Annotated in this window: 81 protein-coding genes and 3 pseudogenes (1 of these 84 only partly in view); 40 read left to right on the plus strand and 44 right to left on the minus strand. The window is 40.3% G+C overall.

Going from position 1 to position 95,918, the window contains the following annotated elements; genetic code table 11:
• Positions 1–1,540, minus strand: partial view of an SWIM zinc finger family protein gene (locus RMZ42_RS14810; RefSeq protein WP_322672182.1) — the 5' portion only. It extends 236 nt beyond the left edge of the window; 1,540 of the gene's 1,776 nt are visible here — the first part of the coding sequence; its start codon is at positions 1,538–1,540; the stop codon falls past the left edge of the window.
• A gap of 428 nt (positions 1,541–1,968) precedes the next feature.
• Between RMZ42_RS14810 and lpdA the strand changes: the two genes are divergently transcribed.
• The 4 genes from lpdA (at position 1,969) to RMZ42_RS14830 (ending at position 5,675) form a co-directional block, all read left to right on the plus strand.
• Positions 1,969–3,393: a dihydrolipoyl dehydrogenase gene (lpdA, locus tag RMZ42_RS14815; protein WP_322672106.1), complete on the plus strand. Its 1,425-nt coding sequence runs from the start codon at positions 1,969–1,971 to the stop codon at positions 3,391–3,393.
• A 111-nt stretch (positions 3,394–3,504) separates the two neighbouring features.
• Positions 3,505–4,395 carry an indole-3-glycerol phosphate synthase TrpC gene (trpC, locus tag RMZ42_RS14820; protein ID WP_322672107.1) on the plus strand — a complete coding sequence of 297 codons (891 nt, stop codon included), beginning with the start codon at positions 3,505–3,507 and terminating at the stop codon, positions 4,393–4,395.
• Positions 4,396–4,637: 242 nt separating this feature from the next.
• Entirely contained in the window at positions 4,638–4,889 is a 252-nt protein-coding gene (locus RMZ42_RS14825) for a DUF5340 domain-containing protein (RefSeq protein ID WP_069072137.1), read from the plus strand.
• Between the two features lie 117 nt (positions 4,890–5,006).
• On the plus strand, positions 5,007–5,675 hold the full coding sequence (locus RMZ42_RS14830; protein WP_322672108.1) for a carbonic anhydrase: 669 nt from the start codon (positions 5,007–5,009) through the stop codon (positions 5,673–5,675).
• A 420-nt stretch (positions 5,676–6,095) separates the two neighbouring features.
• Here RMZ42_RS14830 and RMZ42_RS14835 read toward each other — a convergent pair whose 3' ends face one another.
• From RMZ42_RS14835 to RMZ42_RS14865, 7 genes are all read right to left on the minus strand, one after another.
• Entirely contained in the window at positions 6,096–6,254 is a 159-nt protein-coding gene (locus RMZ42_RS14835) for a YqaE/Pmp3 family membrane protein (RefSeq protein WP_322672109.1), read from the minus strand.
• Between the two features lie 141 nt (positions 6,255–6,395).
• The gene (locus RMZ42_RS14840; RefSeq protein WP_322672110.1) at positions 6,396–6,743 is read right to left on the minus strand and encodes a translation initiation factor; all 348 of its coding nucleotides are present in this window, start codon (positions 6,741–6,743) and stop codon (positions 6,396–6,398) included.
• A gap of 216 nt (positions 6,744–6,959) precedes the next feature.
• Entirely contained in the window at positions 6,960–7,454 is a 495-nt protein-coding gene (locus RMZ42_RS14845; RefSeq protein WP_322672111.1) for an ureidoglycolate lyase, read from the minus strand.
• Positions 7,455–7,569: 115 nt separating this feature from the next.
• Positions 7,570–8,589: an RpoD/SigA family RNA polymerase sigma factor gene (locus tag RMZ42_RS14850; protein ID WP_322672112.1), complete on the minus strand. Its 1,020-nt coding sequence runs from the start codon at positions 8,587–8,589 to the stop codon at positions 7,570–7,572.
• An 837-nt stretch (positions 8,590–9,426) separates the two neighbouring features.
• Positions 9,427–9,705, minus strand: a complete 279-nt coding sequence (locus tag RMZ42_RS14855; protein WP_322672113.1) for a hypothetical protein — start codon at positions 9,703–9,705, stop codon at positions 9,427–9,429.
• A gap of 206 nt (positions 9,706–9,911) precedes the next feature.
• On the minus strand, positions 9,912–10,343 hold the full coding sequence (locus tag RMZ42_RS14860; protein WP_322672114.1) for a bifunctional diaminohydroxyphosphoribosylaminopyrimidine deaminase/5-amino-6-(5-phosphoribosylamino)uracil reductase RibD: 432 nt from the start codon (positions 10,341–10,343) through the stop codon (positions 9,912–9,914).
• 72 nt (positions 10,344–10,415) lie between these two features.
• Complete coding sequence (locus RMZ42_RS14865; RefSeq protein WP_322672115.1) at positions 10,416–10,802, minus strand: hypothetical protein; 387 nt, start codon at positions 10,800–10,802, stop codon at positions 10,416–10,418.
• A 1,103-nt stretch (positions 10,803–11,905) separates the two neighbouring features.
• On the opposite strand from RMZ42_RS14865, the gene RMZ42_RS14870 reads away from it, so the two are divergent.
• The 10 genes from RMZ42_RS14870 to RMZ42_RS14915 all read left to right on the plus strand — a co-directional run bounded on the left by RMZ42_RS14870 (position 11,906) and on the right by RMZ42_RS14915 (position 24,387).
• Positions 11,906–14,113, plus strand: a complete 2,208-nt coding sequence (locus RMZ42_RS14870) for a polysaccharide biosynthesis tyrosine autokinase (protein WP_322672116.1) — start codon at positions 11,906–11,908, stop codon at positions 14,111–14,113.
• A 70-nt stretch (positions 14,114–14,183) separates the two neighbouring features.
• Positions 14,184–15,137, plus strand: coding sequence for a glycosyltransferase family 2 protein (locus RMZ42_RS14875; RefSeq protein WP_322672117.1), 954 nt, complete (start codon positions 14,184–14,186; stop codon positions 15,135–15,137).
• 120 nt (positions 15,138–15,257) lie between these two features.
• Positions 15,258–16,580: a flippase gene (locus RMZ42_RS14880; protein ID WP_322672118.1), complete on the plus strand. Its 1,323-nt coding sequence runs from the start codon at positions 15,258–15,260 to the stop codon at positions 16,578–16,580.
• Positions 16,581–16,604: 24 nt separating this feature from the next.
• Positions 16,605–17,552: a glycosyltransferase family 2 protein gene (locus RMZ42_RS14885; protein WP_322672183.1), complete on the plus strand. Its 948-nt coding sequence runs from the start codon at positions 16,605–16,607 to the stop codon at positions 17,550–17,552.
• Positions 17,549–18,778: an O-antigen ligase family protein gene (locus RMZ42_RS14890; protein WP_322672119.1), complete on the plus strand. Its 1,230-nt coding sequence runs from the start codon at positions 17,549–17,551 to the stop codon at positions 18,776–18,778. The genes RMZ42_RS14885 and RMZ42_RS14890 overlap by 4 nt, the downstream gene beginning before the upstream one ends.
• A gap of 48 nt (positions 18,779–18,826) precedes the next feature.
• On the plus strand, positions 18,827–20,098 hold the full coding sequence (locus RMZ42_RS14895; protein WP_322672120.1) for a glycosyltransferase family 4 protein: 1,272 nt from the start codon (positions 18,827–18,829) through the stop codon (positions 20,096–20,098).
• A 24-nt stretch (positions 20,099–20,122) separates the two neighbouring features.
• Positions 20,123–21,139 (plus strand): hypothetical protein, encoded by a 1,017-nt coding sequence (locus tag RMZ42_RS14900; protein WP_322672121.1) that lies wholly within the window; start codon positions 20,123–20,125, stop codon positions 21,137–21,139.
• Between the two features lie 128 nt (positions 21,140–21,267).
• Entirely contained in the window at positions 21,268–22,161 is an 894-nt protein-coding gene (locus RMZ42_RS14905) for a glycosyltransferase family 2 protein (protein ID WP_322672122.1), read from the plus strand.
• Between the two features lie 104 nt (positions 22,162–22,265).
• Entirely contained in the window at positions 22,266–23,417 is a 1,152-nt protein-coding gene (locus RMZ42_RS14910) for a glycosyltransferase family 4 protein (RefSeq protein ID WP_322672123.1), read from the plus strand.
• A 145-nt stretch (positions 23,418–23,562) separates the two neighbouring features.
• The gene (locus RMZ42_RS14915; RefSeq protein WP_322672124.1) at positions 23,563–24,387 is read left to right on the plus strand and encodes a WecB/TagA/CpsF family glycosyltransferase; all 825 of its coding nucleotides are present in this window, start codon (positions 23,563–23,565) and stop codon (positions 24,385–24,387) included.
• A gap of 283 nt (positions 24,388–24,670) precedes the next feature.
• Here the strand turns inward: RMZ42_RS14915 and RMZ42_RS14920 are convergent, their stop codons facing one another.
• On the minus strand, positions 24,671–25,828 hold the full coding sequence (locus tag RMZ42_RS14920) for an endo-1,4-beta-xylanase (RefSeq protein ID WP_322672125.1): 1,158 nt from the start codon (positions 25,826–25,828) through the stop codon (positions 24,671–24,673).
• A gap of 400 nt (positions 25,829–26,228) precedes the next feature.
• On the opposite strand from RMZ42_RS14920, the pseudogene RMZ42_RS14925 reads away from it, so the two are divergent.
• From RMZ42_RS14925 to RMZ42_RS14945, 6 genes and pseudogenes are all read left to right on the plus strand, one after another.
• Positions 26,229–26,712 (plus strand): annotated as a pseudogene (locus RMZ42_RS14925) (hypothetical protein); the annotation flags it as partial.
• 5 nt (positions 26,713–26,717) lie between these two features.
• Positions 26,718–26,841 (plus strand): annotated as a pseudogene (locus RMZ42_RS34710) (ABC transporter ATP-binding protein); the annotation flags it as partial.
• Positions 26,842–27,280: 439 nt separating this feature from the next.
• Positions 27,281–28,684 (plus strand): Rieske 2Fe-2S domain-containing protein, encoded by a 1,404-nt coding sequence (locus tag RMZ42_RS14930; RefSeq protein WP_322672126.1) that lies wholly within the window; start codon positions 27,281–27,283, stop codon positions 28,682–28,684.
• Positions 28,677–29,534 carry a nucleotidyltransferase domain-containing protein gene (locus tag RMZ42_RS14935; protein ID WP_322672127.1) on the plus strand — a complete coding sequence of 286 codons (858 nt, stop codon included), beginning with the start codon at positions 28,677–28,679 and terminating at the stop codon, positions 29,532–29,534. Before RMZ42_RS14930 ends, RMZ42_RS14935 begins: the two co-directional genes overlap by 8 nt.
• A gap of 320 nt (positions 29,535–29,854) precedes the next feature.
• Positions 29,855–33,469, plus strand: a complete 3,615-nt coding sequence (gene nifJ / locus RMZ42_RS14940) for a pyruvate:ferredoxin (flavodoxin) oxidoreductase (RefSeq protein WP_322672128.1) — start codon at positions 29,855–29,857, stop codon at positions 33,467–33,469.
• Between the two features lie 1,132 nt (positions 33,470–34,601).
• Positions 34,602–37,535, plus strand: coding sequence for a hypothetical protein (locus RMZ42_RS14945; protein ID WP_322672129.1), 2,934 nt, complete (start codon positions 34,602–34,604; stop codon positions 37,533–37,535).
• Between the two features lie 287 nt (positions 37,536–37,822).
• Here the strand turns inward: RMZ42_RS14945 and RMZ42_RS14950 are convergent, their stop codons facing one another.
• Together RMZ42_RS14950 and RMZ42_RS14955 are read right to left on the minus strand one after the other, a co-directional pair.
• The gene (locus tag RMZ42_RS14950) at positions 37,823–38,737 is read right to left on the minus strand and encodes a DUF1338 domain-containing protein (RefSeq protein WP_322672130.1); all 915 of its coding nucleotides are present in this window, start codon (positions 38,735–38,737) and stop codon (positions 37,823–37,825) included.
• Between the two features lie 87 nt (positions 38,738–38,824).
• A complete protein-coding gene (locus RMZ42_RS14955) occupies positions 38,825–40,144 on the minus strand; it encodes an acetyl ornithine aminotransferase family protein (RefSeq protein ID WP_322672131.1) in 1,320 nt (439 codons plus the stop codon).
• A 434-nt stretch (positions 40,145–40,578) separates the two neighbouring features.
• Between RMZ42_RS14955 and RMZ42_RS14960 the strand changes: the two genes are divergently transcribed.
• Positions 40,579–41,616: a serine/threonine-protein kinase gene (locus tag RMZ42_RS14960; protein ID WP_322672132.1), complete on the plus strand. Its 1,038-nt coding sequence runs from the start codon at positions 40,579–40,581 to the stop codon at positions 41,614–41,616.
• Positions 41,617–41,626: 10 nt separating this feature from the next.
• Here RMZ42_RS14960 and RMZ42_RS14965 read toward each other — a convergent pair whose 3' ends face one another.
• Entirely contained in the window at positions 41,627–41,821 is a 195-nt protein-coding gene (locus RMZ42_RS14965) for a hypothetical protein (protein WP_322672133.1), read from the minus strand.
• A 166-nt stretch (positions 41,822–41,987) separates the two neighbouring features.
• Here RMZ42_RS14965 and RMZ42_RS14970 point away from each other — a divergent pair, with 166 nt between their 5' ends.
• The 3 genes from RMZ42_RS14970 to RMZ42_RS14980 all read left to right on the plus strand — a co-directional run bounded on the left by RMZ42_RS14970 (position 41,988) and on the right by RMZ42_RS14980 (position 44,073).
• Positions 41,988–43,379: a serine/threonine-protein kinase gene (locus tag RMZ42_RS14970; RefSeq protein ID WP_322672134.1), complete on the plus strand. Its 1,392-nt coding sequence runs from the start codon at positions 41,988–41,990 to the stop codon at positions 43,377–43,379.
• A gap of 209 nt (positions 43,380–43,588) precedes the next feature.
• Positions 43,589–43,855, plus strand: coding sequence for a DUF2281 domain-containing protein (locus tag RMZ42_RS14975; protein WP_322672135.1), 267 nt, complete (start codon positions 43,589–43,591; stop codon positions 43,853–43,855).
• An 8-nt stretch (positions 43,856–43,863) separates the two neighbouring features.
• Positions 43,864–44,073, plus strand: coding sequence for a type II toxin-antitoxin system VapC family toxin (locus RMZ42_RS14980; protein ID WP_322672136.1), 210 nt, complete (start codon positions 43,864–43,866; stop codon positions 44,071–44,073).
• On the opposite strand, the gene RMZ42_RS14985 is transcribed toward RMZ42_RS14980, so the two are convergent.
• A complete protein-coding gene (locus tag RMZ42_RS14985; RefSeq protein WP_322672137.1) occupies positions 44,040–44,606 on the minus strand; it encodes a DUF2808 domain-containing protein in 567 nt (188 codons plus the stop codon). The genes RMZ42_RS14980 and RMZ42_RS14985 overlap by 34 nt on opposite strands.
• Before the next feature lie 29 nt (positions 44,607–44,635).
• Positions 44,636–45,067: a DoxX family protein gene (locus RMZ42_RS14990; protein ID WP_322672138.1), complete on the minus strand. Its 432-nt coding sequence runs from the start codon at positions 45,065–45,067 to the stop codon at positions 44,636–44,638.
• A gap of 694 nt (positions 45,068–45,761) precedes the next feature.
• Here RMZ42_RS14990 and RMZ42_RS14995 point away from each other — a divergent pair.
• The gene (locus RMZ42_RS14995; protein ID WP_322672139.1) at positions 45,762–46,592 is read left to right on the plus strand and encodes a lectin ESA-2; all 831 of its coding nucleotides are present in this window, start codon (positions 45,762–45,764) and stop codon (positions 46,590–46,592) included.
• Positions 46,593–46,725: 133 nt separating this feature from the next.
• On the opposite strand, the gene RMZ42_RS15000 is transcribed toward RMZ42_RS14995, so the two are convergent.
• Positions 46,726–47,106, minus strand: coding sequence for a Spx/MgsR family RNA polymerase-binding regulatory protein (locus tag RMZ42_RS15000; protein ID WP_322672140.1), 381 nt, complete (start codon positions 47,104–47,106; stop codon positions 46,726–46,728).
• Positions 47,107–47,316: 210 nt separating this feature from the next.
• Between RMZ42_RS15000 and RMZ42_RS15005 the strand changes: the two genes are divergently transcribed.
• Complete coding sequence (locus RMZ42_RS15005; protein ID WP_322672141.1) at positions 47,317–49,491, plus strand: DEAD/DEAH box helicase; 2,175 nt, start codon at positions 47,317–47,319, stop codon at positions 49,489–49,491.
• A gap of 97 nt (positions 49,492–49,588) precedes the next feature.
• On the opposite strand, the gene RMZ42_RS15010 is transcribed toward RMZ42_RS15005, so the two are convergent.
• From RMZ42_RS15010 to RMZ42_RS15025, 4 genes are all read right to left on the minus strand, one after another.
• The gene (locus RMZ42_RS15010; protein ID WP_322672142.1) at positions 49,589–52,282 is read right to left on the minus strand and encodes a PAS domain S-box protein; all 2,694 of its coding nucleotides are present in this window, start codon (positions 52,280–52,282) and stop codon (positions 49,589–49,591) included.
• A gap of 485 nt (positions 52,283–52,767) precedes the next feature.
• Positions 52,768–53,946, minus strand: a complete 1,179-nt coding sequence (locus RMZ42_RS15015; RefSeq protein WP_322672143.1) for a DNA double-strand break repair nuclease NurA — start codon at positions 53,944–53,946, stop codon at positions 52,768–52,770.
• 170 nt (positions 53,947–54,116) lie between these two features.
• Entirely contained in the window at positions 54,117–54,902 is a 786-nt protein-coding gene (locus RMZ42_RS15020; protein WP_322672144.1) for an HAD family hydrolase, read from the minus strand.
• 138 nt (positions 54,903–55,040) lie between these two features.
• On the minus strand, positions 55,041–55,289 hold the full coding sequence (locus RMZ42_RS15025) for a Rieske 2Fe-2S domain-containing protein (RefSeq protein WP_322672184.1): 249 nt from the start codon (positions 55,287–55,289) through the stop codon (positions 55,041–55,043).
• A 360-nt stretch (positions 55,290–55,649) separates the two neighbouring features.
• Here RMZ42_RS15025 and RMZ42_RS15030 point away from each other — a divergent pair, with 360 nt between their 5' ends.
• Positions 55,650–55,985 (plus strand): hypothetical protein, encoded by a 336-nt coding sequence (locus tag RMZ42_RS15030; RefSeq protein WP_322672145.1) that lies wholly within the window; start codon positions 55,650–55,652, stop codon positions 55,983–55,985.
• A gap of 110 nt (positions 55,986–56,095) precedes the next feature.
• On the opposite strand, the gene RMZ42_RS15035 is transcribed toward RMZ42_RS15030, so the two are convergent.
• The 5 genes and pseudogenes from RMZ42_RS15035 to RMZ42_RS15055 all read right to left on the minus strand — a co-directional run bounded on the left by RMZ42_RS15035 (position 56,096) and on the right by RMZ42_RS15055 (position 59,509).
• Positions 56,096–56,299, minus strand: a complete 204-nt coding sequence (locus tag RMZ42_RS15035) for a hypothetical protein (RefSeq protein WP_322672146.1) — start codon at positions 56,297–56,299, stop codon at positions 56,096–56,098.
• 17 nt (positions 56,300–56,316) lie between these two features.
• The gene (locus RMZ42_RS15040) at positions 56,317–56,649 is read right to left on the minus strand and encodes a PDDEXK nuclease domain-containing protein (RefSeq protein ID WP_416211815.1); all 333 of its coding nucleotides are present in this window, start codon (positions 56,647–56,649) and stop codon (positions 56,317–56,319) included.
• Positions 56,626–57,040 (minus strand): annotated as a pseudogene (locus RMZ42_RS34715) (DUF1016 N-terminal domain-containing protein); the annotation flags it as partial. The pseudogene RMZ42_RS34715 and the gene RMZ42_RS15040, both read right to left, overlap by 24 nt.
• A 700-nt stretch (positions 57,041–57,740) precedes the next feature.
• Positions 57,741–57,965, minus strand: a complete 225-nt coding sequence (locus RMZ42_RS15050) for a hypothetical protein (RefSeq protein ID WP_322672149.1) — start codon at positions 57,963–57,965, stop codon at positions 57,741–57,743.
• A 104-nt stretch (positions 57,966–58,069) separates the two neighbouring features.
• Entirely contained in the window at positions 58,070–59,509 is a 1,440-nt protein-coding gene (locus RMZ42_RS15055; protein WP_322672150.1) for an RtcB family protein, read from the minus strand.
• Positions 59,510–59,909: 400 nt separating this feature from the next.
• Between RMZ42_RS15055 and RMZ42_RS15060 the strand changes: the two genes are divergently transcribed.
• The 3 genes from RMZ42_RS15060 (at position 59,910) to RMZ42_RS15070 (ending at position 62,870) form a co-directional block, all read left to right on the plus strand.
• On the plus strand, positions 59,910–60,104 hold the full coding sequence (locus tag RMZ42_RS15060) for a heavy-metal-associated domain-containing protein (RefSeq protein WP_322672151.1): 195 nt from the start codon (positions 59,910–59,912) through the stop codon (positions 60,102–60,104).
• A gap of 221 nt (positions 60,105–60,325) precedes the next feature.
• The gene (locus RMZ42_RS15065; RefSeq protein WP_322672152.1) at positions 60,326–62,620 is read left to right on the plus strand and encodes a heavy metal translocating P-type ATPase; all 2,295 of its coding nucleotides are present in this window, start codon (positions 60,326–60,328) and stop codon (positions 62,618–62,620) included.
• 22 nt (positions 62,621–62,642) lie between these two features.
• Entirely contained in the window at positions 62,643–62,870 is a 228-nt protein-coding gene (locus RMZ42_RS15070) for a hypothetical protein (RefSeq protein ID WP_322672153.1), read from the plus strand.
• A 6-nt stretch (positions 62,871–62,876) separates the two neighbouring features.
• On the opposite strand, the gene RMZ42_RS15075 is transcribed toward RMZ42_RS15070, so the two are convergent.
• On the minus strand, positions 62,877–63,302 hold the full coding sequence (locus RMZ42_RS15075; protein ID WP_322672154.1) for a heavy metal-responsive transcriptional regulator: 426 nt from the start codon (positions 63,300–63,302) through the stop codon (positions 62,877–62,879).
• Positions 63,303–63,602: 300 nt separating this feature from the next.
• Between RMZ42_RS15075 and RMZ42_RS15080 the strand changes: the two genes are divergently transcribed.
• Positions 63,603–64,691 carry an aromatic ring-hydroxylating dioxygenase subunit alpha gene (locus tag RMZ42_RS15080; RefSeq protein WP_322672155.1) on the plus strand — a complete coding sequence of 363 codons (1,089 nt, stop codon included), beginning with the start codon at positions 63,603–63,605 and terminating at the stop codon, positions 64,689–64,691.
• 635 nt (positions 64,692–65,326) lie between these two features.
• On the opposite strand, the gene RMZ42_RS15085 is transcribed toward RMZ42_RS15080, so the two are convergent.
• Positions 65,327–65,458 carry a hypothetical protein gene (locus RMZ42_RS15085; protein WP_322672156.1) on the minus strand — a complete coding sequence of 44 codons (132 nt, stop codon included), beginning with the start codon at positions 65,456–65,458 and terminating at the stop codon, positions 65,327–65,329.
• 64 nt (positions 65,459–65,522) lie between these two features.
• Here RMZ42_RS15085 and RMZ42_RS15090 point away from each other — a divergent pair, with 64 nt between their 5' ends.
• Positions 65,523–66,053: a HEAT repeat domain-containing protein gene (locus tag RMZ42_RS15090; protein WP_322672157.1), complete on the plus strand. Its 531-nt coding sequence runs from the start codon at positions 65,523–65,525 to the stop codon at positions 66,051–66,053.
• 31 nt (positions 66,054–66,084) lie between these two features.
• On the opposite strand, the gene RMZ42_RS15095 is transcribed toward RMZ42_RS15090, so the two are convergent.
• The 4 genes from RMZ42_RS15095 to RMZ42_RS15110 form a co-directional block, all read right to left on the minus strand.
• Positions 66,085–66,237 carry a hypothetical protein gene (locus RMZ42_RS15095; protein WP_322672158.1) on the minus strand — a complete coding sequence of 51 codons (153 nt, stop codon included), beginning with the start codon at positions 66,235–66,237 and terminating at the stop codon, positions 66,085–66,087.
• Between the two features lie 117 nt (positions 66,238–66,354).
• Complete coding sequence (locus tag RMZ42_RS15100) at positions 66,355–66,681, minus strand: SMI1/KNR4 family protein (protein WP_322672159.1); 327 nt, start codon at positions 66,679–66,681, stop codon at positions 66,355–66,357.
• 45 nt (positions 66,682–66,726) lie between these two features.
• Entirely contained in the window at positions 66,727–67,404 is a 678-nt protein-coding gene (locus RMZ42_RS15105; protein ID WP_322672160.1) for a hypothetical protein, read from the minus strand.
• A 95-nt stretch (positions 67,405–67,499) separates the two neighbouring features.
• Entirely contained in the window at positions 67,500–69,494 is a 1,995-nt protein-coding gene (locus RMZ42_RS15110) for a heavy metal translocating P-type ATPase (RefSeq protein WP_322672161.1), read from the minus strand.
• Positions 69,495–70,125: 631 nt separating this feature from the next.
• On the opposite strand from RMZ42_RS15110, the gene RMZ42_RS15115 reads away from it, so the two are divergent.
• On the plus strand, positions 70,126–70,506 hold the full coding sequence (locus RMZ42_RS15115) for a hypothetical protein (RefSeq protein ID WP_322672162.1): 381 nt from the start codon (positions 70,126–70,128) through the stop codon (positions 70,504–70,506).
• A 242-nt stretch (positions 70,507–70,748) separates the two neighbouring features.
• Here RMZ42_RS15115 and RMZ42_RS15120 read toward each other — a convergent pair whose 3' ends face one another.
• The 9 genes from RMZ42_RS15120 to psaK all read right to left on the minus strand — a co-directional run bounded on the left by RMZ42_RS15120 (position 70,749) and on the right by psaK (position 81,928).
• Positions 70,749–73,424: an RNA helicase gene (locus RMZ42_RS15120; RefSeq protein WP_322672163.1), complete on the minus strand. Its 2,676-nt coding sequence runs from the start codon at positions 73,422–73,424 to the stop codon at positions 70,749–70,751.
• A 141-nt stretch (positions 73,425–73,565) separates the two neighbouring features.
• Entirely contained in the window at positions 73,566–74,384 is an 819-nt protein-coding gene (gene proC / locus RMZ42_RS15125) for a pyrroline-5-carboxylate reductase (protein ID WP_322672164.1), read from the minus strand.
• Positions 74,385–74,560: 176 nt separating this feature from the next.
• Positions 74,561–75,166 carry a cell division protein SepF gene (locus RMZ42_RS15130; protein WP_322659462.1) on the minus strand — a complete coding sequence of 202 codons (606 nt, stop codon included), beginning with the start codon at positions 75,164–75,166 and terminating at the stop codon, positions 74,561–74,563.
• A gap of 392 nt (positions 75,167–75,558) precedes the next feature.
• On the minus strand, positions 75,559–76,227 hold the full coding sequence (locus tag RMZ42_RS15135) for a YggS family pyridoxal phosphate-dependent enzyme (protein ID WP_322672165.1): 669 nt from the start codon (positions 76,225–76,227) through the stop codon (positions 75,559–75,561).
• Positions 76,224–76,502 (minus strand): transcriptional coactivator PipX, encoded by a 279-nt coding sequence (pipX, locus tag RMZ42_RS15140; RefSeq protein ID WP_069068710.1) that lies wholly within the window; start codon positions 76,500–76,502, stop codon positions 76,224–76,226. The genes RMZ42_RS15135 and pipX overlap by 4 nt, the downstream gene beginning before the upstream one ends.
• Positions 76,503–77,364: 862 nt before the next feature.
• Positions 77,365–78,282 (minus strand): energy-coupling factor transporter transmembrane protein EcfT, encoded by a 918-nt coding sequence (locus RMZ42_RS15145; protein ID WP_322672166.1) that lies wholly within the window; start codon positions 78,280–78,282, stop codon positions 77,365–77,367.
• Between the two features lie 200 nt (positions 78,283–78,482).
• A complete protein-coding gene (gene der / locus RMZ42_RS15150) occupies positions 78,483–79,853 on the minus strand; it encodes a ribosome biogenesis GTPase Der (protein ID WP_322672167.1) in 1,371 nt (456 codons plus the stop codon).
• Positions 79,854–80,136: 283 nt separating this feature from the next.
• Positions 80,137–81,333: a site-2 protease family protein gene (locus RMZ42_RS15155; RefSeq protein ID WP_322672168.1), complete on the minus strand. Its 1,197-nt coding sequence runs from the start codon at positions 81,331–81,333 to the stop codon at positions 80,137–80,139.
• Positions 81,334–81,673: 340 nt separating this feature from the next.
• Positions 81,674–81,928 (minus strand): photosystem I reaction center subunit PsaK, encoded by a 255-nt coding sequence (psaK, locus tag RMZ42_RS15160; RefSeq protein ID WP_322672169.1) that lies wholly within the window; start codon positions 81,926–81,928, stop codon positions 81,674–81,676.
• A 114-nt stretch (positions 81,929–82,042) separates the two neighbouring features.
• On the opposite strand from psaK, the gene RMZ42_RS15165 reads away from it, so the two are divergent.
• Positions 82,043–82,672, plus strand: a complete 630-nt coding sequence (locus RMZ42_RS15165; RefSeq protein ID WP_322672170.1) for a phosphoribosylanthranilate isomerase — start codon at positions 82,043–82,045, stop codon at positions 82,670–82,672.
• A gap of 92 nt (positions 82,673–82,764) precedes the next feature.
• On the opposite strand, the gene folE is transcribed toward RMZ42_RS15165, so the two are convergent.
• The 5 genes from folE to RMZ42_RS15190 form a co-directional block, all read right to left on the minus strand.
• A complete protein-coding gene (gene folE, locus RMZ42_RS15170; protein ID WP_322672171.1) occupies positions 82,765–83,472 on the minus strand; it encodes a GTP cyclohydrolase I FolE in 708 nt (235 codons plus the stop codon).
• 113 nt (positions 83,473–83,585) lie between these two features.
• Entirely contained in the window at positions 83,586–84,311 is a 726-nt protein-coding gene (locus tag RMZ42_RS15175; protein WP_322672172.1) for an SDR family oxidoreductase, read from the minus strand.
• Between the two features lie 362 nt (positions 84,312–84,673).
• The gene (locus RMZ42_RS15180; RefSeq protein WP_094349744.1) at positions 84,674–85,654 is read right to left on the minus strand and encodes an acetyl-CoA carboxylase carboxyltransferase subunit alpha; all 981 of its coding nucleotides are present in this window, start codon (positions 85,652–85,654) and stop codon (positions 84,674–84,676) included.
• A gap of 189 nt (positions 85,655–85,843) precedes the next feature.
• The gene (locus tag RMZ42_RS15185; protein ID WP_322672173.1) at positions 85,844–86,863 is read right to left on the minus strand and encodes a long-chain acyl-[acyl-carrier-protein] reductase; all 1,020 of its coding nucleotides are present in this window, start codon (positions 86,861–86,863) and stop codon (positions 85,844–85,846) included.
• A gap of 130 nt (positions 86,864–86,993) precedes the next feature.
• Complete coding sequence (locus RMZ42_RS15190) at positions 86,994–87,692, minus strand: aldehyde oxygenase (deformylating) (RefSeq protein ID WP_322672174.1); 699 nt, start codon at positions 87,690–87,692, stop codon at positions 86,994–86,996.
• Between the two features lie 181 nt (positions 87,693–87,873).
• On the opposite strand from RMZ42_RS15190, the gene RMZ42_RS15195 reads away from it, so the two are divergent.
• The 6 genes from RMZ42_RS15195 to RMZ42_RS15220 all read left to right on the plus strand — a co-directional run bounded on the left by RMZ42_RS15195 (position 87,874) and on the right by RMZ42_RS15220 (position 95,782).
• Positions 87,874–88,701 carry a carbohydrate ABC transporter permease gene (locus RMZ42_RS15195; protein ID WP_322672175.1) on the plus strand — a complete coding sequence of 276 codons (828 nt, stop codon included), beginning with the start codon at positions 87,874–87,876 and terminating at the stop codon, positions 88,699–88,701.
• Positions 88,702–88,903: 202 nt separating this feature from the next.
• Positions 88,904–89,230, plus strand: a complete 327-nt coding sequence (locus RMZ42_RS15200) for a hypothetical protein (protein ID WP_322672176.1) — start codon at positions 88,904–88,906, stop codon at positions 89,228–89,230.
• A gap of 168 nt (positions 89,231–89,398) precedes the next feature.
• The gene (locus RMZ42_RS15205; protein ID WP_322672177.1) at positions 89,399–91,861 is read left to right on the plus strand and encodes a filamentous hemagglutinin N-terminal domain-containing protein; all 2,463 of its coding nucleotides are present in this window, start codon (positions 89,399–89,401) and stop codon (positions 91,859–91,861) included.
• Positions 91,862–92,378: 517 nt separating this feature from the next.
• The gene (locus RMZ42_RS15210) at positions 92,379–92,717 is read left to right on the plus strand and encodes a hypothetical protein (protein ID WP_322672178.1); all 339 of its coding nucleotides are present in this window, start codon (positions 92,379–92,381) and stop codon (positions 92,715–92,717) included.
• Positions 92,718–93,026: 309 nt separating this feature from the next.
• Positions 93,027–95,504, plus strand: a complete 2,478-nt coding sequence (locus RMZ42_RS15215) for a filamentous hemagglutinin N-terminal domain-containing protein (protein WP_322672179.1) — start codon at positions 93,027–93,029, stop codon at positions 95,502–95,504.
• Positions 95,505–95,548: 44 nt separating this feature from the next.
• Complete coding sequence (locus RMZ42_RS15220) at positions 95,549–95,782, plus strand: hypothetical protein (RefSeq protein WP_322672180.1); 234 nt, start codon at positions 95,549–95,551, stop codon at positions 95,780–95,782.
• The last annotated feature ends 136 nt before the right edge of the window (positions 95,783–95,918 follow it).

Here is a 95,918-nt window from a genome sequence, read left to right on the forward strand (position 1 = left end):
TAGCAGCATCCATGACTCGGTGAATTAACTCTGAACGATCGGAACTTAGTTCGCTAGCGATCGCAATTGCATCATCAATTAGCCCTTCATACAAGAATATATCCACCTTGGCTGATTCTGTTCCCCAACCATTATAAGTACGGACAATTCTCAGCAGGTCTGTTTTGACACTTTCCCAGTTTTCCCCAGCCAATTCTGCCATCTTTTGGTAATCCACAAAGCAGGGCTTCATTTGAAAAGCCGCCTTGATTGCTGATAAAGCAGCTTCACTATTACCTAATTTAATAGCTAAATCACTTGTCCAAATTGCCAATTCATACTGACAATTACCCGGTAAATTTAATCCACTCTCGGCTATATCTAGTGCTTGCTGTAATGCTCCCTGAACGCTGAGTGTTTTGGCTAGGGCAAAGGCTTCTTCCATTGAGTTCATCTGGGTTTGAGCAGCATCAATTGCTTCTTCCACCCTGCCTAAACGCCCCAACATTGTCAGATATTGCTGGGTTTGCCCTTCCGCTTCTGCTAAATACAGGTATTCTTGATAACGTTCTTGACGTTCGAGAATTTTCAGGCGAATTAATGCCAAATCATCAGCATAATCTGGTACGTCTTCTTCCCATGCTCCCCTTTCAGTAATGTTACCTTGGAGAACTTGTACCAGTGGCGGATAATCCCAACCTTGGCGTAAAGCCTCCATAACTAGACCAAAATCAGCATTCCACTCATCTTGCCAAGCTTCCAAATTTATTTGAATATCAACTTTTTCTTCTGGAGTAAGTTCGGCGATTAGAATTGCTTCACACCAAGCATTATTTAATTCGCCGACAACTTCATCATTTTCAGCGCCGTATTCGGCAACATCATCCCAATTTTCCGCACAGGTAGAGGTAATCGCCTCCAAAATAGCGATCGCATTTTCACCTTCTCCCCGTTCGCTAAAATCTACCGCAGTTTGCACTACACTCAGCAAATCTTCGCCAATCGGGTCCTCTTCGTATCCTTCCTCAAAGTAGCGCACGGTATCCTTGAGAATCTGCCGCACTTGCCGCCGAAAGGGAGCCGGATCGAGAGTATTGCGGCGCACGAATTTTATGGTTGTTTGATTGTCAGCAGGATTCGTCATCCAACTTACATGACGGTCAATCGCCTCAATTAGGAGGGGGTATTCCGCTACCAACTCTTGCAGTAGCCTTTGAGTTTCGATATAATTCAGGCGATTTAGTAGTTCTTCCAGGGTGGGGCGCTGCTCAATATTTTCTGAGTTACGCGCACAAACGAGCATCGTGGCTACAATGTGTTTGCACCAACCTTCATAGTTGTAGGCACAGGTGCATTTTACTGAGGTTAACCCACTGCTATCGAAATTCAGGCTGACATGATAAGGTCTAGCTTCAGTGCCTACAACATCTGCCTGAAGCAGATGACCGCGTTGGATAACGGCATTAACAGCACCAGCGTTATAATATGCCTCGCCTCGCTGGAAAGATTTGGCGTTGGCATGACGGCGGATAGTAAATTCACTAATTTGGGGAATAGACATCGAGCGATCGCCTGCGTAAATCTTCTGGATCAATCCTAAATCCAGCTTAGTGTTACGCTAACGCGCTGTAAAGAAAAAGGTGTGGCGATTCTGAATGAGACTGCAATTTCTATTCATTAACTAGCTCAGAACTGGAAATAAGTTTCATTGTCCTGCAAATACTCACTTAATTTATTGTCGCTTTTCTGGGAAAACCAACCCATATAATGAAAATATCCATATTTTCGCCAGAAGTGAGTGAATCATAATTTGAGTTAGCAATACCCAAACCTGAAATCAGTGAACAGTCAACAGTAAACAGTCAGGGTAATGTAAGGTAAGGGATTTAGAGTTCAGCGATAAAACTGATAACTGATAACTGTTAAAAGGGTTGCGCTGATTGTCGGTCAAGTTGAGAATAAATAGGCGAAGCAGACGGGGAAACTAACGTGAGTCAAGGATATGATTACGATTTAGTAATTATCGGCGCTGGTGTAGGCGGACATGGCGCAGCCTTACACGCCGTAAGTTGTGGTTTGAAAACAGCAATTATTGAAGCTGCTGATATGGGAGGAACCTGTATTAATCGGGGCTGTATTCCTTCTAAAGCGCTGCTGGCAGCATCTGGACGTGTGCGGGAGTTACGCAATGCCCACCACCTCAAGTCACTGGGAATTCAAATTGGTAGCGTGGAATTCGATCGCCAAGCGATCGCCAATCATGCTACCAATCTTGTCTCGAAACTTCAAGGCGACTTAACCAACAGTCTCAAGCGTCTAGGGGTCGATATCATCAGAGGTTGGGGAAAAATCGCTGGCGCGCAAAAAATCTCTATTACTGGAGACGGCGGTGAAAAAACCATTACAGCCAAAGACATTATCCTTTCGCCAGGTTCAATTCCTTTTGTGCCTCCAGGGATTGAAGTAGACGGTAAAACTGTCTTTACCAGCGACCAAGGTGTGAAATTGGAATCGCTACCAGAGTGGGTAGCAATTATTGGTAGTGGTTACATCGGCTTAGAATTTTCTGATATTTACTCAGCTTTGGGTTGTGAAATCACTTTGATTGAAGCCCTAGATCAGTTAATGCCAGGATTTGACCGCGATATTGCCAAACTTGCCGAACGGGTGCTAATTACTCCCCGCGATATTGAAACGAAAGTCGGGATATACGCCAAAAAAGTCATTCCCGGTTCACCTGTGGTAATTGAGTTAGCAGATTTCAAAACCAAGGAAGATGTAGATGTCATCGAGGTAGATGCTTGTTTGGTGGCTACGGGACGCATCCCAGCGACCAAAAATCTTGGTTTAGAGTCTGTGGGTGTGGAACTCGATCGGCGGAATTTTATTCCAGTAGACGATCGCATGGCAGTACTATCAGCAGGTGAAGTCGTACCGCATTTGTGGGCAATTGGCGATGCTAATGGGAAGATGATGTTAGCACATGCGGCTTCTGCTCAAGGCATCATCGCCGTAGAAAATATAGTTGGGAGGGAAAGAATAGTAGACTATCGCAGCATCCCCGCAGCAGCGTTTACCCACCCAGAGGTCAGCTATGTAGGCTTAACTGAAACAGCAGCTAAGGAGTTAGGACAAGCTGAAGGGTTTGAAATTGCCACCAGTAGGAGTTACTTCAAAGGAAATTCCAAAGCGTTGGCAGAAAATGAAGCTGACGGTATTGCCAAGGTGATATATCGCAAAGACACCGGAGAAGTCTTGGGCGTCCACATTTTCGGACTGCACGCCTCAGACTTAATTCATGAAGCCTCAGCTGCGATCGCCAACCGTCAATCTGTGCAAAGTCTCGCACATCTAGTTCACGCCCACCCGACACTCTCAGAAGTCCTGGACGAAGCTTATAAACGAGCCATTTAGTCATTTGTCCTCTGTCATTTGTCCTTTGTCAATAAACAAGGACAAATGACCAATGACAAATGACCAATGACTAATGACAAATGACCAATGACTAATGACTAGTGACTAATTATGCAAATCCGTCGCCGTTCACCTAACCCAGCTATTTCCGTGTCCATGTTACGTTATCAGGCTGCCGTACCTGATGCAGCGCCAAACAATATTTTGGAAGAAATTGTCTGGCATAAAGAAGTAGAAGTTGACCAAATGCGTGAAAGGCTGCCTTTACGGGAATTGCAACATCAAGCACTCTCTGCGCCACCAACCCGTGATTTTGTTGCTGCTTTGCGTCAAGGTAAGACAAAGCCAGCATTGATTGCCGAAGTGAAAAAAGCTTCACCTAGTAAAGGCGTTTTACGAGCAGATTTTGACCCAGTAGCGATCGCCCTGTCTTATCAGCAAGGAGGTGCTAGTTGTCTTTCTGTGCTGACAGATGTCAAGTTCTTTCAAGGTAGTTTTGACAATTTAGCCAAAGTCCGGGCTGCCGTAGATTTGCCCCTACTGTGTAAAGAGTTTGTCATCTATCCTTACCAGATGTACTTAGCGCGGGTTCAGGGTGCAGATGCGATTTTGTTGATTGCAGCTATCCTGAGCGATCGAGATTTGCAATACTTCCTCAAAATTGCTAATAACCTGAAAATGGCAGTTTTGATTGAAGTCCATAGTTTGGCAGAACTTGACCGGGTGTTAGCCTTAGATGGAGTCTCCTTAATAGGTATCAATAATCGCAATTTGGAAGATTTCTCTGTCGATCTGCAAACTACTTGCCAACTTTTGGCTGCAAGAGGTAGACAATTGCAAGAGAAAAATATCCTTGTTGTCAGCGAGTCAGGACTACACAACCCAGAAGATTTGAGTTTAGTGCTGACAGCAGGTGCATCTGCTGTACTCATTGGAGAATCTTTGGTAAAACAACCAGATCCCGGCGCTGCGATCGCTCGTATATTACCGAGGAATTTTTAAAATAAACACCCACCTGCCCTAAAAGGCGCAGGGCAACTGCACATAATAGTTAAGCAATTGGGCATACTATGCGTATACACGCAGCACTTTGCTATCAAATATCATCAATATCTTTGCCAAATCTTCATTGCTAATCAAACCAAAGCCATAAGCAACTAGTTATTTATTATGTAACAATTTATTAACAAGAAATAAACTGTAACTCATACAAAATCCCAAATATGAAATCAAAAGTTAACTTCATGGAGCAAATTCCTCTACCTTCGCCTATTCACTACGAACTTATACTTCAACTCTTAGAAAGACAAACTATGTTAGCAGTCAATGATAACCCAGATTTACGGCATCAGGTGAATCAGCTAATTATTACTCTCCGTAAAGCTGCTGTACAGCAAAAGCGACTAGAAGAAATTTGCGAGTTTTCCTCTGTAACTATCGATCACCGTTGGTCAATCAACCATCATAACGATAGCAAAGTTGTTGCCCCCGATTGAAAAAGATTGTCATCTTTATAAGATTTTAGTTCAGAGAAAGTTCATCTTGATTTAGACAAAACTGTAGATCGGTTAAAATAAAAAATTGATGAGATTCTCTCTCGAATTTGACGAAAGATGAAATACAACAGCATTGATGAACTCCTCAGAAATAATCAGGCTTGGGTTGCCGAAAAGCTAGCTCTAGATCCAACTTACTTTCAAGAATTATCTAACGGACAAACACCACCTTTTCTATACATTGGGTGTTCTGATAGTCGTCTGGCATTAACAAAATTTACCCGTACAGAACCAGGAGAGCTATTTGTACATCGTAATATTGCCAATCAAGTTTCTCTAACGGATATAAACTTTTTAGCCGTTTTAGAATACGCAATTTTACACCTAAAAGTGGAACACATTATCGTTTGTGGTCACTACGATTGCGGAGGAATTAAGGCAGCTTTAGAAGGGCGAACGATTGGAATTCTTGATAACTGGGTAAATCCAATTCGGGAACTGTATCTACAGAAACAAGAAGAAATTGATGCTTTGCCAACAAGAGAAGAACGTTTGAATCGCTTGGCAGAAATCAATGTTGTGGCGCAAGTAAAAAATATTTACCAAACTTCCATCATGCGTCAGGTACTCCATGAGCGAAAAGCGCCTATGGTTCATGGCTGGGTACTAGATATACACACTGGGTTAATCAAAGATTTAAACGTTTCAACTGTGCAATGGCAATTGCACATTTGCCCCTTGCTTTTAGAGTTTAGACTCTATGCCATGTTAACACATGAGAGTTAATTCGGTATTTTCAGCCACACCGAAGCCTGCATTATAGAGTTGATAAATCGTGTTTTTACAAATCTTATTTAGATATCGAGTTTTATTGGGCAGTGCTTACGTGTATTTAAAAAATAAAATAGTATTTTTAGAGTTTTTTGTTTATTAAAGTAATGTCAAGATCGGGTGATTACTGATAATAAAATCTAGCAATATAAGTTGGATTAAATGTCAGTGAAACTGAACATAAACAAGCATCAAATATTGACTTTTCTCTTTCAAGAGAACCTACAAACATTATAAGTATTAAGTAAACCTGATATTACGAATGAATATAGAACAGAAAATTTACTAATATTTTTTATAGAGGCAATTCATGAATTGCCTCTATTAGAATTAGTAACACCGATATGGATACGCTTAACCTACTCCGACAAAAAATTATTTCTTCGCAATTATCCACACTGCATGAATAATTCCAGGAATGTAACCAAAAAGCGTCAAAAGTATATTAATCCAAAAGTCTATACCAAAACCTACTTGTAAAAAAACTCCCAAAGGTGGCACGAAAATGGCACACAGAATCCGAACTAAATCCATTTAAACCTCCTGTTTATCTCAGAAAAGACAGCTTGTTGGCAAACTGATTCACCACTGTTCAAGCATATTTGTACATTTCAAAGATAACATTTCCTCTCTTCATCTAGATCGCGGTTTATATACGGTAAACCGCACTCAAGATTAGCCACCGCTAATTTTGACTTTGTAACCTAGCTTGGTCAAAATCTCAAGAATTTTCTGTTTGTGTTCGCCCTGAATTTCAATTTCGTTATCTTTAAGTGTCCCGCCTGTCCCACACTGGGTTTTTAACTGCTTCACCAAATCTGCTAAGGTTTCCGGTTTGGCTTGAAAACCGCTAACGACTGTGACGGTTTTGCCTTTGCGTCCTTTGCGGGAAGCTTGTACTTTCAAGTTTTGTTGTTGTGGGGGTAGTTCTGGAATTGGTCTTTCTGTGGCGGCGGAGTTGTCGTTGCCAAATTCACGGTAGACAAAGCTTTTGTCAGAAGATTGAGAATTGGAAGAAGACATAAATGAATGTTTAAGAAAAATTTCAAAAGCAGTGGAAAGTTCTACGCAACTATTCTACTGGGATACAATTTATAGGCTAACATTACACTTCCATACATCATAACCAAATTGACGTAATACTTGAATTAATCTTTCCTTCAGTAGAAAGTAGATTGAAATGGTTAAACTGATTCCAGAAAATGGCTTGTATATATCTATAATTCAACCTAATTTTACTTAAACCATCTCAAACTCTAATTGATGACTCTTGAGAAAATCATGGGTGAAATGATCCACCATATTTGTATCAGCCAGTTCCAAATTATAAAAATCCACAGCTTCATGGTCAAAATGAGGACCAGCGTGCCAAGTACCCTCATGTAGCTTGATAAAACAATTCCCCGGAATGCGGAAAGCAGCAATTTCTTCTAATGTTGGTTCACTCACATCATTATGAGGAGGACAAACTGCAATTAACCAATCCTTCCCTTCCAAAGAACCCAGACATTGAGTGCATTGCATATGGCGAGTAATTTTGTGGAACTTTCGTCCTATTTTCTCCAACCGCATAAGATAAAATCGTGGAATCCCGTTTTGCAGGTTTAACTGGGCATCTTCCCCATCGTAAGTTTTGCCATCAAGACTTGCAAAAATAACCTGTCCATAACGCCGAAAGTTTTCAGGAGTCACCCATTGCACTTGCAACTGTTGCACTGTCTTTGATGTGCTCATATCAAATCATTAAGAGAGATTATCTAAGTTTATTTTCGGCCATAATGACTGAATTTTACATAGTTATGATGGTGACTTCCTGAGTTTAAATGCCCTAAACTCTGAAAAAATAACCTCAGCTAGCTAGATAACTACGTACTTGTTCTTTTTGGCGCCGGAGGAGACTAAGAGCTTTTTGTTCTATCTGACGCACCCGTTCTCGACTAATACCCATGCGATCGCCAATCTGTGCTAAAGAAAGTTCATACCCATCCGTTAGACCAAAGCGCAGGGTTAATATTTCTCGCTGCTGGGGAGACAGCTTTGCCAATAAGTCTTGTAAGTCTTGGTGGAGAGATTCTTCAACGGCATAATCTTCGGGAGAAGGGCCATCATCCTCCAGTATGTCTTGCAATTCTGTATCTTGTTGTTCGCCAACTCGCGCCTCTAAAGAGAAGGGTTGACGAGCTAAGTACAAACACTCTCGAACTTGGCTAGGTGTCAAAGATAAGGCAGTGGCAATTTCAGCAGTAGTAGGAACGCGACCTAAGTGTTGAGATAATTCTCGCTGTACCCGTTTAATTTTGTTCAGTTTCTCAAAGACGTGGATAGGTAAACGAATTGTACGTCCTTGTTGAGCGATCGCCCGTGTAATTCCTTGACGAATCCACCAGTAAGCGTAGGTAGAAAACTTATAACCAAGGGCGGGATCGAATTTATCTACCCCTCGCTCTAAACCTAAAGTACCTTCTTGAATTAAATCCATAAATTCCAGATTACGGTGCTGGTATTTCTTTGCCACAGCTACCACTAACCGGAGATTAGCCTGAATCATTTTCTGCTTGGCCTGGTGTCCTAAATTTAGCTGTTGCTCTAGCACCTCCACACTTAACTCCACCCGATCTGCCCATTCTTGTAGCGTGGGTTCGTGGTTTAATTTGACAGCCAATTCTTCCTTAGCAGCTAATAAATTCATCATCTGCTGCACTTGTTGGGCAAAAATAACCTCTTGTTCGCGAGTCAACAAATCTACACGCCCGATCTCTTGCAGATAACTACGCACAATATCATCTGTAGATCGAGGCTTTTTATCTGCGGTTAAACTTTTTTTCTTCGTTTTTTGAACTTCGGTATGTGGAGATGTTAAGTTGCTCATGGTTATTTGCTCCTCTGTAACCTCATCAATTTATTGGTATCAAGTCTAGATATTCAGACCCACAGCCATTTCACACTGCTAATCATAGATATCTTGCAAAAGTACTTAACACCCCATCCTTTAATTTCCTTCCCACTTTTGGGGAAGGTAGACAAAGCTACGCTTTGGCGAGGTGGGTTTATTAGTTTGTAATTTATGCAAAAGGTCTAATCAATTTGCAACACTGATGAATTCTGGTCTATGATACATTACAAGTTAATTGTTGGAGATAATAAACCCAAAATCAACCTACCCCTTAATAATAACATCATCACCGATCACAAATCAAATACCTAAAGTATCATTAGCATATCCTTGGAAGTGATTACATTCCTCTATCATTGATTTTTGCATATTTTAAAATACAATTAATAATTAAATTTAGTCTAGTTATCCAATGCGTTTACTGTAAAAGTAAAAAATCCTGAGCCACAATTCTATTTTCTAAGAGATAAATTATTAATACCAATTTTTAAAATATCACAAAAACTTTATTTTTTTAATTTTTCATAGTCTACTTATCAATCAATGTAATCTCATTAAATAAAAATTTATTAAGTATAAAATATCCATTTCTTAACTCGTTTTTTTTGTAATACAATCTAAGCATATCAAGCCAGATATATAGTGGGCGATCGCTAAACATGAAAGAACTTCTCCTGCTTCCCTCTTTAATAACCGCTTTCTTTAAGAATATGGTCAAATACTTTAGTAATCAGGCATCTGGTGAAATTAATTATGCGGTATCCAGAACACTTGCACAGACTAGCACTGCTACATCTGTACATTCATTCTTACTCATATCTCTTTCCTGGGATTTAGGACGATCGAGAAGACGCAGATATCTGTGACAATTGCACTTATGTTATAATTTAACGCAGACATCTCTACTGGATGCGGTATAATCAACTTGATTACTTCTAGAGAAATTTTATGGACTAAAAGTGCTAACGTGGTAACACTAACATCAAGGATGATACTTGGCAAGACAGTAACACCCGCGATCGCCCTAACTAATATCCTCTTGAAGCGAAAAGATTTTTGTGTAAGGGTATCTAGTTGATTGTTATGCAGCATAGCTTAAACAACAACATTCCCACTTTTTGGAGAAGTCGGAAATAGTCTGAAACTCCTAATGAAGGAATATCTCACAGCTTTCTCGCTTACTAGTTTCAACTTTTAGTTGCACAAAAGCACAGTTATGTATTTACATAGATGGTTGGCTGATTGCAAATATTTTTAGGAAAATGGTATGATATTAAAGTTTTAATTTAACTCTTCAACTATGACTTTAGTAGATATTGGCTAAGAAAAGCATTCACCTCATTGGCACATAACCCAACATTAACTATTTTTCCTGCAATTCTGAGAATATCTAATCCTTTACCATTATTGCGGTGGTCTGGATCGAGTATAGATACATATATTTCATGTATCCGACAATCTTTAGCGATCGCTAAAGCACATGCAGGTGTGCGTCCATGAAAAGAACAAGGTTCAAGAGTTACATACATTTTCAACGAGTTGAAAGCTTTGCCTTGAATCTGTTTAAGTGCGTCAGCTTCAGCATGGTGTTTTCCTGGTGCTTGCGTGTATCCTTGAGCTACGATCTCTTGGCCATCTACGATGGCACAGCCTACTGGTGGGTTCGGCAAACATTCCGGCAAAGCTTTTCTACTTTGAGCTAAAGCAGCCAGCATAAATATTTCATCCATATTTGAGCTTAAATTATCTAGATAAATCACATAACCAAGAATTAGCTATTTTTTGTTAAAAAAGTTCCCATATCAAAATTTAGTAACTGTCACACTAATACCAGAATCCAGTTTCGGAACCTTGAGATATTCAATTGGTTCAGTACTTGGAGTCTTGATTGGCTCCTGACATTGCTTAAAAAAAGCGCTTGGGTTATTGATGAACTCAAGCGGGTTAATTTTTTGGCATCCTCGCTCCTGCATTAGCGAAATTGATTCAGCAGTTTGTTTTGAATTATTAGTCTGTCCGAGAAAATTACTCCATGTAGTATTAATCGTAGCTGGTTCTGTCAATAAAACTCCAGCGCGATCGCGATCGCCTATTGTTATGGAAACATTTTCTTGATTAGCATAGGCACTCTTACTGAAAGTGAGTGCGCTAATCACAACGGCTAAGATAATAGAAGAGGATTTCATCATTCAATCTCTCAACATTTAATGTCAGTTTAATAATTACAATTGCCTAGATACAAAAACCAAGAAATAGCAGCCTAGCTTGAGTACCTTAGATTAACACAGGTAATAATAAATATAGGGAAATTTTATTAAAAATATAGTAAAATCTGACGGAAGTTTGCCTACGTTGAACAAGTTGTTTGAGCTATTTGTCTGCTTAATTGAGATAGTAGCTGGATTTTTGCTATTTTGTACTAGTCTGATGTAAACTAATTTTTTGCTCTAACCACGCTGTTATTTGATACTCCTTTGCTAGGCTACGTTAAATCTAAGCTGAAGCCAATTTACTTACTAGCCGTCTATATTTCATGCGTGTTACCATACAGGTACATTTATATTAAAAAATGTAATGTGTTTTTACATAAAGGCAAATTAAACTGATTGCGAACCTTTATAGGTTCAAGGCTCAAATCATGCAATTTTATGATTGCTAGTCCTGTATTATTCCCAAAATTGACTATTATTTAGAGCAAGAATTAATTGTTAATTAAAGTTTTGAACTAGCTTATGTAAAGATTCATCCAGTCTTTATAAGTATGTGTTTTCACTGTCCAAAGTCTATCTCTGAAGTGCTTCCATTGTTTATAGAATGGCACAATTGCTCTATTCCTTACCCTGAAGGAATTAACTCCTCTTGTCTTTTCAAAATCAGCAAACCGAGACTGAATATATTAGTATATTGTATAAATTTTTTGTAAAGATATAAAAATCAATGTTCTTACATAATATGATAGTGATTGTTAGCTTACTAATCAATACTTGTATTAGTAGTAAGACAAAACGAAATTAACCAAAATTAAGCCCTAAAAATGTAAAGTAACTAAATCAAGGATAAAATTGTGATTTATCCTGTTTTTGCTCTCACTATAATATCAATTTAAGTTAAAATTGCGGCTTACAAAAGTATATAGGTTACTTCAGATATTGAAGAAATCAGCAGCAATATATTAACTAAGAATTAACGCAAATATTAATATCGCAAACTAGACTTCATTAGCACTGTAATCAAAATTCTGAGAACAATTTTCTGTAAATAAATAGTCTTTTTATAAAAGTTTAGATATATTATGACGATGGAATCTTTACCCAGTTTTGAAGAAGTAAATATTCAGAAATACTTAGAAGTTATTCGACGGCGTTGGCTACCTCTAGTTGGAATTTTCACTATATCTGTTAGCCTTGGATGCTTGTATGCATTTTCACTAAAACCTTCATACAAGGCAGAAGGAAGTTTGATGATTAAAACAAATCGCTCTTCTTCACTCACAGGCTTACCAGATGACATAGGACGCCTAGAAGCTTTAAATGTGAACGACAATCCCCTGGAAACTCAGGTGAGAGTTATTGGATCGAATCCAGTAATTGAGAAAACGATTAATTCCCTCAATCTTAAAGATAGCCAAGGCAAACTGCTCTCGATTCCCGATTTGGCAAAACAACTAAAAATAGAAGGAATTAAAGGCACTGATGTTGTACAACTTTCTTATAAAGGTGGCGATCCAGAACTAGCTGCCAAAATCGTTAATGAAGTTATTGACAGTTATATCGATCTAAATATCAAGGCTAATCAGAATGAAGCGCGAACAGCCAAACAGGTTCTTGTAACGGAAGTACCTAAAGCTGAGGAAGTTGTCAGAAGAGCCGAATCAAAACTGCGGCTATTTAAAGAAACGAATAAAGTTGTTGTTTTGGAACAAGAAGCAGCCGCAGCAGTCGATACCATTTCTAAGTTAGGAAATCAAATTTCTCAAGCTTTAGCTCAACTAGATGATGTGAAGGGTCGTCTAGAACAGTTAAGCAGTGAAGCTCAGATAGATTCACGGCAAGGTGTAATCGAATCTGAATTGAGTCAAGCACCTGGAGTTCAGAAAGTGCTAGCCCAACTTCAAGAAACAGAAAGCCAACTTGCACTAGAGCGTACCCGTTTTTCACCTGAACACCCTACAATTACTAACTTAGAAGAAAAAGTCTTAGCTCTTAAGAACTTGTTAAAAGAGCGGACAGGACAAGTAGCTGGTGGAGCACAGATAACACAGGGAAGTTTACAGGTTGGACAACTGCGGCAAAGCCTAATTGCAGATATTACTCGTGCTCAGGCAGAACGTGTTGGTCTGGAGAGACAAATTGTCACACTCAAACAACAGCAAAATGCCTATATCAAACGAGCAAATAATTTGCCAAGGCTAGAACAAAGTCAACGAGAGCTAGAACGGAAACTGCAAGCAGCTCAAACGACTTACGAAACACTCTTAAAGAAACGCCAAGAGATTGATATTGCACAGAATCAAAAGATTCCTAATGCTCGTGTTATTTCCTATGCTTTAACCCCTGATAAAGCAGAAGGGCCTCGGAAAATGCTGTTTATTATTGGTGGAGCAGGAGTTGGTTTTTTCTTAGGTATCATTGTCGCCTTTACTTTAGATTTGATAGACCGCTCAGTGAAGACCGTCAAAGAAGCCAAAGAAGTCTTGAGATACAGTGTTTTGGGAGTGATTCCTACACAAGGTAGAAATGGTAAAGATCATTCTTCTATACCAGGACTGGATAGAGCCATTCCCAAAGTTATTGGCAGAGATATTCCTTACTTCCCTGTTGGTAATGCATATCAAATACTACAAGTGAACTTGAAGTTCCTCTGTTCTGATAAACCGCTCAAAAGCATTGTAATTACAAGTTCCGTTGCCAAAGAAGGAAAGTCTGACGTATCTGCAAATTTAGCTGTGACTATGGCTCAGGCGGGGCGTAGGGTGTTATTGGTGGATGCAGATATGCGTCATCCCATACAGCATCATATCTGGGGGCTAACAAATACAATGGGATTAAGTAATGTACTAATTAATCAAGCTTCTTTAGATACAGTTGTTCAGGAAGTCATGCCTAATCTGGAAGTTCTTACTTCTGGAGTTTTGCCTCCCAATCCAGTGGCAATGCTAGATTCTCAACGTATGGCAACATTAATTAGTAACTTTGGGAGAGATTACGATCTTGTAATTTTTGATACTCCTCCATTGTCAGGAATAGCAGATGCTGCTGTTTTAAGCACTTTGACTGACGGTATCTTATTAGTCGTTCGTCCTGGAGTGGTTGACTTGAACAGTGCAAATGCAGCTAAAGAGTTTTTAACTCAGTCAGGTCAGAAGGTATTAGGAATAGTCATCAATGGTGTGAATAATAAAAATGAACCTAATAATTATTTTTATGACACTAAAAAACGACAAATTGAACAAGATTTGGTATTTTCTAGCAGCTTAACTAAATTTCGCCAAGAGCGTTAAGTTTTTTTATAAATTGTGAAAGCTAGCATCACTACAACTATCTCAATCTAATTTTTTGACTATAGTAATAATGGATAAAACTAAAATTAAAACTTCTTGTTTAATTAATAATTACAATTATGCTGAATTTTTATTTGAGGCAATTGATAGCGCTTTAAATCAGACAGTCAAATTTGATGAAATTATTATTGTTGATGATGCATCTACAGATAATTCTGTGGAAATTATCAATAAATTTACTCAAGTAGCTAATGTTAAGGCTATTTTTAAAGAACAAAATCAAGGACAATTATCATCTTTTAATGAAGGTTTTTTAGCTGCTACTGGTGACATTCTATTTTTTTTAGATGCCGATGATATTTATGAACCTCAATATTTAGAAAACGCCCTAAATTTTTACAATAGACGCAGTGAATGTGATTTTGTATTTTGTGCGTATAAAAAATTTGGAGCAGTAGAAGGCATATTTCAAGACGATCTAGTTGATTTAGATTTGGGTTATTCAGTAATTAAAACTTTATATAATGGTGAATGGATTGGTTCTATAACTTCAACATTATCAATACGTAGAGAAATAGTCAGAAAATTTTTACCTATTCCAAATTTAGAAGATTGGCGTGTAAGGGCTGATGACTGTTTGGTATGGGGAGCTTCTTTGGTGGGGGCTAAAAAGTTTTATATGTCTAAACCTTTAGTAAAGTATAGAATACATGATAATAATAAATATCATAATAATACTTTTTTAAAGGTAGACAAAAACTATGAATACAAAAGATTCTGGAAACGTAATTCACTGTTTAATTACATTATGCAAAAAAACAATTTTAGCTCTCCATTATTTTTAGCTTTTACATCTATCAATGAGTTCCAAACAATACCATGCCCAAAATATAAAGATTTTCTTATTTACTTGAAAATAATATTTTTATTTGAGCATAGTTTGTATTGGAAAATCAAAGGCATTGTTTTCTTATTTAGCTATTTCTTTAAAATTTTGATCGATGGTAAATTAAAAACCTTGTAGGTGATAAATAATGTGAGTTTTGGAATAAATAAACTTTATTTTGTATATGAGAATATTATAAATTTACATAAGCGAGATTGATAGGTATAAAAAATATCATATGATTAATTTATAAAAATAATGTTAAGCAAATTAAAAATTAAAAACTTATCGAAATTTAAATCTCGTTCTGGGCTGCGTGCAATTATTGCTAATACAGGTTGGTTATTTGCTGATCGCATTCTACGTATGGGTGCAAGCTTAGTTGTAGGAGTATGGGTAGCACGTTATTTAGGAGTGCAACAGTATGGTCTATTTAACTATGCTTTAGCTTTTGTTGCCTTATTTAGCCCAATTTTTACTCTCGGACTAGACGACGTAGTAGTTCGCCATCTTGTTCGTCAATCATCAAATAAAGAGGAAATTTTAGGAACTACTTTTTGGCTAAAATTTTTGGGTGGAATTGCTTCTGTTTTATTGGCAGTTAGCACGATGTTTTTCTTAGGTGAGCATGAAACACTAAAGATATGGCTAGTGGCAATTTTAGGAATAGCAGGAGTTTTTAGGGCATCTGATACTATTGAACTGTGGTTTCAATCACGGGTACAGTCGAAATACAGTGTAATAGCTAAAAACACAGCATTTCTACTAAATACTGTCATTAAAATTGCACTAATTTTAACAAAAGCACCATTGCTAGCTTTTGCTTTGGTAACATTAGCAGAATTTGCAATGAGTGCAATTGGTTTACTGATTGTTTACCAAGTCAAAGGATCTTCTTTGTGGTTATGGCGTTGGAGCATTGCGGCGGCCAAAACTCTTTTGAAAGAGAGTTTACCTCTAATTTTTTCGGGGTTCGCCATCATGATTTTTATGAGAATAGATCAGGTGATGTTAGGTCAAATGATCGGAGATAGTGAGGTTGGAGTTTATTCTGCTGCTGTGCGTATTTCTGAAATTTGGTATTTTATTCCAGGGGCTATTGTTTCTTCTGTTGCTCCGGCAATTTATGCAGCAAAAGAAAAATCAGAAAGTCTTTACTATCAGCGAATAGGACAATTATTCAGTCTAATGACATGTATATCTTTAGCAATTGCTCTTCCAATGTCTTTTTTATCTGACAAGATAATTATAGTGATGTTTGGAAGTGGATATGCAGATGCAGGAGCAATATTAGCAGTTCATATTTGGACTTCTTTGTTTGTATTTATGGGTCTTGCAACATCACCTTGGTTTATTGCTGAAGGTTTGAACCACGTTTCTTTAGGTAAAACTTTATTTGGAGCAATACTAAACATTATTCTCAATTTATTACTTATTCCTAAATATGCAGGACTTGGAGCTGCGATCGCAACAATAATATCTCAAGCTGCTGCTGCTTTTATATGCAACGCATTTGATTCCAGAACACAAAAACTTTTTAAGATTCAGGTGCGATCGCTTATTCATTTTTACAAATACTGATCGTTATTATTTAACTTTTATATGATGCAAACACCAGTAACTTTTATTATTTTTAAACGCCCCCAAATAACAGAAAAAGTTTTTGAAGCCATTCGCCAAGTAAAACCAACAAAACTTTTTGTAATTGCAGATGGGCCCCGCACTGACCGCGAAGGTGAGGCAGAAAAATGTGAAGCGACTAGGGCAATTATTGAGAGAGTTGATTGGGATTGTGAAGTAATAAAAAATTACTCTGATATTAACTTAGGTTGTGCAAAACGGGTATCAAGTGGTTTAGATTGGGTCTTTAATAATGTTGAAGAAACAATTATTTTAGAAGATGATTGTATCCCTCACCCAACTTTTTTTAGGTTTAGCGAGGAACTGCTGGAAAAATATAGAAATGATACCAGAATCGCCACAATTTCTGCTCAAAATCTTCAACTTGGACAAAAACGTACAAATTATAGTTACTATTTTTCTCGCTACAACCACTGCTGGGGTTGGGCAAGTTGGAGACGTGCTTGGCAACATTATGATTTGACTATCAAACTCTGGAAAGAGGTGCAAGCAGAAAACCTTTTACATGACATTCTTATAGATCAAAAAGCGGTAAATTCTTGGCAACGAATATTTCAATCTGTTTATGACAATCCTACAGGTATAACCTGGGATTACCAATGGACGTTTGCTTGTTGGATGCAGGGAAGCTTAAGTATTATTCCCAATGTCAATTTAATCTCTAACGTTGGTGTTGGTGCAGACGCAACTCATTTCAATTCAAATCAAGAATTTTCTTTTATCAATATGCCCATGCAGGCGATGGAATTTGCCTTAAAGCATCCACCATTTATTGTCAGGAATGTAGAAGCAGATAATTTTATACAAAAAACAGTTTATAAAGCAACTGTATTAGATATTTTTAAAGAAGAAGTAAAGAAAAGATTGAATGATTCAACGATAAAAAATAGAGCAATTAAATTTCAGAAATGAAAATAAAACTAACAGAAAAAATATTAACTATTTGGCTACTACTAATTTCTGTAGGGGCATTAACAATACACCCTGCACAAGAAGTTTCAATGTCTACACTTGGAGGTGATAAGCTAGATACCTTGTTCAATATAGTTTCATATTTAATTCTATTTTATTTCCTAATTTTATACTGGAAAGGTTTTATTTATGTAATTATTAGAAGTCCACTACAGTTTTTATTACTAGCAATAGTTATATTTTCTCTTTTATGGTCAGAAGACCTAAGTTCTAGTCTCACTTATTTAAGAGGTCTAATCCGAATATATTTTCTTGCCATCTATTTAGCAATGCGTTATCCCCTTAAGGAACAAATTAAGCTGATAGCTTGGGCACTTGGGGTAGCTGCATCATTATCTATGCTATTTTCTGCATTCGTACCAGGTTATATTCACGAATCACCTGAGTTACTAGGTATGTGGAGTGGAATTTATGGTCATAAAAATGAATTAGGTTACATGATGGCTTGGAGTGCAGGAGTTTTTTTGCACCTAGCTCTTAGTGGTCATCGATATCGTTGGTTGATGTGGGCATTATGTGGGATATCTATATGTCTAATTATCCTTTCACGTTCAACAACATCTTTAACGATTTTATTGACAATGATATTACTTTTACCTGTCTATAGATCCCTGAAGAAAACTAATTATAAGTTACAAGTTATTACGATCACTTCAACTTTGATGTTGCTGATGATTTCTTCAATATTACTTCTCAATAATGCCGAAACTGTAGTTGGTACTTCTGGTAAAGACCTTACCTTCAATGGACGCTCTGATCTCTGGGAGCTAGTAATTTCTAAGATTTTGGAGAGACCTTGGTTAGGTTATGGATTTTCGGGATTTTGGACTAGTAATGCTGCATCAAAATTAAGAGCTACTTACGATTGGGCAAGTAACGCCCATAATGGTTTTTTAGAATTATTATTAGAATTGGGATTCTTAGGATTTTTGACTTTTGCAGCAGGGTTTGTGCGGTTTTTCGTAATGGCACTGACTCGAATTATTTCTATCGCTAAAAAGCCAGAAGATTATTGGCCAATGCAGATGCTAATTATCATTGTCATAGTGAATTTTTCAGAAGCCAGATTATTAACTCCTAGCTGGAATTGGTTAATGTATATCACCACATCATTATCTTTAACTATTGAATCTCAACGAAATTATAAAAAGATTTTATTCAATTAGTTTTTATGACAATCAGAAATAGTTTTAGTGAATATTAAGTTAATAAAAATGAAAATTTTACATATTAGTACCCATGATATTAGTGGCGGTGCAGCTAGGGCTGCATATCGTTTACACACAGGTTTACAGAATATAGGACTACAGTCACAAATGTTAGTACAGGAAAAATCTAGTAATGATAAAACAATAGTTGCACCTAAAATTAGACTGTTTCAAGGCATCGCTAAGGCAAAGCTGACAGTTGAAAGTTTGCCATTAAAGCTTTATCGTCAAAAGAAAAATACCCCATTTTTTACTCAATGGTTGCCAGATAGAGTTATTCCTAAAGTTGCTCAGATTAATCCAGATATAATCAATCTGCATTGGATTAGCGGAGGTTTTATGCAAATAGAAACCTTTGCTAAACTGAAGCGCCCTTTAGTTTGGACTCTCCATGATATGTGGGGGTTTACTGGAGGATGTCACGTTACTGGAGAATGCGATCGCTACAAAGTATCCTGCGGGGCTTGTCCTCAACTCAACAGTGGTAATGAATGGGATTTATCCCGTTGGGTATGGCAACGCAAAGCAAAAGCTTGGAAAAATTTAAATTTAACCCTGGTTTCACCAAGTTCTTGGCTAGCAGAGTGCGCTTGTTCCAGTTCTTTATTCCAGAATTTGCGAATTGAGGTAATTCCTCACGGATTAGATACTCAAAAATATCGACCGATTAATCAATATTTTGCCCGCGAAGCACTCAATCTACCTCAAAATAAAAAGCTGATACTATTTGGAGCTATAGAAGCGACAAGCGATAACAATAAAGGATTTCATTTGTTGCAACCAGCTTTACAAGAATTGAGTAAATCTGGCTGGAAAGATGACTTGGAAGTTGTGATTTTTGGAGCATCTCAACCCGAAAATCCACCTGATTTAGGCTTCAAAACCCACTATTTGGGACACTTACACGATGCTATATCTTTAGCAACTGTTTACTCAGCTGCTGATGTAATGCTTGTACCATCTCTTCAAGAATCTTTTGGACAGACAGCTTCAGAATCATTCGCTTGTGGTACTCCAGTTGTGGCGTTTAATTCTACTGGCTTAAAAGATATTGTCGATCATCAGCAGAACGGCTATTTGGCTAAACCTTATGAAGTTGAGGATTTTGCCAAAGGAATTACCTGGGTTCTTGAAAATGAACAGAGATTGCAAAAACTTTCATTTTATGCACGTGAGAAAGCCGAGCAAAAATTTACCCTGGAACTTCAAGCACGTCGTTATTCAGCCTTGTTTCAGGAAATATTGATGATAGTAAATAAATCTTCATTGAGTAATTAACTTATTAAATCAATACTTCATACTATGTCAATACCTATAGCTTTTATAATTTGTACAGAACCTGGTCGTTTAGAAGGTCAATCTTTGATGCTTGCAGAAAGTATTCGTAAGTTCTGCGGCGAATTGAAAAATACACCTATATATAGTTTCCATCCTAGAGTAGGTGAACCGATTTTAAAGCAAACCCAACAAGCCTTTGAAGCATTGCAGGTGACTCATCAACAAATCCCGATAAATCGAGAATTCCATGAATATTATTTAGCTAATAAACCCCTAGTTTGTGCCTATGCAGAAGAAAATATCGATGCAGAAATATTGGTTTTTTTAGACAGTGACAAATGCTTTTTTTCTGAACCAAAAGAATTTTTATTGCCCGTAGATTGTAATGTGCGGATGCGTCCTGAGTATGGACAAGGAATTGGTTCTACAGGTTTGCAAGATCCTCAAGAATGGTATTGGCAAAAACTATATGAAGTACTGGGAGTAAAGCGTGAGGTATTTGTTGACACACCCATTGGTAATAAAAGAATCAGAGCCTACTGGAATTCTGGTTTGATTGCTGTAAGAAAAAGTGCGGGTATATTTAGAACTTGGAAAGAGAACTTTGAAAAAGTAATGCGCTTGGATATTACTCCTCCCCAGGGTATTTATTTTGTTGAGCAGTCTGTTTTGTCTGTAACTTTATGTGCCTTGGAAGAAAACGTTGAACATCTTCCTCCTAATTATAGTTATCCATTACCTTTACATAACCGTTTATCAAAAGAATTACAAATTAAACATTGGGATGATATTGTATCCATTCATTATTTCAACTTATTTTTTTATAACGATTGGCATGGACAAATAAAAAATTTGAAAAACTTTAATGTCAATTCAAAGAAATATCAATGGTTATCTGAAGAGGTTGTCAGACTTAATATGCCTCGTGTATCAGTTTGGCATAGATATTTGTTGGGAATCAGAAGAATGGAACAAAAACTAAAAAGCTTTAACTTAGATATTAATTTCAGTGGATGGATAGAAAACAGGGTGAAATTTTAAACTGACCTCACGATATATGAAAGTTAAAATTTTGATAATTGAGATTATGAATAAAATCCATCCAAAACGTATCTAAATTTATTATTTAGATTAACTCTTTTTGTACATATTATTATCAGGAAAATGAGATGAAGAAAGCGAATATAGCTGTAATTATGACATGTTATAACAGACGGAATACAACTCTTGCCTGTCTAAATGCTTTATATCAGCAAAAAAATTGTTGTGATATTTATTTAACTGATGATGGGAGTTCTGATGGGACTACAGAGGCTGTTAAAGCAGAATATCCAGAAGTACAAATTCTTCAAGGTAATGGCAATTTATTTTGGGTGGGAGGAATGCATCTAGCTTTTAGTGAGGCAATCAAATATCAATACGATTATTATCTGTGGTTGAATGATGACACATTTTTGGAAGCCAATGCTGTGAGTAAACTATTACAGGTTCATCAAAATTTGACAGAACTTGGTTATCGAGACTCAATTGTAGTTGGTTCAACTAAAGACTCAATTACAGGAAAAGCAACCTATGGAGGAGCGGTAAAATCTAAAAAGTGGTATTCTAATAAATTTGAATTTTTAGAACCAAGCTCCCTTATCCAACAATGCGATGCTATGTATGGTAACTGCGTGCTAATTCCTAAAAGTGTTGCTGCCAAAGTTGGTAATATTGATACAGCTTTTGTTCATAGTTTAGGAGATTTAGATTATGCTCTGAGAGCGCGTAAATTGGGTTGTAAAATATGGGTAGCTCCTGGGTATATTGGTACTTGCACTAAAAATTCTATCCGCAATAGTTGGGCAGATACCAATTTAAATCTCTTAGAACGCTTGAAAAAAGTACTACAAATCAAAGCTTTTCCATTGAAATCATGGACTATATTTTGTAGCAGACACTCTGGGCCATTCTGGATATTGTACTGGTTCTTACCCTATATTAGAGCAATTATTGGTTACAAAAATTTAGCAACTTCTCCGACATTTTCTGAGGATATTAATCAAAGTAACTCAGAAGCTTAATAATTGCACGATAGTTATTGATGGATGCTATTTAGAGAAATTATAACTATCTTAATCATTTGAGAAATGTAATTTAAAATTATAAAACAATCAACAACAATTTTATGGGTAAACGCTTACTGATTGTTTCAACCCTCGATTCTAGTCAGCCATTTGGTGCATTTACTAGACCTTTTTATCTAGGACAATATCTTACTAAATATTTTGATGTTTTTCAGCTAGGTTTAGATTGTTCATCTGTTAATTATGCACCTTCTTTTTCTACTGGATCGAGAAGCTTGAAGTCATATATTCAATCCATAGAAAAGTGCATCGACGAGTTTTGTCCAGACATTGTGTATGCTCAAGAAACACTACCTGGATTGGCTGCTTTAATTTCACTAAAGCTTAGAAAACACAGTAGCTCCTCTCTTGTCTTAGATTTTCATACATTTTCGCCTTATGAATACTGGATGCGCTTGTTTTCAGTTGCCAATCCTTTCAAAGAGTTTGCACAATGTATTAAGACATATATTGCTCAGGGAATTTTAATATTTTCTGGTAGTCCAATTATTGCAGCAGGTGAATCAATTCCTAAACTAATTTCCCAATGGTATGGAAAAACTCCACAACAAATTTATTCTATCGGGAATGGAGTTACTGAAGACTTACTCAATACTGAAGTTTTTCCAGATAAAGACCCCTATCAGGCATTCAGACCAGCTAAAATAGTCGTTATCATTGCTCCCAAAACATTTCAATTTCCAACTAATGATATGTCTGTATCAATGGCTATTGAGGTTGCTAAATACCTTGAAAATTATCAGGAAAAAGTACATTTTGTTGTCATTGGTAGGGATAGTAGCGATATTTCAGAACCAATACCCTCTAATATTTCTTTTTTAGGCTTTTTACCTAAAAGGGAAGATTTTATCGCCCATTTGAAATATGCAGATATTGCTTTATTGCCATTTTCAAAACAAGCAGTAGCAGGTGGCGCTCGCAATAAAGCACTAGATTATTTCGCTAGTAGAAAATTAGTTGTATCAACGCCAGAAGGTTTGCGAGGTTTAGAAGAATTTCGCCACTTGGAACATCTGTTAGTAACAGGATACTCTAGCGAAGAAGTCGCTAACACAATACTGGATGCTGTTTCAAATATTGATAAATATCAATCACTTGTAGATACAGCATATAGTTTAATTACCGAAAAGTATTCGTGGAATGCAAAAGCACAAAATATTGCAGACATCCTTCTAAGGATAAGTGCTTTTTAGTTATATTCAAAAAATAATTTTTAACTAAAAAACTGAGATATTTCAATATTTAATTATTTTCGTATTGAAATATTGCTGATTGATTTTACAACACTCACTTTGACTTTGAAATAACATCTCATATTTATCAAAAGAAAAATAAGATATGAAAAAGCGATTTTCTTATAAAATTATTGGTACTCAAGTAGATGCACTGTCTATCCTTGACTTAAATTCATTGATTAAAGAATCTATTGATCGGCATGAAAAATGGATTATTGCTAATCACAACTTACATAGTCTTTATCTCTTCCATAACGATCTAAAAATGCAAGCTTTTTATTCCAAGGCAGAATATACCCATATTGATAGTATGCCTTTGGTGTTTATTGGAAAGCTATTGGGTTTTCCAATTAAACGCGAACAAAGAGTAACCTATGCTGACTGGGTATGTCCTCTAATGGCAGAAGCTGCTACTAAAGGCTGGCGTGTATTCTATTTAGGTTCAAAGCCAGGAGTTGCTGAAACAGCAGCAAATATTTTATGCCAGAAATTTCCTGGTTTACAGATTGCTTGCGCTCATGGCTATATTGATATAGATAAAGATAGTCAAGAAAATCTCGCCACTGTAGCTGCAATTAATGCTTACAAACCTCATATATTAATGGTGGGAATGGGTATGCCACGCCAAGAGTATTGGATTTACGAAAATCTTGAACATCTTCATACCAATACTATTTTGACTAGTGGAGCCTGTATGGACTATATAGCAGGAGCAATACCTACTCCTCCTCGCTGGATGGGAAAGGTGGGATTAGAATGGTTGTATCGCTTGTTGTCTGAACCGAAAAGACTTTGGAGACGTTACTTACTAGAGCCTTGGTTTGTTGGCACATTATTTTTACGAGAAATTTGGAGTATCTCAAGTAAACGAAAAAAAAATAACCTCCTGGTATTTATAAGTACGAAATTTCAAAAGTTCGTAGCTTGATCGAGTCTCTTAGACTCTTACCAGTAGGTCGCTCAATTTGTCACGAATTTATGAAATGTTGTACTAAGGTTTAATGATTGATTAGTCAGGAAGCCTTATTCAACTTTCATAATCGTGAATAACTAAAAATATTTGCATTTATTTTGTTTAGAATAATACTTAAAAATCCTATAGCAGTTCCCGGCATAGTGAGGTACATTTTCAAAGCTACTAAGCTTGGTAAACAAGATTTGGGTGTACCTCAGTTGCTGAGGAAATACTATGTTTATGCCTAAGTGGAGTATTAAGTTGATTCCTGAAAAGCCTGGGCTATAGCATCGCGAGCTGGTTTAGATTGCAGGTTCTCATCGAAGGGAAGCGGACGCAGAAATTTCCAGAGACTTGGATTGTTTCTAAAGGTTTTTCTTGGCATCCATTCAGGGTGACGTATCCAGGTATGACGGTCGGTAAGTCCCCATGTAATCACAGTATCGACTTGATTCTCAAAGCACAGGTCAAGATATCGCTTGTAACTATCGGCTACCATTTGGTCTAGGCTTTTGATACTATCGGGTAGCGGGGTATCAATGATAATATCTAATTCTGTAATTATTGGTTTCACTTCAAGATCGTTAAGCCGTTTTAAGACCGAATTAAGTCCTTTCTCGTCAAAAGGATATGCAGTAGAAAACCATAGATGTGATTGGAGACCTGCCCCATCAATTTTTACGCCACTATTCTTCAGATATTCGACCATTTTTAAGAAACGATCTGATTTCCATGTAGCGCCTTCGATGCCGAAATCGTTTAGGTAAAATTTCTTGCTGTTATCAACTGAAGCGGCAATTAAAAATAAGTCTCGAATCAATTCTGGTTTTACCCCTTTACGCAAACCGATTGTTGCATTATCAGTTTCATTTTCACTATCAGCAATAATTTCATTGGCAATATCCCATGACTTTAAAACGGGACTATTGCGATAATGCCCCATGACTCCTTTGACATGGCGTTCGATCATCTTAAGTGTAGGAGGGTATGTTGCCCAGTCTGGTCTTCCCATATGCCAGAAAAGAGTATGCCCGTGCAATTCTATCTTATGTTTTTGGCAGAAATTAGCGATCGCATCTGCTGATTCAAAGGTAAATTGTCCTGGCTGTGGTTCAGTGGCGTCCCATTTTAATTCACCATTCGGTGTCACAATCGAACATTCACGAGCCATGAGGTCCGCGTAATCCTTATCTTTGAGCAAAAATTCACTAGAAATTGCTGCACCATAACGCTTTCCTTTGGCGGCAGCTAATTGCCGAAGGGGAGAATTTAAATTTTTACTTGTATAATCTGCTGCAATAGCATTCGTGTTTTGGTCTTGTTTTTGGTTATCCTTTTGTAAAAACCCCATAGTTAATAAGGCAGAAAGGGTTGTGTATCCTGCTCTCCTTAAAAAATTTCTCCGATAAGTCATAAATTACACTTAATAAAAAATCCATTGATTATTATTTTACCGTATAAAAATATATTGATTCTTATTTGACCATTCTACCTCCAGAATTTACGGAGTTTTTCCAAATCAAATCATAGTTTCATACTTAAGTGGCAAAGATGAAAATTGAGAAATATTACATCTAGGGCAAAACTAGATTAAACTATAACGCATGTTCGATTTAGATCGAAAGTTATGGGGTGATGAAACAATTGATTTTATGGAACAATGTGCGTTATTAGGCAAAATGCTTACGGCATATTTGCCGCAACATAGGGTAATAGTGAAGAGTTAGATTTGATAACTAAATAACAAAATATTTATCTCTAACAATTATTAATTATTTGATATTTATTGATGGCTAATAATTTGTTTATCCGCGATTAACTCAGTAGATAAAAAATTTAGAGAGAGTAAAAAAGATTGTTTAAAAGCTATCAAAAAAGCTTTCAATAAAGGGTTAGTTGCATTAGTAATTGCAGCTACTGCTATTACGGGTGGAATTATTGTTTATGGGATTTCTCAGTTTGGGTTAGTTGGTCAACCTGAGAAATCTCAGCCAGTAGAAACCACGCCCAAAAGTCAAAAAGTGGCTGCGTTAGGACGACTAGAACCGGAGGCTGAGGTAATTAGCTTGTTTGCGCCCTTGGCATTGGATGGCGATCGGGTTAAAGCCGGACAGGTGGTAGCAATTTTAGATGCACGCGAGCGATCGCTTGCAAACTGCTGTACTACAAGCTCAACAACAAGTCAGAGTTGCTCAAGCTAAACTCGCTCAAGTGCAAGCTGGAGCAAAAGCAGGAGAAATTCAGGCCCAACAGGCAAGTGTTGAACGTCTCCAGGCCCAATCCCAAGGAGACAGAATAGCGCGAAGCTAGCTAAAGAACAAGGATGTACGATTTTGCTAGTTACCCACGACAATCGATCCTCGATATTGCCGATCGGATCATTTATATTATATGGAAGATGGTCAACTGAAGACTGGCAGCAAGTAATACCAATTCGTAGTTCGTCAAACTTACTTAAGAATGGCTGTTTAAAAGTCATTTATAAAGTCAAAGTCAAGATAAAATTGAATTTAGTAAGCAAAATACCTAATTGCTTTCTCAAAATACTTAAATGCTTTATCAAAATGCTTAAATGCTTGCTCATTTCAGTAGATTCAGCAAGTAAAAAGGCATATTGCTTTATCAAAATGCTTAAATGCTTTCTCATTTCGGTAGATTCAGCAAGCAAAAAGGCATATTACTTTCTCAAAGTGCTTAAATGCTTTCTCATTTCAGTACATCGCGCATTCATTTTGGCGTATCGTTGAGCCATTAGCTAGCGATGTCTACGACGGGCTACGCCTACACCTTCAATTCATTCAGCAAGAATCCTGCAACGGCTGACTGTACTAATATAGTTGTGTAAATTAGGTTTCTAACTCTTGTGATGTCAACTCAGTTTTCATGGACTAAACAGTGGTATCCTATTATTCCTTTAAGCTACTTAGATAATTTGAATCCCACTCCTATCACTCTTCTGGGGAAAAAATTGGTGATTTGGAGAGACAAAAATCAAAAGTGGATAGTAATGGATGATGTTTGTCCTCATAAGTTGGTGCGACTATCTATGGGAAGCGTCACTGAAGATGGAAACTTAATGTGTAGACATCACGGTTGGTGTTTTGATGGTGAAGGTAAATGCACTAAAATTCCCATGTTGGCTGGTAGCCAAGCAGAAGTAACTGCTTGTGATAGTTTCAGGTCAAGAGTTACAACATATCCTACACAAATTATCCAAGAATTGCTTTGGGTATGGGCAGATGATAGTTCAACAGCCTTTGAGGATTGTAATTCAAAGCAGCCAGCTACCATCCCTGCATCAGAACTAGATATATCTTCCTCCTCCTGGCAGATGACAGAAGTTCCGGTTGGTTACACTGTGTCTGTTGAAAGTACTTTTGATCCTTCTCATGCAGAATTTCTTCATGAAGGAATAGGTCTTTTTTCACCTAAAACAGCTGTGCCTATGGAATATTTTGAATCTGTTGGAGAAATATCTGCTCAAGAAGGTTTTACTCTCAAACATCAAGGCTACAATCTCTTCAACAAAGATATGGAGGCGATACGAAAGTTTACTCCACCCTGTTCTAATACTACTATATATCGTTACCCCAACGGCAAAACTAATATTTTTCAGTTGTATTTTGTTCCTACACAACCAGGTTATTGTAAGTATATTGGCAAGTTGATTTCTGATGGAAGTGCAGTTAAAAGAAATTTTTGGTTTAAGATTCTCCCAAAGGATTTACAAACTGGGTTACAGCACTTATCCACATACAAGCTAAGTGACCAAGATTTATCAGCTATGCATTCGCAGGAAGTGAATCAGTCATCATTAGATAAAAAATGGCAAAAGGCATACTTTATGCCTTCTCCTTCTGACGTAGGTATTATAACTTTCAGAAAATGGCTAGATGAATTTGCTGGAGGTAGTCCTTCATGGCAAGGATGCCAAGAAGGCAGTATTAAACAATTGAATGATGAACAACTATATGACCGATGGCATAGACATACAAAGCATTGCCCAAGTTGTCGTAATTCTGTGGTTTTTCTAGAAAAGGTACAAACCTTTAGTAATATTGGCATTCTGGTATTTGCACTATTAACACTAGTTTTTGTTTCAATAGGTGTGAACGTAAGTCTAGTGATTATATCAGCAATACTTGCATTCTTGAGTTATTTTTTATCAGATAAATCTAACAATATCAAACAACTTTTTTTTAGTAGTATTCCCCAGAGAGGTTTACCTTTGGTTAAACTTTATGGCAGCAATAAGAAAATCTATGAATAAGGAATCGCCTCAGTTCATCAGCCATATTGTTTCAAGTTTACGGTCAATTGAGGGAATTACAGCGATCGCACTGGGTGGTTCGCGGGCACGAGGCAACCATACCCTAAAGTCAGATGTAGATTTGGGGATTTATTACAATCCAGAAAAACCGCCCAATTTAATTGCTCTAAATCGCCTCGCCTGTGAGCTTGATGATAACCATCGCGTAAATTTGATTACTGCGATCGGCGAATGGGGAAAGTGGATTAACGGTGGTGGTTGGCTAAAGGTTCAAGGTGTAGGTGTGGATTTTCTCTATCGCGATTTGGTGAAGGTAAATCGTGTCATTGATGATTGCCATAACGGGCGCATTACTATTGATTATCAACCAGGACACCCTCATGGCTTTGTGTCCTCTATTTATATGGGGGAAATTGCTTTTTGTCAGGCACTTTACGATCCTGATGGTGTTTTAGAAGCTTTGAAGGTAAAAACAAAACCGTATCCAGTTGGGCTGAAACAGGCAACTATTGATACTTTCGCCTGGGAAATAAGTTTCTCGCTGTTGGTCGCAAAAAAGGCAATCGCACGCGATGATGTTGTTTACGCAGCAGGTTGTTGTTTCCGCAGTGTGGCGTGTATGAATCAGGTTTTATTTGCGCTCAATGAAGATTACCTGTTGAATGAAAAAGGGGCAATCGCAGTTGCTAATAAGTTCGCTATTTGCCCGCAGAACTATCAACAACGGGTTGAGCAAGCGTTTGCACTTTTAGCTGCCGATGCAAAATCAATAACTGAGGCGATCGCGATCGTTGAGGCGATTGAGGATGATTTGAGTCAATGGTATGGAAATCGGCGATTAACAATGTAATATTCCCGTCCCTGTACCCCACAAAAAAGAATAAATTATCTAAAAGTCTTTTAAAACAAAGACTTTTGTCATTGAGTACATTATTAATACATATTAATAGATGCAGTATTGCAGATGAGATATTAATAGATGCAGTATTGATTGAAAGTTAATTTAAGAGCCTAAAGGTATCAACAAACTATGCTTTAAACACGGAGTAAATCCTACCGTGAAATTTTTAATGCAAATAATACACTTACTTTCTAGTACTGGCTATTTCTGATTCTTATATTCACGTGTTCTGAATAATGCAGCTTAAAGGCGGGGACAAAAATCATATTATGAACAAAACCTTTGCAACCATCGACGGGAATGAGGCTGTCGCCCGTGTTGCTTACAAATTAAATGAAGTGATTGCCATTTATCCCATCACCCCCTCTTCAGCAATGGGTGAATGGGCAGATGCTTGGTCAGCAGAAGGTCGTCCCAACCTCTGGGGTACTATTCCTAGCGTCGTGCAGATGCAGAGCGAAGGAGGAGCGGCTGGTGCTGTACATGGGGCTTTGCAAACAGGTTCTCTGAGTACTACCTTCACGGCATCTCAGGGATTATTGTTGATGATACCCAACTTCTACAAAATTGCTGGTGAGTTGACTAGCGCCGTGGTTCACGTTGCCGCCCGCTCTTTGGCTACTCATGCTTTATCAATTTTTGGCGACCATAGCGACGTAATGGCAGCTCGTGCGACTGGCTTTGCTCTGCTGTGTTCCGCTTCAGTGCAGGAAAGTCAAGATTTTGCTCTTATTGCTCATGCTGCTACTTTAGAGGCGCGAGTCTCCTTTATGCATTTCTTTGATGGCTTCCGCACATCACATGAAGTGCAGAAAGTCAAACTGTTGTCAGATGATGATTTGCGATCGCTCATCCACGATAACTTAATACTCGCTCACCGCAGCCGCGCCCTCACCCCAGATCGTCCAGTATTGCGCGGGACTGCCCAAAACCCCGATGTCTATTTCCAAGGACGTGAAGGTGCTAACCCTTATTACAACGCCTGTCCAGAAATTGTCCAGCGGATCATGGATGAATTTGGAGAACGCACGGGAAGGCATTATCAAATTTATGAATATTACGGCGCTAAGGATGCCGATCGCGTTATTGTTCTGATGGGTTCAGGTTGTGAAACCGTCCATGAAACAGTAGATTACCTGAACGCCCGTGGTGAAAAACTTGGTGTAGTGAAAGTGCGACTTTACCGCCCCTTTGATGTCCAAAGGTTTGTTGCAGTATTACCAACTAGTGTACAAGCGATCGCAGTTCTCGACCGCACCAAAGAAGCAGGTAGCGCTGGTGAACCTTTGTATTTAGATGTAGTGGCTGCTATTCATGAGGCGTGGGGAGATAAAAGAGCAGGGGGAGCAGGGGAGGCTGGGGGAGAAAATACTTGCTCATCCCCTAAAGTCGTTGGTGGTCGTTACGGTCTTTCTTCTAAGGAATTTACTCCGGCTATGGTGAAGGGCATTTTTGACAATCTTGCTCAAGCTAAACCGAAAAATCACTTTACGATTGGGATTAATGACGACGTTAGTCATACTTCTTTGAGCTTTGACCCTAATTTCTCTACAGAATCGGATAATGTTGTTCGGGCAATGTTCTATGGGTTAGGTGCTGATGGTACAGTTGGCGCTAATAAAAATTCTATTAAGATTATTGGTGAAGAAACTGACAATTACGCCCAAGGCTACTTTGTCTACGATTCCAAGAAATCTGGCTCGATGACTGTCTCTCACCTCCGCTTCGGTAAAGAGCCAATTCGCTCTACCTACTTGATTAACCAAGCTAACTTTATTGGTTGTCATCACTGGGGATTTTTGGAACGCATAGATATTTTGAAGTCTGCTATTCCTGGAGCAACTTTGCTGCTTAACAGTCCTTATGATGCAGATACCGTTTGGGAATATCTGCCGCTAAAGGTGCAGCAGCAAATTATCGATAAGCATTTGAAATTATATGTGATTAATGCTAGCCAAGTTGCCCGTGACAGTGGCATGGGTGGCAGAATTAACACCATTATGCAAGTATGCTTCTTTGCTTTAGCGGGTGTCTTGCCGCAAGAAGAAGCGATCGCTAAAATCAAACAAGCGATTGAGAAGACTTACGGTAAAAAAGGCGCAGAAGTTGTCCGTATGAACTTGCAAGCTGTAGACAACACCTTAGACAACTTGCATAAAGTAGATGTCCCCCAGACAATCCACATTTCTAACTCCTCACTCCTAACTCCTCACTCCTCACTTAACTCCGCTCCCGAATTTGTGCGAGAAGTTCTGGGCAAAATCATGATTTGGGAAGGTGATGACTTACCTGTTAGCAGACTACCATTTGATGGTACTTTTCCTGTAGGTACTGCCAAGTGGGAAAAACGTAACGTTGCCGAAGAGATACCTGTGTGGGAACCGGATGTCTGCGTTCAATGCGGTAAGTGCGTCATGGTTTGTCCCCACAGTGCCATCCGTGCAAAGGCTTATCAAGCGGATGAGTTAATTAATGCACCAGCAACCTTTAAATCAACTGGTGCAAAAGATAAAGACTTTGCCAATCAAAAATTTACCATTCAAGTTGCCCCAGAAGATTGCACGGGATGTACGATTTGTGTAAATATTTGCCCTGCTAAAAATAAATCTGAGCCATCGCTGAAAGCAATTAACATGGCAAAGCAGTTGCCTTTACAAGAGCAAGAGCGGAAGAACTGGGATTTCTTCTTGAGTTTACCTAATCCTGACAGGCGATCGCTAAAATTAAATCAGATTCGCCAACAACAACTGCAAGAACCTTTATTTGAATTCTCTGGTGCTTGTGCAGGTTGTGGTGAAACACCTTATCTAAAATTATTAACACAATTGTTTGGCGATCGCGCCGTCATTGCCAATGCAACAGGTTGTTCTTCAATATATGGTGGGAATCTTCCTACAACTCCTTGGACAACTAACGCCCAAGGACGCGGCCCCGCGTGGTCTAATAACTTATTTGAAGATAACGCCGAATTCGGTTTTGGCTTTCGTCTTTCCCTCGACAAACAAGCTGAGTTTGCGGCACAATTGTTGCAACAACTGGGAAGTGGGGAAATAGTTTCTGAGGATTTAGTTCAATCTATTCTCAAAGCTGAACAAAAATCTGAGGCTGACATTTGGGAACAGCGCGAAAGAATAGAACTGTTGCAGCAGAAGTTAGATGAAATCGTAACTTTCGATCCTAATCTCAAATCTAAAATCCAAAATCTCAAATCCCTTGCAAATTACTTGGTGAGAAAAAGCGTCTGGATTGTTGGTGGTGATGGTTGGGCTTATGATATTGATTTTGGTGGTATCGATCATGTAATTGCTAGTGGTCGAAACGTCAACATTTTGGTGATGGATACAGAAGTGTATTCTAATACAGGCGGTCAGTCTTCCAAAGCCACGCCACGAGCCGCAGTTGCTAAATATGCCGCTAGTGGTAAGCCAGCACCTAAAAAAGACTTAGGGATGATTGCGATGACCTACGGAAATGTCTACGTAGCAAGTGTAGCCCTTGGTGCTAGAGATGAACATACCCTGAAAGCATTTTTGGAAGCAGAAGCTTATGATGGGCCATCACTGATTATTGCTTACAGCCATTGCATAGCCCACGGTATCAACATGACCACAGGGATGAATCATCAGAAAACTTTGGTAGAATCAGGTCGTTGGTTGCTGTATCGGCATAATCCAGAGTTGCTTAACCAGGGTAAAAATCCATTGCAATTGGATATGCGATCGCCTACGCAATCTGTAGAACATTCGATGTATCAAGAAAATCGCTTCAAGATGCTCACCAAGAGTAAACCCGACGTTGCCAAACACTTATTAGAACAAGTCCAAGCTGAAGTAGATACACGTTGGCAAACGTACCAATATCTGGCAAAACGCGATATTCTCTGAATATTAACCCTAATTTTAGTTATAAAAATTGCGACTTAACTAACTCAAGTCGCAATTTTCGTTATAAAAACCCATTTTTTTTGTTACAAACATCAGAATTTTTGTTACAAAAAACCATTTTGGTTACTAAATTTATTATTTTTGTGACAAACATTAGAATTTTCGTTATAAAAAAACCATTTTGGTTACTAAATTCATTATTTTCGTGACAAACATCAGAGTTTTCGTTACAAAAGCACCATTTTAGCTACTCAAATCGTTATTTTCGTTACTAACGCTATGGTTTAAGGTGTGTTGAACCCAAACTTTAGTCAACAAACGCGCAAATGTTGGGTTTCATTCCTCAACACAATCTATAAAAAGACTGCAATGTCTACGATGGACTGTGACGCTCGAATGCAAGAGCCTGTTGCAAACCAGACTCACTAACGCAACTCTTGGAGACGCTGCGTGTAGCTTGTTTCCCCGTAGAGATACGCTATCGGTGACGTAAAAACTTTATATAGCACTTCCTAAAATTCACTATAACTTTATCAAAATCACACCCAGCCTCTTGACAATGCTTAGATATTTATAAGAGTATTTAAGTGATTTAACGGTTATCAAAGTAATTTTTGCTTGCAAAGTCAGATCGGTTAACTAGCTGACACCAAAAGAGCACTATCAATACAATTCGTAATTGTAATCTTGTAATTCGTGATTAAATTTTATAATTACGAATTACAATTACGAATTACAAATTATTCAATTACTGCGATCGGTCAGATGTGGCAGCAGAGAGGCATCAAAGAGAGTAAGCGGGGAAATATTAATAGATAGCTCAATTTTAGAAGAGAGCAGGTGCGATCGCCCAATCTACAACGCAGTAACAAATTGACAATTTAATGGCAGTGCGGTAAAGGCTGGAAGAGCAAATTAGATTAGGATTTTCGTAAAAAATTCTGACCAAGCAGCTTGGTACTCAGCCTCATAGTACAGATTGGTGTAAATGAGCCACCCTTATAAAATGTCTAAAATCCTTATGCAATGGGAATTACGAATTACCCGTTCATGCAGCGTCTTGTAGAGAAGCGGTACAAGTGTCTTTGCTAATGACCAAGGACAAATAACTTATAAAAACTAAACTGGAGACATGATGGCAAATTCAACTTTTAACCTTTTAAATCTCAACGCCACTCAGGGCTTTGCTATTAACGACATCAATAAAGGTGACAGTGCACGAAGTTCTGTCAGCAATGCGGGAGACATAAATGGCGACGGCATCGACGATGTGATTATCGGGGTATTCCTTGCTTCCCCCAACGGCTTATACAGTTCAGGGCAGAGCTACGTGGTGTTTGGCAGCAAAGGCGGTTTTGATGACGAATTCAGCCTTTCCTCCCTCAACGGCACCAATGGCTTTACTATCAACGGCATCAATGAAGGTGACTTATTAGGCTCTGTCAGTAATGCCGGAGACATCAACGGCGACGGCATCGACGATGTGATTATTGGTGCACGCTCTGCTGACCCGAACGGCTCCAATTCAGGGCAGAGCTACGTGGTGTTTGGCAGCAAGTCTGGTTTTGATGCCCAATTCAACCTCTCTACCCTCAACGGAACTAATGGCTTTACTATCAACGGCATCAATGAAGGTGACTTCTCAGGCTGGTCTGTCAGCAGTGCCGGAGACATCAACGATGACGGCATCGACGACCTGATTATCGGGGCAGGCTATGCTGACCCTAACGGCTCTAATTCAGGGCAGAGCTACGTGGTGTTTGGCAGCAAGAACAGTTTTGATGCCCAATTCAACCTCTCAACCCTCAATGGCACTAATGGCTTTGCCATCAACGGCATCGAAGAAAGTGACTTCTCAGGCTGGTCTGTCAGCAGTGCCGGAGATATCAACGGTGACGGCATCGACGACCTGATTATCGGGGCATTCCTTGCTGACCCCAACGGCTTCGGTTCAGGCTTCGGTTCAGGGCAGAGCTACGTGGTGTTTGGCAGCAAGAACGGTTTTGATGCCCAATTTAACCTCTCCACGCTCAACGGCACTAATGGCTTTATTATCAACGGCATCAATCAAGAAGACCGTTTAGGCTCGTCTGTCAGTAGTGCGGGAGATATCAACGGCGACGGCATCGACGACTTGATTATCGGGGCACCAGATGCCAGGCCCAACGGCAATTACTCAGGGCAGAGCTACGTGGTGTTTGGTAGCAAGGGCGGTTTTGATGCTCAATTCAACCTCTCTACCCTCAACGGCATTAATGGCTTTACTATCAACGGCACTAATATAACTTACTACTCAGGCTCGTCTGTCAGCAGCGCGGGAGACATCAACGGCAACGGCATCGACGACCTGATTATCGGGGGAGGATTGGGTTTAGGGGAGAGCTACGTAGTGTTTGGTAGCAAGGACGGTTTTCGTCCCCAACTCGACCTCTCCACCCTCAACGGCACTAATGGCTTTACCATCAAAAGCGCCACAGGTAGCTTATTTAGCTCCGCTGTCAACAGCAGTGCGGGAGATATCAACAGTGACGGCATCGACGACCTGATTGTCAGCACACTATATGGCGACTTCAGCGGACCTTTTTATAACTCATTGCAGAACACCTACGTGGCGTTTGGCAACCGCGCTCCTGTTCTTGACCTCAACGGCAATTCAGAGGGAATTGATTTTAGCACTACCTTTAGCGGTACTCCCGTCTCCATCCTCGATCGCAATTTCACCCTAAGTGACAATAATACCACTACCTTAGCTGGTGTCACCATTACCATTACTAATCTTTTTAATGGCGCAGCCGAAAGTCTTAATGCCACTGCTATTGGTAACATCACTTCTACCTACAACCCCACCACGGGCACTCTCACCTTGAGCGGCACAGATACCATTGCCAATTACCGACAAGTTCTTAACAGCCTTACCTACAATAATACTGCTGCCGCTACTGCTAACACTACAATTGAGTTTGTCGTTAATGACGGGCAAGGTTTTAGTAATACCAGTGCAGTAGCAACTACCACCTTGGGTATTGTCCAGAAATTCATCACGGGAACTAAGAGTGCAGATATCCTCATCGGCACACTCAACAACAATATTATCGATGGAAAAGCTAGTAACGATATCCTCACAGGTAACGGTGGTCAAGATAAATTTATCTTTCTCCCTGGCGATGGTATCGACACCATCACGGACTTTGGCGGCATTGGCAAAGGCACAAATCCTTCATCAGGGGTGATTTCTCAAGTTGACACGCTGAACTTTACAGGATTGGGATTGACTGCTAAAAATCTGCAATTAACTCAAAATGGTAACAATCTAGAAGTCACTTTTGAAGATATCGCCAACACCAAAGTCATCCTGCAAGACTTTCAACTAGAATACTTGGATAATTTACCAGTATTAGGTAGCAGAGCTGCGATCGGCAATATCCTGTTTGATGGACAGACCAGCATCGCTGACAGTTTTGATGTCTTCGATGCCAACTCCACTCAAACTAACTTGTTTAATAAGAACACGGTGACATTCCTCAATGACCTTAACAATAACATCACAGGTTTTGACGATTCCAATGATGTGATTAATGGTCAGGGAGGTGATGATATCATCAACGGCAAGGGTGGCAACGATTTGCTACGAGGCGGCGCTGGTAATGATACCCTCATTGGTAATGATGATACCTTCATTGGTAGTGAAGAATATGATACTCTCGTTGGCGGTGCAGGTGCTGATAGATTTGTGTACAAAAAGGATTTTTCCAAACTTTCTCCTTCTACTTTTGTAGTAAATACCATTAGTGACTTTAATAGTTCTGAAGGTGACAAGATTGTACTGGATATAACTTTCTTTAATGCCATTACCTCTGTTGCGGGAAATGGTTTTAGTAATACCAGTGATTTTCAAGTCACTAATTTAGCAGGCACTAGCACGGCGAAAATTGTCTATGACGCTGTGAGTGGGCAGTTGTTTTACAACCAAAATGGCAGTGCGGCTGGTTTTGGCAGTGGTGGTCTATTTGCAACTCTAACCGGTGCGCCAACTCTCACTGCATCAGATTTTGTCTTGCAAGTGTAGTTTGTCCAAAACACGAAACTACTAGCTCGGAATTTTGAAATTGAATCCTTTACTAATACCAATTCAATTAATGATTGCAACACATTTTTGGGTAAAGACGCGACGCCAGTCGCTACAACGGGGAGCCACTGCGGTCTTCTCCCAAGGGGAGACGCCAAGGGCGATGGGGTTTCCCTAAGTGGAGCAAGTGGCGTGGGAACCCCCGCAACGCGCTGGCTTATGAATCGCGTCTCTACAAATGGTCTATTTGTTGCATTCTTTTTTCCAATTGGTATAACAACTCTCGGCTATTTAGATAGACGAGTCATTTCAAACAATTGTTGGGCATTACTTCCTAGAAAAGCATCGAAAAGTACCTGCTTTCCAGATTCCATTTCTACTAGATAGCGCTGGGCAATTTCATAATAGGCGTAAGTCCAAGGAATCTGAATTTCTGCACCACTGTTATCATCTAATACTGTCACTATTTCGGTGACTGCTTGAGTCGCAGTTTGCCGCAAACCACAAGCAATATTTCCCTCTATCTCTGCTTTCATTGGTACACCCAGGTTAGCTAAAGCACTGGCGGTGGTATCAATATCTGGATATTCTGGAGTATTTTGGCCGTTGACGTAGCCTGTAAAGTGGTTGACAGCATATCCATGCAGCAACACCCAAGCCCCATACTGAGTAACCTGATTCACCTCTTCGACAACAGAACGCTGGGGAGGTAGCCAAGGACGGGTGAAGACTTGTTGGAGTTGTTTGGCGATAATTTCCAAGTCCGCATCTTTTTGTAGAAGAGTAAGGGGTGAGATGAGTTTGTCTGGGATTGAAGATACTGTTTTAGAGATGAGTTGAGCAATATTATTAGGCAATTCTTCGACAATTAACTCGCTGATAAACAGCTTGGGTAAATTAAATTCCTCTTGCTGCGGATGATGATAATGACGGGCGTACAAATGAGTTTGAGCAAAAGTATACTCTCCAGCCGCCACATAACCCAAAGCTTCTGCAAGTTGTGCGAGATAGTCAATTCCTAAGTTAAGTTTACCTTGTGGAGTATCTACTAATAAACGCAATGACCGAAAGGCGATGTGGTCGTTGGCGACAGTCCCACCCGCAGCAGTAATCATTTGCTGGTAGGTACGAGCATGATTTACCCTAGCGCTGTATTCTTGCCAAAGTAATTTCCATAAATTAAGGGCTATTTTATTTGTCATTTGTCATTTGTCACTTGTCATTTGTCATTTGTCATTTGTCATTGGACATTAAGCACTGGTTATTTCTTTTTTGTTCTCCCTCATATTTTAAGAGCTTAAAATCTCGCTGATAATCTGAAGGGCAGTTTGAATTTGGTTGCTGTCGATAACTAAAGGTGGACAAAAACGAATTGCTGCTTTACCGCAACCTAGCAATAATAAACCGCGTAAAAAAGCTTCTTGAATAATGCGATCGCGCAATTTATAATCGAGATTACCCTGTTCATCTAATAAATCTACCGCTACCATCAAACCTTTACCTCGTGGCGATGATACTCTGGGAAATCTTTGATGCAACTCGGTAAGACTAGATTGTAAGAATTCTCCCATCTGGGTAGCGTTGCTCATTAAACCACTTTCCAACAATCGCAGTGTGGCAATACCAGCAGCACAAGCTACGGGATTACCGCCAAATGTAGTAGCGTGAGAACCAGGAGGCCAAGTCATTAACTCTGGTCTGGCAAGTATCGCTCCTAAGGGCATACCACTGGCGATACCTTTAGCAGTAGTAATGATATCAGGCATCACATTCCAATGCTCGATCGCAAATAAGCGACCAGTCCGCCCCATTCCCGCTTGTACTTCATCCACTACCATCAGAATACCGTGGCGATCGCATATCTCCCGAATTCGCTGCAAGAAACCATCTTCGGGTACGATATATCCACCTTCTCCTTGAATCGGTTCGACGACGATCGCCGCTACTTCTTGCGGTGGTAAAATCGTCGTAAATAGCTGTTGTTCCAAGTAATCTAAGCTAGCGTGAGTGCCATAAGCGATATGAGTTACCCCAGGAACTAAAGGCCCAAAGTTAGCTCGCTGCACTGCTTTGGAACCAGTCAGAGACATCGCTCCATAAGTGCGTCCGTGAAATGCACCTAAGAAGGCTACGATTAGCGATCGCTTGGTGTAATATCGGGCTAGTTTGATTGCTCCTTCGTTCGATTCTGCCCCGGAATTGGTAAAAAATATCTTTGCAGGAAATGCAGCATTACCTTGTGGGTGGGGAAAGGGAGCGCGAATTGCTAATTGTTCCGCTAGTTCCACCATCGGCTCATAATAAAAATCCGTCCCTGACATGTGCAGCAGCCGCGCCGACTGTTCTTGAATTGCCTTGACGACTTCCGGGTGAGCGTGTCCGGTGGCGGTGACAGCAATACCTGCGGTCATATCCAGAAATACATTGCCATCCACATCTTCTACCATACAGCCCTGACCGCGAGATACCACTAACGGATAATCGCGGGTGTAAGAAGGAGAAGTTACGGCGCGATCGCGTTGTACAATTGCTTGAGCGCGAGGCCCAGGTAAGGAAGTTACTAAACGGGGTATAGAAGGTAAATTTAGGTTAATAGGAATACTTAACATAATTTTTTCTATTTTTTAAAGATTATTGATGATTAAACGCTAAAGCTTGATTGCTGACAGTAGCATTTGATGCCATTGATATAGGAGTTACGCATTTAACGAAAAAGCTTTATAGTAAAGATTTTCGTATTTTGTAAGACTTTGCCCGTGTTTATAACACAACTTCTGCGATCGCGTCATATTACATTTTTTGAAGCTGCATAGAATTCGATCCCCCCTAGCCCCCCTTAAAAAGGGGGGAATTCAAAGTCCCCTTTTTAAGGGGGATTTAGGGGGATCAAGATATGTGCAACTTCACATTAAATTGGTATAACAGCTTCACTATTAGATGTCAGGCTACAAGCTACAGAAGATTTGTTGAGAGAAGCTGTATTATATCCACAGGAGAATGGCTATATGCAAAAATTAATACAAGTCTCTGAGATAATCAACGAATGACTTGGGCATCTGGACAAAAGTTACACCGCGATCGGTATGAAATTAAGCAACAGTTAGGACAGGGGAACTTCGCTATTACTTATCTTGCTGAGGATCGGGATGGCAAGAATGTTGTGATTAAAACATTGGATTCCAATTTGCTCAATCAATTAAGTAACGAAGACCGCGATCGCTTAAAATCAGGTTTTGCAGATGAATCCCGTAAACTAGCAATATGCAAACATCCGAATATTGTTCAAGTCATTGATACCTTCGAGTCAGGTGATTTAAAATGCATGGTCATGGAGTATATTCAAGGGGATAATTTAGCCAAGATTGTCCAACCGCGAGGATTTCTCCCTGAAAAAGAGGCTTTAGATTATATTCAACAAATTGGAAAAGCACTTATCGTAGTGCATGAACAAGGATTTTTACATCGAGATGTGAAACCTGAAAATATCATTTTGCGGTCGGGTACGCATCAGGTTGTTTTGATAAACTTCGACTTAGCACGAAGATTTGTTGATAACCCAGTGTCAAGTCGCGGTAACTTGGTTGACAAATTTACACCAATTGAATTGTATTCCAACTCTCCTAGACAACAGGCGCGGCGTAAACCTTGGACTGATATTTATTCTCTGGCGGCAACTTTATATTTTTTATTAACAGGAAAACTGCCAGAAAGTGCTATCGAGCGCCAAGATAACAATAAGCGTTTAATTCCACCTAAAGAATTGAACGATCAGATTAGCGATCGCGTCAATCAAGCGATTCTCCACGCAATGGAATTACAACCCGACAACCGTCCCGAAACAGTAGAAGACTGGTTAAAGAAATTGGGTTTAAACACAGCAAGTCTTTCTCTTCCCAAACTTCTTTGGAAACAACCTTTGTGGGCACGGATATTAGAACTTATGAGTGTATTAGCATTATTTGCAGCCTTGATATCAGGAATCAAAGATGGCACAGACTTATTCAAAGATTGGTTTCCAGGCAAACCAGCACCCCCGACACAACAAACCCCATCCTTTTCCACTCAACCACAAAATAGGTAGTAGGCCACGTCTACGCAAAAGTTAGTTTTGAAGTCACATTTGTTGCTTTTGCGACTCCAAAAGTTAGTTTTAAAGTCGCATTTGTTGCTTTTGCGACTCCAAAAGTTAGTTTTAAAGTCAGATTTGTTGCTTTTGCGACTCCAAAAGTTAGTTTTAAAGTCGCATTTGTTGCTTTTGCGACTTCAATAGTTAGTTTTGAAGTCACATTTGTTGCTTTTGCGACTTCAAAAGTTAGTTTAGCAATAGCCAGAAAACCTCAATCTTCGTCTCTGCGCCTCTGCGTGAGCTATCCTTCTAATTCACCAATGCAAACCACCATAATCAACAAAAAGCGTGTCAAAATCAAGATTAGGCATCAATAAATTGGGTATATGTTCTGGCAAAATGAACAGCTAATACATAACGGCAAATACAAGATAGAAAAATACTTGGGTGGTGGTGGTTTTGCACTTACCTACCAAGTAATGCATACCAAGTTAAACCGCCGAGTTGTCATCAAAACCCCCAACATAAGCGTCCAACGAGATCCAGATTATCCCAAATACCTTGAACGCTTCAAAAAAGAAGCACAGATGCTAGCAATGTGTTGTACAGATTCACATCCCCATATTGTGCAAGTATTCGACTTTTTTGTTGAAGAAGATGGTCGCTACTGCTTAGAGATGCAATATATAGCAGGCGAGAGTTTATGGGAATACGTGCAACGCCAAGGGAAATTACCCGAAACTGAAGCTGTAAAATACATTTGCCAAATGGGTTTAGCTTTGGTAGAAATACATAAAAAAGGAGTTTTACATCTTGATGTCACTCCTCCTAATATTATGCTCAACTTTAATTCAGGGATTCCTAACTCTGGCAAAGCGGTGTTAATAGATTTTGGTATTGCCGGCGATATGTCCCCACCGAGTACCCTGTCTAGGTCTTTTGGTAACAGGGTATTTGCGCCCTATGAGTTAACGCGCAAAGGGATTCGTCACCCAACAGTTGATGTCTACTGTTTAGCTGGATCATTGTACTATGCCATCACTGGACAACGCCCCACCAGTTCATTTGACCGTAAGTACGATCAAGAGGAATTAGTACCACCAAAGCAACTTGTCCCTAGTCTTAGTGATGCTGTAAATGAAGCGATTCTGCAAGGCATGGCATTAGAGGCAAAAGATCGACCCCAGACAATGGAAGAGTGGTTGAATTTACTCTCCTCCTCGCAACCGGGGAGGTATTTTGTAGAAATTGAGAGTATAGAAGTATTGATATTAGCTCCAGATGTGGGGGTAAATTACCAAAATCTAGAAAATTTACTCAAAGCGGGTCAATGGAAAGCAGCAAACCAAGAAACCACCAGAGTCATGCTGAAAGTAGCCAAAAGAGAACAGCAAGGCTGGCTTAATTATGAATCCATTAAAAATTTTCCCTGCACAGATTTACGCACAATTGACCAATTGTGGGTAAAATACAGCAATGGTCATTTTGGCTTTAGCGTACAAAAACGCATTTGGTTAGAATGCGGTGGCAAAATAGATTATGAAACGGAGTGTCTTTTGGGCGATCGCTTAGGCTGGCGCAAATTTGAAGGCTGGTTAGAAGAATATGAATACAACTATTCGCTAGACTCTACCCAGGGGCATCTCCCTACGCTTAAGGGGCATCTCCCTTTAGAAAAATTATTATATTTATATGTCATGGGGCATCTCCCTTTTAAGAATGGCATCTCCCTAATTAAATATGACTTCTTCTCTCGCGTCCAGACTTGTAAATTGTAATGTATAAAGGTTTACGAGATTTGTAAAACTTTGTGAACAAGATATATTCCACGAAGCCTTGCGGGTTCTAGCTTTTCGTTACCTGGCACTGTTTAAATAAGCGAGGTACTCAGGCGCACGCTTTGCAAACACAAAAAGCCGCAATCAATATTAGATTAGGATATAAATTTAGTACCCAGTTTTTCAACCATGTAAATACAGGGGTAATAATGACTATTAAAGAACAAATTAACCAAGAACTAGAAAAATTACCTGAACCCTTATTGCAGGAAATTTTAGACTTTGTGCAATCTTTGCAAGCCAAACATCAAACAAACAGCATATCTTCAGATAGCCAACCTGCTCAAACACTTACAACAGAGCACACCTTAACAGGTTCTACTGCTGAAGATTTATTAGAATTTATCGGCAGTTGGGAAGGTTCAGATATTAGAGAATGCCTGCAACTAGTTCATGACAGTCGCATACCTCTATAATTTTAATTATGTATCTACTAGATACTAATCACTGTTCTTTCTTGATGGAAGGTGTGCCTAGCGTTGTAAATCACTTGCGATCGCTTGGTCAGGTACAATTAGCAACCAGTGTTATTGTTGCTGGTGAGTTGCACTTTATGGCACAAAACTCACATCAAAAAGCTGCTAATTTAATCTATTCTTTCTATGGGAACCACCAACTTCCTCTATTGCTGTAAAACTGAAATCGTGCAAACCCAAGAAATTGACCGTGAGATTTTTCACCCACAGGGAATGCAGTAACACCCAATAAGTAAACACCAGAAAAACTGGGATTACTTATAGGGCGGAGGGCGATGGTAATTGTCTGTCCTGGAGTTACAGGTGGATCGAAGATTACAGAAACCGTGCGTATCTTGCTCTCGTTGATGACTGAACCTAGTTGCAGTTGCGTTTCTTTGCGATCGCGTGTGCCGACAAATGCACGGGTATCATCAAGATTGTAGCGGATGTATTCTGACCCCTCTTTTTGGGCGATCGTTACCTTCTGGAGGGATTCTCCAGCATTTTCCGGCACATTGATGGTGAAATAGTAAGTTGCGCTCAAAACATTAACATCTTTGTAAGTAGTTATCGCTTCAACAAGTTTTGGCGGTTGGACGAAATAGACTAAGCCATCTCTAAGCTGCACAGCTTGAGCCACCGGCAGCGTAACTTCTCCAATGCCAATTGTTAACGAGAGTGTTATTCCAAACAAAGTTGTAAGGCGCATAATTCAGATATAAAAAAACGCACTTATTCTTATTCTAGTTCCTTGGGAATCAATGACTGAGGAACGATCGAAGCTTGTTTTTCCCCAAAGGAAGATTTTGTATACCACCAAGCCCAAGCAATTAAAACGGCTTGAAGGGGAAGCCTAACTACGTGTACCCAAGGTGAATTTGGTATATGTTCAATCTTAATCAGATTAGCCGCCATGTAAATATTGGCAGGGTAAACAGCAATAAAAAGAGCAAGAAGTCCCCAAGCAGCAGCTTGACTTACAGGCGGAACTAATAACCCGATGCCACCCAAAATTTCATAAAAGCCACTGAGATAAACTAATCCTAAAGGATAAGGTAGTTGTGGCGGCACGATTTTGACATATTCTTGTGGAACAAGAAAGTGTGTTACTCCAACCACAATGATAGATATAGCAAGGATGACACGTAATGTTTCCTTATGCTTATTCATGGTTTTTGCCTCTTTATATACTTGCCCTATTACTTCAGTTTGACTGATGGATGTTAATCTGCATTGAGTCAATAGGAGTAAAAATCGACAAAATTTTCCCAAGTACTTACCAAAACAATGCTGAGTAAAAAAGCAATAATTGCACTCAGCACGGGCTAAACCTAGCTATCCGCTAACGGAACTCACAACTGGGCTACTCCTGAAAAAAGTGATTGCAACTATAAATAAAACTGATGCACCGGACTATACTAAAGGATTTATTAACTATGTCACGGCTCGGTTAGTAAAGCAAAACCACATTTTTATCAAAATTTTTTTAATTACGCTTGCATTTTTAACTACTCTTGTATTAGTATAACTACGACAGCGCAAAACAGTAATATTTGCTGCTTAACAATACTTTTGCCAAAATAGCCTAAGACAAGCGCTTGCTTGAATATGAGGCAGAAACTAGAATCTGCACTAAGATGTACACGACAGTTAAAAATACTTCTGTAAAACCATACAGAACAAAATTTTCATGACGGAATTTTTTGTTACATGGCAAAAAGGAGTATTTAAAATCTTAGGTTTGTTCGATGTCAAGGCTCATAATTTGGCGAAGGTATTGTTAATTGTGCGTAATTTTTTCCAAATCAAATTGGATTGCTATAGATTCACTTTGACTAAACAATCAAAACTTTGGAGGAAAACAATGACAGCTACAACAACCACTAATGCTAATAATCTATACAATGTACAAAATCAGTGGGGTGGTGCATCTGCTCCATGGAATCCTGGTGGAGTATGGGTAATTGGAGCTAGAGCAGATCAGCGCATTGTCGAACTCAAAGTTTCATCAAGTGACAACGGCAAAACACTTAATGGAACTACGACTTATGCTGGTGAAGGCCCCATCGGTTTTAAGGCTACCTTAACTGGAAGCGACAACTACAACGTAGAAAACCAGTGGGGAGGCTCATCTGCTCCGTGGAATCCTGGCGGGACTTGGGTACTTGGCGCTCGATCAAATCAAAATGTTGTTGCGATCGATATTACATCGAGCGACGGCGGTAAAACCCTGACTGGAACTATCACTTATGCTGGTGAAGGCCCCATCGGTTTTAAGAGTGCTGCTGTTGATGGCCGTGTCTATAATGTGGAAAACCAATGGGGAGGCTCATCTGCTCCGTGGAATCCTGGTGGGACTTGGGTACTTGGCTCTCGATCGAATCAAAATGTTGTTGCGATCGATATTACATCGAACGATGGCGGTAAAACCCTGACTGGAACTATCACTTATGCTGGTGAAGGCCCCATCGGCTTTAAAGGTAACATTGTCGCTGGCAACAACTACACAGTAGAAAACCAGTGGGGTGGTAATACAGCACCCTGGAATCCTGGTGGGACTTGGATAATCGGTGCTCGTGTGGGACAGAATGTAGTAGCGCTCAATGTCACATCTAATGATGGTGGGAAGACCCTAACTGGAACCACGACATATTCTGGTGAAGGCCCTATCGGCTTCCGATCGCACCAAATCTAAAAAGGCGATCGCCCTATATAGGTTTTCGGTTAAGTAGGTACTGAACCGCACCCCTAACCCCCTGCTCGCTGTTTCGTGGCAGGGGGTTATGATGTAACTATAGGGTAACTCAGCACTCAGCACAGGCTAAACCTTAGCTATCCGCTAACAACACTCCTGAAGCTAAATCTAATTTTTCTCGAACTATTCTCTCATCTCTAAAGCCGACCAACACAGCTGTTCCATCTTTGATGAAAAGTGGACGTTTGAGCAGCATCGCATCGTGAGTGAATGCATCAACCCACTGTTCATCAGCCCAAGTCTTCTTTTCATCTCCTAAAGCGCGGTAGGATTGACCAGAGGTGTTTCGCATGGGAGCAAAACCCAAAGACTTTACCCAGTTTTGAATCATCTCACGAGTCGGCGGAGTATCTTTGGTGTTGATAAATTCATGGTCAATGTTGTTGTGTTGGAGCCACGTCAAAGCTTTTTTGCAAGTGCTGCAATTGGGAATTCCGTAGACTTGAATAGACATAAAATAATTAAGCAACAATCTCCATATATGACATAGTAGGTGGAACTTCTGCTATCAATGCTCTTGTCGTAGAGTCTCTACGACAGAAATTTAAGAGTAGCGATCGCTTTTAGCAATCGGTAATTCCAAGTATGGAACTGGTTGATCCATAATTCGAGGGTTCTAAAATACCAAGGAGTAGTTTTACTAACACTTTTATCCATAAAAAATATGAGCGATGCCTTTAACCGACTTGCACCTTTCATTCAAGAATATATTTATCATCACCAGTGGACTGAATTACGACCAGTTCAAATTGCCGCTTGTCAAGTTATATTTGACACTGATGCTCACTTGCTAATTACTGCTGCAACTGCTGCTGGGAAAACAGAAGCAGCTTTTCTGCCAGTTTTGACTCTATTACATACCAACCCTGCTGCCACAATTGGCGCATTATATATTAGTCCAATCAAAGCTTTAATTAACGATCAATTTGAGCGTCTTAATGACTTACTAAAAGAAGCAGATATTCCAGTTTGGCACTGGCACGGTGATGTTTCGCAAACTCGAAAAAACAAACTGTTAAAAAATCCGCAAGGCATTCTCCAAATTACCCCAGAATCTCTAGAAAGTTTGCTAATTAACAAAAATCAAGACCTACCTCGCTTATTTGGTGATTTAAGGTTTGTCATCATTGATGAAATTCACGCCTTTATGGGTTCAGAACGCGGTTGTCAAATTATTTGCCAATTACAACGTTTAGCAAAGTTGACGCAAAAACAACCGCGTCGTATTGGTTTATCGGCAACTCTTGGGAATTACTCAATAGCGGAAAATTGGTTGAGTTCAGGAACAGATAAGCCAGTAATTACACCAAAAATTGATGGTATAAAACGCCAGATAAAACTAGCTGTAGAACATTTTTATATTACTGATGAAGTAGATGAATCAGAAGCAACAGCAGATGAACAATATATTTTCAACCTCAGCAAGTCTCGCAAATGCCTGATATTTGCTAATAATCGCACACGTACCGAATCTATAATTGCATCTTTGCGACAAATTGCTACAGAACAAGGACTACCAGATATATATCATGTGCATCATGGGAGTATATCTGCTAGCTTACGGCAAGCTGCTGAAAATGCGATGCGTGAACCCAACAATCCAGCCGTTACCGCCGCCACTCTGACTCTAGAATTAGGTATAGATATCGGTCATTTAGAGCGAGTGATTCAGTTAGAATCACCCTTGTCTGTAGCTAGCTTTTTACAACGCTTGGGACGAAGTGGTAGAAGAGGAGAAGCTGCTGATATGCGTTTTGTCTGCGCTGAAGATAAGCCATTAGCAGAAGCTTCTCTAGCAGAACAAATACCCTGGCAACTTTTGCAATGTATTGCTATTATTCAACTTTATTTAGAGGAACAATGGATTGAACCAATTAGACCAATTAAATATCCTTTGAGTTTGCTTTATCACCAAACCATGAGTATTTTAACAGCAGCAGGGGAAATTTCAGCTAATGCTCTAGCTAAACAAATTTTTAGTCTACCCCCCTTTAATGCTCTTTTAAAAGAAGATTTTCAATTATTACTACGCTATTTAATTGATATTGGTCATATTCAGCAGACTGAACAAGGTAAATTAATCCTGGATTTGGCAGGAGAAAAGGTGGTGAGAAAATTTCAGTTTTATGCTGTCTTTGCTGAACAGCAAGAATATATTGTTAAGCAAGGTACAACAGAAATTGGCAGTATTGTCACACCGCTTCCTGTTGGCAATCAATTTGCTTTAGCTGGCAGAAGTTGGGAAGTCGTAGAAGTTGACTTCAAGAAGAAGGCTATTTTTGTTAAACAAGCTGAGGGTAAATCTAGTATTTATTGGCGTGGTGGTGGTGGGACTATTCATACCAAAGTTTTGCAACGAATGCAGCAAGTATTATTTGAGAATATCCAGTATAGTTACTTACAAAAAAATGCTTGGAAACGGTTATGTCAAGTTCGCCAAATGGCGCAGCAAGTTGGATTAGATAAGCAGAATATTTTGCAATTAGAAAAAGGTAAATGCTGTATTTTTCCTTGGATGGGTACGGTTGCTTATCGCACCTTAGAAAGATTACTCAACTCATACTGTCGCGAATCGTTGGAAATTACAAGTATTGGCGGAGTAAATCCCTATTATTTGACAATTAAATTAGGCAAGGATAAATTTAAATATCTTTATCGTGAAATTACTTCATTATGTGAACAAAGAATTATTCCAGAAGATTTAGTCAGTAGCTCAGAAGCACCGGAAATTCAAAAATATGATGGTTTTATTCCTCATTCCCTTTTACGAAAAGCTTTTGCTACTGATTATTTGGATATAAATGAACTCAAAAAACAAGTGAAATTGTGGAGAGAATAAAAAGCTAATTCGGAATTATTTAAAATTAGCTATTTTTTAATTAACTTTTGGAGCGATCGCAAATCATAATTTAAGATTTTTCCAGTCTTCAAAAGTTTTAAATGGGAATTTGAATCCAGAACTCTGTGCCTTTTCCTGGTTCTGAGAGACAATTTAAAATTCCTCCGTGTTTTTCCACTATAATTTGGTAGCTAATTGACAATCCTAGACCTGTTCCCTTACCTACCTGTTTTGTGGTGAAAAATGGATCGAATAACCGCTTTTTAATATCTTCTACCATTCCTAATCCGTTGTCACCAATTCGGATGACAACAAATTTACTCTCTAAAATTTCAGTACGAATTACAATCTGCGGTTTATAATTTGTTTTTATTTTGACCATTGACTCTTCTAAGGCATCGATCGCATTAGTTAAAATATTCATAAACACTTGATTTAACTGGCCAGCATAACAATCAACTAGAGGCAAATTACCATATTCTTTAATTATAGAGATATCCAAGCCAATTCCGTTGTTTTTCCAACGGTGATGCAAAATTAATAAAGTATTTTCAATTCCTTCATGAATATCAACTAATTTTTTATCTGCTTCATCATGGCGAGAAAAATTTCGCAATCCTAAAACAATTTCTCGAATACGATTAGTCCCCATATTCATCGATGATAGAAGTTGAGAAAGGTCACTAGTAAGAAATTCCAAATCAATTTTTTTAGCGAAATTTTCAATTTCTACTTCTGGATGAGGATAATGTTGCTGATAAAGGTGCAAAAGAGTTAACATCTCTTGAAAGTATTCATTAGCAAAGGTTAAGTTACCATGAATAAAATTAACTGGATTGTTGATTTCATGAGCAACTCCAGCGACTAATTGCCCTAAGCTAGACATTTTTTCATTTTGGATCAGTTGAGATTGAGTTTGTTGCAATTTATGCAAGGTTTCGGTGAGTTTTTCAGCTTGAGTTTGAGCTTCTAAAGTAGCAGTGCGACTTTGGGTATAAAGTTGTGCATGATCGATAGCGATCGCTAGTTGATTGCAAACAGCTTGTAACAGGTTAATTTCACTGTTAGTCCAAATGCGATCGCCACTACAATGACTGCACACAATTGCTCCAATTTCTCCAGAATTACTTTTAACTGGTAGCATTAGTTGAGATGTGATGCCAAACTCAGTTAAAAGTTCTTGTATATCATAATCAAGTTGTGATTTACTATTAATATTTTCGATGCAGATTAGCTCTTGAGAGAGAAGATTTTGAGTTAAAAAATTGCTTTTTTGCAGTGGAATACTGCCTAACATACTTGTTAAGTTAGGGTTTCGTGCTTCATAGGTAATAGTTAGGCTTGCTTGGGATGGGTGCGGTAAATAAGAAAGAAAGTAGCAACGGTCAATTTGTAATAAGCTGCGAATTTCATTCACAGCAGTTTCTAGGATCATATCTAGGTCAAGAGAACTGCGAATTTGACTAGCTAGACGCAGTAACAAAGCTTCCCGACGGCTGAGGAGTTCTTCTCGTGCCCAGATTCGGTCAATAGCCACAGCAATATTATTAGCAATCCAATTTAATAGATTATGAGTTGGTTCGGTAAATAATTGTTTGCTAAATAAAGCCATTATACCGATTATTTGCTGCTCTACTATTAAGGGATAAGCAGAAAATCGAGAAATTGAGAATGTAGATTCTATAAGCTTTTCTGAATGATTAACAGATAATTCTTGGTTAAAAATAGCTTGATGGTTTTGAATCATTAAGCCAATAATATTATTGACTAAAGCAATATGTTCTGGGAAATCTTGGGTATCGTTCAAAGTACTACAAGTAATATCTGTGCAATGAACACCAGCTTGCAATTGTAGCTGGTTTGTCTGGCGTTCAAATGTCCAGATACAAACAAAGCCGATATCAAGGTATTGGGAAATAGTATTTGTACAATTTTGCAGAATTTCTGGAAGTGTGCCACTTTGAGATAAAGCTAAACTGACTTCTGCACTCAAAACTGACAAGCGCGATCGCTCCAATAAAGCTAACTCTGAAAGCTTACGCTGTGTAATATCTGTACGAATTGATACATATTGATAGGGTTTTCCATCTTGTCCCAACATTGGGGCGATCAAAGTATCAACCCAATAAAAAGTTCCATCCTTGGCTTTATTTTGAATTTCTCCTTTCCAGATTTTTCCTTGGGCAATAGTTTTCCATAAACTTGCAAAAAATTCTTTTGTGTGATATCCAGAATTGATAATCCGATGATCTTGCCCTAAAAGTTCTTCTGAAGAATATTTAGAAACTTCACAAAATAGGTCATTGACATAGGTTATTTTTCCAGTTATATCAGTAATAGCTACCAGTGAATGAGCATTTAAGGCAAATCTAAAAGCTTCTAATTCTTTGATAGATTTTTGTAGAGCTATCTCATTCTCTTTATTAATAGTTATGTCACGAGCTACTGCATAAATCAATTGTTCTTCACTGAAAGCAGTCGCATTCCATGACAGCCATTTGTAAGAACCATCCTGACAAAGATAGCGGTTTTCAAAGCTGACTGCATCTACAGATTGTGCAATTTTTTCAGCTGCAACAATAGTGGATTCACGGTCTTCAGGATGAACAAATTCGATAAAGGGTTGAGCAACAAGTTCCTGAATTGACCAACCTAGTATTTTTGTCCATACCGGATTTAAATACTTAAAATAACCATCAAAGTTAGCAATACACAATAAATCTAGAGAAAGTGAGAAAAAGCGGGAGTATTTTTCTTCAAATTGTTTGAACTCATATTTAACTAGTTTCATCAGCTTTTTAGGTATGAATCTTTTTTGAAAAAGGTTAAATAAGTTAATACATTTTTTATTGAAGTTGAACGATCATTTTCATGTAATATATCAACCTAGAGACTTACCTAATGTCAATTCTAAGCAAGACTGTTGAGCTTACCAATAAAAACGTCATTAACTTGATGTAGAGCCAATAAGTATCTAGTAGTTTCTACTGAGTAAACTAGCTAGCTATCGAGTTAATTCTCTACTAAATAAAGTTTTCCCTAAAAAGCTGTAAAGTAAACATTTAGATTTAAAATTTAAAATAAGAAGTGTTACGTAAACTGAATTAATCAGAATTTTTATTTGTAATTGTCCTTAAATAGCTAAGGCATTAGTACCACAAAGTGTAATTCGTAGTTAAGAATTCAATTACGAATTATGAATTACGTTAAGCGTTAGCGAAAGCGTTGCGGTAGCGAGTATTCAAGCGTCCGCAGGAGCGTCATTACAAATTATTTTTAAGCAATACTCCCGCGCTTTCTGGCTTCTTTGTAGGAAGTTCCCACGTTTTTCAAACCAGCTTTAATCATTTGTTGTTCGAGAAGAGCAAAGAAACGCGCTTTATCGCCACCTTTTACCACTGCTTGATTGTGCGCTTCGGCGATCGCTACAGGGTAGCCATATCCTTTTTGCACTTGTGCTAACATCAGTCCCAGTGCTTGGTCTAACATGGTTGCATTCTCGGCTACCCATACCGGAACTTCGATTCGGGCGATTTCGGTGCCAACGTGGACGTAGCAAAAGTAAATTGTTTGATCGCCATAAAGTTCGAGAATAGGAGAATTACTGCGCCACAGAGTACTGCGTTGTCCTGGTTTGAGTCGGGTTGACCAAACAGAAGTATCTCGCAACTGTTCAAAAATTTTACAAGCTACTTTTTCTAACTGATTTGGGCAATAAGTTTTACAGTCTGGCACTGGATGGGGACAAGCTAATAACCGTAAAAAGTTCATTGTTTCGATGCTGCGAGAGGCGCTAAGATAGCCCATTAAAGGAATTCGAGCATCACGCATCTGCTGCCAAGCTTCTAAGATGGGGGGTAAAATGCGATCGCGTGCATCCATCGGCAACTGTTCTAAAAACCAGTAAATTAGCGAACCATCTACCATCGCTAGCGCTGGTGTTTCCGTTCGTGCTGCATCACACGCCAGTTCTGCCAACACCGTTGTTTCGGAAGCAGTGCGGCGAAAACTCATCCATTCCTCGGTTCTAATTCCCCACTGCCGAGACATATATAAATCTTCTGGGCGATAAAATACTTCTGGCAAACTATCGAGTAATGGATGGCGATTTTGTCCGTAGTGCAAGACGACTCTGCCAATATTTAGCAGATAACAGTAAGCAATTTCATGATGGTTGGGGGCAATTTGAGAACCATCGGTAGCGATGACAGTATGAATTTTTGGGGGAACTGGGATATCGATGCAGGTTTCTAGCGGCTCAATTGGGGTAGCATTAGCAAAGAGAATGCGATCGCGCCATTTTTCCTGGCGATCGATTAAATCTTGTTGACACTCGTAGGCATTTTTTAAATGTTGTTGTGCCAATTCTAAACGCTGACGACTAGCAGCAGCTTCTAAGGTAAGATGCTGACTTAAACCCTGCATTTGTCGCGCCAGTTTTGTTAGGTCAAGCATAAAAGTAAGTGCGAAGTGAGGAGTGAATACTTGTGAGTTATTATTTCACCTAAATTGACAAAATACATATTTGATTTATATAAATACGTCAGAAATTAAATATGCATTATTCAAAATCTTTATAGAGACGTAGCACTGCTACATCTCTTTTTGACTAAATATTTAATATATTAAAGCCAAGCTGAGAAATCTTTGGCAAACTGAGAAAGTGATAACAACTGAATTCGCGGATCGTTTTGAGCAGCTTCTCGTTCTACTTGGGTATTATAGCCCCAGTCTGCAAGAAAAAGTTTCACATCTTCAAGGTCTGCTTGCTGTTGGACTAATTGTAATGTCTTGAGTCTATCTTCTACAAACCAGAGACTAACAGATTTGTCTTCTGATGACTGAATTAATTCTCGCAAAATTTCATATTTGGGACGCTTAACTTCTTTCCCAAAGATTGATTCTGGTGGTAAATTTACTCCTTCTTGTTGTAACAACTGCTGTACAAAACGCCCTTCTTTAGTTGTCACAATGTATAGCTTAACTCCACTGTCGATAGTTAATTTGATTTTTTCTACTACAGCCGGATAAAATCTATGCAGACTCAGCCAACCACTTAAATCCGTGGTAATCCATTCATCTCGTTGGTTATCTAGTTTTACACCAATTTCTCTTGCTTGAAGCCGATCGTTTAACAAAATTTGTGGGGCAATGCTCACCCATTCATGAAGAATCTTTTCGTCAGAAATTCCATCTATCAAGGCTTTAATTAAAATGGGCATTTCCCAACCTGTTTCAATAACAGGTCTTAGTCGATAGAATCTTAAAGCCAAATCATCTGGCGGTGTGTCGTTAGCAGAAGACCAAATTTCACAGTAGGTACGCCATGCTACCTCAAAATATTCAATTAATCCGTCGCAAATCACTCCATCAAAGTCCAGGGCTAAAATTTGGGGACTACTTGTGGTCATTGGTTTGAGAATAAAACTGCTGTTGTCAGCTTACCCGACAAATTTAAATCATGCAGTAATTTTTGTTAGTCTTTTATAATTCATAAATTTGCTGAAAAACTGTGGTGGCATTGTAAAATTTGATTTGTTAATGGTAGGTTAACGAGGATCTACAGCAGGTTTGCGATTGACTAAACGAATTTGGTTTTGCTTGACTACTACGGTGATTAGTGGTAGAGAGCGTTTAGCTGGCCCACGAACAACTCGGCCTTGAGAATCGTATTGAGATCCATGACTTGGACAAATAAAGTGATTCTTCTCAAGATCCCACTTGACTGTACATCCTAAATGGGTACAGATTGGACTGATAGCGTACTCAGCAATCTGTGGCCCGTTTTGAATGATCAGATAATTTTACCATTAGTAGAATAATCTTCCATGATGATTGGATTTAGCCACAAAGGTCTACTAATATACTACGGTGCGATCGCATTAATATTAATATACATTTGTGTTTACTGTGGGTTGATTTTCATAAAATTAGTTTTTTAAGAGTTGCGCCTAAACTGTAATTTTTAATTATTATTTATTTCTGGAGTAGGAGGTTATTTATAAACCTCAGAGCTAAACTATAACCTCAGATATGCTCCTTAAAAAAAAATTCTTCAAAATATCTTCTCAAACTCTCTCCAGAGAAAGAACTCTTTATGTCTTTAATTTTTTAAGCTGTTGTTAGTCGAGTTCCATTTTTGAATAACTGAAAGCGCCATGAGTGATAAAAATCAAGAAAATCAAATTAATCAACCAGTAGGCGAAGATCGGGATTCTCGTGAAAAGCCAGATGTGAACGAAAGAAACTTAACCGCGAATCCAGGAGATAGAATTTCTGATAAGCCTCAATCAGTTGAAGAGAAGGCTAAACAGGCAGCTGTTGATGATGTACCAGACATTACAGGCGACAAAATCACAGTGCCAACTTACTTCGTTGTGGATGAACCTGATGGTGAAAAAAAGGCACTCCACCACGTTAAAGATGCTGAAGAAATTTCCGACATGATTCGGGAAGCACGAGTTGACGAAAATGGAAATCGAGTTTGGTGGTAGTTGTCTATTAAATACGCACAGACGCAGAGAAGTTATTAAATACTCTCTGCTTCTTTGTGTCTCGCGTTGACAGCAGATTGAAGATATTTTCCTCTGCATTGGAATACACTCTAAATTAAATCAGAATCTTTAGTTGTATTAGTATTTATTTCGCTCCAAATCTTTGCAACTTCGTTTCCTATTTCTTTTGGTGAGAACTTAGTTCTTTTTGTCTGTAGTTTAAACCTTTTATATGCTTCATCTACTGGATAATGCATTATTTCCATTTTTCCATCTGAACCACTGATTCCATTAATATTATCTATAATTGACACTGTTTCTAATTCAGCTTCTAACTGCTCAAAAAGTCTTCACCACCAACTTCAAGATAGTATTGACTACCTACAAAAGCAAAACCAACTCCTAACTCTATTAAAAAATCGCGCATGTGTTTGATTAAAGCACGTTCCAAATCACGTTCCAGAAAATCTTCTCCTAAATTGAGAAAATCAAAAGTGTAGGGGTCTTTCAACAATTGCTGTGCTAATTCTGATTGTGCTTGAGGTAAAGTGCGGTTAAAGTTGGTGGTTGCTTTACCCTGACGATGATACAACTTGCTTTCAATCTGGTGAACTAAAATATTCCGACTCCATCCATGCTGGATAGTTTGTTGTACATACCACAAGCGTTCTGTTTGGTCTTTAACAGTATCCAAAATCCGAACATTATGACCCCAGGCAATTAGTGCAACAAGTTGTTGCACTAATTGCTCATCTGGATAAGCTTCGGCAAATGCCCGCATATATTTAAGGTTGCGAAGCAAAAAGCCTTTCATTTCTGGAAAAGCTTTCTGCAAGTCAATTGATAACTTTTGCGCCCCAACCCTGCTGCTGTTGACGATTCAGAATATCTCGCCCAATTTGCCAGTAGAGTAATAGTAATTCTTTATTGACTGCAACTGCGGCTCGTAACTGAGCGCTAGAAATTCGTGTTTTTAGTTCAGTTAAAAAATCTTCATAACCAACGATCGCAGATGCACTCTTTTGTGAAGTTTCGGATTTATCGTCTCTAGGCATAAAAAAGAATTAGTGCTACTTTTATTCTGCCACCATCACACCAAATTCTGGTATCAGATACAGATACAGCAGAATTTAGAAGTAAAACACTCTTTCTGTCTGGGTAATAGACTTAGTTTGTGTACTTCACCAACTTGAAACCTGCTGTATACAAGTATCCAGCATTATGGCAGTATTTTTGCTGTATCGGTTAAACAGGATGTGAGTGGAATTTGCCAGAATTTACGCAAGAGCGATCGCCACAACTTCAATCTTTTTTCATTAAAAACCTTTTTTAGCCCTGAAAAATTAAAGGTTCTAAGAAGTCGTCACTTGTACCTTTGACATCAGAGTGTATAGCCTGAATAATATTTTTACGTAAAAATCCATACTTATATAAGAATCATATTTGATTTTTGCTAAATATACTGAGAGCAAAACCCGATCGCGCTTGCTCTGAGTTAGCTTGGCTTTTAAAAATCAAATTTGATTGTTATATAAACTGGTATTAATAGGGTTGCATTATGCATTTCTCGAATTCAAAAACCAGCTTAAAAACTCGTCAAAAAAACAAGAAAATAGGTACATTTATTTTGACTCATAGCAACATTTTACTGCTGACTGCATATTTAATCACTCTACCAATTGGTACATTAATAATTTTATCTTTATTATTACCCTTATTCAGTGCTAGCTTATTCGCTTCCATTGGAAACTCGTATCACTCTACATCGATTCCTTGGATAGATAATGCATCTGAATGCGAACATACTGGCAGAAATTGGAGCGATCGCAAGTGTTGGGATAATGAACACAATCCCATGTTTTGAATGGTGATTGCAAAAAAGCGTAGGTCTAGCCCGTCGTAGACATCGCTCTCATCCATGCCACTGAGTAAATTCCGATCTAACTCGCCAATTGCAAAATAATCATCATTAATATGCAATTATCGCATCAATACGGATTTACTATAGCTTCACAGATGCGATTCTAAATGAGGGAATAAAGATGGATACCCCTGGTGTTTACCAGGGGCTTTTTATTTGGCAGCTACCCCTTAAACGTCAACACCGGACTCAATCGCGCCACAACGTTTACCATTTCTGCCTCAACTTGCACATCAATCACAGACTGAATCGGTTTGTAGGCAGCAGGTGCTTCCTCAATTCGGCGTTCTTCACGCAAGGTGATGCAGTCTACTCCGGTTAATCCCAGTTCTGCCTGACTTTGAGATGCACCTTTGCGACTGAGGTCGAACCGAGAACGAATTCTTCCCGCCCCATGTGAGGCCGAATTACAAAATGCTGGATTCCCTCTACCCACCATCAGATAAGAATAAGCACCCATCGAACCAGGGATAATCACTGGTTGTCCTATATGGGCAGGACAAGCGCCCTTGCGTGTTACCCATCCCTGACCTTCTGGTAAAGTGATGTTATGGGGCAAGTCATAAACTAAAGGTGCTTCCACATCTTTGTATACTTCCCGCAAACGCAGACGTAGCAATTCCGCTAACAGCAGGCGATTGATAAAGCCATAGTTAGCAGCAGTTGCCTCAGCTTGTAGGTAACTGGCAACTAGTTCCGGGTGAGAAGAAGTAGAGAGAGGAAAAATCTGAGAATCAGGGTACTTTAGACCTTTTTGCCAAGTCGCCTTAGCTTTATCTCGCCACATTCCCCCAATATACTTACCCACGTTTCGAGAACCAGAGTGAATCATAAAAGCTAGCTGTCCCTCGCGCACTCCCCAGGCGTGGGCAAGTGGGCGATTTTCAACTTTATCAACCCGTTGCACTTCGACAAAATGATTGCCGCCGCCAATGGTTGCCAGTCCGCCATCGCGTACTAGTCCAGCATCGGGAACCAATTCTTCAGGCGCTAGTTTCCAGTCACCATCCATTGAACCATCTAAGAAAATGCGTTCGCTCTCTTGGGCAAGTTGTGACAAATCAGATTTGATTACACTCCCCGTAGGCTCGTCTAGCATGGCATCCAGCCAACCGGGAACTCCGTACTGAAATAGCGATCGCATTGCTTGAGCAGTCATTGTCACATCACGCGTACCGAAGAAGTAATCCCCCTTCATCCGTTCTACGAATTGGTCGCGCTTTGCCAGGAATTCGTCGATTGTCAAATCAACAACATGCAGGCGCATCCCACAATTGATGTCAGAACCGACAGCACCAGGAATGACTTGACCCACCGTTTCTACGACTGAACCAATGGCAACACCCGCATCACCTGGGTGAAAGTCAGGCGTAGCACAGGCACGACAAACGCATCCACCTGACGGGTGACGGACGCTTGCTAAATTTGCTAACTGCTTCAATGCCTTAGCTTCTACGGGGAAGTTTTCTGGCAGCAACACTTCTGCTACAGGGGCATCAGGAGAATTAATTAAACGAACTGAATAAGTGCGATTGTTATAAGTTACATCTAAACCTTGTCGCTCTAAAGCACGCAGGAGACGTTTAAGATTTTTTGGCTGCATGAAAACTCCAAATAAGGTCTTAAAAAAGACCTCTTGTTGTGAAGAGAGGAGGAGACTTGGTTCAGCAGCCGCGTCTCAATTAGTGCAGAAGGTCATTTTTCCAGAACTGTGGGCAAAACAACAAGTTAATTCTGACTAATGTGGTTATATAGCCTTAATAACACACTGTTTCATCAAATGACAAATGTTTTGTAGTACGTTGTATTTTTGATGGGCAACGGTTACTCAGTCAAACCAAAGTTGTAAATAAATTTGAAGTTTGGCGAAAAACTTTTAAAAATCTCTAGACTCTCCAGCCGGCTAGAGAGTCTAGGATAAATTCAAGGCGACTCTCTTTCCAGTTATTTCTAATGTGTGAGAGATACGTCTCAATCATCCGTTCATTTTATCCCGTAAATCTATGACTCTCCAACTCACAGTTCCCAACATGGCTTGTTCTGCTTGTGCAAGCACCATCACCAAAACACTTCAGGCAGTCGATGCCAATGCTAGCGTTCAGGCCGATCCAACAACCAAGCTTGTCAATGTTGAAACTCAAGCATCAGAAACAGCAATTAAGGAAGCGTTAGCTGCTGCGGGTTATCCAGTTGCTTAATTTTTAGCAAGAAAGGCACGAGGTGGTGTTTCGACTACGCTCAACAACCAGACAGGAGGCAGAAGGAATAATTCTCTGGAGCCTCCTGCCGCGTTAAGTCCCTAATCAAAATTTATGATTTGGTGGCTTGCAATTAGATGGAGTTGAGAGCAACAGATAATATTCCTGCCTCCTGCCTTCTTCACGCTCCTCTCACACCAATTACAGGGGTTCATCTAGTTATGGATACTCTCACACTCAAACTTCGAGGCATGAGTTGCGCCGCTTGCGCCAACAATATCGAAAAGGCAATTCGCTCTGTTTCTGGGGTAATTGACTGCAACGTTAATTTTGGAGCCGAGCAAGCTACCATCAAATACGATCGCTCTTTAGCCAATTTAGAGAAAATTCAAGGTGCGATCGCTGCTGCTGGATACTCTTCCTACTCACTCCAGGAAGAATTGCTCACTGAAGAAGATGATGCCGAGATTGCCAGTAGGCAAGCATTACAACGCCAACTCTCCCTCAAAGTAGCGGTGGGAGGTGTAATCAGCATTTTCCTATTTTTGGGGTCGTTGCCCATGATGACTGGGCTAAATTTACCCTTGATTCCAAGTTTCTTACAAAATCCTTGGATACAATTACTGCTGACAACACCCGTCGTGTTCTGGTGTGGTGGATCTTTTTACCGCAATGGCTGGAAATCCCTTAAGCGCCATACAGCGACGATGGACACGCTGATTGCTTTGGGCACAAGCGCAGCATATTTATATTCTTTCTTTGTCACTGTTTTCCCGAAATTTTTTATTGCTCAGGGCTTAATACCTCATATTTATTACGAAGTAGCCGCCATTGTCATTACCTTAATTTTGTTGGGGCGGTTGCTGGAAAATCGCGCTAGGGGACAAACTTCTGAAGCCATCCGCAAACTCATTGGACTGCAAGCTAGAGATGCCAGAGTCATTCGCGATGGTAGAGAAATTGATCTTCCCATCGCCGAAGTCAGAATCAACGATGTAATTTTGGTGCGTCCTGGTGAAAAAATTCCGGTAGATGGCGAAGTGATTACAGGCGCTTCGACAGTAGATGAAGCGATGGTGACGGGTGAAAGTTTGCCAGTCAAAAAGCAGCCAGGAGATGAGGTAATTGGGGCAACGATTAACGGTGCGGGTGCATTTCAGTTTCGGGTGACACGAGTCGGAAATGATACGTTTTTGGCTCAAATTGTTAAATTAGTGCAACAAGCACAGGGTTCTAAAGCACCAATTCAGCGCTTGGCAGATCGAGTTACAGGATGGTTTGTACCAGCTGTGATTGCGATCGCGATCGCCACTTTCATCATTTGGTTTAATTTCACGGGCAACCTTACCCTAGCAACAATGACAACGGTGGGTGTACTAATTATCGCTTGTCCTTGTGCTTTGGGTTTAGCTACGCCCACTTCTGTAATGGTTGGGACGGGCAAAGGTGCAGAAAATGGCATTTTGATTAAAGGTGCTGACAGTTTAGAACTAGCACACAAAATTCAAACTATCGTTCTAGATAAAACCGGCACTTTGACTCAGGGTAAACCGACAGTTACAGACTTTGTAACAGTCAACGGCACAGCTAATGGTAATGAAATCAAGCTTTTACAGTTAGCAGCAACGGTAGAACGCAATTCTGAGCATCCTTTAGCTGAAGCGGTTGTAAAATACGCCCAGTCTCAAGAAGTGAGTTTAATAGATGCAAAGAACTTTGCAGCTAATGCAGGTAGTGGCGTGCAAGCAGTTGTTGCAAATCAGCTTGTGCAAATTGGTACACAACGCTGGTTAACAGAACTTGGAATTAACACCATGAGTCTCCAGCAGTATAAAGATGCCTGGGAAGCCTCTGGTAAAACAGTCATTTTGATTGCTGTGGATGGCGAACTACAAGGAATAATGGGTATTGCCGATGCCCTAAAACCTTCGTCAGCAACAGTGGTGAAAGCCTTACAGAAGTTAGGTTTAGAAGTAGTAATGCTTACTGGAGATAATCGTAAAACTGCTGAAGCTATCGCAAGACAAGTTGGCATCCAGCGAATCTTTGCCGAAGTGCGTCCAGATCAAAAGGCAGCGATTATTCAATCTTTGCAAGGGGAGATAGAGAAATTTCCCAAATCCAAAATCCAAAATCCAAAATCTAAAATTGTCGCAATGGTAGGTGATGGGATAAATGATGCGCCAGCGCTAGCACAAGCTGATGTGGGAATTGCTATTGGGACGGGAACAGATGTAGCGATCGCAGCTAGCGATATCACTCTAATTTCTGGCGATTTGCTCTTAATTGTCACGGCTATTCAACTTAGTCGCGCCACCATCAACAACATTAGGCAAAATCTATTCTTTGCCTTTATTTACAACGTCATTGGTATTCCTATTGCGGCGGGAATTTTGTTTCCCATCTTTGGTTGGTTACTCAATCCAATTATCGCTGGCGCGGCGATGGCTCTTTCTTCGCTGTCTGTTGTTAGCAATGCCCTCAGATTGCGTAACTTTCAACCAAAAACTATCTGATAATTGTAGGGTAATTTAGGAAATGTTCACTCAAAAAACGCTTTGGGGAAGCCTTACAGCTTTAGTGCTGCTCGCAGGAACATCAGGCGTAACATTAGCAGAAATGCCAGCCCATTCACCAGAGCAAAACAGCGAATTTCATAGTATTGAGCAACCTTTGGGCTTGAAAGTTGGTGTTGCGATCGCAGGTTTAGCTTTAATTGGACTAGAGTTGTGGTGGTTTCTTCTCTATAAAAGTCCTGATTCCTGATTAGTGTCAGTCCTGAGAGGTGTTTTGAATAATCGGACAAATTGTCTTCTCATGATGGTTGCTGATATTCTTCCAGCCTGAAAGTAATCCCTTAATTTCAGAGCGCAAAGTTAACAGCTGATCGATTTGGCGATCGATCTGCAAGACTTTATCTTCAAGCTTTTCTTTGATTTCACCACAGGGAGTTTGCCCTTGGTCATAAACTTGAAGAATATTTCCAATCTCTTCTAGGCTAAGACCAAGATTTTGTGCCCTTTTAATGAATGCTAGACGAGTTAGCACATCCAATGAAAACTGGCGAAAGCCTCCCTCGGTTCGTCTTAATGAATTGATTAAACCTAAACTCTCGTAATAACGAATTGTTCTGATGGGTATTCCAGTTAAATCTGTTACCTGACCAATTAAAAGCAGTTTTTTATCTTGAGTTAACATGGTAGATTTTCCCAAGGCTTGTAAATATTATTACATATTTTGCTAAACATCAAGTGGTTTGAGAGGTAAGCGAAATATTATCACCAGTATTAGAACTTTTTATCGTAAATTAAAAGGCTTAAGACCCCTACATCTACATGTAGCACCAATTCTAGTCAGGGTTTAAATCCATATCTGAAATGTCTTTAATTTTGAATTGTTAATGGGTAGCTGTTTCTCATGGTACTGAAAGTAACTGTTTTTTTGGAGTTGCCATGTTACTTCTAGATTAACTGCTTCACTTCAAGTGAAACCATAAAAATGAATCTCAACTCGCAGACTTTTAGCTCAATCCGTAAACCTAAAATTTTCAATAATCCAGAGCGTTTTATTGAGGGATGGTATTGGGTAATACCCTCTCAAAATCTGCGGGTGGGTGAAGTAAAACCTGTCACGATTTTGGGTAGAGAATTAGTAATTTACCGTGGTAAAGATAAAATAGTAGTTACCTTAGATGCCTACTGTCCACACATGGGCGCTCACCTTGCTGAAGGCAAAGTTGAGGGTAATGCACTACGTTGTTTTTTCCACCACTGGAAGTTTGATGCTGAAGGAATGTGTACTGATATTCCGTGTTTAGATGTACCAGCTTCCCTAAAGTTACAAACTTGGCCCACTGCTGAAAAGTACGGGATGATTTGGGTTTGGACTGGAGAAATACCACAGCAACCTCTACCTTTTGTTCCAGAGTTAGAGCAAAAAGAGTGTGATGTCGCCATCCATTCCCACTTCTTGCTGAACTGTCATCCTAATGTGGTGATGATTAATGCGATTGATGCTCAACACCTCAATACAGTTCACCAATTGCCACTAGAAATTATTTTTGAAAGACACGAACTAAACGAGAATGCGATTATCTTCAGTAATACTACACCCATCAAAGACAATTTCTTTTTGATTAAGCTCATCCGTCTTTTCTACAAAAATGTCATAACTTACAGTATTTGCTATTGGTTCGGTAGCATTGGCATTGTGACACTTGGGCCTGATTTCTTTCATGTCCACATGATGGTTGCAGTTCGCCTCCACGAAGGGGGAAAAACTGAAGGTCAAGTTTTGTTGATGACTAAAAAACGTAAAGGAGTTTTTGGTTGGTTATGCAATCGAGTTGTGCTATGGCTGACTAAAATTGCGGCTAAGTACTTTCTCATGGGTGACATCAAGATTCTTCAAACAATTCAGTTTGATTTGAAAACTCCCATCAAAGCAGATTACTCAATTATGCAGTTTATTAACCATGTTGAAAAACAGCAATCCCTAATGTGGGGGACTTGGCAAGAAGCGCGATCGCGCGATGTGGAAAGCAAGCCCAAACGTGAGAGATGGGAAGATACAATGAGTAATGACTAACACCATGTTTATTATGACCAAAAGTTCGTCAGACTGCTTGGCCAATTAAATGCACGCATTATAACTATTGTCAACAATCTTTTCAAGAAATGAATCGTTTGTAGAGGCGTATAGATGTACGCCTCGACCAATGTATGTCTAGCAAATGTTTTCCAAAATGATCTAACGATTAATAAAAATTAAAAGTTTAACAAAGTTACTTTTTTACTGGATTACTAGATAAATAAAAAGAAGTGGCATAAGCCACTTCCTAATTCCCAGGTAGAACCTAAGTTATGAGTATAACGACTACAAAAAAATGAAATAGTATAAACAAACACCAATTAACTGAATATCTCTATTTTCCTTGTTTCTAGGTGAGTAAATCCTGATTTTTATGTACTAAATAACTGTATATTTACATAAATCTCATGATTGTAATGCAGACTCAAGTTTATCAAGTTCATCGTTGAGATATGCTAGTTTCGCTTCTTCATCAAGAAGTTGCTGTTCTAAGAGGATGTCTGAAAACTTTTTAGTGTTGTATTTGATACTTGTAGATCCCCCTAAATCCCCCTTGAAAAGGGGGACTTTGAGATAAATTCCCCCCTTTTTAAGGGGGGCTAGGGGGGATCGGGCGTAATGTTTAATACTTCTCAGACATCCTCTAATTGAAACTTGACTGCCGTAGCAGCCTCAATAGCCAAAGCTTTCTTCATCTGCCTTAACTTCTCGCTGCGGATGTCAAACTCTGCCTGAAGTGCGTCTAGTTTTTGTTGCGATCGCACTGTAAAATGCCATTATTTACACAGATTTAGGATATTGGTTACAAGGTAATTTTTATGAAAACCAATGAGCAACCAGCAAGACCAAGACAATATTAATTTTTTAATTCAACAACTACACACAAGTCAGGATAACTCAGTTCTCAAACAGGTTGCTGAACGTTTGGGGTTTTTGGGTGCTGGTAATGCAGATGTAATTAATGCGTTAATTGACCTAGTATGTACCACACAAGATGAACCTACGCGCTGGGTAGGAATTCAAAGCTTAGGCAAAATTGGTACTGATAACAATGATGTTATTCAAACACTAATTAAGCAACTCAGTACTGTTCAGCCACCTACCTGTAGGGTAATAGCACAGAACCTAGCGAAAATTGCTGTTTGTAACGAACAGGCAATTACGACTCTGGCTAACCTAGCACGTAACACCTCTGATGAAGTAACTCGCGAAGCCATTGCTTATACCTTGGGGTACATCGGTAAAGGGAACCAGGATGCAATTCAAACTTTGATTTATTTAATACACAATAGTTCTTATGATTATGTTCGCCAAACTTCTATCTGTAATTTTAATTATTTACCATTTTACGATTATTGAGATATTCAAATTTATTGAATATCTCAATCTATCAAAGAAATTCTGGGTCGTTTAATATTTGCTCCATCATTTCACCGAATGAGCGATAACGCTGTGCGCCAAATGAAGCAGTTGAAAAGCTACAAAACCAAGCTTCCCATTCACCATCTATTGCAACGATCTGAGGATTTAGTAAAAATATCATACCCATATCTTCACTGCTTATTTCCAATGCTGTTTGTAGATACTCTGGTCGGGATATGACATCATATTGCTCATCGCCATAAACAAAATACTCTTCATCTGTTAATGGTGATTCAGATCAAGTTTCGATTAATTCATCTACAAAATCTTGATGGTCAGGAGCATACCATACAATATCTTCAGTTCCACAAAATTCTAGACCATATTCTGATATAGGACGCAACCCATTAGAAGCTTTCAAAAACTCTCGGTAAGAAGGTGGAAAAGTTACATTTAAACGAGCTTCGGTAGCAACTATTTCCTCCTCAGTTGCACCAAGATAACCTAAGTAGCCAGATTTGCGAACTTCTGGGGATAAATCTTCTTCATAATTATCTTCAAGAAATATTTCTATTCGCTTTTGGCTCCATTCTCTAATACGGTTTTCCCAGTGAGTTTTTTTCATTCTTTGTAATATTTTAAGATAGCTAAACTGATGTTTAACATACTATTATTCACTTGAATTCAATACAACGATAATTTCTGCTAGCCTAATTCCCAAAGGTTTCCAGTGTGGATTGCTGGAGGAAAAAGTACCATCCCCTGACACTGCTTGGTAGTCATTGAGAAACTTTTCAGAAGCATTGGGAGCAGCGTCTACTCGGAAAATGATTTTGCCTTGATAACGGGATAATTTACTACTATCTAACAAAATCGTGCCGCCGTAATCCCAACCCAATCCATAAAGTTTAAAATTACCTAATTTTTTACGTAACTCGCTCAACGAGGTTCCCACTCCAATACCTTCGCGGGTTTTCCAAGCTGAACCTAGATTACGCACATCTAGAGGTTTGGTACGAGTATTATCACTCCAAACCACTAGCAGCGATCGCCCCTGATTTAGATTTAACTGAGTAGCTGCAAAACTACCTATTCCTTCAGCACCAGAGATAGTTTTATCAACGAGATGGGATGCACCAAACAATCTGACTAAATCCTGCTTGGTGGTTGTGCGTGTTATCGGCCCCACTCTTTCCCCAGGAACAATTAAGGTATCTTGTAAGGGTTGCGATTTAGCAACAGTAATTGGGTGATTGATTTTCTGGGGTAGTGCAAAGGCTGGGTTTGCCGAATAGTTTAGCAGTAAAGCTAAAGTAGCTGTAGCAATGCCTTTGATTGATGAATTCATAGGTTCTATTATTGGGTAGTAGAATATGAGTGAGAAGTTCTCATATTTTAACTACTACAAATTACCAATTAAAGATTCCCGATTTTCTAATAACTTTATTTCATCGCTCTAGTTGCGTTTAAAATTGCCAGCATTGCTACTCCGACATCAGCAAATACAGCTTCCCACATTGTCGCTATCCCGAAAATACCCAATCCAATAAATACACCTTTAATTGCTAACGCAAACCCAATATTTTGCCAAACAATTTGCCTTGTTTTTCTGGCGATTTGGATTGCTTCTGCCACTTTCGATGGTGCATCTGTCACGATCACAATATCTGCAGTTTCTATCGCTGCATCTGAGCCTAATCCACCCATTGCCATACCAACATCTGCTCTAGCAATCACTGGGGCATCATTAATTCCATCCCCAACAAAGGCAACTTTACCATGCTTACCGGCGGTGCTGAGTAACTTCTCAATGGCATTAACTTTTTCTTCAGGTAATAACTCTGCTTCGTAGGTATCTATACCGATCTGTTGAGCAATGCAAGAAGCGATCGCTTGATTATCTCCTGTTAACATTACTGTTCTTTCTACACCCATTCGCTTGAGTGCTTGAATAGCTTCTCTAGCATCTTCTTTAAGTTCATCAGCAATGACAATATAGCCAGCGTAAATATTATCCACTGCTAGGTGAACAACTGTTCCCTCTAACTGGCAATTATCGTGAGAAATCTTCTCTCTATGCAATAGGCGATCGCTTCCCGCTATCACTACCCTATTTTCAATTTTGGCCCTAATTCCATAGCCTGCTATCTCTTCATAATCTCCAATCTCAAATTCATCTATTTTTCCACCATAAGCCTTGCAGATAGATTGAGCGATGGGATGATTAGATTGTGATTCTACTTTGGCAGCTAATAGCAGCAGTTCTTGTTCATTCCAGCCATTTAATGGTACTATTTCTACTACTTTGAATACTCCTTTCGTTAACGTCCCAGTTTTATCAAAAACAACTGTCTTAACTGCATTTAAAGTATCTAAAAAAGTAGAGCCTTTTACCAAAATCCCACGTCTAGCTGCACCTCCCACACCTCCAAAGTAACCTAATGGAATACTGATAACGAGTCCACAAGGACAGGAGATAACTAGTAAAATTAGGGCACGATAAATCCATTCAGAAGACGTTGCACCCGAAATGAATAAAGGAGGCAATATTGCAACTGCTAGCGATGTAAAAACTACGATTGGTGTATAATATTGGGCAAATTTAGTAATAAACTTTTCTGTTGCTGCTTTTTTACTTTTGGCATTTTGCACCAAGTCTAAAATCTTGGCAATGGAAGATTCATCAAATAGTTTTGTGACTCTAATGACGAGCGCACCTGTTTTGTTAATCGTCCCAGCAAAAACTGTTTCTCCAATTCTTACCGTTCGCGGTACAGATTCTCCAGTTAATGCAGATGTATCAACTTGCGAATTACCATCTATAATTTCGCCATCTAAAGGAATCTTTTCTCCCGGCTTGACAACAATAATATCTCCAATGTTTACTGTTTCTGGCGATACTTTCTTCAGTTCTCCTTCTATTTGGATATTCGCATAGTCTGGGCGAATTTCCAATAATGATTTGATCGAATTACGAGAGCGGCTGACGGCAATATCTTGGAACAATTCTCCAATTTTGTAAAATAACATTACCCCGACAGCTTCGGGTAATTTATGAATTGCGATCGCTCCTAATGTTGCTACCGTCATTAAAAAGGTTTCATCAAATATTCTACCTCTGACTATATTGCGTCCAGCAGTTTTTAAAACACTCCATCCACTTAATAAATAAGCAGGAATGAAAAGTAGATATTCTCCTATTGAGTAGAATGTATTGTGTAATTGATTTTCAAAAATTACACCAGGCGCATATAAACTTAAAATTGCTACCAAAGGCAATATCTCATTTTTCAGATTGAATTCTCCTCCGTGTTCGTGATTGTGGTCATGGTTATGATTCTCATTATGATTGTGATGATGAACATGGTTATGATTCTCGTGATGGTCATGTTCACAGCTGCAACAATCTGAAGATTCCAAATGTACTTTCTGCTTCATTTTTTCTATGTAGGCTAGTAAATTAATTGAGATATGAGCCTTTTTTTAAATGTAATGAAAAAAAGAAGTTTTTACAAGTTGGTATTTTAAGAACGAGAATCTATCTCAATCCGGTTCGGTTAAAATTTTTTGATGAAAATTATAGATAGCTAAAGATGCGATAAATCACTGTCTCTTGTCTTAACCTATCTTGATGATTAAAATTAAGATTTTTAATCTTGTAAAAATAGCTATGGCGGCTTTCAATTGTATAGAATTATCTAAGATATAAATTTTGTTCCTAGCGAACAATTTATTGCTCTGTATAACAATTTAAAGGGCTAGAGGGGCTAATTACTAGCTCTAATTTGATTAAGCTTTTATACTTATATCAAGCAAATAATAACCGTCTTGGGAATATACAGCGGATTGAAATTTGCTCAATTGCATAAGGTTACGTCTAAAAGCTAGATATCAAGCCTGTTTGATTGTTGAATTATAATGTAGTAAATAATTTCCGAGCGAACTGGTATAGAGATGGAACTTTCTTGGGTAACAAGTGTCTATCTAGCTATTCTCAGGGAAAATTCACTTGAAGTTTGAAAGTTAATCGAATACCCTAATCTAATAGACAATTTTCTCAAGGAAATCTATGAACAAAAAAATTCTTCTGAATTTGCTTTCCAGTTCTTCAATTTTTGTGTCGATGATGTCTACGCTGGTGGCATTTCATCCTGCCCATGCTAGTGGTAGCATTACACAGCGATTACTGCACACACAAGACGGTCGTACCTGTATCACTAACCCACATGGTGGACAAGATTTTGTGTGCATTCGAGATTCAGAGAGAAAACATCCGTATACCTCTAAGAGTTCCTCAACTATTGTCACATCAGTATCAGATCGGAATGTTGCGATGTTGAACTTTACTGAAGAGGAAAGCGATGCTGCAATTAGAGTATTTGGTTGCGACTGTCCATTATGTATAAATTCTTTGCGTCAGTTGCAGGGTACTGGAAACTTGGTGTACTAAGATTGAATAGCGCTGATTGCGACTATAACTTTTGTTAGATACACGCGATTAATCACGCATAAAAAATATACGAAACCAAAAAAGCATTTTTAACTAAGTACCACTACTATTATTTGATAACATGTAAGTTCATTGCTGGGGCAACTCATGAATTGCCCCAACAGCAACTATTTTTGCATAAGTACTGAGAGAAAAAGATGCACAGAAATTATTAAATACCTGTGTCTGCCAGAGCGTCCTATTTATTCAACTACCTCATTCACAGGGAATCTATCAATCAACTGCATCGCCCGATAGGCATTGCGCAAGAAAGAGTCTTGCAAATGGGGAATGTGGGGTATCTGCGACAATAAATCCAAAGTCCGGCGTAAAATTCTCACTACATCGCCTTCATCCAAGGTAGTGTTCTCGCAGAGTTCTGTCCACTCCATTCCCAGGGCCCATTGTTCGACTATAGCAATCAACTCAAATTCCAACCATATCGGCAGCGCTACGTTATACCGCCGTTGTCGTTGGAACATTTGGTGGCGAATTCCCCGCAATTTTTTCAAGGCTTCTGTCACTTCATTACTTAGATCGAAGTTAACCTTGCTATCTGGACGGGGCGTTTCCATCACCAAAGCTGCTGCTGCTGCTGCTAAATGATGCGGGTCTAAATTGTCCAATTCACCACTAGCGAATACTAAACCCAGCCACAATTCATTTTCCCCTCGAATGGCGGCGGCAATTTGCCCTAGTTGTGTGGGGACTAAGTTATCCAAAGCGTCAAAATGTTGCAGAATGGCGATTAAATTGAGAAATTCTTCCCAATGACGTTGTGACTGTTGTTCTACATGCCCTTGCAACTGTTCGAGTTCGGCTTCTAGTTCGACATAACGGGCCCGACGTTTGAAAAGCGTTGCCGCATTGCCTGATTGATGTAGGGGATGAGCTTCTAATTGCTCTTGAACAGCAGTAACTTTACTGAGTTGTTCTGCTACTTCTGGTGCTACATGCAAAGATTCTATCGGATTGGGAATACGCACGGCGATCGCAAAGCTTTCTTCGTTACCACGGCGCGATTGTCCTGGCTTCAAAGGCATCTCTGGTGGTGGTAATACATCAGGCGGCACTTCAATTCGCGGTAGTTCGGCATACAAATCGACTACATCCCCTGTAGTTGCCACATACCAGCGGTTATCGTGCCCCAAGCATACCAAGTAAGGAGCTTGACCAGAACCAGGTGATTTTCCCACTAAAACTGCCGTTACCGGGGAAGACACCATGATATTTTTGCCCTTGAGACTCAACAGAGTTCCTGACACTGCAAAGCCCAACATCATCACCAATTCTTCTTGGCGGTTTTCCTGTGCTTGTTCTTGCAAGGTTTTCAATATCTGGCGTTCCACCTTCAGGCGTTGCCGCAATTTTTCATAAACAGCCAGTTCATTTTCATTAACTGCGGCGATTTGCTCATGAAGTTGAGCTAATTGGCTTTGCAATTCGGCAATCTCATCGTATTCCGGCCGTAAATGCAAGGTCGCCATGTACTGCCCAAAACTGCGCTCTATTAGTTCCCTGGTTTGCTCTAGGGTATGGGTTTGCAGCAAGTTGAGTACCATGCCATAACTGGGCGTAAACTGGCTTACTAAAGGGTCTGGCTTGGATGTTCCCAAATACGCGGCTTCTTTGGCTCCTTCAAAGGGAGTTTGAACTGTCACCACATGACCTTGTTTATCCATCCCCCGGCGGCCTGCTCGTCCCGCCATTTGCAAAAATTCAGAAGCGTTCAACAGGCGGTGTCCGGTGTCAGTCCGCTTGGAAAGGGTAGAAATTACCGTTGTCCGGGCGGGCATATTAATTCCTGCTGCTAGCGTCTCGGTGGCGAATACTACTTTAATCAGCCCTTGCTGAAATAGTTCTTCTACCAATGCTTTCCAAGCAGGTAAAATCCCAGCGTGGTGGGCAGCAATTCCCCGATACAGGGGGGCAATTTGTCCAGAACGTCCAGCTTCAGGATTGCGGGCTAAAAAGTCATCAATTTGTTGCCGCAAAATCTGAGACTCTTCATTATTTACCAGCCATAAATCACCCACTTCCGCCACCGCTTTATCACATCCCCTGCGGCTGAAGATAAAGTAAATGGCTGGGAGCATATCCCGTTGTTCTAACTGGCTCAAGGTATAAATTATACCAGGAGCCTCTGGTCTGCCATTTCTGCCCCTATCCCTTTCTCCCCCTTTCCCCTTTTTCTTCTGAAGTCGAGGGTTAATTTTGGTTTTACTATCATTCAGCAGGGGAAATAACCCTTTGGGATTGCAAAAGTGAAATTCTAAGGGAACTGGGCGAAAATCGGAGTAAATCAGGTCTGTTGGGCCGTGAACGCGATTTAGCCAGTCGGTGAGTTGATCGCTATTGGCAACCGTTGCTGAGAGGGCTGCCAGTTGCACTTCACGGGGACAATAGATGATTGATTCTTCCCAAACTGTACCGCGCTGGCGATCGTTCATGTAGTGGCACTCATCAAGTATCACCGCTTCAACGTCTACTAATGAGATGCCAATTTGCCCGATGGGTGTGCCATAGAGCATATTTCGGAAAATTTCTGTGGTCATCACCAAAATCGGTGCATCTCTGTTAATGGAAGCATCTCCAGTTAACAGTCCGACTCGATCGAACCCGAATTTTTCTCGAAAGTCACGTAATTTTTGATTCGACAGCGCCTTCAAGGGAGTAGTATAAAATACGCGCTTTCCTCGCGCTAGGGCGCGATAAATGGCGTATTCCCCAACTAATGTTTTGCCCGAACCTGTGGGCGCACATACAACTACGGAGCGCCCAGCGTTCAGGGACGCGATCGCTTCTTTTTGAAACTGATCCAGTTCAAAGGGAAATATAAACCCTAAGTCAAGTTCTGGAGACGGTGCAGGATAATTCACTCAATCACATTTGCAACCAGATTGTTTACTATACTAACGAGTCTTTTGTCAACTTCGTTAGTGGTCATTTGTCATTTGTCCTTTGTCCTTTGTCTTTTGTCTAAAACTAATGACCAATGACTAATGACAAATGACTCTTATTTATTTTCCCAGTTCTTGCGATCGCTCTGTGGCAGCTTTGACTGCTTCAATTAAAGCTGAACGAAATCCTGCCTGTTCTAGCTTGGCAATCCCCGCAATGGTTGTACCACCGGGACTGGTAACACGATCTTTGAGTTCTGCTGGGTGTATTTTGGTTTCCTGCAACAGTTTCGCTGTTCCTAGTACGGTTTGCAAGGCTAGTTGATTGGCAATTGCTCTGGGTAAACCTGCGGCTACTCCGCCATCTGCAAGTGCTTCTACCATGAGCGCTACGTAAGCGGGGCCGCTACCAGATAGCCCTGTAACTGCATCCATCAGCCCTTCTGAAATTTCCACGACTTCACCGACAGCAGCAAAAACTTGCTGTGCTATTTGGTAATGCTTGGCATTAGTATATGCACCTAAACAAATCGCAGTAACTCCTGCTCCCACTGTTGCCGGGGTGTTGGGCATTGCTCTAATCACTGGCAATTGCACAAATGCAGCTTCTAGCTGATTTAAGGGCACACCCGCCAAAATAGAAATGATTAGAGGTGTATGTTCTCTATTAAGAATATCAATATCTGCTAATTCTTGAGCGATCGCGCTAAACACCTGCGGTTTTACTGCCAAAAATAGAACTTCTTTTGCTTCAGTGAAAACCTGGCTATTATCTGTCGTTACAGCAACACCGTATTGCTGCTTTAAAAAATCTAGGCGTGAAGATAGTGGTTCGCTAACTATGACTTCTGATGATTGATAAATTCCACGCGCGATCAGGCGGGATAAGAGCGCTTCTCCCATTACCCCACCACCAATTAGGCCAAATTTTATAGTCATTAGTCATTAGTCATTAGTGAGCCAGCGCGGTCTTGGGGGTTTCCCCCATGAGTGACTGGCGAACCCGTAAGGGTCATTGGTCATTAGTCATTAGTCGTTTGTCATTTGTCACCATGAGCAAAACCCAGGACAAATGACAAAGGACAAAGGACAAAGGACTAAATACTAATTTAACTTTATTGTGCCATCCGGTTAGTTTCGTTGCCCCAGGTTTGATTTGGAGTACCTGTTGTCGGACGAGAGGGACGTACTGGTGGTTGTGGTACTTCATGAAGAACGCCACCTTGGGTGCTAACTTGGACACAACTTGGTGTAAACAAAAAGATGCTCTCACCGATGCGCTCTTGATGTCCATCTAGTGCGTAAGTACCACCTGCAACAAAATCTACTGCTCGTTGAGCTTGATCTGGGTCCATGATTGTCAGATTTAATACCACTGACTTGCGTTCGCGCAACGCTTGAATTGCCTGGGGCATTTCTTCAAAGGTGCGTGGTTCGAGTACTAAAACTTCCGAAATTCCGTTAATTGCTCCTGGCATACCAATCACATTCCCCATTGGCTTTGAACCTGCTGTCATATCATCTCCCATTGTAGGCACTGGTTCCCGCCAGCGTCGATTTTGAGCGGCTGGACTCTCTTGTGGTGCTGGCTGGGGATTTTCTTGCTGATACAGATTTTGGTAATTATTATTATCTGTTTCTGGTTCTTCTTCGTAATACTCGTATTCTACTTGCTCATTTAGACCCACAAAGTCTCTGAGTTTGGAAAATATGTTGTTCATGGTGCGTGTACTCTCCTGATGCGAATTGCCTGCATTGACTTGGCTGAGGATTGATTGAGTTAAGAGCGATGCCTACGGCGGTATACGCTACATCAATGGATACTTCAGCAACTTTATTGCTAGTTGTAGCCTATATTACGAGTTTTGGCGATGAACTGACACTTATTGGAAAGGTCTGTGCATCGCCCAAACACAATAATGAGTCAAGATTATATCCTAAGGTTTATCCGAAGGAAACTTCTTTATACCCCATTTTCTCTTGGCTATTGCTCTTGTCAATACTATATCCTTTGTTTCCGATTGCACCAGTCTGTTACAAAATTCTTGTCATCAAATCCTTAGCTTCTATTAATTTCTATTAATACCCAAGAGTAAGGCTGATGATTAATCGGCTAAGAGCGATCGCCAAACAATATGGTTCCTAATCGTACCATCGTTGCGCCTGCTTGCACTGCTAGTTCGTAGTCGCCTGACATACCCATAGATAGGTGCTGCATTTTAATATGCGACCAGTTTTGCTCCTGGATTTCTTTGGCTAGCTGACGATTGCGATTAAACACACTGAGAATTTCAGAATCATTTAATCCTGAAGGCGGAATTGTCATCAAACCTTGAATTTGTAAATTTTTGTAAGAATTGAGTGTGGGTAAATCAGCCAAAAGTTCTGGCACACTCCAACCAGACTTGTTGGGATCGGGGAGAATTTTCACTTGTAAGCAAACCTGGGGACTCACTCCTAGCTGTTGCGCCAATTGGTCTAAGCGCTGTGCCAGCTTCAAATTATCCACGGAGTGAATCCAAGGGAAATGCTCAATGGCTTTTTTGGCTTTATTGCTTTGCAAATGTCCAATAAAGTGCCAGGTAATATCCGGTAAGTCTTGCAACTCGGCTTGTTTGCTGGCAGCTTCTTGGATACGACTTTCCCCGAAATCACGAATTCCGGCGTTGTATGCAGAGCGAATGGCCTGGACAGAAACTTGCTTGCTAACAGCAATCAATTTGACTGAAGTTGGCAGTGAGGAGCGAATAGTAACAATACGTTCGGAAATCGAACTGTTCATTGGAAGGTGCGCTGGAAAACACTCTGAAGCTGATCGTACTCCTGAGAATGCCCACTGCGCCGCAGGGTACGTAAGCGATTTTCCAACATCATTCTTGCCTCAGTACGTCCTAGAGACTGGAATTTAACACCTTTAACGTCATTTGCCACCAAAAAAAATAAGCGCTGGGCATAAAGTGTGGTGAACAAATCCTGGTTCTCATCAACCATACAGATTTTGTAGAGTAAACCCCAAGTTGGATGGTTTATGTAAGTTTCTGCGTTTTCTGGATTCATTTAAGAGTCAAGGTGTAGTCAAGGTGGAAGTATATATATCTTTTCGCAGTGAATTCCAAACATTCAGACGATAATACCAACATTCGTCAGAATATTTGGTTAAAATGCGAAGCTGCGGTTACGAAGACCTCGATCTAGTTCCTAATGGGCAGATGAAGCTAGTGGTAGTGAAGCGCAATGGTACAACAGAAGCCGCGAAGCGTAGATTCAAAAAGTAGAGGCTGTTTGACAAATATCACCATCTGCTTTGGTGACTTCAATTTAGCAATCTGTGGGGACAAGGCACAAAACATTGCCGCTCCTCTGGTTGAAAGTTCGACGTGAGAAGGAAAAACACCCTTTGAAGTTCCCAACGGCAACGGCGAATTTTTCAACTTCTTTCCATACTGCCACAACTGTTGCCCAATGGCACAAAATTGGGGAAGGTGGGGTTCCCTCTGGGGATAAAGGGTAATGGGGATTGGGTACTGGGTACTGGAAGAAAACTATCATTTATGCAAAAGGTCTATTGATTATCCAGTATTTTCAGTGGTGCAATTTGTGCCTGAGCATTGTGCAGAGATTTATAAGGGTACTCGATCGAAAATCTTAAGATTAGTTTGTAGTGTTCGCGTAAGGCTGGTTAATAGCTAAAATCTACAGGAAATGGTAGGGGATCAATTTTATGGCTGGGTAGCTATTTAAATTACCCTACCATATTGTTACTTATAGCTCAATACTGTTCGGTTAAGGTAAGAGACGCGATGAATCGCAGTCTCTACAATAATTAGTCTTTGGTAGAGACGGCAATTTAATGTTTTACTTCTGACTCCTGAATTCTGAATTCTGCTGTATTACCTCTTACCATTTTTTCGGTGCAAAATTACGCCTGAGTTCCGATAGCTAGCCGTATTCCCCAGAATAAGATTAAAGTTGCGATCGCCAGCCAGTCACGCCCTTTTAATCGTAAATCGTGCCACTGGACTCGATGCTCATTGGGACTGGTAAAACCCCGCACCATCATGGCATTTGCCATTTGGTCGGCTCGTAAGAGCAGATTTTCTAAAAGTCTCTCTGCAACTGTCATCCAAACCTTGAATGCTCCTTTCAATCCCAGCTTTTTCCAATTAATTGCCCTTGTCATTACGGAGCGAAATAAGTTTTGCACTTCTTCTAAAACCAAGGGAATAAAGCGCAAGGACAAGGTTAAAGTTAAAGCAATTTCTGTGACAGGCAACTTGAAGCGTCGCAAGGGTTGCATTAAGCTTTCTATGCCAGATGTGATTTCTTCTGGTGCGGTTGTCAGCAGATAGAGGTTAGTGCTGTAAATGACGGTAAATATAAGTGTACTCAGGCGTACTGCCAAACTCAATGAGTAGCGAGTTACTTTAACCGGGCCTTTATGAAATAGCACGTAGCTGTATGCTTTTTTCTCGGCTGGTGGCTCTTGAATATTATTAGAGTTGGCTGGCTGCGTTAATATTTGTTCATTCGCTGGCAGACGTGACTGATAATCTACACCCAATCCATCAGGACTAATGGCTGCGATCGCTAGCACAAAAAAAGATAGCATTAATAGCCAACCCATTTGCTGCTGCCATACACGTCGGGGAATTCTGGCAATCAAGGTGGCAATAATCAAAATTACCACCAGCAGCACCCGCCAAAAGTTGTTGGCTAAAACATAGCTAGTTAAAAAGCTCATCAACCAAGCGAACTTGACTCGCGGATCGATTTTATGCAGCCAAGTTTGGGGTTGTTCTAAATAAAGTCCAAGTGGCAGCGATCGCAATAAATCCATTTTAGAGTTAGGAGTTAAGAGTGAGTAGTTAGGAGTGAGGAGTTAGGAGTTTTGACTTTAACTCATAACTTTCATCTTCTGCCGTTATCAAACTCAAGTCGATAGGGTTCTATAGTTAGCAATTTTGACTTTAACTCATAACTCTTGTACAGAGGCAATTAATCGCATCTCTCTTGTACAGACGCGATTCATCGCGTCTCCTAACTTATTTTGACGCGAGTTGCTCTATTAACATTACCACTTTCGGCATCACGGACTTTCTTGCTCCGCCACAGCAAAATTATTGGCGTGCCTTTAAATCCTAGCTGTTGACGAAATTGCCGTTCAATGTAGCGGCGGTAGTTGTCGTTGAAGCGTTTCGAGTCGTTGACAAATAGTGCGATCGTTGGTGGTTGGCTACTTACTTGTGTACCATAATAAATCTTCCCTTGACGCCCACCACGGGATGCCGGCGGTGAATGCCAGCTAACGGCATCTGTTAAGACTTCGTTAATCACTGATGTGCTGACACGGCGTTTGTGTGATTCAGCCGCCGTTTTCACCAATTCTAAAATCTTTTCTACCCGTTGTCCTGACAAGGCACTCACAAAAATTGTTTCTGCCCATTCGGTAAAATGTAACCGTGATTGCAGAGTTTTTTCGTAATCGTAAATTGTGTAAGAGTCTTTTTCGACTGCATCCCACTTATTAACGACGATGATGCAAGCTCGACCATCTTCGATAATCCGCCCAGCTAATTTTTGGTCTTGCTCGGTGACTCCATCTAAAGCATCGATTACTAATAAAACCACGTCAGCGCGGCGAATCGCTTTAAAAGCCCGGTTAATACTAAAAAATTCTGTGCCGTATTCGATGTGTTTCTTTTTACGAATGCCGGCGGTGTCAATCAAGCGGTAGGTTTGTCCGGCTCGTTCAATGACAGTATCAATAGCATCGCGGGTTGTGCCGGAAATGGGGCTGACAATTGCCCTTTCTTCCCCGACAAAAGAGTTGAGTAAGCTCGATTTGCCCACATTCGGGCGTCCCACAATTGCTACTTTGATTTCATTCGTTTCTGGAATGTCTTCAATAGCAGGGATGTGATTAACTAACTCGTCGAGTAATTCTCCTGTACCACTGCCATGAATCGCGGAGATGGGATAAGGTTCGCCCAATCCCAATTCCCAAAACTCGGCAGCTTGCATTAAGCCTTGTTCTGGGGATTCACATTTATTTACAGCTAGTAGTACAGGTACGGGTTGTTGGCGCATCCATTCGGCGATTTCTAAATCTGCCGATGTGGGGCCTGTTTGACCATCGACGACAAAAATAGCGCCACATGCTTCTGCAAGGGCTGTCATTGCCTGTTGGCGAATCAGTGGTAAAAATTCGGTATCATCATTAAAAACTAAACCACCAGTGTCTACCACTAAAAATTCGCGACCATTCCAGAAAGCTGGTAGATAAGTGCGATCGCGTGTCACTCCAGGTTCATCATGGACAATCGCCGTTTGTTCCCCGGCGAGTCGATTAACCAGGGTGGATTTGCCCACATTTGGGCGTCCGATAATTGCAACAATTGGCAGTGCCATAAAACCAGGGTAAGTGAGACACGTAGTATATCACGTACTTACATTTTACTCGCTTTAAACTTGAAGTTTTAATAATTTCCCATCATCTGAGGCGATGTCTACGACGGTCACTGAGCGCAGCCGAAGTGTGGGCTGTTTGGTAATACCATACTTTGAAAAATAAAAAAGGTAGGAAATTTTCCTACCTTTTACCCAAAAAAAGCATTTTGTAACCAAATACCAAATTAAATATCACACACGCTTTTGACGTATCTATTGCAAACCTATGACGAGGGTATGACGTTTAATTTGTAGTTGATTTCGCGATTACTCCCAGTTGCAACCCTGGTGGATAGCTACCTTCTTCCTTGATGCGCTTAATTTCAGCATCGGTTATCTGCAAATTTAACTTTTCTACCAGCGATCGCACAATATCTCCCCGATCGATTACACCAGCTACAGCACCAGCCGGAGAAAGGACGGTAATTCTCGGTAACTGCTCATTTTCTAGCTTGTTAATTACCTCAGCGATCGCTGTTGACTCTGCAACGGTAGGTATTTCTGTCAGCGGATGCACTATGCTATGTAAGGTTTCGGTTTCCCATTCACTCCTTTGGGTTAAACGGAAATCGTCAATGGAAACTAGACCCCGGTAACGTCCATCAGAAGCAGCAAAATAAACTTGTGAGGGATTGGTTTCTAAGAGGTATAAATCGGCAAAGGAACGTAATGTCTGGTCAGCATCAATTACGCGAAAGTCACGAGTCATTGCATCGGCCGCCACCACCTTGAGCAGGCTTTCTTGCAATGTAGTCATGTTGTCATAGGTGTTAGCGTTGCGGACAGCAAACCAACCCAACAGCGCAATCCACAAACCAACTACTAACTCTCTGGTGACGAAGTCTACAACAAATCCGAAAGCGATCGCAGCATAACCCAATATTTGCCCAGCCCTTGCAGCCCAGTGTACGGCTTGAAAACGATTACCTGTGATTTGCCATAGTGCTGCTTTTAACACTTGGCCCCCATCTAGAGGTAAGCCAGGAATCAGGTTAAATAGAGCCACTACTAAGTTAATTCTCGCTAAATCTCCAACCATGACACTGAGGGGATTAGTATCAGGAATCAGAAAAGCTGCCAGACGGAGTAGGACAAATAGGATGATACTCACCAAAGGCCCAGCGATCGCTACTTGAAAGGCTTTAAAAGGAGTTTTAGATTCTTCTTCAATGGCAGCAATCCCGCCAAACATAAATAGGGTAATTGAATTAACTCTAATACCTTGCGATCGGGCTACCAAGCTATGACCCAACTCATGCAATAGCACCGAACCAAATAGCAGCAGTGCCATAACTATTCCAGCACTCCAAGCTATAACAGGCCCCCATTCCTGGTAAGCTACCCCAAAATTCAGGGTTGCCAACCCTAAAATCACAAACCATAACGGGTCTAAAAACAGGGGAATTCCAAATAATGACCCAATTCTCCAATTTGTTTGCATTACATTGCCCTAAAACTAGATATCGCCAGTACTTTTTATACCGAAATACTTCCTTTGTTCCTATACACATCTATATTGAGTATCGATTCGGTAGTAACAAGTGACGAAATGCTCTTATTTCTAGAATAGACAATTAATGCCTGTGAGCAAAACTCTGGAATTGGGAATTGGGCATGAGGTTAAGGTAAAGGTGAGAGGTAACAGGTGACAGGGAATAATCTATACTCTTTACCCTGTAACCTATTCCCTTCTTCACCCCCTACTCCCCCTGCCCAAAATCATTTTTAGGAGTTTTGCATCGATAGCGGGGTTACATAGTAACACCTCTGTCATCACAAAACTATAGACGACCGATGTTAGTCAATCCTAAAACAATGCCAACGCCGATAATATGACCAAAAGCCATCGCTGCAACGAATGTTGGAATACTAATCGGCAGGATAGGGAACTTGGGTCCAACTAAGGGTTTTTCAATCCTAGTACTTAGTAAAACTATTACTAAGCTACTGATGCTGATGATGATTCCTACTGTGGGATTCCACGCGGGTGTTGCGGGAACAGTTTCAGCTGCTGCTAGTAAAATAGATGAAATCAAGCTTTTGTCTCCTAAAATATAGACCTACAAGATTATAAAATTACCAAGGCACAAAAGTTTTTCGGATAGTTTAGACTTTCTTGATATTATTTTAAATTTGTTGTTAAATTTTTTATGCGCGTTAAGATTTGCGGCATCACTCAACCACAGCAGTCTATAGCGATCGCCTCTCTAGGCGCAACGGCATTAGGATTTATTTGTGTGCCAAACTCACCTCGTTACGTGACTAAATCCCAAATTCGGGCAGCAGTGGCAGAACTCCCAGCAAATATTGACACAATTGGGGTTTTTGCCAACGCTAGTATCCCTGAAATCAGTCAGATAGTTGCTGATTCTGGATTGACTGGTGTGCAGTTGCACGGAGATGAATCAACAAATTTTTGCTACCAATTACGTCAAGCTTTACCCAATGTCGAAATTATTAAAGCACTGAGAATTCGTAGTCTTGAGCATCTTGACACAACGGCTGATTACACCAAATTTGTAGATACTTTGCTACTTGACGCCTACCATCCGCAACAACTAGGTGGTACAGGCAAAACTTTAGATTGGACGATGCTAGAGCAATTTAGCCCTAGTTGTCCTTGGCTTTTAGCAGGAGGATTAACAGCCGATAATATTGTGCAAGCCCTAAATCAGGTTAATCCTAGCGGCGTTGATTTATCTAGTGGTGTGGAACGGACACCAGGAGATAAGGATTTAGATAAAGTAGCCAAGTTGTTTGAGAAGTTGGGGAGGAGGTAGTGAAGAAGGCAATAGGGTACAGGTAACAGGGTACAGATTATTCCCTGTCACCTGTTACCTGTCACCTCTCCCCTAACCCCACTCCCCATTTATTAAAAGAATGCTGGTTGGTGGCGAATCAAGTTGAAAAATTCTTCGCGGGTTTTGTTGTCTTCTTGAAATACACCAAGCATTGCGCTCGTGACAGTCCAAGAACCTGGTTTCTGGACGCCACGCATCACCATACACATGTGGCTAGCTTCCATCACTACAGCAACGCCTTGAGGTTCTAAAATGGTCTGGATTGCTTCGGCAATTTGGCGGGTTAGTCTCTCTTGTACTTGTAAGCGACGGGAATACATCTCAACAATCCGGGCCAGCTTACTCAGTCCAACAACTTTTTGGTTAGGAATATAAGCAACGTGCGCTCTACCCATAAATGGCAGCATGTGGTGTTCGCACAGACTAAAGAAGTTAATATCTCTAACAAGTACCATCTCGCTATGCCCTTCATCAAAGATGGCATCGTTAACAAGTTCTTCAAGAGATTGGTTGTAGCCACTGGTCAGAAACCGCATTGCTTCGGCTACTCGTTTGGGTGTTTTTAGGAGTCCTTCGCGTTCGGGGTCTTCGCCAACTCCCAGTATTAGTGTCCGCACGGCGTCTTTCATTTCCTCCATCTGTTCCTCTGTTGGCGGGAACACATCCGGTTGTCGCCCGTTGTGGGTGTTGCGATCGGGTCTAGGAGTTATGGCTTCTGCCAAATCGGGAATCAGAGGCGATTGAGAGCAATTGGAACCGTTGGAACTAGCAATAGTCATGATTCAGTCTTGGTTATGGTTTAGTCATCAGTCATCAGTCATTAGTCATTGGTCATTGGTCATTGGTCATTGGTCATTTGCAAAAGACAAAAGACAAAGGACGAAGGACTAATTTAGAGTGCGCCAGCGCTGGGCATCAGAGTCAATTCATCAATCACTGCCTGTTGTGGTAACAGAACTGTGTAGAGAATTGATTGAGCCACAATTTCCGGGGTTAACATTTTGGAACGGTCTAAGTTGACATGGACTGTTTCTGTATCCCAAAGTTCGGTATTGACTGCGCCGGGACAAATAGCTGTGACACGAATACCGTGAATGCGTTCTTCTTGTGCCAGGGTTTGAGAGAGGGCTATCAAACCAGCTTTGCTGACGCTGTATGCTCCCCAACCGGGAAAGGGTTGCTTGGCGGCAATTGAGGCGACGTTGATAATTGTGCCTGTGCCTCGATCGCGCATTGAAGGTAAAATCCCCACAATGCACTGAAACACACTGGTGAGATTCAAGTCAATTACCTGCTGCCAGTCTTCTAGGGGAATTTCGCTCAAAGCGCCTGTATAAGCGATGCCAGCATTGTTTACCAGAATGTTTATATCACCAAAGTCAAGGGCGATCGCTTGGATCTTGTCTTTGACTTCCAAAATCCGCGCTAAATCTACAGCGTAAGCTTTCGCTTCCACCCCAGTATGCTCTACGGCTTCTCTTACTGCCTCCAACTTATCCAAAGAACGGCTGACTAAGGCAACATCTATTCCCGCTTTTGCAAAGGCTAAAGCTGTTGCTTTCCCAATTCCACTACTGGCCCCAGTAATCAGGGCGCGTCGTTTTTGCTCAACACTCATAGTGTCTCCCAATGTTTTGGCAGTTCCCAAAGCCTATTACCACCCCATTATTCACACTTCTCGGTTTGGATAGATTAAAGGAATCTAAAAATCTGATGATTTTCATTAAGCAGATGTTATGATGCAGCACAATAGTAACCATATTGTGGTTTTTAACAGTAAAGACAACAAATTGTTGCCTGGAAAACCACGCGGTACATCGTACATTCAAATTAGATTATTTACATAATACAAAATCCACTCAATCAAATTGAGTAGACTTGCAAAAAATGCAAATGCCTATGGCTAGATTGTTAAAAATCTTTAAGCACATAGGCAATTATAGCATTCCTGTTTTGCTAATCTATCATTATAGAGTTGCTTTAGTGGGCAACTTCTGTAAAGACACCAATTTTGCGGAATTTTTCATAGCGCAGTTGGCGGCGTTCTGGAGCGGTTAAACGATTGAGTTCGTCTAAGTTTTCCATCAGCACTTGCTTAAGAGTAGTAGCGGCTTTTAAGGGGTCGGAATGAGCGCCACCAGTGGGTTCAGGCAGTATTTGGTCGATAATTCCCAACTTTTTCAGGTCGTGGGAAATAATTTTTAGCGCCACAGCGGCTTGGGGAGCCTTACCAGCATCTTTCCACAAAATTGCAGCGCAGGCTTCGGGAGTGGCGACGGTATAAACGGAGTGTTCAAACATGAGTAAGCGATCGCCTACACCAATACCAAGTGCGCCGCCGGAACCACCTTCACCGATAACTGTGCAGATAATTGGCACATCTAAGCAAAACATTTCCCGTAAGTTGTAGGCGATCGCTTCTCCTTGACCTTGGTGTTCTGCTTCTACCCCAGACCAAGCTCCTGGTGTGTCGATAAAGGTTAGTATTGGCATACTAAACTTGTTAGCGTGTTCCATCAATCGCATAGCTTTGCGATAGCCACCAGGGTAAGGCATTCCAAAGTTACGGGCAATATTGTCTTTAGTATCGCGCCCTTTTTGATGGCCCAACATCACCACAGGTTGCCCACTTAGACGACCAACACCACCAACTAAAGCCGGATCGTCACCACCACAGCGATCGCCATGCAATTCCATCCATTCATCACTAATTGCCTGAATGTAATCGAGAGTACTGGGGCGACGCGGATGACGAGCGACTTGTAATCGCTGGGACGGGGATAGACTAGTGAAAATTTCCTCACGTAGTTGCATGGCGCGTGCTTCTAGTTGACGAATTTGACCAGAAACATCTACGCCATTTTCTTCTGCAAGTTGCCGAATTTGATCGATTCGGGTTGCAAGTTCTGCTAGGGGCTTTTCAAAATCTAACAGTAGCGGTTTACGCTCGGTAGTTGCCATCGTAGGGTTTATAAGTACGAGTTATAAGTTATCTATCCTTTGTTTTTTGTCTTTTGTCCTTTGTCCTTTGTCCTTTCTCCTTTGTCCTTTGCAAATAACAAATGACTAATGACTAATGACTAATGACTAATGACCAATGACCAATGACTAATGACCAATGACTAATGACCAATGACCAATGACCAATGACTAAACCAGTAGCGGTCTAAATCCATGTTTCACTGATACCTTACCAATCTGCTCCATTTTGTCTACGGTAATCTGATTCCGTCCCCAGGAAAAGTTCGTGTATAACTTCTCAAATTCCAGCAGCATTGATTCGGCAAAACAAGCAAACAACTGGCGGGCTGGCACATCCATATTGACGATTTTCATAATTTTCCAGTCAATATCCAGGGAATGCTCGACAATCCCACCATTTAACACATATACACCAGGATGCTGAACTTTTGTTGCTAAGTTTTTCGGATAGCCACCATCAATCAATAAACAGGGTTGTTTCAAAGTGGCCGGGTCTATTTCCACGCCTCTAGGCATACTCGCAACCCAAACTACAATGTCAGCTTCAGGTAATGCTTCTGTCAAACCCATGATTTTTCCTCGCCCCAGTTCGCCTTGCAGTTCTTTGAGGCGTTCTTGGTCGCGGGCGATCAACAGAAGTTCTTTGACATCTGTTTTCGCATCTAGCCAGCGGGTAACTGCACTACCAATGTCTCCAGTTGCGCCACATATAGCAACAGTCGCTTTTGACAGATCGATGCCCAATTGTTTTGAGGCTTCTTCCACCTGCTTACAAATAATGTAGGCAGTATGTGTGTTTCCTGTAGTGAACCGTTCAAACTCTAGTTTAATGTTGCGGACTTGGCTAAACTGGTCTAACTTAAAGTTTTCAAAAATAATTGAGGAAAATCCGCCTAAAGCTGTAATGTTAATGCCATGCTTTTGTGCATGGGCCATCGCGTTGAGGATTTTGCGTGTTGCAGCTTTGATGCGCCTACTAGCAAGCATCTCTGGCAAAAAGCAAGATTCTACATACCGTCCTTCAATTTGTTGCCCAGTTATACTGGTGACAATAATGCTATCGACAATTTGCGGTGGGGCGCTGCACCAAAAGTCTAGCCCTTGATCGGCATATTCTGGGTATCCCAATTCTTGAGCTACCGATTGAGCGTGTTCTAAACTAGTCAAATGTCCAATTAGACCAAACATGTAGTGATTATTAGGCTTATGCTGTCTTGAGGGCGTGGAATTTAGTAGAGTTAGGAGTTAGGAGTTAGGAGTTAGGAGTTAGGAGTACGATTCATAATTTCTCACTAATCATTCCTCACTCCTAACTTTTTTAAGCGGCTATGAGTCCGTAGGCTGACAAGCGCATGATGTCGCGAGTCGTGAAGCCTATGTTACTTAATGCTTCACCGTATTGAATCATAAAGTCTTCTACTAAAGCATCTTTTTCCATTGCCATTGTGTGGGCATCACCCTCTACTTGGTTGAGCATTTTCCAGACGATGGGTAGGTTATGGCGATTTGCAAGTTCAAGTTCAGCTTTGGATTCTGTGAAGTGTTCTTTCAACCAAACTTCTCCAAAGTTGAGGTGGCTATACTCATCTTTTACTACTCCTTCCGTGATTTTGCGGGCAAAAGCATCGGCAACGGGGATGTAAATGTTATATGCTGCGATCGCAAAACATTCGATAATCAAAGACTGAATCAACAGACAAGTAACGACCTTCCCGGACGCTGCTGCTGTTTGGAAATTTTGGTGTAGTCCAGAGAAAAATTCCTTGGCAAATTGCAAATCTGGGGTGACATCCAAATTCCGCCCACAAGCTTCAAATCCTTTCTTGTGTCGGCTTTCCATCTTGGAGAGGCGAATCAATTCATCATGAGATTCTGGCAGCAGTTGGGCTAATGTGATGTAATTTTCATGGGCTTCTTGTTCCCCTTCAATCACGATCGCATTAATCCGGCTATAAGCATCTTTGTATGTTTCGCTCTTGAAATCTAATTCTTTAAATTGGTCTGCAAGCTGCTGCATAGTTATCTTTACTCCTGTAAACCTGAGTTATTTGACACCAAGTATTGATTTTCCCTATGAACTAAGAGTAACAATTACTGTGGTTTAATTTAACTTAACAAGTAGACTATGTTTATAGATTAATTGTTGCTGGGGGCAATGTTCTAGTACTAGCGAAATAAATGCTTTGCAGTTTAAGTTTATGTTCAAATCAAACTCGAATCTGAAATCTAGCGATTTTTTGAGCCTAGTAATCTTACTGCTAGGGGCATTTATCGTTTTACTACCATTGTTTGTGGTCTTTCTCACCTCCTTTGCACCGACATCCGCCAGCCCAGAAAATTTGTTCAAAAATAACTGGTCTTTAGCAAATTACCGCGTTGCGTGGCAACAAGGAAAATTTTTGCTCGCGTTTGCTAATTCTACCTTGGTAGCGATCGCTGTGACGGCGTTTCAGATTGTCACTTCTGCTTTAGCTGGTTACGCCCTAGCACGGTTGAAGTTTCGGGGACGCCAAGCACTGTTATTAGTCGTTTTAGCAACTTTAGTGATTCCCTTTCAGTTATTGGTGATTCCCATCTTTTTGGTGTTGAAGTGGGGACACCTGATAAATACATACTGGGCGCTGATTTTACCCACTGCGGTTAGCGGATATGGGATTTTCTTATTACGTCAGTATTTCCAGACAATTCCTGTAGAGTTAGAGGAAGCCGCAGCGATAGATGGGGCGAACCGACTGCAAATTTTGTGGCGGGTGATGTTACCTTTAGCCCGTCCGGCCTTGCTAACGCTGTTTTTGTTCACCTTCATCGGTGAGTGGAATGATTTATTTAAGCCTCTAGTATTTACGACAAGACCAGAATTAAGCACAGTGCAACTAGCATTGGCTGAGTTTCAGGAGCAATTTACGAATAATTGGCCCTTGATGATGGCAGCAGTAACAATAGCCACAATTCCAGTGATGGTATTATTTCTCATCGGTCAGCGTCAATTTCTTCAGGGTATTGCTGCGACAGGGATTAAGAATTAGTGGGGAAGGCGGTAAGTGGAAGCCCGATTTTAGTTACTAGAGATGCCCACTCGACAAGAAATAATTTGAATTGGTATTAGTTAAAAATAGCTGTAAAGAAAATCTCGCAGGAAAATTATGAACTTTTATGACACTGAGCGTAATCATTGCTAACTAAACTGAAGCAATAATTATACACCTCCCGTCAGGAACGAAAACACTCATGAGTTCTCAACAAGTCATAGATCCTCAAATATTACAGCAGTTACAAGAAGAAATTCAGCAGAAAATGAATGAAAGCCTAGAAAACGCTGACTTACACTCAGTGCTTGAAAAGTACGGCTTATTAGAATATAGAGTCTTGAGAATTCATTGGCAGTGTAATCTCGATCCAAATCAACTCCAATCTGATGATGCACTTGATGAACAGCAACCCAATGCATTATTGGCAGAAACTTCAAGACCTTCAATACCAGAAATTGTGTTAGTCAAAAAAGCATTGTGTATCCCTTGTCCATCAACTGGTAGCCCTTTAGGCTGTAACTGCTAAATAATTTTATCTTCGGACTGCAAAGAGTTTATTCTAGTGAATGTAAAAATACTAAACTTTGCTTTTATGTAGTAGCTAGGCTACAAAGATAACATCAGCGTACTAACATCACTACTTAGCAAAAAGCAGTATTTTAATAAACTCTGATGTTTTGAGCGCCAGTTTTTCATGTCTCAAAATCGAAGCAGTTGCCACTGGAAGTTAGGAATAGTGAGTACTTTAGTAATTGCTAGAGTGCTCACTTTTGCTGAGAGTTTTGCTCTAGCTCAAATTCAAAAAGATGCCACACTTGGATCTGAAAGTTCAATCATTACACCAAAGCTAATCGATGGTCAGCCTATAGACCAGATCGATGGTGGAGCAGTTCGTGGTACAAACTTGCTCCACAGCTTTGAAAAATTTTCTATCTCTGCGGGAAGGACAGCCCATTTTAACAATGCAATCAATATTCAGAACATCATCAGTCGGGTGACAGGCAATTCTGTTTCTAATATAGATGGCATTCTCAAAGCTAACGGCACAGCCAACGTATTTCTGATTAATCCTAACGGCATCGTTTTTGGGCCTAATGCTTCTTTAAATATTGGCGGTTCATTTGTGGCTAGTACGGCGAGTAGTTTGAACTTTGCTGATGGTACAAACTTTAGTGCTACATCACCTCAAACTGCACCTCTACTCACAGAAAGTGTTCCTATAGGTTTACAATTCGGAACAAATGCTCGACCTATCCGCAATCAATCCCAAGCAAGTCCTAATAATGCAATTAATACCTTCGGACAAGGTGTTGGTCTACAGGTGCAGCAAGGCAAAACCCTAGCACTTATAGGCGGCGATATAACGCTAGAGGGCGGGAATTTAACAGCAAGTGGGGGAAGAATTGAGTTAGGAAGCGTTGCTGGCAATAGTTTGGTCAGTCTTAATTCAACGAATCAAGGTTGGGCGCTAGGATATGAAGGTGTTCAAAATTTTCAGAACATCGAACTCACCCAGCAAAGTGAGATTCCATCTACTGTAGATACCAGTGGCAAAGGTGGCGGTAATATCCACCTGCAAGGACAACGAGTACTGGTAACTGACGGTTCACAAATTTTGGCTTTTACCCTGGGAGCGCAACCAGGAGGAAATTTAACAGTGAACGCTTCCGAGTCTGTAGAACTTGGACTAAATACGTTCTTGTCTACTGGAACTTTCGACACTGGAAACTCTGGGAATATAAATATTACTACCAGAAAGTTGATTGCCAAAGATGGAGCGCAAGTCTTAATGTTCAATGTTGGTTCGGGATTGGCCGGGCAATTGACCATCAACGCCTCAGATTCCGTAGAACTAATTGCAGGTATCCCCATTTCTCCTTTGCCAGATGGTAGTGATTTAATATCCAGTGGATTATTTAGTGCAACTTATGGCGCTCAAAATGCTGGCAGCATAATAGTTAATACTGGAAAGTTACGTATCGAGGGAGGGGCAGCAATATCAACAAGTTCTGAGGGTGTACTTGGGCGTTTTTCTAACCAATTTATACCAGCTACCGGAAATGGAGGAGATTTGACAGTGAACGCCTCCCAGTCCGTAGAATTAATCGGAACCTCAGCAAATGGTTCTAGGCTCAGTAGCTTATTTGCTGGCACTCAAGGGCCTGGAAATGGCGGCAACTTGACCTTAACTACAGGGCAATTAATTATCAAAGATGGGGCGGCAATAACTGTGAGCAGTGAAGCTCGAAACAATGTTAACTATCAAGGGGGTGTATCCAATTTCGGTCTAGCAGGCGAACTCAATATAAGCGCTCGTTCCATCCTGCTGGATAAAGGAGAACTCACATCTAATAGTGAGTCAGGTAAGGGCGGTGATATTGGGGTACAGGTGCGGAACTTGTTACTGATGCGTCGCAACAGCCAAATCTCTACTAATGCTGGAGGTGATAAAACTGGCGGTAATATCACCATCAATGCACCTAATGGCTTCCTCGTCGCTACTCCCTTCGGAAATAGCGATATTACCGCCAACGCCAACTTTGGTTCTGGTGGTAAAATCGCGATCGCTGCTAAGAATATCTTTGGGTTTGTGTCACGCACCCGTGCAGAGGTGGAGAGACTCGATCCAAAAGATATAAATCCGAATAACATCCCAACAAGTGATATCACTGCATTTTCTCAGCAAAACCCTTCATTAAGTGGCACAGTACAAATCAACTCACCGGATGCTGACCCCAGTAAAGGATTAGTGGAACTACCTGTAAATCTGGTTGATGCTTCGCAGCAAATTGCTGCTGGTTGTAGTTCTGGTGGAAAAATAGGAAGAAGTTCATTTTTTACTACTGGGCGTGGAGGAATACAAGCCGATCCCACAGAGCCATTGATAGCTGATGATGCAGTGTTGGCAGATTGGATCGCCCTTCCTCCAGAGAGTCAGAATCGTGCTGGCGGTATTCAGAAAAGAGCAGTTGTTCAGGCGCAGGGAAACACAGAAGAAAAATCACAGAAGGTTAATTCTGTCAATGAGCCTACTCAAATTGTAGAAGCCCAAGGCTGGATTCTAGATGCCAATGGGAATGTGGTTCTGGTTGCTCAAGTACCTACTGCATCGCCTCATAACTCTTCGCTCGTTGCTACATCTTGCGGTGCTAATTAAAATTTGAGATTCTCATAACTTTTGTTGGTGCGTCGGCGTAGACCGTCGTAGACATCGCTATCTTTGCAATGAACTTTATATGAGCGATCGCTTTTTTCTCAAATCAGGTGTGGCGCATTAGCCTAGCCCATCACATCGCTACTTTGTAATAACCTTCATCGCCTTAATAAAGCTTGTAAGCTTATCTAAACCGTAAGCAGAGTGTGAGACTTGAGGAAGTATTAATTACTCAATTCTCTAAGTAATCAACGGTGAGTAGCCAGATTCATAAATCCTTTAAGAAAATCCGACAGAAATATATGAAGTTTTGTTACACAATACGTAATTATAACTAGCCAAGCTGAAGTCATAATTATCAGAGTTCACAAGAGCGTTAGAAACCTAATGCTTTCATACCACTCTAGACTTTGTATTATTGATTCCTTCGTTGCCAAACTGTACTAATCAAACTCACGTTAATTTAGTACATCATAAAATAAGTTCACACATTTATCAGTCTGCAAGGAGAGCAAAATTCATGGAATCTCAAACAGGACAGTCAACAGTTATAGATGCTGAAATATTACAGCAGATACAAAACGAAATTCAGCAGGAAATAAGTGAGATACTGGAGAATTCTAACTTTCACAAAGTACTCGAAAAGTATTCTATATCAGGAGACAAAATTCTTAAAATTAAGTTTCAATGCAGTATAGATATAAATAAAATTCAACATGGTAATACTGTTGATAATGAGCAAATCAAGAAATTTTTGTCAGAAATTATAGGAGGGACAAAACAGGAATTAATGCTAGTGAATAAATTATTGTGTATCCCTTGCCCCACAAACCAAAGTATTAAAGGCTGCTACTGCTAAGAGCTAATTTGTAAACTCAAGTAAAGTACTTGTCTAATAAGGGTTTCAGTAATTTAAATCAATACAGCATTTATTCGCTGAAATTCAGACCTAGTAATGGGTTGAGTACCCTTAAGATTTTCTTTACGAATCAGCTCTAAAGGATGTGGTTTTCATAGAGCAGCTAAAAGCCCCCATTTAATTGAATATGAAAATACCGATTTTTATACTCACGAAGTTAGGCTGAATAGATCATCTCACAGTTTCATTATCATAATTAGTAATGAGCAGTAATTCACTAAACTATTGTTTTTTGGTGCAAATTATATAATGGCTCAAAGCCGAACTATTTGGTACTGGAAGTTAGGATTAGTGAGTGCTTTAGGAATTACTGGAGCGCTCACCTTCTCTGAGAGTTATGCTTTGGCTCAGATTGTCAGAGATGACACTTTGGGATCGGAAAATTCAGTTGTTACACCCACGCTAATCAATGGTAAGCCTACTGACCAAATTGATGGTGGGGCAACTCATGGTACAAACTTGTTCCACAGCTTTGAACAGTTTTCTGTTCTCACTGGCAGTACAGCTTACTTTAACAATGCGGCAAATATTGATAACGTCATTGCTCGGATAACAGGCAAGTCTGTTTCTAATATTGATGGTACACTTCGAGCTAACGGTAATGCCAACCTCTTTCTAATTAATCCCAACGGGATTATTTTTGGCCCCAATGCGTCTCTAGACATTCGCGGTTCATTCGTGGCAAGTACAGCAAGTAGTCTGAATTTTGCCGATGGTACTAACTTTAGCGCCACAGATCGCCAAACCACACCCCTTCTGACAGTCAGTGTTCCCGTTGGCTTACAATTTGGAGCTACACCAGGAACGATCCACAATCAATCCCAAGCAAGTCCAGGTGGCGTAACCAGTTCCTTCTTAAAAACACCTGTTGGTCTACAGGTGCAGCAAGGCAAAACCTTGGCACTTGTAGGTAATGATATCACCCTGGATGGAGGAAATTTAACAGCAGAGTCGGGACGAATTGAGCTAGGAAGTGTCGCTGGCAATAGTCTGGTCAGTCTGAATCCTACAAACCAAGGCTGGAGTTTAGGGTATGAAGGTGTTCAGAATTTCCAGAATATTCAATTCATCCAGCGAACTGATGGTTCTAACACATATCAATCTATTGTAGATAGTAGTGGCGATGGTGGCGGTAATATCCAAATACAAGGCAGGCGCGTACTGCTTAATGGCGGCTCACAGATTTCTGCTAACACTTTAGGATCGCAACAAGGAGGGAATTTGATAGTGACTGCCGCCGAGTCTCTAGAACTTGACGGTAGTGCAATATTGTCAAGTGGGACTGACTCAGACTCAACTGGAAACGCTGGAAACATACAGATCGCTACCGCGAAGTTGATTGTCAGGGGTGGAGCACAAGTATTAATGTATAATCGTGGTTCGGGTTTACCGAGTCAATTAATCGTAAATGCCTCAGATTCGGTGGAACTGATCGGCGGCACTATCACGCCATTGCCAGATGGTACTGATTTACTACCCAGCGGATTGTTTAGCGCTGGTGAGAAAAATGCTGGTGATATAACTATAAATACCAAAATGTTGCGTATCCAGGGGGGAGCAGGGGTATCAGCAGAGTCTTCGGCAATACTATTTATTAAGTCAAATCAATTTATACCAGCCACAGGATATGCAGGAAATTTGACAGTGAACGCCTCTGAATTGGTAGAAGTAAGTGGAACTTCACCAAATGGTTCTAAGCTCAGTAGGTTGTTTGCTGGAACTAAAGGGTCTGGAGATGGCGGCAACTTAATAGTAACTACAAAGCAATTGATTGTCCGGGATGGAGCTGCAATAACTGTGAGCAGTGAGGCTGAAAACGATTTCAACTCTCAAGGGAGTGTATCCAATTTAGGTCAAGCAGGCGAACTCAATATAAACGCTCGCTCTATCCTGCTGGATAAAGGAAAACTTACATCTAATAGTGAGTTAGGTAAGGGCGGTAATATTGCGCTACAGGTGCGGGATTTATTACTGATGCACCGCAATAGTCAAATATCTACTAATGCCGGAGGTGATGGAGATGGCGGTAATATTACCATCAAAGCACCAAATGGCTTCCTTGTTGCCGCTCCCTTAGAAAATAGCGATATCACCGCCAACGGCTTCTCTGGCTCTGGTGGTAAAATCACAATCACTGCTAAGAACCTTTTTGGTTTTGTGCCTCGCACAGGTGCAGACGTAGAGAGACTTGACCCAACAGGCCAAACAAACCCGAATAACCTGCCAACAAATGACATCACGGCATTTTCTCAGCAAAACCCTTCATTAAACGGTACAGTACAAATCAACTCACCAGATGCTGACCCCAGTAAAGGATTAGTAGAATTGCCCGTAAATCTGGTTGATGCTTCGCGGCAAATTGTTGCTAGTTGTAGTTCTGGTGGAAAAATAGCAAGAAGTTCATTTATTACCACTGGACGTGGAGGAGTAGTAGCCGATCCCACGGAGCCATTGATAGCTGATGATGCTGTACTAGCAGATTGGATCGCGCTCCCTCCAGAGAATCAGAATCGTGCTGGCAGTATTCAGAAAAGAGCCGTTGTTCAGGCGCAGAGAAACACAGAAAAAAAATTACAGAAAGTTAATTTTGTCAATGAACCTACTCAAATTGTAGAAGCCCAAGGCTGGGTAATAGATGCCAATGGGAACGTAGTTCTGGTTGCTCAAGTACCCACACAATCGCCCCATAATTCATCGCTCACCAATACATCTTGCGCTGCTCATTAAAATTTGAGATATGGCGATATTTCGTAACTTTGCAGTCATCCGCGATGCCTACGGCTGGCTACACCTACGCAATTGCTGCTCTTGTTGCGATTGACTTGCTTCCAGAGTATAACTTTGACTATCGCAAAGCCTTGCCCAACCGTTTTGCTAGTCAGCAAGAAAAAGCTCCTTTGACAGTTACTCTTGATGCTGATGTCGCTGAGATATTCAAAACATCAGAAGCTGTTAACAACGCTCTCCGTGCCTTACTCTCAGCAATTCCAAAGACTGAAAGATAAACTGCGTACGCCGAAATAACAAATGGGTACGCCGAAATAACAAATGGGTACGCCGAAATAACAAATGGGTACGCCGAAATAACTAGGACTTACGCATTGACAGAATCATGATTATGTGTATTAAAGTCCAACTTCT

It is taken from the genome of Nostoc sp. DedQUE05 (assembly GCF_034530955.1).
In the GTDB taxonomy this organism is placed as follows: Bacteria; Cyanobacteriota; Cyanobacteriia; order Cyanobacteriales; family Nostocaceae; genus Nostoc.

Bases quoted from the DNA above. Each gene is read 5' to 3' on its own strand.
- trpC (WP_322672107.1), top strand. From the start codon at position 3,505: ATGCAAATCCGTCGCCGTTCACCTAACCCAGCTATTTCCGTGTCCATG.
- RMZ42_RS14825 (WP_069072137.1), top strand. From the start codon at position 4,638: ATGGAGCAAATTCCTCTACCTTCGCCTATTCACTACGAACTTATACTT.
- RMZ42_RS14830 (WP_322672108.1), top strand. From the start codon at position 5,007: ATGAAATACAACAGCATTGATGAACTCCTCAGAAATAATCAGGCTTGG.
- RMZ42_RS14835 (WP_322672109.1), bottom strand. From the start codon at position 6,254: ATGGATTTAGTTCGGATTCTGTGTGCCATTTTCGTGCCACCTTTGGGA.
- RMZ42_RS14840 (WP_322672110.1), bottom strand. From the start codon at position 6,743: ATGTCTTCTTCCAATTCTCAATCTTCTGACAAAAGCTTTGTCTACCGT.
- RMZ42_RS14845 (WP_322672111.1), bottom strand. From the start codon at position 7,454: ATGAGCACATCAAAGACAGTGCAACAGTTGCAAGTGCAATGGGTGACT.
- RMZ42_RS14850 (WP_322672112.1), bottom strand. From the start codon at position 8,589: ATGAGCAACTTAACATCTCCACATACCGAAGTTCAAAAAACGAAGAAA.
- RMZ42_RS14855 (WP_322672113.1), bottom strand. From the start codon at position 9,705: ATGCTGCATAACAATCAACTAGATACCCTTACACAAAAATCTTTTCGC.
- RMZ42_RS14860 (WP_322672114.1), bottom strand. From the start codon at position 10,343: ATGGATGAAATATTTATGCTGGCTGCTTTAGCTCAAAGTAGAAAAGCT.
- RMZ42_RS14865 (WP_322672115.1), bottom strand. From the start codon at position 10,802: ATGATGAAATCCTCTTCTATTATCTTAGCCGTTGTGATTAGCGCACTC.
- RMZ42_RS14870 (WP_322672116.1), top strand. From the start codon at position 11,906: ATGACGATGGAATCTTTACCCAGTTTTGAAGAAGTAAATATTCAGAAA.
- RMZ42_RS14875 (WP_322672117.1), top strand. From the start codon at position 14,184: ATGGATAAAACTAAAATTAAAACTTCTTGTTTAATTAATAATTACAAT.
- RMZ42_RS14880 (WP_322672118.1), top strand. From the start codon at position 15,258: ATGTTAAGCAAATTAAAAATTAAAAACTTATCGAAATTTAAATCTCGT.
- RMZ42_RS14885 (WP_322672183.1), top strand. From the start codon at position 16,605: ATGCAAACACCAGTAACTTTTATTATTTTTAAACGCCCCCAAATAACA.
- RMZ42_RS14890 (WP_322672119.1), top strand. From the start codon at position 17,549: ATGAAAATAAAACTAACAGAAAAAATATTAACTATTTGGCTACTACTA.
- RMZ42_RS14895 (WP_322672120.1), top strand. From the start codon at position 18,827: ATGAAAATTTTACATATTAGTACCCATGATATTAGTGGCGGTGCAGCT.
- RMZ42_RS14900 (WP_322672121.1), top strand. From the start codon at position 20,123: ATGTCAATACCTATAGCTTTTATAATTTGTACAGAACCTGGTCGTTTA.
- RMZ42_RS14905 (WP_322672122.1), top strand. From the start codon at position 21,268: ATGAAGAAAGCGAATATAGCTGTAATTATGACATGTTATAACAGACGG.
- RMZ42_RS14910 (WP_322672123.1), top strand. From the start codon at position 22,266: ATGGGTAAACGCTTACTGATTGTTTCAACCCTCGATTCTAGTCAGCCA.
- RMZ42_RS14915 (WP_322672124.1), top strand. From the start codon at position 23,563: ATGAAAAAGCGATTTTCTTATAAAATTATTGGTACTCAAGTAGATGCA.
- RMZ42_RS14920 (WP_322672125.1), bottom strand. From the start codon at position 25,828: ATGACTTATCGGAGAAATTTTTTAAGGAGAGCAGGATACACAACCCTT.
- RMZ42_RS14930 (WP_322672126.1), top strand. From the start codon at position 27,281: ATGTCAACTCAGTTTTCATGGACTAAACAGTGGTATCCTATTATTCCT.
- RMZ42_RS14935 (WP_322672127.1), top strand. From the start codon at position 28,677: ATGAATAAGGAATCGCCTCAGTTCATCAGCCATATTGTTTCAAGTTTA.
- nifJ (WP_322672128.1), top strand. From the start codon at position 29,855: ATGAACAAAACCTTTGCAACCATCGACGGGAATGAGGCTGTCGCCCGT.
- RMZ42_RS14945 (WP_322672129.1), top strand. From the start codon at position 34,602: ATGATGGCAAATTCAACTTTTAACCTTTTAAATCTCAACGCCACTCAG.
- RMZ42_RS14950 (WP_322672130.1), bottom strand. From the start codon at position 38,737: ATGACAAATAAAATAGCCCTTAATTTATGGAAATTACTTTGGCAAGAA.
- RMZ42_RS14955 (WP_322672131.1), bottom strand. From the start codon at position 40,144: ATGTTAAGTATTCCTATTAACCTAAATTTACCTTCTATACCCCGTTTA.
- RMZ42_RS14960 (WP_322672132.1), top strand. From the start codon at position 40,579: ATGACTTGGGCATCTGGACAAAAGTTACACCGCGATCGGTATGAAATT.
- RMZ42_RS14970 (WP_322672134.1), top strand. From the start codon at position 41,988: ATGTTCTGGCAAAATGAACAGCTAATACATAACGGCAAATACAAGATA.
- RMZ42_RS14975 (WP_322672135.1), top strand. From the start codon at position 43,589: ATGACTATTAAAGAACAAATTAACCAAGAACTAGAAAAATTACCTGAA.
- RMZ42_RS14980 (WP_322672136.1), top strand. From the start codon at position 43,864: ATGTATCTACTAGATACTAATCACTGTTCTTTCTTGATGGAAGGTGTG.
- RMZ42_RS14985 (WP_322672137.1), bottom strand. From the start codon at position 44,606: ATGCGCCTTACAACTTTGTTTGGAATAACACTCTCGTTAACAATTGGC.
- RMZ42_RS14990 (WP_322672138.1), bottom strand. From the start codon at position 45,067: ATGAATAAGCATAAGGAAACATTACGTGTCATCCTTGCTATATCTATC.
- RMZ42_RS14995 (WP_322672139.1), top strand. From the start codon at position 45,762: ATGACAGCTACAACAACCACTAATGCTAATAATCTATACAATGTACAA.
- RMZ42_RS15000 (WP_322672140.1), bottom strand. From the start codon at position 47,106: ATGTCTATTCAAGTCTACGGAATTCCCAATTGCAGCACTTGCAAAAAA.
- RMZ42_RS15005 (WP_322672141.1), top strand. From the start codon at position 47,317: ATGAGCGATGCCTTTAACCGACTTGCACCTTTCATTCAAGAATATATT.
- RMZ42_RS15010 (WP_322672142.1), bottom strand. From the start codon at position 52,282: ATGAAACTAGTTAAATATGAGTTCAAACAATTTGAAGAAAAATACTCC.
- RMZ42_RS15015 (WP_322672143.1), bottom strand. From the start codon at position 53,946: ATGCTTGACCTAACAAAACTGGCGCGACAAATGCAGGGTTTAAGTCAG.
- RMZ42_RS15020 (WP_322672144.1), bottom strand. From the start codon at position 54,902: ATGACCACAAGTAGTCCCCAAATTTTAGCCCTGGACTTTGATGGAGTG.
- RMZ42_RS15030 (WP_322672145.1), top strand. From the start codon at position 55,650: ATGAGTGATAAAAATCAAGAAAATCAAATTAATCAACCAGTAGGCGAA.
- RMZ42_RS15055 (WP_322672150.1), bottom strand. From the start codon at position 59,509: ATGCAGCCAAAAAATCTTAAACGTCTCCTGCGTGCTTTAGAGCGACAA.
- RMZ42_RS15060 (WP_322672151.1), top strand. From the start codon at position 59,910: ATGACTCTCCAACTCACAGTTCCCAACATGGCTTGTTCTGCTTGTGCA.
- RMZ42_RS15065 (WP_322672152.1), top strand. From the start codon at position 60,326: ATGGATACTCTCACACTCAAACTTCGAGGCATGAGTTGCGCCGCTTGC.
- RMZ42_RS15070 (WP_322672153.1), top strand. From the start codon at position 62,643: ATGTTCACTCAAAAAACGCTTTGGGGAAGCCTTACAGCTTTAGTGCTG.
- RMZ42_RS15075 (WP_322672154.1), bottom strand. From the start codon at position 63,302: ATGTTAACTCAAGATAAAAAACTGCTTTTAATTGGTCAGGTAACAGAT.
- RMZ42_RS15080 (WP_322672155.1), top strand. From the start codon at position 63,603: ATGAATCTCAACTCGCAGACTTTTAGCTCAATCCGTAAACCTAAAATT.
- RMZ42_RS15090 (WP_322672157.1), top strand. From the start codon at position 65,523: ATGAGCAACCAGCAAGACCAAGACAATATTAATTTTTTAATTCAACAA.
- RMZ42_RS15095 (WP_322672158.1), bottom strand. From the start codon at position 66,237: ATGATATTTTTACTAAATCCTCAGATCGTTGCAATAGATGGTGAATGG.
- RMZ42_RS15100 (WP_322672159.1), bottom strand. From the start codon at position 66,681: ATGAAAAAAACTCACTGGGAAAACCGTATTAGAGAATGGAGCCAAAAG.
- RMZ42_RS15105 (WP_322672160.1), bottom strand. From the start codon at position 67,404: ATGAATTCATCAATCAAAGGCATTGCTACAGCTACTTTAGCTTTACTG.
- RMZ42_RS15110 (WP_322672161.1), bottom strand. From the start codon at position 69,494: ATGAAGCAGAAAGTACATTTGGAATCTTCAGATTGTTGCAGCTGTGAA.
- RMZ42_RS15115 (WP_322672162.1), top strand. From the start codon at position 70,126: ATGAACAAAAAAATTCTTCTGAATTTGCTTTCCAGTTCTTCAATTTTT.
- proC (WP_322672164.1), bottom strand. From the start codon at position 74,384: ATGACTATAAAATTTGGCCTAATTGGTGGTGGGGTAATGGGAGAAGCG.
- RMZ42_RS15130 (WP_322659462.1), bottom strand. From the start codon at position 75,166: ATGAACAACATATTTTCCAAACTCAGAGACTTTGTGGGTCTAAATGAG.
- RMZ42_RS15135 (WP_322672165.1), bottom strand. From the start codon at position 76,227: ATGAACAGTTCGATTTCCGAACGTATTGTTACTATTCGCTCCTCACTG.
- pipX (WP_069068710.1), bottom strand. From the start codon at position 76,502: ATGAATCCAGAAAACGCAGAAACTTACATAAACCATCCAACTTGGGGT.
- RMZ42_RS15145 (WP_322672166.1), bottom strand. From the start codon at position 78,282: ATGGATTTATTGCGATCGCTGCCACTTGGACTTTATTTAGAACAACCC.
- der (WP_322672167.1), bottom strand. From the start codon at position 79,853: ATGGCACTGCCAATTGTTGCAATTATCGGACGCCCAAATGTGGGCAAA.
- RMZ42_RS15155 (WP_322672168.1), bottom strand. From the start codon at position 81,333: ATGCAAACAAATTGGAGAATTGGGTCATTATTTGGAATTCCCCTGTTT.
- RMZ42_RS15165 (WP_322672170.1), top strand. From the start codon at position 82,043: ATGCGCGTTAAGATTTGCGGCATCACTCAACCACAGCAGTCTATAGCG.
- folE (WP_322672171.1), bottom strand. From the start codon at position 83,472: ATGACTATTGCTAGTTCCAACGGTTCCAATTGCTCTCAATCGCCTCTG.
- RMZ42_RS15175 (WP_322672172.1), bottom strand. From the start codon at position 84,311: ATGAGTGTTGAGCAAAAACGACGCGCCCTGATTACTGGGGCCAGTAGT.
- RMZ42_RS15180 (WP_094349744.1), bottom strand. From the start codon at position 85,654: ATGGCAACTACCGAGCGTAAACCGCTACTGTTAGATTTTGAAAAGCCC.
- RMZ42_RS15185 (WP_322672173.1), bottom strand. From the start codon at position 86,863: ATGTTTGGTCTAATTGGACATTTGACTAGTTTAGAACACGCTCAATCG.
- RMZ42_RS15190 (WP_322672174.1), bottom strand. From the start codon at position 87,692: ATGCAGCAGCTTGCAGACCAATTTAAAGAATTAGATTTCAAGAGCGAA.
- RMZ42_RS15195 (WP_322672175.1), top strand. From the start codon at position 87,874: ATGTTCAAATCAAACTCGAATCTGAAATCTAGCGATTTTTTGAGCCTA.
- RMZ42_RS15200 (WP_322672176.1), top strand. From the start codon at position 88,904: ATGAGTTCTCAACAAGTCATAGATCCTCAAATATTACAGCAGTTACAA.
- RMZ42_RS15205 (WP_322672177.1), top strand. From the start codon at position 89,399: ATGTCTCAAAATCGAAGCAGTTGCCACTGGAAGTTAGGAATAGTGAGT.
- RMZ42_RS15210 (WP_322672178.1), top strand. From the start codon at position 92,379: ATGGAATCTCAAACAGGACAGTCAACAGTTATAGATGCTGAAATATTA.
- RMZ42_RS15215 (WP_322672179.1), top strand. From the start codon at position 93,027: ATGGCTCAAAGCCGAACTATTTGGTACTGGAAGTTAGGATTAGTGAGT.
- RMZ42_RS15220 (WP_322672180.1), top strand. From the start codon at position 95,549: ATGCCTACGGCTGGCTACACCTACGCAATTGCTGCTCTTGTTGCGATT.